Genomic DNA, 114,520 nt, shown 5'->3' with positions numbered 1-114,520 from the left:
CCATTGAACGCGATGTACGGGCTGGAACCGCTGTAACGGGCAAAGCTGCTTGCCAGTGAGTTATTGGCCATCAGGAAGCTAAATTCGTTATAACCGCCGTTTTTAAATTTCTGCGTTAACGCCGTGCCAAACATCCAGGTGTCTTTCCATTTGTAATACCCGTTGTCGTTCACGTTCTCTTTCTGCGTATCCGTCGAGTTCGCCATCGCGTAACGACCATTGACCATCAGTTCTGCTTTATCCCACAACGGAATGGCTTTATAGCGGACATCAACGGTGTTGGTGTTGAGTTTCTGTGAGTGGCTTAGTGAGCGGTCGTATTGATCAATATCTTCACGCAGCAGCGCGATATCAAGCTTACCGCTGCCAAGCTTCATGTTTTCAATCCCAACGCCGCCGGAGGCATCAGTACGCTGCGTTTTCCAGTCGAGCATCTGTACTTCATATTTGGGAAGCTGGTGCTTACCAACCCACATATCCGCTTCCGGGGCGAACGGCAGGAAACCGGTGGTGGTCAGGTAGATATCAGAGAACTGCAGGTAGTTTTCATTGGTGCTGTTGTCGCCAAACCAGCCAGCAGAATAGGACTGCCCAACGTTACCATCGAGCATGACGACCGCTTTCGCGCTCTTACCATTTTCGTTATAGACACGCTGGGAGAACTGCAAATCAAACCAACTGGTGTATTCGTTGCCAAAACGCCCCAACGAGCCGATAGCCCAGGATTTGGGCGATCCGTTCGTGGTGGTCGCCCATCCCGAGCGGAAATAACCGTTGTAACTAAAGCCAATTTCGTCTTTGACGAACTTACTGAGATCTTTCATCGACATGGATGAAACATCTTCAGTTTTAGACGGGTGAGCACCCGGCGCTGGCGCTGTCTGAACCAGCACAGCAGCAGGGGCCGGTGTCGTTTTCGCTGTACTTGCCGTCGCAGATGCGGGCGCAGGCGCAGAAGCGGTCTGTGCAAAGTAAACCGCCTGCTTATTCTTCTCTTCATCCTTGTAGCGCTGTAATTCCTTTTTTGTTTCGCTGAGATCTTTCTCCAGCGCCGCAAGGCGCTGTTCGATGGTCATATTTCCGGTTGCGGCCATCGCAGGGGTAACTGAGTATAAAAATGATGATGCCAGAATTAAGGGTATTGTTTTTTTCATGGTTTCCATCCAACCATTTTTTGGATAAAAAAAACCTGAACCCACCCGAGATGAATCGGGTGTAAGTTCAGGTTTTGCCTGTCGAAAGCAGTAACAATCCTGTACTGGACACATCTTTGCGGTTGGCTGTTTTTTACTCAGCCCTAAAAACAAAAAACCTGGCACCTCCAGAAGGGAGATGTCAGGTTTAGCCCGCAAAGCGGTAGCAATCCAGTTTCAGCCCACAACATAGCGATTTTTAACCCACCGGCAATGCGCAAAATAATAAACTGTGATTTACCACGGGTTTTTAGTTCACCATTTCAGCAGCGGTACATTTTTATGGGCCAGATTCCGGTACCGGCCTGATACAGAAACGTCGTTAATTTATTCCAGAATCAGAACGGTGGGTTTTCAGGAGAAAGAAATGGGAAGGCCTGTGGGGGTTATAAATAAACAGTGCTTTGCATCTGACACTCTCCTGCAAATCAGCAAAAAAACGCCAGCAGATATGTCGCTGGCGTTTTTATTTGCTGAGCGCGGAAATCACTCTTTCGGGTCTTTTCCGGCGAGCAGTTTATCCAGTTCATCACCGCCAACATGACGGAAATCCTGGCCTTTAACAAAATAGAAAATGTATTCGCAAATATTCTGGCAACGGTCGCCGATACGCTCAATTGAACGGGCGCAGAATAGCGCGGTTAACACGCTTGGAATGGTGCGCGGATCTTCCATCATGTAGGTCATCAGTTGGCGTACGATACCTTCATATTCCTGATCCACTTTCTTGTCTTCACGGTAGATACGTACCGCTTCGTCAATATCCATACGTGCGAAAGCATCCAGTACGTCGTGCAGCATCTGCACGGTATGGCGGCCCAGAGATTCCAGGCTTACCAGCAGCGGCTGGTGCTGCGAGGAGAATTTCTCCAGCGCTGTGCGGCAGATTTTATCGGCAACATCGCCAATACGTTCCAGCTCAGCGATCGTTTTGATAATCGCCATCACCAGACGCAGGTCGCTGGCGGTCGGCTGGCGCTTGGCAATAATACGCACACAGGCTTCGTCGATAGCGACTTCCATCATGTTCACCTGCTTATCACCCTCAACAACGCGCTGAGCCAGCTCGCTGTCCTGGTTATGCATCGCAGTGATCGCGTCAGAAAGTTGTTGCTCTACCATCCCACCCATGGTCATCACCTGAGTGCGGATACTTTCCAGCTCGGCGTTAAACTGGCCGGAAATATGTTTGTTAAGATTGAGGTTGTCCATGGTGTCTCCTGATGCCCAACTATTTTTGGGCTATAACAAGGCGGCAACTGAGCGAATCCCCGGGGCGCATCATATGGCACGACCGGGGTGAACAAAGGCAGCCAACACAGTTAGAGCCTGAAAGCAGTATGGCAAATCAACCGTAGCGGCCAGTAATATAATCTTCGGTTTGCTTTTTCTTCGGCTTGGTGAACAGATCATCCGTGTTGCTGAACTCAATCAATTCGCCGAGATACATAAACGCCGTGTGATCGGAACAACGCGCAGCCTGCTGCATGTTGTGGGTCACGATGACGACGGTGTAATCCTGCTTCAACTCGGTGATCAATTCTTCGATACGACCAGTCGAAATGGGGTCTAGCGCCGAGCAAGGTTCGTCCAGCAGTAAGACTTCCGGACGGATCGCAATCCCACGGGCGATACACAGACGCTGCTGCTGACCACCGGAAAGAGAGTACCCGCTCTGGTGCAATTTATCCTTGGTTTCATTCCATAATGCGGCCTTGGTCAAGGCCCACTGCACACGTTCGTCCATATCGGCACGAGACAGCTTTTCAAACAGACGCACACCGAAGGCGATGTTGTCGTAAATCGACATCGGGAACGGCGTTGGCTTCTGGAAAACCATCCCAACTTTTGCGCGCAGCAGGGCGATATCCTGGGTATTGGTGAGAATGTTATCCCCATCCAGCAGGATTTCGCCTTCTGCGCGTTGCTCCGGGTACAGTTCAAACATTTTATTGAATGTACGCAGCAGCGTGGACTTACCGCAGCCTGACGGCCCGATAAACGCCGTTACCTGGTTTTTAGCAATGTCCAGGCTGATGTTTTTCAGGGCATGGAATTTGCCGTAATAGAAGTTCAAATCGCGAACCTGAATTTTGCCCGGCGTTGTATCAACCATACTCATTTATCTATTTCCTCACTCGGCACCGCGTTTCACCGCGCCGCAAAAATTAGTGTTTCTTCGCCGCGAAAATGACACGCGCCAGAATGTTCAGTAGCAGCACACACAGCGTAATAATCAGAACACCGGCCCAGGCCAGTTGCTGCCATTCAGCAAACGGGCTCATCGCAAACTTAAAGATGGTGACCGGCAAGTTTGCAATCGGCCTCATCATGTCCGTGCTCCAGAACTGGTTCGACAACGCGGTAAACAGCAGCGGTGCGGTTTCACCCGCGATACGCGCAACCGCCAGCAGCACGCCGGTCATGATCCCGGAGACAGAAGCTTTCACGGTAATAGCGGAAATCATCTTCCACTTCGGCGTCCCCAGCGCGTATGCCGCTTCACGCAGGCTATCCGGCACCAGTTTCAGCATGTTCTCTGTGGTACGAATCACGATGGGCACCTGCAGCAGCGCCAGCGCAATCACGCCAGCCCAGCCAGAGAAGTGTTGCATCTGCGCCACCACAATGGTGTAAACGAACAGGCCAACAACAATAGACGGTGCGGAAAGCAGAATATCGTTAATAAAACGGATAATTTCGGCCAGAATCGATTTACGCCCGTACTCAGCCAGGTAGATCCCGGCCATGATACCCAGCGGCGTACCGACAGCGGTCGCCCAGAAGATGAGCAGCGCACTCCCCGCCAGCGCATTCGCCAGCCCACCACCCGCCGTGTTCGGCGGCGGCGTCATTTCGGTAAAGAGCGCCAGTGACATCCCATCAAAACCACGACTAATGGTCGACAGGAGGATCCAGACCAGCCAGAACAGACCAAACGCCATGGTCGCCATCGAGAGCGTCAGGGCGATACGGTTTTTGGTACGGCGCTTCGCCTGCATCTTGCGACGGGATTCAGCCAGCTCTGCGGTGGTTTGCATTTCAAGCGTAGCCATTAGCGGGCCCCCTCATTTTTCGCCAGACGCATGATCATGAACTTAGAAATCGCCAGCACAATAAAGGTAATGACGAAGAGGATCAGACCCAGCTCCATCAAGGCTGCAACATGCAGACCGGATTCCGCTTCGGCGAATTCGTTCGCCAGCGCGGAGGTAATACTGTTACCCGGCATATAGAGTGATGCGCTGTCGAGCTGGTAGGTGTTACCGATGATAAAGGTCACCGCCATGGTTTCGCCCAGCGCACGACCCAACCCCAACATAATGCCGCCGATAACACCATTTTTGGTGAACGGCAGAACAATACGCCAGATAACTTCCCAGGTGGTGCAGCCGATGCCGTAGGCCGACTCTTTCATCATCACCGGGGTTTGCTCGAATACATCGCGCATAACGGCGGCAATGTACGGAATGATCATAATGGCGAGGATAACCCCCGCGGCCAGGATACCAATACCAAATGCCGGGCCAGAGAAGAGGGCGCCAACAAACGGGATAGCGGACATAACGTTGCCGACCGGTTCCTGGAAATATTTGGCAAACAGCGGGGCGAAAATAAACAGACCCCACATGCCGTAAACGATACTGGGAATCGCCGCCAGCAGTTCAATCGCGATCCCAAGAGGACGTTTCAGCCAGCCAGGCGCCAGCTCCGTCAGGAAGAGGGCGATACCAAAACTTACCGGGACAGCGATCAGTAGCGCGATAAAAGACGTTACCAGCGTGCCGTAAATCGGAACCAGAGCACCAAAGGTCTCATTCGGCGCATCCCACTCTTTGTTCCATAAGAAGGAAAAACCAAATTTCTGGATACTCGGCCAGGAGGAGAAAATCAGAGACACGATAATGCCGCCGAGCAGCAATAGCACAATCAGCGCAGCCAGTTTTACCAGCGCGCTGAAAATCATGTCACCTTTTTTGCCCGGGGGGCTAAAAGCCGGCTTGGTTGCAGCCATAAATCACTCTTTAAGTTTGGGCCAGGAAGCGCGCATTTTATCGTGCTTCCTGGCTAACGTAATGCCATACCCTAAGTAATTCGAGTTGCAGCCAACACCAACACTGCTACGGCTCGAAGTATGGCGGGTATTAGTACAGCGCTTTACCGCTGCTGTCTTTCACGTTGGTTTTCCATGCAGCGCGAATCTGTGCAACAACGCTCTCAGGCAGGGTAGCGTAGTCCAGGTCATTAGCCTGTTTGCCACCGTTTTTGTATGCCCAGTCGAAGAATTTCAGCACTTCTGCGCCCTGCTCAGGATTTTTCTGCTCTTTGTGAACCAGGATGAAGGTGGTGGACGTAATCGGCCATACATCGGCACCTTTCTGGTTGGTCAGGTCCTGCGCGAAGGATTTGCTCCAGTCGATGTTTTTCGTCGCATTGGAGAAGTTTGCTTCGGTCGGGCTAACCGGTTTGCCATCAGCAGACAGCAGCTTGGTGTAGGTCAGGTTATTCTGCTTAGCGTAAGCATATTCAACATAACCAATGGAGCCCGGCAGACGCTGTACGAATGCAGCAATACCGTCGTTACCTTTACCGCCCAGACCGGTCGGCCAGTTAACAGTAGAGCCAGCGCCTACAGACGATTTCCACTCTTCGTTAACTTTCGCCAGGTAGCTGGTAAATACGAAAGATGTACCAGAACCATCAGCGCGACGTACGACAGCGATATTCTGAGAAGGCAGTTTTTTGCCCGGGTTCAGCTTAGCAATTGCCGCATCATCCCATTTTTTGATTTTGCCCAGGTAGATATCGCCCAGCGTTTTGCCATCCAGCACCAGCTCGCCAGATTTGAAACCTTCCAGGTTAACAGCCAGGACAACACCACCGATTACGGTCGGGAACTGGAACAGGCCTTCCTGAGCCAGTTTGTCGTCAGCCAGCGGAGCATCAGAAGCGCCGAAGTCAACGGTGTTTGCAGTGATCTGTTTTACGCCACCAGAAGAACCGATACCCTGGTAGTTAACCTTATTACCCGTTTCTTTCTGGTAAGTATCGGCCCATTTGGCATACACCGGCGCTGGGAAAGTTGCACCCGCACCTGTCAGGCTTGCAGCGGCGTTAACTGCAAATGCACTCAGTGAAAAGGTCGCGGCGACAACAGTTGCGACAGTGGTACGCATAACGTTCATAATGTCTCCTGCAAGGATCGTAAATCGTTGTTTAAGTGGCTACGACGAGCAAAATAGGACACTTTGATGACAGTTATATGCAATGATTGTTACTGTTTGATGACAATGACGGCTTTCACATAGATTAACCCTATCTTGTATGATTTATCAGCAAGATAACGTTATTAATGACAGTGAGATGTCAGCAAGATTTTAGTTTTATGACACTAAAAAAGTAGTAGATGCCAACCAGATGTCCCAGCAAAAAGCGACAAAAAGTAGCCTTAGATCAATTCATTTTCGCCTGGGTTGCGTCAATGCCTGACGTCGATACTGGGCTATTCTGAGTGACGCACGCCACTGTACTAGTTTCGTCAGTTCTGGCCCGTTCATGACCTGCCGCGTCAGCCATAAGAGAAGCAAACTCCCGGCCCAACACCCGACACTTAGCCATGAGAAAGAGGCGAACAACAGCCATCCTGCCACCAATAGATTACAAACACATAACGCCGACCAGACGGCTAAAAATAATCTCAGGGATAATGTTCTTCCTTTCTCTGCTCCTGATAACGCCACCACAAGCAGAATGAAGATAACAAGACCTGCAATAACGCCCCAACCGCCGGTAACGGTTCTGAACGCAATGGCAAGACCGGCAAAGCTCAACAGCAACGTATAAAACAACACCAATATGCTGGCGAAATATGTCGTCCCACGGATGTAGTAAGCCTTCGGCATTTCCTGAAAAGCCTCCGCCAGCGCTTTTAATTGCGCCAGTTTACGGCCCGATATTCCCATGTCTACCTTGTCGCAGTAGTCGATGAGCGCCAAAACTTTAAGCCCGATAATGCGTTTCAACAGATTCATCATCATCCTGAAAAAAAAGAGGCTGCCACCAGGCAACCTCTTTTATGCGTTATGACGTGGTTACGCCTTTATTCCACAGTGACTGATTTTGCCAGATTACGCGGCTGATCCACGTCGGTGCCTTTAATCAGCGCCACGTGATAGGCCAGCAATTGCAACGGAACAGTGTAGAAGATAGGAGCGATAACTTCATCAACGTGCGGCATATCAATGATATGCATAGTGTCGCTGCCTACAAACCCCGCATCCTGGTCGGCAAAGACATACAGTACACCGCCGCGCGCGCGAACCTCTTCAATGTTGGATTTCAATTTTTCCAACAGTTCATTGTTCGGCGCAATAACGATAACCGGCATATCATCGTCAATCAGGGCCAGTGGGCCGTGTTTCAGTTCACCGGCGGCATAGGCCTCAGCATGGATATAAGAAATCTCTTTGAGCTTAAGCGCGCCTTCCAGGGCAATCGGGTATTGATCGCCACGCCCCAGGAACAACGCGTGATGCTTGTCAGAGAAGTCCTCGGCCAGTTGCGCGATACGTTTATCCTGAGACAGCATCTGTTCAATGCGGCTCGGCAGCGTCTGCAGGCCATGAACAATGCTATGTTCGATTGAGGCATCCAACCCTTTCAGACGGCTCAGTTTCGCCACCAGCATCAACAGTACCGTTAGCTGAGTCGTGAAGGCTTTGGTGGACGCCACGCCAATTTCCGTACCCGCATTCGTCATGATGGCCAGATCGGATTCACGTACCAGCGAGGAGCCAGGAACGTTACAGATAGCCAGCGAGCCCAGATAGCCCAGCTCTTTAGACAAACGCAGCCCCGCCAGGGTATCTGCCGTTTCGCCAGACTGAGAGAGTGTAATCATCAGACTATTGCGACGCACGGCAGATTTGCGGTAACGGAATTCGGAGGCGATTTCCACATCACAGGGTACACCGGCCAGCGATTCAAACCAGTAACGAGAAACCATGCCGGAGTTGTATGAGGTACCGCAGGCAATGATCTGAATATGCTCAACCTTGCTCAGCAAATCATTCGCATGGGAGCCCAGCTCGCTTAAATCCACTTCACCGTGGCTGATACGCCCGGTCAGGGTGTTTTTAATCGCATTCGGCTGCTCATAGATCTCTTTCTGCATATAGTGACGGTAAGCGCCTTTGTCGCCTGCGTCATATTGCAGATTGGATTCAATCTCCTGGCGCTTAACCAGCTCGCCCGTTTTATCAAATACCGTCACGCTGCGACGCGTTACCTCAGCGATATCCCCCTCTTCAAGGAAGATAAAGCGACGGGTTACCGGCAACAGAGCCAGTTGATCGGACGCGATAAAGTTTTCACCCATGCCCAGACCGATAACCATCGGGCTACCAGAACGAGCTGCCAGCAGTGTACTCGGATCGCGGGAATCCATGATAACCGTGCCGTACGCGCCACGCAGTTGCGGGATAGTACGCAGCACAGCATCACGCAGCGTACCGCCTTTCGCCAGCTCCCAGTGCACTAAGTGAGCAATCACTTCTGTATCGGTCTCAGACACAAAAGTGTAGCCACGCGCTTTCAGTTCTTCGCGCAGCGGTTCGTGGTTTTCGATAATGCCGTTGTGTACTACGACGATGTGTTCAGACACATGCGGGTGTGCGTTGCCTTCTGAAGGTTCCCCGTGGGTCGCCCAACGGGTGTGAGCAATACCGGTACCACCGTGTAACGGATGCTCTTCCGCAGCCTGAGCCAGCATCTGTACTTTACCGAGACGACGCAGACGGGTCATATGACCTTCTGCATCAACCACTGCCAGACCGGCAGAGTCATAACCACGGTATTCCAGACGACGTAAGCCTTCCAGAAGGATTTCAGCAATATCACGCTGCGCAACTGCGCCAACAATTCCACACATAGTTAGATTTCCTGATTATGGCATTGTGCCATGCGTTGTCGCTGACCTGTTTGCCCTTTACGGGCGCCCCGAGCCTTGTAGAGAGTGGGGTTATTTTTATAGTACTGCTTGTCGGGCGGGGGATTATGTTATCCCCTCATCCCTGGTTGCCGGATTACTCCGGCATGAAAATTACTTTTTCTTCACCGGGCGCTGCCAGCCTTTTTTATGGACCTGCGGCACACGGGTTAAGACCAGTTCGTTATCGGCGACATTGCGGGTAACCGTCGTACCTGCCGCAATGGTTGCCCCTTTACCCACGCTCACCGGCGCCACCAGTTGGGTATCGGATCCAACAAACACATCATCACCAATAATGGTCTTGTGTTTATTGGCGCCATCGTAGTTGCAGGTTATGGTTCCCGCGCCGATATTGACGTTGTCGCCAATTTCCGCGTCGCCAAGGTAAGTCAGATGACCCGCTTTCGAGCCTTTGCCCAGACGCGCTTTTTTCATCTCAACGAAGTTGCCTACGTGCGCGCCTTCCTGCAACTCAGCCCCCGGACGCAGGCGGGCAAACGGGCCAATCGTACAGGCGGCTTCAAGCGTGGCATCTTCCAGCACGCTATAAGGACTGATTTCACAGTCATCGCCAATGACGCTATTTTTGATGACACAGCCTGCGCCAATTTTCACGCGGTTGCCGAGTTTGACGTCACCTTCAATAATCACGTTAGCATCAATCTCAACATCCCGCCCATGCGTCAGCGTTCCACGCAGATCGAAGCGGGCCGGGTCGCGCAGCATCACGCCTGAGAGAAGTAATTTTTCAGCCTGTTCAGTTTGATATACACGTTCGAGGCGGGAGAGCTGGAGGCGGTTGTTCACGCCTTCCACTTCGCTCAGGCGCTGCGGATGGACGGCTGCGATTTCATGGCCTTCCTGATAAGCAAGAGCAATAATATCGGTGATGTAATATTCACCCTGCGCATTATTATTGGTGAGCTGACTCAGCCAGCGTTTCATATCGCCGCCGTTAGCTATCAAAATACCGGTGTTGATTTCCTGAATCTGGCGCTGCTGCTCAGTCGCATCTTTATGTTCAACAATGCCGGTTACTTTACCGTTCTCACGCGTGATACGGCCGTATCCACTTGGATCATCCAGCTTCACGGTGAGCAGACCAATGCCACCCTGCGGCTTCGCTTCACGCAGACGGGTAAGGGTATCGATCGATATCAGCGGCACATCGCCATACAGCATCAGGATATCTTCGTCGTCGGCGAAGAATGGCGCAGCCTGCTGCATTGCATGCCCGGTGCCCAGTTGTTCAGCCTGTAACACCCAGTTAAGTTTTTCGTCAGGCAGCGTTTGTTTTAACAGATCGCCGCCGTGCCCATAGACAAGGTGTACATGATCGGCGCCTAGATTATTCGCCACATCAATGACATGCTGAACCATCGCTTTCCCTGCAAGGGTATGCAGCACTTTCGGAAGATCGGAATACATGCGTGTGCCTTTGCCAGCGGCAAGGATCACCACACTCATTTTCGTGTTCAACATACGCGTCCTGACTTTAATTTGAGTGGAAGTTTTACTGTTTCACCTTGAAAATTCTACATTTTTTTCAACGCAAAATGGCAAGAAAGTAAAATGCACAACCTGCCTTACCAGATCGTAATTTAGGGCATTTTTTTGGCTTTTACATGGTACTTTATATTCAAAAATGGTGCTTCCTGCATGGGTATCGTGAGCAGGACAATGTTTTTGCTATTTTTTTTAGCCATGAATAAAGTCCTGAGCAAAACATTCATGTATCCAATAAAAGTACAGAATTTGCCCATAAAAAAAGCCAGCCTGATAATCAGACTGGCTTTTTGACTTTAAGCCGGTGTTACATCGCTTTTTTGGTCAACTCGATAACGCGCAGTTTCGCAATAGCTTTCGCCAGTTCGGCAGACGCCTGAGCGTAATCCACGTCGCCGTGCGAGCTCTTAATGTGCTCTTCGGCTTTACGTTTCGATTCCAGCGCTCGTGCTTCGTCGAGATCCTGGCCACGAATAGCGGTATCAGCCAGTACGGTCACGTTGCCAGGCTGCACTTCAAGAATGCCGCCGGACAGATAGATAAACTCTTCATGACCGTGCTGTTTCACGATGCGGATCATACCAGGCTTAATGGCGGTGAGCAGCGGCGCGTGACCAGGGTAAATCCCCAGCTCACCTTCGCTACCCGTTACCTGGATTTTCTCGACCAGACCAGAGAACATTTGTTGCTCTGCACTGACGACGTCCAGGTGGTAAGTCATTGCCATATCACCCTCCGATTAAGGCGTTAAAGTTTTTTGGCTTTTTCCACGGCTTCGTCAATGGAACCGACCATGTAGAACGCCTGCTCCGGCAGGTGATCGTATTCGCCTTCCATGATGCCTTTAAAGCCACGGATGGTGTCTTTCAGGGAGACGTATTTGCCCGGAGAACCGGTAAATACTTCTGCCACGAAGAACGGCTGGGACAGGAAGCGCTGGATCTTACGCGCACGTGCTACCACCAGTTTGTCTTCTTCTGACAGCTCATCCATACCCAGGATGGCGATGATGTCTTTCAGTTCCTGGTAACGCTGCAGGATAGACTGTACGCCACGCGCAGTGTCGTAGTGCTCCTGACCAACAACCAGAGGATCCAGCTGACGGCTGGTGGAGTCCAGCGGGTCAACGGCCGGGTAAATACCCAGAGACGCGATCTGACGGCTCAGTACCACGGTTGCATCTAAGTGAGCAAAGGTGGTGGCTGGTGACGGGTCAGTCAAGTCATCCGCAGGTACGTATACCGCCTGTACGGAGGTGATAGAACCGGTTTTGGTGGAGGTGATACGTTCTTGCAGAACACCCATCTCTTCCGCCAGAGTCGGCTGATAACCTACCGCTGAAGGCATACGACCCAACAGTGCAGATACTTCTGTACCGGCCAGGGTGTAACGATAGATGTTGTCGACGAACAACAGTACGTCACGACCTTCGTCACGGAATTTCTCTGCCATGGTCAGACCGGTCAGCGCAACGCGCAGACGGTTTCCCGGCGGCTCGTTCATCTGGCCATACACCAGGGATACTTTGTCGATAACGTTGGAGTCGGTCATTTCGTGGTAGAAGTCGTTACCCTCACGAGTACGTTCACCTACGCCCGCAAATACGGAGTAACCGGAGTGCTCGATCGCGATGTTACGGATCAGCTCCATCATGTTTACGGTTTTACCTACACCCGCACCACCGAACAGACCTACTTTACCGCCCTTAGCGAACGGACACATCAGGTCGATTACTTTGATACCGGTTTCCAGCAGTTCCTGAGAGTTTGACAACTCTTCGTAGGAAGGTGCTGCGCGGTGGATCGCCCAACGCTCTTCTTCACCGATGTCGCCTTTCATGTCTACTGGTTCGCCCAGTACGTTCATGATACGACCCAGTGTTGCTTTACCTACCGGGACTTCGATCGGGTGAGCCAGGTCTGTTACTTCCAGACCACGACGCAGACCATCAGAAGAACCCATTGCGATGGTACGTACAACGCCACCGCCGAGCTGCTGCTGAACTTCCAGCACCAGACGCTCTTCACCATTCTTTACCTCAAGTGCATCGTACACTCGTGGTACGGCATCCTGAGGGAACTCGACGTCCACCACGGCGCCGATTACCTGGATAATTTTTCCAGTAGCCATCTTGAATCCTCTACGAAATTCGTAAACCTGGTTAAACCGCGGCGGCCCCCGAGACGATCTCGGTGAGTTCCTGAGTAATGCTGGCCTGACGAGCTTTGTTGTAAACCAACTGCAGCTCTTTAATCAGGCTGCCGCCATTATCGGTCGCGGCTTTCATCGCCACCATACGTGCGGCCTGCTCGCTGGCCAGGTTTTCAACAACACCCTGATAAACCTGAGATTCCACATAACGACGCAGGAGAGTATCCAGCAGCGCCTTCGGATCAGGTTCATACAGATAATCCCAGGATTTACGCTTCAACTCTTCATCTTCTTCTGCCGGTAATGGCAGCAGTTGAGTGATGGTTGGAACCTGAGACATGGTGTTGATAAATTTGTTGCTGACAATATAAAGCTTGTCCAGACGACCTTCGTCGTATGCCTGCAACATCACTTTAACCGAGCCGATCAGTTCGGACAGAGATGGGTTATCACCCATACCGGTCACCTGGGCGACAACGTTGCCACCAACGGAATTAAAGAAAGACACGCCTTTCGAGCCGATCATCGCGAGGTCGCTCTGAACGCCTTTATCGGACCATGCTTTCATATCCGCCAGTACTTTCTTGAACAGGTTAATGTTCAAGCCGCCACACAGACCACGGTCGGTCGACACCACCAGGTAGCCCACGCGCTTAACGTCGCGTTCTTCCAGGTAAGGGTGCTTATATTCCAGATTACCGTTCGCAAGGTGACCAATCACTTTGCGCATGGTATCTGCATAAGGACGGCTGGCCGCCATGCGATCCTGCGATTTACGCATTTTGGAAGCGGCGACCATTTCCATCGCTTTAGTGATCTTTTGCGTGTTCTGGACGCTTGCGATCTTACTACGTATCTCTTTTGCGCCGGCCATGAGCTTCTCCTCAATGCCTTGCGGCCTGCCCTAAGGCAGGCCACCAGACGTTACCAGGACTGGGTTGCTTTGAAGGAATCGAGGATGCCTTTCAGCTTGCCTTCGATTTCGTCGTTATAGCCACCGGACTGGTTGATCTCTTGCATCAACGGAGCGTGGTCACGGTCAACGTAAGCCAGCAGAGCGGCTTCGAAGCTACCGATTTTCGCCAGCTCTACATCCGCCAGATAACCACGTTCTGCTGCGAACAGAACCAGAGACTGCTGCGCAACGGACATCGGCGCATACTGTTTCTGTTTCAGCAGCTCGGTCACTTTCTGACCGTGGTCAAGCTGTTTACGGGTTGCATCGTCAAGGTCAGATGCAAACTGGGAGAACGCTGCCAGTTCACGATACTGCGCCAGCGCGGTACGGATACCACCGGACAGTTTCTTCATGATCTTGGTTTGCGCTGCACCACCAACACGGGATACGGAGATACCCGGGTTAACCGCAGGACGAATACCGGCGTTAAACAGGTTGGTTTCCAGGAAGATCTGACCATCGGTAATCGAAATTACGTTGGTCGGAACGAACGCGGAAACGTCACCCGCCTGCGTTTCGATAATCGGCAGAGCGGTCAGAGAGCCGGTTTTCCCAGTCACTTCACCTTTGGTGAAGGCTTCAACGTATTCGGCGTTAACACGCGCAGCACGCTCCAGCAGACGAGAGTGGAGGTAGAATACGTCGCCCGGGAATGCTTCACGTCCTGGCGGACGACGGAGCAGCAGGGAAATCTGACGGTAAGCAACGGCCTGTTTAGACAGGTCATCATAAATGATCAGCGCATCTTCACCGCGGTCACGGAAGTATTCACCCATTGCGCAGCCTGCATACGGAGCCAGGTATTGCAGTGCGGCAGATTCAGATGCGGTTGCAACCACAACGATGGTGTTAGCCAGCGCGCCGTGTTCTTCCAGTTTACGTACCACGTTAGAAATGGTGGACGCTTTCTGGCCGATGGCCACGTAGACGCACTTGATGCCGGAATCACGCTGGTTGATGATGGCGTCGATGGCCAGAGCGGTTTTACCGGTCTGACGGTCACCGATGATCAATTCACGCTGACCACGACCGATTGGGATCATGGCGTCAACGGATTTATAACCAGTCTGTACCGGCTGATCGACGGATTGACGTTCGATAACGCCCGGTGCGATAGCTTCAACAGCGGAGAAGCCGTCGTGCTCCAGCGGACCTTTACCATCAATCGGTGCACCCAGAGTGTTCACAACGCGGCCCAGCAGACCACGACCAACCGGAACTTCCAGGATACGACCCGTACATTTAACCTTCATGCCTTCGGCGAGGTCAGCATACGGACCCATCACAACTGCACCCACGGAGTCGCGCTCCAGGTTCAGTGCGATAGCGTAACGGTTACCCGGCAGGGAAATCATCTCACCCTGCATACAATCGGCCAGGCCGTGAATGCGGATAACACCGTCACTTACAGAAACAATAGTACCTTCGTTGTGAGCTTCACTCACAACACTGAACTGAGCAATGCGCTGCTTGATCAGTTCGCTGATTTCGGTGGAATTCAGTTGCATGCTCCAGTCCCCTTAAGACTGCAAGACGTCTGCGAGGCGTTCAAGACGGCCGCGTACGCTACCATCAATGACCATATCACCCGCACGGATGATAACACCTGCCATTACAGACTTATCGATTTTGCAATTCAGCTTAACTTTGCGTGACAGACGTTTTTCCATCGCGGCGCTGATTTTCGAAAGCTGTTCTTCACTCAGTGCGGTCGCAGAGGTCACTTCGACTTCTGCGATAGCCTCGCTGGCTGCACGCAATTGAACAAACTGCTCAAGAACATCAGGAAGCACTTTAAGACGACCATTTTCAGCCATCACCCGAATCAGGTTCTGACCGTTGTCGTCAAGTTGCTCCCCACAGACTGCGATAAACGACTCGGCAAGCGTTTCCGGCGCAATAGCACCGGAGAGAAGCTCTGCCATATGTTCGTTTTTCGTCACCTCGGCCGCGAACGCCAGCATATCCTGCCAGCGATCAACACCCTGGTGTTCGACAGCAAAGTCAAAAGCTGCTTTGGCGTAGGGGCGAGCTACCGTTACAAATTCAGACATCGGCCCCTCCCTCCTTACAGTTCAGCGACCAGTTTATTCACGATGTCGCTGTTAGCAGCTTCATCCACGGAACGCTCGATGATCTTCTCGGCGCCGGCAACAGCCAGCAGAGCCACTTGTTTACGCAGCTCTTCGCGAGCACGTTTACGCTCGGCGTCAATTTCCGCCTGAGCCTGCGCCACGATTTTGTTACGTTCCTGCTCGGCTTCTGCTTTCGCTTCGTCCAGGATCTGAGCGCGGCGTTTGTTCGCCTGCTCAATGATGACCTGAGCTTCTGCTTTCGCTTTTTTCAGCTGGTCGGTCGCATTGGCCTGTGCAAGGTCCAAATCCTTCTTAGCTCGTTCCGCAGAAGCCAAACCGTCAGCGATTTCTTTCTGACGTTTTTCAATGGCTGCCATTAATGGCGGCCATACATACTTCATGCAGAACAGAACGAACAGGACAAACGCGATGGCCTGGCCGAGGATTGTTGCGTTTAGATTCACAGCACAATGCCTCTTATCTGGTTAACGTTCTAAATACTTGCTGTAAAAAGCAACCCTTACTACGCGACAGCAAACATCACGTACAGACCCAGACCTACAGCGATCATCGGGATTGCGTCCACCAGACCCATAACGATAAAGAACTGAGTACGCAGAAGAGGAATCAGATCAGGTTGACGCGCTGCGCCTTCCAGGAATTTACCCCCGAGGATGCCGATACCGATCGCAGCACCGATTGCCGCCAGACCCATCATAATAGCGGCAGCCATGTACAGCAGATCCATATTCAGGTTTTCCATGACAGTCTCCAGATTGTTTCAGTTAAAACGTAGTAGTGTTGTTAAAAATCAATGCTCTTCAGACGCCATCGACAGATAGACGATCGTCAGAACCATGAAAATGAAGGCTTGCAGCGTAATAATCAGGATGTGGAAAATGGCCCATGGCACATTCAGGATCCACTGTGACCACCACGGCAACAGACCAGCAATCAGAATGAAAATCAACTCACCGGCATACATGTTGCCGAACAGTCGCAGACCGAGAGAAACCGGTTTGGACAGCAGGCTAACACCTTCCAGGATAAGGTTGACCGGGATAAACACCGGGTGGTTGAACGGCTGGAGTGTCAGCTCTTTAGCAAAACCACCCAGGCCTTTCATTTTGATGCTGTAGAACAGAATCAGGATAAATACGCCCAACGCCATCGACAGGGTGATGTTCACGTCCGCAGACGGCACCACGCGCAGCGCAGGCAGACCCAGTACATGCTCAGCAATGTACGGCAGCAGGTCGATAGGCAGCAAATCCATCAGGTTCATCAGGAATACCCAGACGAAAATCGTCAGGGCCAGTGGCGCGATAAGCTTGCTTTTGCCGTGGTACATGTCTTTCACGCTACCGTGGACAAAACCAATAACCAGCTCAATCGCGGTCTGGAATTTCCCCGGGACGCCGCTGGTGGCCTTTTTGGCTACGCTACGGAACATCACCAGGAACAACAGACCCAGAACCACCGAGAAAAACATGGAGTCAATGTTGAGAGTCCAGAAGGTGGCCGGGGGGTTATGCGGATCCACCAGCGAAAGCGTACGAAGGTCAATCTGAAGGTTATTCAGATGGTGGCCTATGTACTCCTGCGGTGTTGAGATTTCTCCTGCAGACATGATGCCTCTTACCCTTTGTTGTTAATTACAGCGGGTGCCAGTATCTGAACAACCAGCACCGAAACCCACGTGACTATCAGCGGTAAAAACACCGCCTTTAAAACTGCCAGCGCCACCACCAGCAACACGAATGTTGCTAACACCTTGAACACTTCGCCGAAGGCGAAGGACCAGGCCACTCGGCCTCTGGCTGGTGTATGCGCCTGATGACGCCAGGCAAAAATCATAAACAACATATTCGGCAGAAAGACTGCCATACCGCCGCACACGGCGGAAGTGCCCCAGAAGGGGTCTTTGAGGCTAAACAGCAATCCGCTTGCTATTACCGCCAGAAACTGAATAAGCAGAAGCCTGCGAGCAACATTTCGACCCAAGAGCGACACAGACATCACTTTTAACTCCTGCTCACTTCGAGGTAGGCCGCGTGTCGTATAAAACGTTCTTTAAGGCCCGGAGTCAAGCATCAAAAAGCGGTCAAATTATACGGTGCGGCCTCGTGATTTCAAACAATAAGTAGCGAAAAGGTGAATAAATGTTTAAATAATTTTCCCGAGGGCTATTTTTCAACTTTTAGCGAAACTGTGAACCATCAGACACAATGTTGAATAACGCGAAATACCTGTTGCTAAAGCGTGCACCAGATCACAAATTAAACATTTATGCGCTCGCCAAAATATTGCCATCAGGAATTTGCGCCTTTTCATCTTTTTGATATTACAGATGATTACTGACAACTCTTTTTAAAACAGCTCGGTATACAATAAAAACCTTTCATTGACATTTATAATAATCATTTAACATTCATCAATACGTGCGAATGTCGATTTTTAGCAGACTGATATTTTCGCTGTTGACTATTTTCATGGTTAAGCAAAATTACGGCGTTAAAACTTAGAAAAAACGAAGTGAAATATGCGTTAAATGTAACCGAACGTATCACTGTTTTTTACGCCGTTTTTTAACATTCAGAAAACAGCACGAATTCTACATTTTTTGATAAAAATTAAATTTTGTTTGCCTTAATGACCACGAGATGTCGGTCACCCTCAAGGTGAGGCACGTCTAATTTGACGATAGATTCTACTGAAAACTGAGCAGGCAGCGTGTCAATTTCATCATTTGGAATCAACCCCTTAAGGGCATAGAACTTGCCTTGTGTTCCAGGCAGATGCTGGCACCAGTTCACCATGTCATTCAATGATGCGAATGCCCGGCTGATGACGCCATCAAAAGGCGGCTCGGCCGGAAAATCTTCAACGCGGCTCTGTACGGGAGTGATGTTCGGCAAATGAAGTTCATGCTGAACCTGGCGCAGAAAACGGACCCGTTTACCCAGGCTATCCAGCAGGGTGAAGTGTGCATCAGGAAGAACAATAGATAACGGGATCCCCGGCAGGCCAGGCCCCGTTCCGACATCGATAAACCGCTCCCCCTGCAAGTGCGGCGCAACCACGATGCTATCGAGGATATGGCGAATCAGCATCTCGTTCGGGTCACGTACGGAAGTCAGATTGTAGGCTTTGTTCCATTTGTGGAGCATTTCGACATAGGCTACCAGCTGGTTTTTCTGGTGATCGGTGAGCGAAATACCTGCTTCATCGAGCAGACGAGAAAGTTTATTGAGCACGGTGATTACCTGTCTGAAAAATATACCCGGTGGCGTTAACGCTTACCGGGCTTTAAATCTGTTGTGCTGACAGGCAACGCACTCTCTGTCAGCACATGTTGCGTGAAGAGTATCAGGCGCTACGGCGCAGCATACCCTGTTTTTTCAACCAGACCAGCAGAATGGAGATCGCGGCAGGTGTGATCCCGGAAATACGCGATGCCTGTCCGATGGAGGCCGGTTTGTGATCGTTTAGTTTCGCGATCACTTCATTCGACAGGCCGCTGACCTGACGGTAATCCAGCGATGCAGGTAACAGCGTATTCTCGTTACGCTGCTGTTTTTCAATTTCATCCTGCTGACGCGCGATATAACCCTCGTACTTCACCTGAATCTCAACCTGCTCAGCCGCCTGTTCGTCGCTCAGACCTGGAACGAACGGTGCCAGTTGTACCAGTTGGTCGTAAGTCATTTCCGGGCGACGCAACAGATCTTCACCGCTGGCTTCACGAGACAGCGGTGCCGTCAGGTTTTTATTCACTTCCGGCGCAGCTTCCGAGGTTGGGTTCACCCAGATAGATTTCAGACGCTGACGTTCACGTTCGATATTTTCGAGTTTCTCGTTGTAGCGCGCCCAGCGTTCGTCGTCCACGAGGCCAAGCTCACGGCCGATTTCGGTCAGACGCAGATCGGCGTTATCTTCACGCAGCATCAGGCGATATTCGGCACGGGAGGTGAACATGCGGTACGGTTCTTTGGTACCCAGAGTGCAAAGATCGTCGACCAGTACGCCCAGATAAGCCTGAGAACGTGCCGGCGCCCAGCCCTCTTTCTCGGCAGAGAAGCGTGCTGCGTTCAGACCAGCCAACAGCCCCTGGGCCGCTGCCTCTTCGTAGCCAGTGGTGCCGTTGATTTGGCCGGCAAAGAACAGTCCATGGATATATTTACTCTCCAGGGTCGGTTTCAGGTCACGCGGGTCGAAGAAATCGTACTCAATGGCATAGCCAGGGCGAACGATTTTGGCGTTTTCCATCCCCTCCATCGAGCGGACGATTTTCATCTGTACATCGAACGGCAGGCTGGTGGAGATACCGTTCGGGTAAATTTCGTTAGAGGTCAGCCCTTCCGGCTCCAGGAAGATCTGGTGCTGGTTACGATCGGCAAAGCGCATCACTTTGTCTTCGATCGACGGGCAGTAGCGTGGCCCGATCCCTTCGATCACGCCAGCATACATCGGGCTGCGATCGAGGTTATTGCGAATAACCTCATGGGTTTTCTCGTTGGTGTGGGTGATGTAGCACGGCACCTGACGCGGGTGTTGCGCGGCATTGCCCATAAACGAGAAGACCGGCATCGGATTATCGCCGTGCTGCTGCGCCAGGACGCTAAAATCAATGGTACGAGCGTCAATACGCGGCGGCGTACCGGTTTTCAGGCGGCTTACGCGCAGCGGTAGTTCACGCAGACGACGAGAAAGGGGAATGGACGGCGGATCGCCTGCACGGCCACCGCTGTAGTTATCCAGCCCGATGTGAATCTTGCCGTCAAGGAATGTCCCGACGGTCAAAACGACCGCTTTAGCGCGGAATTTCAGGCCCATCTGGGTGACTGCACCCACCACGCGATCGTTTTCCACAATCAGATCTTCTACCGCCTGCTGGAAGATCATCAAATTTGGCTGGTTTTCCAGCGCGGTACGCACAGCCTGACGGTAAAGTACGCGATCTGCCTGTGCTCGGGTCGCACGGACTGCCGGGCCTTTACTGCCGTTTAGTATCCTAAACTGGATACCCGCCAGATCGATCGCTTTTGCCATCAGACCGCCGAGTGCATCCACTTCTTTTACCAGGTGTCCTTTCCCAATACCGCCAATGGCCGGGTTGCAACTCATTTGCCCCAGCGTGTCGATATTGTGTGTCAAAAGCAGAGTCTGTTGACCCATACGCGCTGCGGCCATCGCGGCCTCAGTGCCTGCATGACCCCCGCCAATGATGATGACGTCAAAAGGATCCGGATAAAACATGGTGTATTGCCTCGCGTAAAGCGGTTAGAAAGTGGATTGATGCCTGGGCCGTGGATTCTACTCAACTTTAGCTCAGTGAGAAAGCATCAGGATCCCGGGTATTAAAAAGAAGATCTTTATATAGAGAGATCTGTTTTACTGTGATCTCTTATTAGGATCGGCCTGTCTTGTGGATAACCCGGATCCTGATATGAAGATCATGATGTTAGCCTGGATCATTAGCTGTGAATGATCGGTGATCCTGGTCAGTATAAGCTGGGATCAGAATGGGTAGTTATACACAACTCAAAAACTAAGCGACGGTTATACTTTGGATAACTACCGGTTGATCAACGCTTTTAAGCATAGTTATCCACACTCGATCGCGCGATCTTTAATCGATATTGAGTAAATTAATCCAGGATCCGAGCCAAATTTCAGCCGGATCTTCAGGAATGTCATGATCAAGGATGTTGATCTTCGCTGTTTCACCTAGCTGTTTTGCCCCACAGGCTTTCAATGAAACCTCGAGTTTTTCAATCGCACCGCAAAAGGTGTCATATTCGCGGCTACCGATACCAATCGCGCCAAAGCGTACGGCAGAAAGGTCAGGTTTTTGTTCATTAAGATCGTCATAAAACGGCTGGATGTTATCCGGCAGATCGCCTGCGCCATGGGTAGAACTTACCACCAGCCAGGTTCCTGACTGCGGCAGATCTTCCAGTAACGGGCCGTGCAGGGTTTCGGTTGTAAAGCCTGCTTCTTCCAGTTTTTCCGCCAGGTGTTCCGCTACATATTCTGCGCCACCCAGAGTACTGCCACTAATAAGTGTAATATCTGCCATCAGGTCCACTCCGGTTATGAGCTGCGTATTGTACGCTGTGAATGGGCTGGGATCTACCTGTGGACAATATGGGTATTAACGGTGGGGTAAAACGCCCTGTTACGGGCGGATCGTACGCATTATGGGGTTTTGCAAAGAGATCAGCGTTTCAGTGGACTGGATTTCATCAATTGTTTGGATCTTGTTGATAAGCACCTGTTGCAGAGCATCGATCGAGCGGCACATGACTTTAATAAAAATGCTGTAGTGGCCGGTGGTGTAGTAGGCTTCTGTCACCTCTTCCAGGCTTTCCAGGCGCGCCAGTGCGGAGGGATAGTCTTTTGCGCTTTTAAGGATAATGCCGATAAAGCAGCAGACGTCATAACCTAATTGTTTGGGGCTGACGTCAATCCGCGCGCCGGTAATAATCCCCGCCTGCTTCATTTTCTCTACGCGAACGTGAATTGTCCCCGGGCTTACACCGAATTGCTTGGCAAGCTCAGCGTAAGCAGTACGCGCATTCGCCATTAAGGCGTCAAGGATGCCTCGGTCCAGATTGTCGATCTGATAATTTTCCATAGGTTTTTCTTATGATGAATAAACATTCTTCCTATTTTAGCGGCTCATTTTAACGAATCAAAACCCTCTCCGGCTTTTTTGTTGTTGATTATTGAATAAAGGCGAGATTTTGTTGCTTAATCGTTTGCAACAGAACAAAGGAGTTAAAAAATGAAATCCGCTTACATCAGCAAACAACGTCAGATCGTATTCGTGAAGTCGCATTTTTCCCGCCAGCTTGAAGAAAAACTGGGGCTAATTGAAGTTCAGGCACCGATTCTAAGCCGTGTAGGAGATGGGACTCAGGATAACCTGTCGGGCTGTGAAAAAGCGGTACAGGTAAAAGTCAAAAACCTGCCGGATGCGCAATTTGAAGTTGTCCACTCGCTGGCCAAATGGAAACGTCAGACGCTGGGACAACATGATTTCAGCGCTGGCGAAGGGCTGTACACGCACATGAAAGCCCTGCGTCCGGATGAAGACCGCCTCTCCCCAATCCATTCTGTTTATGTTGATCAATGGGACTGGGAACGCGTACTGGGTGATGGCGAACGCCACACCGGCACGCTGAGATCGACGGTTGAAGCCATCTATGCCGGAATCAAAGCAACCGAAGCGGCAGTGAGCAAAGAGTTTGGCCTGACGCCCTTCCTGCCAGCGCAGATCCACTTTGTGCACAGCGAAGAGCTACTGAGCCGTTATCCGGGGCTGGACGCAAAAGGGCGTGAACGCGCAATAGCCAAAGATCTGGGCGCAGTCTTTCTGATGGGGATTGGCGGGAAACTCAGCGATGGTCAGCGACACGATGTCCGTGCACCGGATTATGACGACTGGAGTACGCCCGGTGAGACAGGTTTGCACGGCCTGAACGGTGATATCCTGGTATGGAACCCGGTACTGGAAGATGCGATCGAGCTCTCTTCTATGGGGATCCGCGTAGATGCTGATGCACTGAAACGTCAGCTTAACATCACGGGTGATGAAGATCGTCTGCGTCTCGACTGGCACCAGGCGTTGTTGCGCGGTGAGATGCCGCAAACGATCGGTGGTGGTATTGGCCAGTCTCGTTTGACGATGCTGCTACTGCAACTGCCACACATCGGCCAGGTTCAATGTGGCGTATGGCCTGCACAGGTTCGCGAGACCGTCGACGCATTGCTGTAATTAGCGGCGCCAGCGCCTGAGCAAACGGCTTCTCATCCCGGTATCAAAGCGCCAGATATGATCGAAGATGCGCATGATGCCGGGTTTTCCGTGTGCTGACATCGCAACGGCGTGAAAACGGTGCTGGTGTACAGCCTGTAGTTCCTTGACCTTGCCTATTACATCGTCCGGCAGGCGCTGGGCGATAAAGTCAGAGATAACCACCGCGTCGGCGTCATACCACTCCCCGCCCTGCATGCGTTCAATAATGGCGCGAAAGCAGCTTGCTAAATCCGTACCGCCGCGAAAACGCTGGCTCAGAAAGCGGATAGCGTGCTCCAGCCCTTGCTGGCAGGTCAGCTCATAACGCACGACCTCGCTGGAAAACAGCATAATAAAGCAGCGTCGTTTGTCTGCCAGCGCCACGCGCATCAGCGCCAGGCAGAAGGCTTTTGCGCACTGTTCATTGAACCCGCCCATCGAACCGGATGTATCCACACACACAATAAACGGCCCGCGCGGCTGTTCATCGAAATCCTGATGAATAACCGGGCGCTCAACTTCTCTTTCCCGCCAGGCATCGCCATGCAGGCGGTAGGTCAGCAGTTGTTTCTCTACCAGCCGACGGTAGAACTCATATTCCAGCTCGGTAATACCCAGCGTCGCCAGTTCCGGCGGCAACAGACGCAGGATATCGTCACTTTGATGCAGCCCGTCAACCTGCTCCGGCACGGTAGAGGGTTCGCGCACCAGCATACGGAAGGTTTCCATGGGGGCATCTTTGCGCGGAACGGATTTTGCCTCACGGGATCGCCCAAGTTGTTCCGCCAGTTGCTTGAGTTCCGGCTGCTCGGTCAGGAAGTCACCGTATTGCACGATAAGTCGGTAATCGCCGCGCTTAATTTGCCCGGCGCTCATATCCCATAACCGCCCGGCGGCATTTTCGTTTTCAATCAGTACCGGTTCAAGCTGGCCGCTTAGGGTCATGCGTTCCTGTACTTCACTGAGTAACTGCTCGCGTTCCTCTTCCAGGAGTTGCTGATTAAACGCGGTTGTCTGTACCACCAGACTTAACCGCCAGCGCTGTAAGAAAAGCGTTTGTAACGCCGGGGTAAAGGTCGGGTTGTCCTTCACCATGGTGTTTGCCTGCGCGGAAAACGGCGAGCGAAGCTTATCCAGAAGCGTCAGAATTTGCGGCAACTGAACGACGAACTGTGAAGTGGAAAGCAACTGGCTCTGCTGATAGCAGAGCACTTCTTCGGCAAGTTCTGGCGGCACCTGTGTCTCTTTCAGGTGATTTTTCAGCGCTTCGCGCCAGCGGGGGACATCTTCGGTAATGACGTGCTTGAGTTTGGGGAATTTTTCAAAGAAAACAGCCAACTGGGGGGAGGCCAGTAAGGCGACGATAAGCTCTTCAACTATCGTCTCCTCACTGATAGCCAGCAGGGCATTTAGTGCATCCAGCGTCAGCATTGAAGCGCCTGTTGTATCTGCGCGCGAACGTCCTGCAGGCTGGCTTCAATGCGACCCAACCAGTCGCCAGGAATGAACAGGCATTTTTGCTGTTCGCTAAAACGGGTGTGCTGCTGATGCCAGAGCGTGTCGAGCGCTTCCAGTTGCTGCTTTATTTCTTCCGGCACATGGGTTGCCGTTCCACCTGGTAAAGCAAGACGGGAACCCTGCAGGCTGATATCGCGGATCAACAGATGCAAACTGGTGTCGACTTCAAGGTTAAGGATCTGCGCGAAGCCAATGCCGTTAAGTTTGCCACGGATCTCCCCGCCTTTTGCCAGCCACTGGGCCAGCGCGGCGCGTTCGATAGTCACATGAATGACCTGCATGTCATGTAATTTTAACGGTTGCTGGAGCAACAATGTCAGCGTGCTGTCTTGCAGATCTTCCGGCAAATCGTAATGCGGACGACGGCTGAACATGCCGCCCTGGCGCGAAACTTTGAGGGCCGTTTTGTCGCTGTGCTGCTGCTGAAGCTGGATGTTGCGCTGCGCAATCGCGCCCAGTTGCGTCAGCATGGATTGCTGCTGCCACGCGTGCCCGGTCATCAATATTTCCAACTGATTTTGCATCAGACGCATGCTTTCAGCGTCATGCCACAGGCAGTCTTTCAGCAAGATCAAATCCACAGGGGCCACCGCATCGCGTCCGCTGAAAAAGGCGCTAGCCTGAAGCAGACGAATGGCCTTTTTCCAGCGACGGTCAGAGACATAAGGCGCAGTAGGTAAGTTATCAAGCTGCTGGCGTAGCATGAAAATCAGCTCAAAAACGGCGTCGGGTAGCTTCACCTGCACGATTTCCTGCTGCCAGCGCGCATAATCCTCATCGCTGATTTGCAGATCAGCTGGCACCGGATTATCGCTTTCATCCTGCTGGCTGATGAGCATCGAGCGGAAGTTACTCTTATCCTGCACTTTATCGAGCCACAGGCGAATCAGCATGCGGTCATAGAGTGCTTCGAGGCTACTGTCAGCCTCGGGCAGTTCGTTAGATGCCGCCACCAGCAAACGCATGGGGATTTTCTCTTCCAGCGCGCCGTTGCGAAAGCGACGTTCGTTAATGGCGGTTAATAGCGTATTCAGGATCGCCGGGCCGGCTTTCCAGATTTCGTCCAGAAACACAATCTCCGCTTCCGGCAGATAGCCATGTGTTAAACGTTCATAACGCCCTTCATCTTTCAGCGCCTGAATAGAAAGAGGACCAAACACCTCTTCGGGTGTGGAGAAGCGGGTCATCAGATATTCAAAAGCGCGGGCATTTTTAAAGGCGAATTTCAGGCGGCGGGCGATCAGGCTTTTGGCGATACCCGGCGGGCCGAGCAGAAAGACGCTTTCACCACTTAACGCGGCCAGCAGGCACAGGCGAATAGCGTGGCTACGCTCAAAAAGACCTTTTTCCAGCGCGCTACTTAAGCGGGAAATTCTTTCTGCTAATAAATGTGAGTGAGCCATAATTGATTTGCATCCTTTCGCCGCGATTCCGGCTTGCAACTGCGAGTATAGACGTTTCGATAAAGGCTTGTAATAGACTGAACAACGGCATCATTTTCTTTGCGCCAGGTTAATACGGTCGCAATTAGGGGGTACGATTTCATAAATAATCGTGCATACTGTGCGCTTTTTGTGGGCCAAGGGACTAAGCACACATTTGTCATTCAAACAAAAGATTAGTCTATGAGCACTGATAATAAGCAATCGTTGCCCGCGATAACACTCGCGGCTATTGGGGTTGTCTACGGTGATATCGGCACCAGCCCGCTTTATACACTTCGTGAATGTTTGTCAGGTCAATTTGGTTTTGGGGTTGAACGCGACGCCGTCTTCGGCTTTTTGTCGCTCATCTTCTGGCTGCTGATACTGGTCGTCTCGGTTAAATACCTAACTTTTGTCATGCGTGCAGATAACGCAGGTGAAGGTGGGATCTTAACGCTGATGTCGCTGGCAGGACGCAATACCTCCGCCAGAATGACCTCCGTGCTTGTTATCATGGGGCTTATTGGCGGCAGTTTCTTCTATGGAGAAGTGGTCATTACTCCCGCCATCTCAGTGATGTCGGCTATAGAAGGGCTCGAAATCGTCGCACCATCGCTGGATACGTGGATTGTTCCGTTGTCTATTTTGGTGCTCACGCTGCTGTTTATGATCCAAAAGCACGGCACAGGGCTGGTAGGCAAACTCTTTGCTCCCATCATGCTGGCCTGGTTTTTGATTCTGGCGGTGCTGGGTGCGCGCGGTATTATCAGCAACCCTGAGGTGCTGCAGGCGCTTAACCCGGCCTGGGCGGTCAATTTCTTCCTTCAATACAAAGCCGTCTCGTTTGTTGCGCTGGGCGCGGTGGTACTTTCTATCACCGGGGTAGAGGCGTTGTATGCGGATATGGGCCATTTCGGTAAGCTGCCCATTCGCCTTGCGTGGTTTATCGTGGTATTACCATCACTGGCGCTGAATTACTTTGGTCAGGGGGCGTTGCTGCTGAAAACCCCGGAAGCGATCAAAAACCCGTTCTTCCTGCTGGCTCCAGAATGGGCTCTGATTCCGATGTTGATCATCGCAACGCTGGCGACGGTCATTGCGTCTCAGGCGGTTATCTCGGGCGTGTTCTCTCTGACACGCCAGGCAGTGCGTCTGGGTTATCTCTCGCCAATGCGCATTATCCATACGTCGGAGATGGAATCCGGGCAGATCTACATTCCCTTTATTAACTGGCTGCTCTACTTCGCGGTTGTTATCGTGATCGTGAGTTTTGAACACTCCAGTAACCTGGCGGCGGCTTATGGTATTGCGGTGACCGGTACAATGGTGCTGACGTCGATTCTTTCTATGACCGTGGCGCGCAAGAACTGGCACTGGAACAAAATGGTTGTCGGTTTGTTGCTTACCATGTTCCTGTGTATAGATGTACCGCTTTTCTCGGCTAACCTCGATAAGTTGCTGTCCGGTGGCTGGTTACCGTTGAGTCTGGGTCTGGTCATGTTCATCGTGATGACCACATGGAAGAGCGAGCGTTTCCGCCTGCTGCGGCGCATGCATGAGCACGGCAACTCACTGGAAGCGATGATTGCCTCGCTGGAAAAATCGCCGCCGGTGCGAGTTCCGGGTACTGCGGTATATATGTCCCGCGCGCTGAATGTGATTCCGTTTGCTATGTTGCATAACCTGAAACATAACAAAGTACTGCATGAACGTGTGATCCTGCTGACGCTACGTACAGAAGATGCGCCCTATGTGCACAATGTGCGTCGTGTGCAGATTGAGCAACTCTCGCCGACGTTCTGGCGTGTGGTAGCCAGCTATGGCTGGCGTGAAACGCCAAATGTGGAAGAGGTGTTCCACCGCTGCGGTCTGGAAGGGCTCAGTTGCCGCATGATGGAGACATCCTTCTTTATGTCGCATGAGTCGCTGATTGTGGGTAAACGGCCCTGGTATCTACGGCTGCGTGGCAAGTTATACCTCCTGTTGCAACGCAATGCGCTGCGTGCGCCGGACCAGTTTGAAATCCCACCCAACCGGGTTATCGAACTCGGTACGCAGGTTGAAATTTAACGCCTTTTAAAACCCCTCTTCGTGAGGGGTTTTTGCTATTTATCTCCCGCAATTTTATTTAAGTAAGATAACTTGTGTTTTCTTTCTGCAACGCGCGCGAAACGTTTCGATTTCGATCACAATTCTGTAATGCCATGGTGGTTTTCTGAACATTCTCAGGTCTACACTGAGATCAGCGAAACGTTTCGCTAATGGAGCATAAAATGAAAAAAGGTACTGTTCTCAACGCTGAAATCTCGTCGGTCATCTCCCGTCTTGGGCATACCGATACGCTGGTGGTTTGTGATGCAGGCTTGCCTGTGCCGAAAAGCACCGCGCGTATTGATATGGCATTAACCCAGGGGGTTCCATCCTTTATGCAGGTACTGGAGGTGGTCACCGCCGAGATGCAGGTTGAAGCAGCTATCCTCGCGTCGGAAATCGAACAGCAGAATCCACAGCTCCACGAAACGTTGCTCAATCACATTGAGCAGCTGCAGCAACACCAGGGGAATACCATAGAAGTTCGTTATGTTTCACACGAACAATTTAAAAAACACACCGCGGACAGTCAGGCGGTGATTCGCAGCGGGGAATGTTCCCCGTATGCGAATATCATTCTCTGTGCTGGCGTCACCTTCTGAGGCCATCATGGACGCATTACTGCAACTCAAAGGGATCGATAAAGCGTTCCCGGGCGTGAAAGCCCTGTCTGGCGCCGCGTTAAATGTTTATCCCGGCCGCGTCATGGCGCTGGTCGGCGAAAATGGCGCGGGCAAATCCACGATGATGAAAGTCCTGACCGGCATCTATACCCGTGATGCCGGTTCATTACTGTGGCTGGGTAAAGAGACCACCTTTACCGGACCGAAATCTTCGCAAGAAGCCGGCATCGGCATTATTCACCAGGAACTTAACCTGATCCCCCAGCTCACCATTGCCGAAAATATCTTTATCGGTCGTGAATTCGTTAACCGCTTTGGCAAAATCGACTGGAAAAAGATGTATGCCGAAGCTGATAAGCTGCTGCTTAAACTGAATCTCCGCTTTAAAAGCGACAGGCTGGTGGGTGAGCTTTCCATTGGCGATCAACAGATGGTCGAGATTGCAAAGGTCCTGAGTTATGAGTCGCAGGTCATCATTATGGATGAACCGACCGATGCCCTGACCGATACCGAAACTGAATCCCTTTTCCGCGTCATTCGCGAATTGAAAGCGCAGGGGCGCGGGATTGTCTATATCTCTCACCGTATGAAAGAGATCTTCGAGATTTGCGATGATGTGACCGTGTTCCGCGACGGCCAGTTTATCGCCGAGCGTGAAGTTGCAACGCTGACCGAAGATACGCTTATCGAAATGATGGTTGGGCGCAAACTGGAAGATCAATACCCGCGCCTCGATAAAGCGCCTGGCGATATCCGTCTGAAAGTAGATAACCTGTGCGGCCCAGGCGTGAACAATGTGAGTTTTACCCTGCGCAAAGGGGAGATTCTGGGCGTGGCGGGCCTGATGGGCGCCGGGCGTACCGAACTGATGAAAGTGCTTTATGGCGCGCTGCCGCGCACCAGCGGGAGCGTCACGCTGGATGGCCATGAAGTTGTTACCCGTTCACCGCAGGATGGCCTGGCGAACGGTATCGTCTATATCTCCGAAGACCGCAAGCGTGATGGTTTAGTGCTGGGTATGTCGGTTAAAGAGAATATGTCGCTGACGGCGCTGGGTTATTTCAGCCGTCCGGGTGGCAATTTAAAACATAAAGAAGAGCAGCAGGCGGTGAGTGATTTCATTCGTCTGTTCAATGTCAAAACGCCATCAATGGAACAGGCTATTGGCCTGCTTTCTGGTGGTAACCAGCAGAAAGTGGCTATCGCACGCGGTTTGATGACGCGTCCGAAAGTGCTGATCCTCGATGAGCCGACCCGCGGCGTTGATGTCGGGGCGAAAAAAGAGATTTATCAGCTTATTAACCAGTTCAAGGCCGACGGCCTGAGTATCATTCTGGTGTCATCGGAGATGCCAGAAGTCTTAGGTATGAGTGATCGCATCATGGTGATGCATGAAGGGCATCTCGGCGGTGAATTCACGCGCGAGCAGGCCACTCAGGAAGTATTGATGGCTGCCGCAGTGGGCAAGCTTAATCGTGTGAATCAGGAGTAAAAAAGATGACTACCCAGGCTGTTTCTGGTCGCCGCTATTTCACCAAAGCGTGGTTGATGGAACAAAAATCGCTGATCGCCTTGTTGGTGCTGATTGCCATTGTGTCGACCATGAGTCCGAACTTTTTTACCGTCAATAACCTGTTGAATATCCTGCAGCAAACCTCTGTGAACGCCATTATGGCGGTTGGCATGACGCTGGTTATTTTAACTTCCGGGATCGATCTGTCCGTCGGTTCTCTGCTGGCGTTGACCGGTGCGGTTGCCGCGTCGCTCGTCGGTATGGAAGTAAATGCGCTGGTAGCTGTCGCCGCCGCTCTGGCGCTGGGGGCTGCTATTGGCGCGGTAACCGGGACTATCGTGGCGAAAGGGCGAGTGCAGGCGTTCATCGCAACCCTGGTCATGATGCTCTTACTGCGCGGTGTGACGCTGGTGTACACCAACGGGAGCCCGATCAACACCGGTTTTACGGACAATGCAGATATCTTTGGCTGGTTTGGTATTGGTCGCCCGCTGGGGATCCCGACACCAGTATGGCTCATGGCAATTGTCTTTATCGCCACCTGGTACTTACTGCATCACACCCGTCTGGGACGCTATATCTATGCGCTCGGGGGAAATGAAGCCGCAACACGCTTGTCCGGTATTAGCGTCGATAAAGTCAAAGTGATTGTCTACTCTTTGTGTGGGCTTTTGGCGTCGCTGGCGGGCATCATTGAAGTTGCGCGCCTCTCCTCAGGGCAACCGACTGCAGGTACCGGCTATGAGCTGGATGCTATCGCTGCGGTGGTGTTGGGCGGTACCAGTCTTGCAGGCGGTAAAGGGCGCATCGTTGGGACATTGATCGGCGCATTGATTCTCGGCTTCCTGAATAATGGATTGAATTTGTTAAGTGTTTCCTCCTATTACCAGATGATCGTTAAAGCAGTGGTGATTCTGCTGGCGGTCTTGGTAGACAACAAAAAGCAGTAATTACCTACACTACAGGACATCATGATATGAACATGAAAAAACTGGCTACTCTGGTTTCTGCTGTTGCACTGAGCGCCACCGTAAGCGCGAACGCGATGGCGAAAGACACGATTGCATTGGTTATTTCCACGCTGAACAACCCGTTCTTCGTTAGCCTTAAAGATGGCGCGCAAAAAGAAGCGGACAAACTGGGTTACGATCTGGTTGTGCTGGATTCACAAAATAACCCGGCAAAAGAGCTGGCTAACGTTCAGGACTTAACGGTACGCGGTACCAAACTGCTGCTTATCAACCCGACTGATTCCGACGCTGTAGGTAACGCCGTGAAGATGGCGAATCAGGCAAATATTCCGGTTATCACCCTTGACCGTGCTGCTGCGAAAGGCGAAGTGGTAAGCCACATCGCTTCGGATAACGTGCTGGGCGGTAAAATTGCTGGCGATTACATTGCCAAGAAAGCCGGTGAAGGCGCGAAAGTTATCGAATTGCAGGGTATTGCGGGGACATCTGCTGCCCGTGAGCGTGGCGAAGGCTTCCAGCAGGCTGTTGCCGCCCATAAATTTAACGTCCTGGCGAGCCAGCCGGCTGACTTTGACCGTACAAAAGGCCTGAACGTTATGCAGAACCTGCTGACGGCGCACCCGGATGTACAGGCGGTGTTTGCACAGAACGATGAAATGGCGCTGGGTGCGATGCGCGCCCTGCAAACTGCCGGTAAAACAGATGTGATGGTGGTTGGGTTTGACGGTACGCCTGATGGCGTAAAAGCCGTAAATGACGGCAAAATGGCGGCGACGATTGCTCAGCTTCCGGAAATGATTGGCGCGAAAGGCGTAGACACCGCAGCACAGGTGCTGAAAGGTGAAAAAGTTCACGCGAAGATCCCGGTAGACCTGAAACTGGTTATCAAACAATAAAAATCGTCAGGCTATCTCACCAGGGTAGCCTGAAAAAAAGCATCAAGAAAAGCAGAGCTCGCGCCACCCGCTGGCGGGTGGCGCATTTTAATGGACAAGCTCATCATGAAAACCACAGGCAAACTTGTTGTCCTCGGTAGTATTAATGCCGATCACATTCTTAACCTTGAATCATTCCCAACCCCCGGGGAGACCGTTACCGGCACGCAATATCAGATTGCATTCGGCGGTAAAGGTGCAAACCAGGCGGTGGCTGCCGGGCGCAGCGGTGCGGATATAGCCTTCATTGCCTGCACGGGTGATGACGACACCGGTGAACGTGTCCGCCAACAACTAATTAGCGACAACATTGATGTGGCGCCTGTTAGCGTGATTGCTAATGAGTCGACCGGCGTGGCGCTGATTTTTGTTAATGGCGAAGGTGAGAATGTCATCGGTATTCATGCGGGCGCGAACGCGGCGCTCTCCCCGGCACTTGTTGATGCACAGCAGGAGCGTATTGCCCAGGCTTCCGCGCTGTTAATGCAACTGGAATCCCCGGTAGAAAGCGTTTTGGCCGCAGCGCGTATTGCCCATGCAAACCAGACCATTGTGGCGCTCAACCCCGCTCCGGCACGTGAGCTTTCTGATGAGTTGCTGGCGCTGGTGGACATCATCACACCGAATGAAACCGAAGCCGAAAAACTGACGGGTATTAATGTTGCCAGCGATGAAGATGCGGCGCGCGCGGCGCAGGTACTACACGCCAAAGGCATTGATACGGTCATCATTACGCTGGGAAGCCGTGGTGTCTGGGCTAGCGTGAAAGGCGACGGTCGTCGTGTTCCGGGTTTTAAAGTGAAAGCCATTGATACCATTGCAGCCGGGGATACCTTTAATGGTGCTCTGATGACCGCACTGCTGGAAGACCTCGCGCTGGATGATGCTATTCGTTTTGCTCATGCGGCGGCGGCCATTGCTGTCACTCGCAAAGGCGCGCAACCGTCTGTTCCGTGGCGCAAAGAAATTGACGATTTCCTGGCTGAGCAGGGGTGATGATTGGCTACGATGAAGGATGTGGCCCGGATGGCGGGCGTATCGACGTCAACCGTTTCGCATGTTATCAATAAAGATCGCTTTGTCAGTGAAGCCATCCGCGAAAAGGTGGAGTCCGCGATCAAGGCGCTCAACTATGCGCCGTCTGCGCTGGCGCGCAGCCTGAAAATCAATCAAACCCGCACTATCGGGATGTTGATTACCGCCAGTACCAACCCTTTCTACTCTGAACTGGTACGTGGCGTGGAGCGTAGCTGCTTTGAGCGCGGTTATAGCCTGGTGTTATGCAACACCGAAGGGGATGAGCAGCGCATGAACAGCAATCTGGAAACGCTGATGCAAAAGCGTGTCGATGGTCTGCTGCTTTTATGTACGGAAACGCATCAGCCTTCCCGGGAAATTCTGCAGCGTTACCCCTCGGTGCCCACGGTGATGATGGACTGGGCTCCGTTTGATGGGGACAGTGACCTTATTCAGGATAATTCTCTGCTCGGCGGCGACATGGCGACGCAGTACCTGATCAATAAAGGCCATACCCATATTGCCTGTATTGCTGGCCCGCTAGATAAAACGCCTGCCCGCCTGCGCCTCGAAGGTTATCGTGATGCGATGGCCCGCGCGGGCCTGACCATCCATGACGGTGATGAAATTATTGGCAACTTTGAGTTCAGCGGCGGCTTTGAAGCAATGCAGATGCTGCTGGCACTGGAAGCGCGCCCGCAGGCGGTATTTATTTGTAATGATGCGATGGCTGTCGGGGCTTACCTGGCACTGTATCAGGCCGGGCTGCGTGTGCCGCAGGATATTGCCATTGTTGGTTATGACGACATTGAACTGGCGCAGTATATGACGCCACCGCTCACCACCATTCATCAGCCGAAAGATGAACTGGGGGAGCTGGCGATCGATGTGTTGATTCACCGTATCTCTGACCCTACGCAACAACAACAGCGGCTACAGCTTACGCCGGTGTTGATGGAGCGTGGCTCAGCGTAGTATTAATGCTTTTCTTTTATCAGGTTACGACCATCTTTCGGCTTTAACAGCATAAAGGTCAGGGCGGATACCAGGGTGATGGCACCCATCGTCACAAAGGTATAGTGAAACTGTTCCACGGTATTCGCGCTGTCAAACCCTTCGTAAAACCGCAAAACTGCCGCACTGACGGCGACACCAAGGCTGATGGAGAGCTGTTGCGTTACGGCAAGCACACTATTCCCGCTACTGGCGTTTTCGTCAGTCAGGTCGGCAAGCGTAATGGTATTCATGGCGGTGAATTGTGTGGACATGGCCATCCCCAGGATGAACAGCGGTAATATCAGCAGCCACACTTCCATTGACGGTGATTGCAGAGAAAATTGCGCAATCATCAAACCGATAAACAGGGTAATGGCTACCAGGGTTTTCCTGTAACCAAGGCGGCGCAATACCTGGGTGACCATAGATTTTGCCAGAATGGACCCCATTGCCGTCGGCGCCATCATGCATCCGGCAATCAGTGCAGGATAGCCAAACCCAACCTGTAGCATCAGCGGCATCAAAAATGGCACACAGCCCGTCCCCAGTCGCGAAGCAATATTACCGATAATGCCCACAGAGAAGGTGCGTGTCTTAAACAGATTGAGCGAGATGAGCGGCGTGGGGTGACGGCGCGCGTGGCGAATATAAAGAAGAAATAACAGCACGCCACTCAGTATCACGGCCGATGCCAGCCAGCTTGCGACAATTTTCTCGCCAAACAACTCCATGCCACTGGAAAACAGGACCAGGCTCAGGCCAAAGAGGAAAAAGCCGCCGGTATCGAAGCCTTTACGCGGTGTGGTGAAGTTCGGCATATATTTACGCGCATATAAAATCCCGGCTATGCCAATCGGAATATTAATAAGGAAGATCCAGTGCCAGCTTGCCCAGGTCACCAGCACGCCACCCAATACCGGGCCGAGAATGGGACCTACCAGGCCTGGCATAGTGACAAAGTTAAGTACCGGTAGAAGCTCGCTGCGCGGATAGGCGCGCAGCAGTGCCAGACGTGCAACGGGCATCATCATTGCGCCGCCTATTCCCTGAATCACGCGAAAGCAGACCAGCGCCCCGAGCGACGTCGAGAGTGCGCAGGCCAGTGAACCCAGCGTAAAGAGGGTGACGGCCAGCATGAAGACACGCCGGGTGCCAAAACGGTCCGCCAGCCAGCCGCTTGCCGGAATCAACATGGCGACCGTCAGGGTATAACTGATAATGGCGGACTGCATCGCAAGAGGAGAACGATCAAGGCTTTGTGCGATAGCGGGTAGTGCGGTGTTCAGAATGGTGGCGTCCAGCGCCTGCATAAAGAAGGCCATGGCCGCAATCCACGGCAATCCGGCCATACTGCGAGCTTTCTTTTCAGTCATTCTTTGTCCTGTTATTTTGCCGTTGGCGCGTTTGGCGTCTTCAACAGAGTCTGGCAGGCCTGAAAGGCACTATCCCCATCACTTTCCTGAATCGCATCAACAATAGCCTGATGCAGATCGAGCTTTATGGCCTGGTCCTGAGTGATGGAAGTAAAGTAGGTATGGTATATAGAATGGAACAGCGTAGCGAAAGAGATAAGAAAAGGATTAGCACTCATCGTATAAATATGTTCGTGCCAGGACATATCAACTTCAATCCAGCGATCACGGTTAAAGTGCTTTTTCAGATACACCATCTCTTCCATTAATGTATTGAGGTGTGCTTTTTGTTCCGCGCTGCCTAATTGTGCCGCCAACTGGCAAGCTTGTGGTTCGAGACTGTTACGCATAATAAGGAAGTGCTGGATGACTTCATGAAAGTTATCCTCGCTCATCCACCAGACCAGTAATTCTTTATCAAGGAAATTCCAGTTCTCTTTGGGCATAACCCGGGTCCCGATGCGCGGGCGAGGAAGCACCATACCTTTCGCCGTTAATGTCTTTACCGCCTCCCTGACCGCCGTGCGGCTTACACCGAACTGTTCACCCAACTCTATCTCGCCAGGCAAAATGCAGCCCGGGGCGTATTCGCCTCTCAGAATTTGTTGTGCCAGTTTCTCCGCCAGCACCCATGAGAGGTTTTTTTGCGCGGCAAGCTGTTGTGCGTTCAAAGACATTTATCGCTTCCTTTTATTCTTATTCACTCTTTAGTATGCCACCGGGGCTATTCCTGTGGTGGCAAAAACAGCAAAACAGGCCTTTTACGGTGCTTTTTACCGCGTCTTGTTGAAAAAAGAGACGGTTAAAAACTTTTTTGAAATTTATACTTGTCACTTCACAAGAACTCCCTATAATGCGCCTCCACTGACACGGAACAACGGCAAACAAGCCGCCGGGTTAGCAGGGTTCTCAGGCGAATGCCGGTGAGAATTCCGCAGAGAAAAGTGAAAATAAACACTTGACTCTGCAGCGGGAAAGCGTAATATGCACACCCCGCGCCGCAGCGAAAAACGAAGCGGCACTGCTCTTTAACAATTTATCAGACAATCTGTGTGGGCACTCAAAGTGACATGGATTCTTAACGTCCTCGGACGATAAATGAATACCAAGTCTCATAGAGTGAACACGTAATTCATTACGAAGTTTAATTCTACGAGCATCAAACTTTTAAATTGAAGAGTTTGATCATGGCTCAGATTGAACGCTGGCGGCAGGCCTAACACATGCAAGTCGAACGGTAGCACAGAGAGCTTGCTCTCGGGTGACGAGTGGCGGACGGGTGAGTAATGTCTGGGAAACTGCCCGATGGAGGGGGATAACTACTGGAAACGGTAGCTAATACCGCATAATGTCGCAAGACCAAAGAGGGGGACCTTCGGGCCTCTTGCCATCGGATGTGCCCAGATGGGATTAGCTAGTTGGTGAGGTAATGGCTCACCAAGGCGACGATCCCTAGCTGGTCTGAGAGGATGACCAGCCACACTGGAACTGAGACACGGTCCAGACTCCTACGGGAGGCAGCAGTGGGGAATATTGCACAATGGGCGCAAGCCTGATGCAGCCATGCCGCGTGTGTGAAGAAGGCCTTCGGGTTGTAAAGCACTTTCAGCGGGGAGGAAGGCAATACGGTTAATAACCGTGTTGATTGACGTTACCCGCAGAAGAAGCACCGGCTAACTCCGTGCCAGCAGCCGCGGTAATACGGAGGGTGCAAGCGTTAATCGGAATTACTGGGCGTAAAGCGCACGCAGGCGGTCTGTCAAGTCGGATGTGAAATCCCCGGGCTCAACCTGGGAACTGCATTCGAAACTGGCAGGCTTGAGTCTTGTAGAGGGGGGTAGAATTCCAGGTGTAGCGGTGAAATGCGTAGAGATCTGGAGGAATACCGGTGGCGAAGGCGGCCCCCTGGACAAAGACTGACGCTCAGGTGCGAAAGCGTGGGGAGCAAACAGGATTAGATACCCTGGTAGTCCACGCCGTAAACGATGTCGACTTGGAGGTTGTGCCCTTGAGGCGTGGCTTCCGGAGCTAACGCGTTAAGTCGACCGCCTGGGGAGTACGGCCGCAAGGTTAAAACTCAAATGAATTGACGGGGGCCCGCACAAGCGGTGGAGCATGTGGTTTAATTCGATGCAACGCGAAGAACCTTACCTGGTCTTGACATCCACGGAATTTGGCAGAGATGCCTTAGTGCCTTCGGGAACCGTGAGACAGGTGCTGCATGGCTGTCGTCAGCTCGTGTTGTGAAATGTTGGGTTAAGTCCCGCAACGAGCGCAACCCTTATCCTTTGTTGCCAGCGGTCCGGCCGGGAACTCAAAGGAGACTGCCAGTGATAAACTGGAGGAAGGTGGGGATGACGTCAAGTCATCATGGCCCTTACGACCAGGGCTACACACGTGCTACAATGGCATATACAAAGAGAAGCGACCTCGCGAGAGCAAGCGGACCTCATAAAGTATGTCGTAGTCCGGATTGGAGTCTGCAACTCGACTCCATGAAGTCGGAATCGCTAGTAATCGTGGATCAGAATGCCACGGTGAATACGTTCCCGGGCCTTGTACACACCGCCCGTCACACCATGGGAGTGGGTTGCAAAAGAAGTAGGTAGCTTAACCTTCGGGAGGGCGCTTACCACTTTGTGATTCATGACTGGGGTGAAGTCGTAACAAGGTAACCGTAGGGGAACCTGCGGTTGGATCACCTCCTTACCTTAAAGAACCTGCCTTTGTAGTGCTCACACAGATTGTCTGATGAAAAGTAAAAAGCAAGGCGTCTTGCGAGCGAGACTTAAGTGTCCCCTTCGTCTAGAGGCCCAGGACACCGCCCTTTCACGGCGGTAACAGGGGTTCGAATCCCCTAGGGGACGCCACTTGCGCGGTAATGTGTGAAAGGCGTTGCCACCGATATCTCAAAACTGACTTTCGAGTCATGTTTGAGATATTTGCTCTTTAAAAATCTGGATCAAGCTGAAAATTGAAACGACACACGAAAGTGTGTTCGAGTCTCTCAAATTTTCGCGACACGATGATGTTTTACGAAACATCTTCGGGTTGTGAGGTTAAGCGACTAAGCGTACACGGTGGATGCCCTGGCAGTCAGAGGCGATGAAGGACGTGCTAATCTGCGAAAAGCGCCGGCGAGGTGATATGAACCTTTGACCCGGCGATGTCCGAATGGGGAAACCCAGTGCAATCCGTTGCACTATCGTTTGATGAATACATAGTCAAACGAGGCGAACCGGGGGAACTGAAACATCTAAGTACCCCGAGGAAAAGAAATCAACCGAGATTCCCCCAGTAGCGGCGAGCGAACGGGGAGCAGCCCAGAGCCTGAATCAGCTTGTGTGTTAGTGGAACGGTCTGGAAAGTCCGGCGATACAGGGTGACAGCCCCGTACACGAAAGCACACAGGCTGTGAGCTCGATGAGTAGGGCGGGACACGTGGTATCCTGTCTGAATATGGGGGGACCATCCTCCAAGGCTAAATACTCCTGACTGACCGATAGTGAACCAGTACCGTGAGGGAAAGGCGAAAAGAACCCCGGCGAGGGGAGTGAAAAAGAACCTGAAACCGTGTACGTACAAGCAGTGGGAGCCTCTTAATGGGGTGACTGCGTACCTTTTGTATAATGGGTCAGCGACTTATATTCTGTAGCAAGGTTAACCGAATAGGGGAGCCGAAGGGAAACCGAGTCTTAACTGGGCGTTAAGTTGCAGGGTATAGACCCGAAACCCGGTGATCTAGCCATGGGCAGGTTGAAGGTTGGGTAACACTAACTGGAGGACCGAACCGACTAATGTTGAAAAATTAGCGGATGACTTGTGGCTGGGGGTGAAAGGCCAATCAAACCGGGAGATAGCTGGTTCTCCCCGAAAGCTATTTAGGTAGCGCCTCGTGAATTCATCTCCGGGGGTAGAGCACTGTTTCGGCTAGGGGGCCATCCCGGCTTACCAACCCGATGCAAACTACGAATACCGGAGAATGTTATCACGGGAGACACACGGCGGGTGCTAACGTCCGTCGTGAAGAGGGAAACAACCCAGACCGCCAGCTAAGGTCCCAAAGTCATGGTTAAGTGGGAAACGATGTGGGAAGGCACAGACAGCCAGGATGTTGGCTTAGAAGCAGCCATCATTTAAAGAAAGCGTAATAGCTCACTGGTCGAGTCGGCCTGCGCGGAAGATGTAACGGGGCTAAACCATGCACCGAAGCTGCGGCAGCGACACTAAGTGTTGTTGGGTAGGGGAGCGTTCTGTAAGCCTGCGAAGGTGTGCTGTGAGGCATGCTGGAGGTATCAGAAGTGCGAATGCTGACATAAGTAACGATAAAGCGGGTGAAAAGCCCGCTCGCCGGAAGACCAAGGGTTCCTGTCCAACGTTAATCGGGGCAGGGTGAGTCGACCCCTAAGGCGAGGCCGAAAGGCGTAGTCGATGGGAAACAGGTTAATATTCCTGTACTTGGTGTTACTGCGAAGGGGGGACGGAGAAGGCTATGTTAGCCGGGCGACGGTTGTCCCGGTTTAAGCATGTAGGCTGGTTATCCAGGCAAATCCGGATAATCAAGGCTGAGGTGTGATGACGAGTCACTACGGTGATGAAGTAACAAATGCCCTGCTTCCAGGAAAAGCCTCTAAGCATCAGGTAACACGAAATCGTACCCCAAACCGACACAGGTGGTCAGGTAGAGAATACCAAGGCGCTTGAGAGAACTCGGGTGAAGGAACTAGGCAAAATGGTGCCGTAACTTCGGGAGAAGGCACGCTGATATGTAGGTGAAGCCCCTGCGGGTGGAGCTGAAATCAGTCGAAGATACCAGCTGGCTGCAACTGTTTATTAAAAACACAGCACTGTGCAAACACGAAAGTGGACGTATACGGTGTGACGCCTGCCCGGTGCCGGAAGGTTAATTGATGGGGTTATCCGTAAGGAGAAGCTCTTGATCGAAGCCCCGGTAAACGGCGGCCGTAACTATAACGGTCCTAAGGTAGCGAAATTCCTTGTCGGGTAAGTTCCGACCTGCACGAATGGCGTAATGATGGCCAGGCTGTCTCCACCCGAGACTCAGTGAAATTGAACTCGCTGTGAAGATGCAGTGTACCCGCGGCAAGACGGAAAGACCCCGTGAACCTTTACTATAGCTTGACACTGAACATTGAGCCTTGATGTGTAGGATAGGTGGGAGGCTTTGAAGTGTGGACGCCAGTCTGCATGGAGCCAACCTTGAAATACCACCCTTTAATGTTTGATGTTCTAACGTGGACCCGTAATCCGGGTTGCGGACAGTGTCTGGTGGGTAGTTTGACTGGGGCGGTCTCCTCCCAAAGAGTAACGGAGGAGCACGAAGGTTGGCTAATCCTGGTCGGACATCAGGAGGTTAGTGCAATGGCATAAGCCAGCTTGACTGCGAGCGTGACGGCGCGAGCAGGTGCGAAAGCAGGTCATAGTGATCCGGTGGTTCTGAATGGAAGGGCCATCGCTCAACGGATAAAAGGTACTCCGGGGATAACAGGCTGATACCGCCCAAGAGTTCATATCGACGGCGGTGTTTGGCACCTCGATGTCGGCTCATCACATCCTGGGGCTGAAGTAGGTCCCAAGGGTATGGCTGTTCGCCATTTAAAGTGGTACGCGAGCTGGGTTTAGAACGTCGTGAGACAGTTCGGTCCCTATCTGCCGTGGGCGCTGGAGAATTGAGGGGGGCTGCTCCTAGTACGAGAGGACCGGAGTGGACGCATCACTGGTGTTCGGGTTGTCATGCCAATGGCACTGCCCGGTAGCTACATGCGGAAGAGATAAGTGCTGAAAGCATCTAAGCACGAAACTTGCCCCGAGATGAGTTCTCCCTTGTCCTTAAGGACACTAAAGGAACGTTGAAGACGACGACGTTGATAGGCCGGGTGTGTAAGCGCAGCGATGCGTTGAGCTAACCGGTACTAATGAACCGTGAGGCTTAACCTTACAACGCCGAAGATGTTTTGGCGGATTGAGAGAATTTTCAGCTTAGATACAGATTTTCGGGAACGAAAGATTTTACGCTGAGGCAAGGCGGCAAATGAAGGAAAGGAAGAAGCATACATGAGTATGTGACTGACTTTGCGAATGCAGCCAACGCAGCCACAGTGAAAAAGATTCGTTTCCGGCAACAGAATTTGCCTGGCGGCTTTAGCGCGGTGGTCCCACCTGACCCCATGCCGAACTCAGAAGTGAAACGCCGTAGCGCCGATGGTAGTGTGGGGTCTCCCCATGTGAGAGTAGGGAACTGCCAGGCATCAGACAAGTAAAAAGCCCATCCTCACGGATGGGCTTTTTGCGTTTTCACGCTTTAATTTATTACCAGACACTTTTCCTCCTGATGGTAACCTTCCTTATCGCCCTAACCAGCGCATAACAAATGCCGAAATCTGCGCTATATCATTGATATCTAAAAGCGGAACATCCACGGCCAGCGGGACATCACTGGCGATAGCGATGACATGTTTATCGATAATAAGTTCTTCTTCTCTGTGTCCGCAGCCCTGACGAAACAGTAAGATCTTAGCGACTGCTTCGTGCTTAAAGCCCTCAACGAGCACCAGATCCAGCGTAGAAGCATCCATTCGGCTGACCAGATACGCTAAATTAAGCTCCGGCTCATCCGGCGTTTCGGTCATTAAGGCCCAGCGTTGCGAACTGGCCACAATCGTTTGTGCTGCACCGGCTTTACGTAACTCGTAACTGTCCTTACCGGGCTTATCAACGTCCATATTATGATGGGTATGCTTAATCAGACCGGGGCGGATCCCTTGCTCGCATAATGCAGGAATCAGCTTTTTTAGTAGCGTCGTCTTTCCGGTACCACTCCAGGCGGCAATAGCCAGTGCGGGTATCATACTTTCTCCTGCCAGCGCGCCAGATCTTCTGGTGTATTCACATTCACAAAGCTTTCCTTTGTATCGCTAAAGTCGACGGAATGCCCTCCGACTTCACGCATAAAAACCATGACCCGGCGTTCTCCTCGGTTAAGGTAGTCTTGCAGTTGCGGCGCGTTGATACGGTTCACCAGGGCAATCGTTGGATGGTCACGTTCACCATCATGCACCCACACCGGATTTGTGCTCTTACATTCTGCACTTAATCGCTCGAGCAGATTGTCCGGAATGTAAGGTGTGTCGCAAGGAGAGAACAGAAACCACTCACTCTCGCACTGCTGCATAACAGACAGCATACCTGCCAGTGGACCGGGGAAATCAACCAGTTGATCCTGGTACACGGGTAAGCCGCTTGCCCGGTAGCTTTCCAGATTACGGTTTGCACTGATCACAATGTGCCCCACCTGAGGCGCCATCGCGTGTGCGACGTATTCCCACAGCGGTTTTCCTTTTAGCACCAGTAATCCTTTATCCTGACCTCCCATCCGCGAGGCTTTACCGCCTGCGAGTATCACACCTGTTACCACACCCTTTTTAATCAACCTTATCGCCTCTTTTATTGTGGGTTTGACCCTGATAACGTGTCTGTACCAAGAGTAAGGAGCACCACCATGAAATGTAAACGCCTGAATGAAGTTATCGAACTCCTCCAGCCTGCGTGGCAGAAAGAACCAGAATTAAGTCTGATGCAATTTTTACAGAAACTGGCGAATGAATCAGGTTATGAGGGAGAGCTTACCGATTTAAGTGACGACATTCTGATTTATCACCTGAAAATGCGTGACTCAGATAAAGATGCGGTAATTCCGGGTATTAAGAAAGATTATGAAGAAGATTTTAAAACTGCTTTGCTCCGCGCACGTGGCGTAATTAAAGAGTAAAAGCTTGTAAGTGAAGCCACCGAAAGCGCAGTGAAATGATATCCTCAATCATTCGGCTTTATTTGCGGATAATGGGATGAACCATAACGCTTTTACTTTCCAGACTCTCCATCCTGACACGATCATGGATGCGTTGTTTGAGCGGGGAATTCGGGTCGACTCCGGTCTTACTCCTCTTAACAGCTATGAGAACCGTGTTTACCAGTTTCAGGACGAAGACCGTCGCCGTTATGTGGTGAAGTTCTACCGTCCTGAACGCTGGTCCGCAGAACAAATCCAGGAAGAACATCGATTTGCGCTGGATCTTCTGGGTGATGAAGTTCCTGTTGCCGCACCGCTCGCCTTCGACAATCAAACCTTACTGACCCATCAGGGGTTTTATTATGCGGTTTTCCCGAGCGTCGGGGGGCGTCAGTTCGAAGCGGATAATCTGGATCAAATGGAATGGGTTGGCCGCTATCTTGGTCGCCTGCATCAAACCGGCCGTAAGGCACTATTCGTCCACCGTCCGGATATGGGGGTGAAGGAGTATCTTCTTGAGCCTCGTCAGGTCTTTGAAGATTCTGCGCTTATCCCAGCCTCGTTGAAAGACAGTTTCTTACGTGCCGCCGATCAGCTTATCGAAGCCGTCATGGCGCACTGGCATAATCGTTTTACCAATCTGCGCTTACATGGCGACTGTCATGCCGGGAATATACTCTGGCGCGATGGTCCGCTGTTTGTGGATCTGGATGACGCCCGTAATGGCCCGGCGATTCAGGATCTCTGGATGTTGTTGCATGGCGACAAAGCCGAGCAGCGCATGCAACTTGAGATGATTATCGAGGCCTATGAAGAATTCTGCGAATTTGATACGGCCGAACTCAGCCTTATTGAACCGCTTCGCGCTATGCGCCTGGTTTACTATCTGGCGTGGATTATCCGTCGCTGGGATGATCCTGCTTTTCCCAAAAACTTCCCGTGGTTAACTGGGGAAGATTACTGGCGCGATCAGACGGCGACTTTTCTTGGGCAGGTAAAGGCGTTGCAAGAACCGCCTCTACAATTAATGCCGATTTACTAATGTGTGACACATCCTGGAGAGATTTAATCATGAAGAAAATTTGGCTGGCGCTGGCAGGAATGATTCTGGCTTTTAGCGCTTCGGCAGCACAATTTACCGACGGTAAACAGTACATTACGCTCGATAAACCGGTTGCTGGCGAACCACAAGTCCTGGAGTTTTTCTCATTCTATTGCCCGCACTGTTACGACTTTGAACATGTGTGGCATGTTGCGGATGCTGTAAAACAGAAGCTGCCGGAAGGCACTAAAATGACGAAATACCATGTTGAGTTCCTTGGCCCGTTAGGCAAAGAGATGACTCAGGCATGGGCTGTTGCAATGGCTCTTGGCGTGGAAGATAAAATCACCGCACCGATGTTTGAGGCTGTGCAGAAAACACAAACCGTTCGGTCTGTTGCTGATATCCGCGATGTCTTTATCAAAGCCGGCGTTAAAGGTGAAGAGTACGATGCGGCGTGGAATAGCTTTGTTGTGAAATCACTGGTTGCACAACAAGAGAAAGCTGCTGCTGACTTGCAGTTACAGGGAGTTCCGGCCATGTATGTTAACGGCAAATATCAGTTGAATATGCAAGGCATGGATACCAGCAGCATGGATATCTTCGTACAGCAGTATGCTGACACTGTTCGATACCTTGTCGAGAAGAAGTAATACCATAAACGCCGGTCACTGACCGGCGTTATTATATTCACGTTTGATTGCGTCAATTTGCTGGTCTTTCTCGCTCCATAACGCATTTAGCCACTGCTGAAAACCACGCTTAAAATTCTTATCGTTAACGTAATCGCCATGCAAATCTTCGTTAACCGATAACAAATTTACGCGAACAACAATGCGCGTTAACTTCCCGCTTAGCATATCAAAAAACGGTTTTTTGTCGTTTTCCGGATAGCAGAGCGTAACATCAAGCAATTTATCGAATTGCTTGCCCAAAACGCCGAGAGCCATCGCTATCCCTGCTGCTTTAGGGGGGAGCAGGTTATTGAATGCCGATCGTGTCTCGATACGTTTTTCATCGGTAAAGCGTGAACCTTCAACGAAATTCACAATGGTTGTCGGATGCAGACGAAACTTCTCGCAGGAACGGCGCGTGGTCTCTACATCTTTACCGCGCCGCTCGGGATGGCGTATCAGGTAACCCCGCGAATAGCGACGCATAAACGGCATATCCAGAGCCCAGCAGGCCAGCCCAATAAAGGGAACCCAGGCCAACTGTTGCTTAAGAAAGTACTTATTCATCGGGATATGTTTGCGGAAAAGCACGCACAGCACCACGATATCTGCCCAGCTATGGTGGTTGCAGATAAGCAGGTACCAGTTCTTTTTGTTCAGCCCTTCCAGGCCTTCAATATCCCACTGGAGATGCGGGTTAAGGTGCAGCAGCCAGGCCAGTCCTTCACACCAGCAATACATCATAAAATTACAAAATGCAGAGATAGCGCGCCACAGTACCGGAATCGGCAGTAATAGCTTAAGAATACCGGCGATAATGATCGGTACAGAACAGAAGATAGTCACCAGGATGGTGAGTATGACACTCAATACCAGAGTGCATACAACGAGCAGTCTCGACATAGTTAATTTATTCAAATGGTTAATCACAGCATGTACATCATGGCGCATGCAAGGCGCTGATCTTATCAGAAAACACTTCATATGATTGGGTAAAGGTTAGCCTTAGTGTGCGGTCGTAAGGTGTTGTGCTAAATCAAATTACTTTTTCTTATATCCACATGGAGCAAATTGTCACCAAAAGGCAATAATGATCGTTTCTCTTTTTTTAATCTCTTGAAAAATAAGGATACTTACTTTTCTGCGATCGGGAAAAATGCACAATAATCCAGTCCTTAAGAAATAATTCACAAACTTATCCACAGGAATGTATGGGAAGCGATCCCGCAGATCGTGAAATCTTTTTCGGCAAATGCGGTGAAAAACTGATGTTTTCGCCCGTCTGTGGCATCCTTTAGCCATAAATTGATAAACAGGCACGGACATCATGGTTCAGATCCCAGAAAACCCACTTATCCTTGTTGACGGCTCTTCCTATCTCTACCGCGCATACCATGCGTTTCCGCCGCTGACTAACAGTGCAGGCGAGCCTACTGGCGCTATGTACGGCGTCCTGAATATGCTGCGCAGTCTGATCCTGCAGTATCAGCCGACACATGCCGCAGTGGTGTTTGATGCGAAGGGCAAAACGTTCCGTGACGAACTGTTTGAGCACTATAAATCTCACCGTCCGCCAATGCCGGACGATCTGCGCGCGCAGATCGAGCCATTGCATGAAATGGTCAAAGCGATGGGGCTACCGCTGCTGGCCGTTTCGGGCGTAGAGGCTGACGATGTTATCGGCACGCTGGCGCGCGAAGCCGAAAAAGCAGGGCGTCCGGTCCTGATCAGTACCGGCGATAAAGACATGGCTCAGTTGGTAACGCCAGGTATTACGCTTATCAACACCATGACCAATACTGTCCTGGGGCCAGAAGAGGTCGTAACCAAATACGGCGTGCCGCCGGGGTTGATCATAGATTTCCTCGCTTTAATGGGCGACTCTTCAGATAACATTCCCGGTGTTCCGGGCGTGGGCGAAAAAACCGCACAGGCGTTATTACAAGGGCTTGGTGGCCTGGATACGCTGTACGCCGAGCCGGAAAAGATTGCCGAACTCTCTTTCCGTGGCGCCAAAAATATGGCGGCGAAGCTGGAGCAAAATAAAGAGGTGGCTTACCTCTCTTATCAACTGGCGACCATTAAAACGGATGTTGAGCTGGAGCTGACCTGCGAACAGTTGGAAGTTCAACAACCGATAGCAGATACGCTACTCAACCTATTTAAAAAATATGAATTCAAGCGCTGGATTACGGATCTGGAAGGCGGTAAATGGCTCCAGGCAAAAGGTGCTAAACCGGCCACGAAGCCGCAAGAGACGGTTGTCGTTGAAGCTGAGGCCGAAGTGTCTGCTGCGGTCCTGTCGTTTGATAACTACGTCACCATCCTTGATGAGGACGTGTTAAACGAGTGGATTGCGAAACTCAAAAAAGCGTCAGTGTTTGCCTTCGATACCGAAACGGACAGTCTGGATAACATCAGCGCTAATCTGGTGGGGCTCTCGTTTGCGACCGAACCTGGGGTAGCCGCTTATATCCCGGTCGCGCATGACTACCTGGATGCACCAGCCCAGATTTCTCGCGATCGGGCGCTCGAATTACTGAAAGACCTGCTTGAAGATGAGAAGGTCCAAAAAGTGGGGCAGAACCTCAAATATGACCGTGGCATTTTGCAGAATTATGGCATTGAGCTGCGTGGCATTGCCTTTGACACCATGCTGGAATCCTACACGCTGGATAGTGTCGCCGGTCGTCATGATATGGACAGCCTGTCTGATCGCTGGTTAAAGCATAAAACCATTACATTTGAAGAGATTGCGGGTAAAGGCAAAAACCAACTGACCTTTAATCAGATCGATCTGGAGCAGGCCGGGCGTTATGCTGCGGAAGATGCGGACGTCACGCTGCAACTGCACCTGAAAATGTGGCCGGAATTGCAAAAGAATGCTGGCCCTTTAAATATCTTCCAGAACATAGAGATTCCTCTGGTACCGGTGCTTTCCCGCGTAGAGCGTAATGGCGTTAATATCGATCCTGCGGTGCTGCACAAACATTCGGAAGAAATTGCCCTGCGTCTGGCGGAATTAGAGAAGAAGGCCCATGAAATCGCAGGCGAGCCTTTTAACCTTTCCTCAACCAAACAGCTACAGACGATTCTCTTTGAAAAACAGGGCATCAAACCGCTGAAGAAGACACCGGGCGGCGCACCGTCAACCTCCGAGGAAGTTCTGGAAGAACTGGCGCTGGATTACCCTTTACCCAAAGTCATTCTTGAGCACCGTGGTTTGTCGAAACTGAAATCGACTTACACCGATAAGCTGCCGCTGATGATCAATCCAAAGACCGGGCGCGTACACACTTCCTATCACCAGGCTGTCACGGCGACCGGGCGTCTGTCCTCCACCGATCCCAACTTACAAAACATTCCGGTGCGCAATGAGGAAGGCCGACGTATTCGCCAGGCGTTTATCGCGCCAAAAGACTACGTCATTGTTTCCGCTGACTACTCGCAAATTGAATTGCGCATTATGGCGCATCTGTCGCGGGATAAAGGCCTGCTCTCTGCCTTTGCCGAAGGGAAGGATATCCACCGTGCAACGGCGGCAGAAGTGTTTGGTTTACCGCTGGAAAGCGTGTCGAATGAACAGCGACGCAGCGCGAAAGCTATCAACTTCGGTCTGATTTATGGCATGAGCGCGTTTGGTTTATCCCGCCAGCTCAATATCCCGCGTAAAGAGTCGCAGAAGTATATGGATCTCTACTTCGAACGCTATCCGGGTGTACTGGATTATATGGAGCGCACCCGCGCACAGGCGAAAGAGCAGGGCTATGTTGAAACCCTGGAAGGGCGTCGGCTCTATCTGCCGGACATCAAATCCAGTAACGCAGCGCGTCGGGCCGGTGCAGAGCGTGCGGCTATCAACGCACCCATGCAGGGCACGGCAGCAGACATTATCAAACGCGCAATGATTGCTGTTGATGCGTGGCTGCAAACGGAAAAACCGCGCGTGAAAATGATCATGCAGGTACACGATGAACTGGTATTTGAAGTGCATAAAGACGATGTGGATGCGGTATCGCAAAAGATCCACGAGTTGATGGAAAGCAGTACCAAACTGGATGTGCCGCTGCTGGTGGAAGTCGGTAGTGGGCAAAACTGGGATCAAGCGCACTAAGTACTGGTCACATAAGCTTCTTTTTCTGTAAGTAAGCAACATAACCAGTACATTTTGTGACGATCATTAGAATTCCCTATGTAAAGGTTGAAAAAAAACTACAAAAAGTGCTTTGTGCGAAAACGAAAAGGGAGTAGAGTTAAACACGTAGGGTACAGAGGTAAGATGTTCTATCTTTCAGACCTTTTACTTCACGTAATCGGATTTGGCTGAATATTTAGCCGCCCCAGTCAGAAATGACTGGGGCGTTTTTTATTGGGCGAAAGAAAGAAAAAGCGCGAACGGATGCCGCGCTTAAGGGTCATTCTTCGGTGGTTTGCTCGGTAATCGGCGCAATGGTGTTAAACCAGTTATCCAGCTTCTCGCGCAATTTATCTACGCCCTGCTTCTTCAATGACGAAAACGCTTCTACCTGCACGTCACCATTAAAGGCAACCACTGCTTCGCGCACCATATTAAGCTGCGCCTTACGCGCACCGCTGGCGAGCTTGTCTGCTTTCGTCAACAACACCAGAATCTGCACATTGCTCTCGACCGCCCACTGGATCATCTGCTGATCGAGATCTTTAAGCGGATGACGGATATCCATCAGCACAACCAAGCCTTGCAGGCACTGGCGCTTCTCAAGATATTCCCCTAAGGCACGCTGCCACTTGAGCTTCATCTCTTCTGGCACTTCTGCGTAACCGTAACCTGGTAAGTCCACCAGGCGTTTGCCTTCGGCCACTTCGAACAGGTTAATCAGCTGAGTACGTCCGGGTGTTTTGGATGTACGAGCCAGGCTTTTCTGATTTGTCAGCGTGTTAAGTGCGCTGGATTTCCCTGCATTGGAGCGGCCGGCAAAAGCCACTTCTATACCAGTGTCGGCGGGTAAGTGGCGAATATCAGGCGCACTGGTGACAAAATGCGTCTGTTGGTAGTTCCAGTTAGTCAAAATGGTCGTCTCCGTAATCTCGGGCATGGGGGGATTATACCTGAACCCACGTAAAAGGCTGTTTTTCTCGTCAACGGATATCTGCCAGAGAATACCCCTGTCGTTTGTAGGATATTTGCCATAAAGCTTATGCGAATTTTCAGAGAAATTGCAGGGTCATAAAAATGTAAGCTAATGAATAAAAAGGTTTTGTTATTAGAGAATTTTCTGAATTTGTGTTTTTGGGGTGTTTTGTTACTTGTGAGTTTAAATTAAGCAGGTAAAGTATTTGTAAAGGCGAGGAAGCCTGCGGGATGAAGACTTAAGGATGAGGGGTCAGGAGCGCCAGGAGGCGAAGACCAGGAAACTGTCTGGATGACAGTCTTAAAAGGGAATAAAAGGACCACAACACGGAACGTGACATGCTAAGGGAAAAACAGGGTGTGTTGTAAGCAAACAGGGAACGTTGTACCCATTGAGGGTTGAGGGTCAGAAAAAAAGGCGACAGATTACTCTGTCGCCTTTTTTCTTTGCTTGCTTTCTGCTAGATTCCGCCGCAATTCTATACTGAATAAAACCATCTAAGCCGATTATCATGAAAAAACCTTCAACCACTCCGCGCGGCAAAACACCTGGCAAAGCGCACCGTAAATCACGTGAAGAACTCAACCAGGAAGGGCGTGACCGTAAGCGCGATAAAAAACACCGTGGCAATGCGGCTGGTAGCCGTGCAAGCGGTGCGAGCGCGTCTTCTGGCTCAGGAAAAGGCGCTTCTCAGGCCGATCCACGCGTTGGCAGCAAGAAACCGATCCCACTGGGTGCGACCGAGCCCCAGGTCAAAAAGCAGCACAAACCAAAGAGCGAGAAACCTATGCTTTCACCGCAAGCTGAACTGGATCTGCTGGAGAACGATGAGCGCCTGGACGCGCTGCTGGAACGACTTGAAGAGGGCGAAACCCTGAGCGCTGAAGAGCAAAGCTGGGTAGACGCTAAACTTGACCGCATTGATGAATTAATGCAGCAACTGGGCCTCTCCTACGACGATGACGAAGAAGAAGAGGAAGAAGGCCGGGAAGATATGATGCGTCTACTCAAAGGCGGCAATTAACGGTCAGGTATGGGCCTGGCTGTCCTGCTTATAACCCTTCCGGTTATATGTTATCTGGTGTGGTTATTCGTTAAACTACAGCGGTTGTCGCGGCGCAAACTGTGGCTGCGCAACCGGCTTATGACCCGAAATGAGGTCAGGCCGGGCCGCCGTACCCGCCAGCGGCGTTATCGGAAGGAGTGAGCATGTCTGAGCAACGAATTGACTGGGATCTGGCCCTTATCCAGAAATATAACTATTCCGGGCCGCGCTACACGTCATACCCCACCGCTCTGGAATTTTCCGCTGACTATGGCGAAGAAAATTTCCGTAGTGCCGTCGCACGTTATCCAGGGCGACCGTTGTCACTGTATATGCACATTCCGTTTTGCCATAAGCTTTGTTATTTCTGCGGCTGCAATAAGATTGTTACGCGCCAGCAGCATAAAGCTGACCAATATCTGGATGCCCTGGAACAAGAGATTATCCACCGTTCGCCGCTATTCACTGACCGTCGTGTCAGCCAGCTTCACTGGGGTGGTGGTACGCCAACCTACCTGAATAAGGCGCAAATTAGCCGCCTGATGAGCTTACTGCGTGGTCATTTTCAATTCGAGGCCGATGCGGAAATCTCCATTGAAGTTGATCCGCGTGAAATTGAGCTGGATGTCCTTGATCATTTGCGATCGGAGGGCTTTAACCGCCTGAGCATGGGCGTGCAGGACTTTAATAAAGAGGTCCAGCGGCTGGTTAACCGTGAGCAAGACGAGGCCTTCATCTTTGCGTTGATTAAACGTGCGCGCGACATTGGCTTCACCTCGACCAATATTGATTTGATTTATGGTTTGCCAAAACAGACGCCGGAAAGTTTTGCCTTTACCCTGAGTCGGGTGGCTGAGCTGAGCCCGGACCGCCTGAGCGTATTCAACTACGCGCATCTTCCCTCCCTGTTTGCGGCCCAGCGTAAAATCAAAGATGCGGATCTGCCGTCCGCTCAACAAAAGCTAGATATCCTGCAGCAGACCATTGTCTCGCTGACTGATGCGGGTTATCAGTTCATCGGCATGGACCATTTTGCCCGCCCCGATGACGAGCTGGCACTGGCTCAGCGCGATGGTGTTCTCCACCGTAACTTCCAGGGCTACACTACCCAGGGCGATACCGATCTGTTGGGGATGGGCGTTTCTGCCATCAGTATGATTGGCGACAGTTACGCGCAGAATCAGAAAGAGTTAAAAGCGTATTACCAACAGGTGGACGAAACCGGCAATGCCTTGTGGCGGGGAATCTCACTGACCCGTGATGACTGTATTCGTCGTGATGTGATTAAAGCGCTTATTTGCCACTTCCGTCTCGATTTCAGCAGCATTGAGAATCAATGGGATTTGCGCTTTAACGACTACTTTGCCGAAGACCTGAAATTGCTTAAGCCACTGGCGACTGATGGGCTGGTGGAGGTTAACGAGCAGGGTATTGAAGTAACGGCGAAAGGGCGTTTATTAATTCGCAACATCTGCATGTGCTTTGACGTGTACCTGCGCCAGAAAGCGCGGATGCAGCAGTTCTCAAGAGTGATTTAAACGGTTTCCCCGGCGGCGATGCGCTGGCCGGGGATATCAGACCGTGACCTGATAAGCGAAGCGCCTGCTGGCGCTTTAGCTAAAAAGCCCAAACAGCGCGGCGCACAATACGGCAGCGACGGCGGCTTGTGGCGTATGGCTGGCAGCGGCACTAACGCCTGCGCTGCTCGACACGATATTGATGAGTGATTCCAGCATGATGACCTCCCCGTGGACGGGCAAGATCATACTGAACTCATCGGAACAGTAAAGCGCAAAATTGCAGCAATTTGCGCTCGCTATTCAATCTTTACATTTAGCTGGATGATTACTCCATCCCCAACTCTTTCAGCTTACGCGTCAGGGTGTTACGTCCCCATCCCAGCAAGCGTGCTGCTTCTTGTTTGTGCCCCTGCGTGTGACGTAATGCAGTGGTCAACAAAGTCCGTTCCATCTCTGGTTGTGCTTCGGAAAGCAGGTTTTGATGACCGGAACGTAGCGCTCTGTCTGCCCATTGCGCCAACAGCGTTGCCCAGCTATCCGGCAGCGACTGTCCCGTGCTGCTTTCCGGGATCGTGGTTTCAAACAATTCAGCCGGTAAATCCTGAATCAGGACCTCCTGCCCGGCAGCCATCACGGTTAACCAGCGGCAGGTGTTCTCCAACTGGCGCACGTTACCCGGCCAGGCCAGGCGAGTGAGCGCCGCTTCGGTTTCCGGATGCAACTGCTTTGCTTCCACGCCCAGTTCGCGTGCGGCGACCTGAAGAAAATGGCGCGCCAGACGGGGAATATCTTCGCGACGTTCACGCAGCGGCGGAAGGTGCACGCGGATAACGTTCAGGCGGTGGAATAAATCCTCGCGGAATTTTCCTTCCTGCACCCGCATTTCCAGGTTTTGGTGCGTTGCAGCGATGATGCGAACATCGACCTTCACCGGCGCATAGCCACCGACACGGTAGAACTGTCCATCGGCCAGAACACGCAGCAGACGGGTCTGTACATCCAGTGGCATATCACCGATTTCATCGAGAAACAGTGTACCGCCATCGGCCTGTTCGAAACGCCCCTGACGAATGGTATTGGCGCCGGTAAACGCCCCTTTCTCATGGCCAAACAGTTCGGATTCGATCAAATCTTTTGGGATGGCCGCCATGTTCAGCGCAATGAAAGGTGCTTTCACACGCGGGCTATGGCGATGCAGCGCGTGGGCGACCAGCTCTTTACCGGTACCGGACTCACCGTTAATCAATACGCTAATAGACGAGCGCGACAGCCGGCCAATGATGCGAAAGACATCCTGCATGGCTGGCGCTTCACCAATAATATCGGTGGTTGGCCCACTTACCTGCACATTACGCGGTTGCTGTTGTTCCTGATAATGGCTGATGGCGCGCTCAACCAGCGCTACCGCTTCGTCGATATCAAATGGCTTTGGCAGATAATCAAACGCCCCTTGCTGATACGCGCTGACTGCCGCATCCAGATCGGAATGCGCGGTCATAATGATGACCGGAAGCATCGGGTGGCGCTGTTTGATTTGCTTTAACAGGGCAAGACCGTCCATACCGGGCATGCGAATATCTGACAGCAGCACGTCCGGCGTTTTGGTGGTAAGCGCATCAAGCACTTCATTTGCGTTTTCAAACGTTGTACAGCTCAAGCCAGCCCCGGTGAGCGCGCGTTCAAGCACCCAACGGATGGAGCTATCGTCATCAACGATCCAGACTATCCCTCGTTGCATAAACACCTCTATTTCCGAATAGGCAGGAACACCGAGAACTCGGTATGGCCTGGCCAACTGGTGAATTCAATTTTGCCAGAGTGTTGATCAATCAAACTTCGTGCGATAGATAACCCTAAGCCAGTACCGCCTTCACGCCCGCTCACCATCGGGTAAAACAGCGTGTCCTGCAGGTTTGACGGAATACCAGGCCCGTTATCTTCCACATCAATACGTGCCGCAAGGCGGTAGCGAACGCCGTGCAGCGTGAGCTGAAACGCGGTGCGGGTACGCAGAATAATTTCGCCGCCCTCGGGTCCCAGCGCCTGGAGTGCGTTGCGAACAATGTTCAGTAACACCTGTTCAATCTGGTCGGGATCGTGTGCCAGCTCCGGCAGGCTCGGATCATAGTCGCGCACCAGGGTGACGTTTTCGGGTAATTCCATCGACACCAGTTTCACGACTCGTTCAGCGACTTTATGAATGCTTTCTGTTACGTGCATACCGGGCTGTTGTGGCCCAAGCAGTCGGTCCACCAGGTTACGCAGACGGTCGGCCTGCTCAATGATGACTTTGGTGTATTCCAGCAACGAAGGGTCAGGCAGGGCTTTGCTTAATAGCTGCGCCGCGCCACGTAAGCCTCCGAGCGGGTTTTTGATTTCATGCGCCAGGCCGCGTACCAGATCGCGCGCTGCCACTTGCTGGGCGTGCTGGAGCTGTTCCTGGCTCAGGCGTCGCTGATTGTCCATCGGTGCCATCTCCAGAAGGATGAGGCCCTCAGGCAACCGTTGCGCCGTTAACGAGAGAATATGTGAACGTCCGTCGATAACGAGGGTGACTTCATTGTCCGTAAAGCCTTGTCCGGCATCCAGACTTTCCCGCATCAGGACGATATTGAGCGAGAAATAACTCAGCAGGTCCGGCAAAGGCGTACCGAATAATTTACGGGAACTTTGCGCCAGAAGTTGTTGTGCCGCCGGGTTGGCGTAATGTACCGCCAGCTCGTCATCAACCAGCAAGATGCTGTTGATTAAAGAATTGAGGATCTGCCCAGCATCGGGCAACGAGCCACTTGCCATCCAGCAGTCTCCCAAAGAATGCACTATTTTAGTGCAGTATAGCGCTTTATAAGTAAATAAGGCGGTAATTCAGGTTGTTGGTGGAGAAAAAAGCCCATCTAGGATGGGCTGAAAGTTTCCACGGCAACAAAATATCCTATGTCTTTCTCGCTACAACGGCATTGGCTTCCTTCGCTTACCCCGGTCACATAGATCTCTATGCTCCGGGGGATTCACTCAATCGCCGCCTTGCTGTAACAAGAAATCCCTCGGATTTAAATTATTAAACGCTGTAGTACAGCTCGAACTCTACCGGGTGCGGCGTCATGCGTACGCGGTCGTTTTCTTCGATACGCAGAGCGATGTAAGCATCAATTGCGTCGTCGGTGAATACGCCACCCGCAGTCAGGAACTCGCGGTCTTCGTTCAGGCAGTTCAGTGCTTCTTCCAGAGAGCCTGCAACCTGCGGGATTTCTTTCGCTTCTTCAGCTGGCAGGTCATACAGGTTTTTGTCCATCGCTTCGCCCGGATGGATTTTGTTCTTGATGCCATCAAGACCAGCCATCAGCAGCGCTGCGAAGCACAGGTACGGGTTAGCAGCCGGGTCCGGGAAACGCACTTCAATACGACGCGCTTTCGGAGATGCAACCACCGGAATACGGATGGAAGCTGAACGGTTACGGGCAGAGTAAGCCAGCATGACCGGTGCTTCGTAACCCGGGACCAGACGTTTGTAGGAGTTGGTAGTCGGGTTGGACAGGGCGTTGATCGCTTTAGCGTGTTTAATAACGCCGCCGATGTAGTACAGCGCCTGCTCAGACAGACCAGCATATTTGTCGCCAGAGAACAGGTTTACGCCGTTCTTGGACAGAGACATGTGGCAGTGCATACCGGAACCGTTATCACCGAACATCGGTTTTGGCATAAAGGTTGCGGTTTTACCGAAGCGGTGAGCAACGTTGTGAACCACATATTTGTAGATCTGAATTTCGTCTGCTTTTTTGGTCATGGTATTGAAGCGGGTTGCCACTTCGTTCTGACCAGCAGTTGCAACTTCGTGGTGATGAGCTTCAACAACCAGGCCCATCTCTTCCATTACCAGACACATAGTGGAGCGCAGGTCTTGTGCGGAGTCCACTGGCGGAACCGGGAAGTAACCACCTTTAACAGCCGGACGGTGACCTTTGTTACCGCCTTCGTATTTGGTGGAGGAGTTCCATGCGCCTTCGATATCATCGATAGCAACGTGGGAACCGGAAATAGAGCTGCCGAAACGTACGTCGTCGAACAGGAAGAACTCTGGCTCAGGCCCGAACAGAACGGTGTCTGCGATGCCTGTTGCGCGCAGGTATTCTTCAGCGCGTTTTGCGATGGAGCGCGGGTCGCGATCGTAGCCCTGCATGGTGCCCGGCTCGAGGATATCGCAACGGATGATCAGAGTCGGTTCTTCGTAGAACGGGTCAATGACAGCGGTAGAGGCGTCCGGCATCAGTACCATGTCAGATTCGTTAATGCCTTTCCAGCCACCAATCGAGGAGCCATCAAACATTTTGCCTTCTTCAAAGAAGTCAGCATTTACCTGATGAGCTGGGATCGTGACGTGCTGCTCTTTACCTTTAGTGTCGGTGAAGCGCAAATCAACAAACTTGACTTCGTGCTCGTTCAGCATCGTCAAAACGTGTTCAGCGGACATACTTAAACTCTCCCGGATTTATCATTGTCGTCGTGGTAACGAGGTCTACAATTACGGCGCTAACCTGTCGTTGTTGCCATGAAAAAGATAAAGCGAAATCTATGCCAACTTTTAAATGTCACTAAAAAGGCGCTATTATGCGCACCATAGTGCAAAAGGGCTGCACCACAATGGTTATGTTGCACCAATTCAGTGCTTGCATGTGAACATCGAGCACCGAATTGGTGCAATTTTAGTTGAGCAGCCCGATTTCGCTTCGTGAAAATGATCACAAAGCAACCCTGCAATACTTGTTTGCGGGGGATGTTTGTGATCCTGTTTTGTAGTGCGATTAATCCGTGTACAATAACGCGCTATTTCTAAATGCCTGAGGCAAAGTTGTGATCGAAAATCTGCGTAACATCGCCATCATCGCGCACGTTGACCATGGTAAAACTACCCTGGTTGATAAGCTGCTGCAGCAATCCGGTACGTTTGATGCGCGTGCCGAAACTCAAGAGCGAGTGATGGACTCCAACGATTTGGAGAAAGAGCGTGGGATTACCATCCTGGCTAAAAACACCGCTATCAAATGGAATGATTACCGTATCAACATCGTTGATACCCCGGGGCACGCCGACTTCGGTGGTGAAGTTGAACGTGTCATGTCCATGGTAGATTCCGTTCTGTTGGTCGTTGATGCAATGGATGGTCCGATGCCGCAGACGCGCTTCGTGACCAAAAAAGCCTTTGCTCATGGCCTGAAACCGATTGTTGTTATCAACAAAGTCGACCGTCCGGGCGCACGTCCTGACTGGGTTGTCGATCAGGTATTCGACCTGTTCGTAAACCTTGACGCAACCGACGAACAGCTGGACTTCCCTATCGTTTACGCCTCTGCGCTGAACGGTATCGCGGGTCTGGATCACGAAGATATGGCGGAAGACATGACCCCGCTGTATCAGACCATCGTTGATCGCGTACCGGCACCAAATGTAGACCTTGATGGCCCGCTGCAGATGCAAATCTCCCAGTTGGACTACAACAACTACGTTGGCGTCATCGGTATCGGCCGTATCAAACGCGGTAAAGTGAAACCGAACCAGCAGGTCACTATCATTGATAGCGAAGGCAAAACCCGTAACGGTAAAGTCGGTAAAGTTCTGACCCACCTGGGTCTGGAGCGTATCGAGAGCGATATCGCAGAAGCGGGCGATATCATCGCGATCACCGGTCTGGGCGAGCTGAACATCTCCGACACCATCTGCGATACGCAGAATGTTGAAGCACTGCCGGCACTGTCTGTTGATGAGCCGACCGTAACCATGTTCTTCTGCGTAAACACCTCTCCGTTCTGTGGTAAAGAAGGTAAGTACGTTACCTCTCGTCAGATTCTTGACCGCCTGAACAAAGAGCTGGTACACAACGTTGCGCTGCGCGTAGAAGAAACCGAAGACGCTGATGCATTCCGCGTTTCCGGTCGTGGTGAGCTGCACCTGTCGGTACTGATCGAGAACATGCGTCGTGAAGGTTTCGAGATGGCGGTTTCCCGTCCGAAAGTTATCTTCCGCGAAATCGACGGCCGTAAACAAGAGCCGTTCGAAAACGTCACGCTGGACGTCGAAGAGCAGCACCAGGGTTCTGTGATGCAGGCACTGGGTGAGCGTAAAGGCGACCTGAAAAACATGAATCCAGATGGCAAAGGCCGCGTACGTCTCGACTACGTGATCCCAAGCCGTGGCCTGATCGGCTTCCGTTCTGAGTTCATGACCATGACCTCTGGTACGGGTCTGCTGTACTCCACGTTCAGCCACTACGACGACATTCGTCCGGGCGATGTGGGTCAGCGTCAGAACGGCGTACTGATCTCCAACGGTCAGGGTAAAGCGGTTGCTTTTGCGCTGTTCAGCCTGCAGGACCGCGGTAAACTGTTCCTGGGCCACGGCGCAGAAGTTTACGAAGGTCAGATCATCGGTATTCACAGCCGTTCTAACGACCTGACTGTAAACTGCCTGACCGGTAAGAAACTGACCAACATGCGTGCGTCCGGTACTGACGAAGCAACGGTTCTGGTTCCGCCGGTTAAGATGACCCTGGAGCAGGCTCTGGAGTTCATCGATGATGACGAACTGGTAGAAGTTACCCCGACCTCTATCCGTATTCGTAAACGTCACCTGACGGAAAACGATCGTCGTCGCGCTAACCGTGGTTCTAAAGAAGACTAATCTTCTTTTTTAACCAGGTACGTGATGCCGGGCGGGCGTAATAGCCAGCCGGAAAAAAAGCCGCTGCTCTCAGCGGCTTTTTCTTTTGCTGAGTGCGTACCACCTGATGAATGGGGAGGCTTTTTTCATCATCGTCTGTCCGGGAACCTCTACCCATCACATTCCTGTCGCCCGCCAGCGCGGGCAAACTATTCAACTTCTGACTTTCCCGCTACAGTTAACTTTCCACGGAAAATAAGGAGAGAGAGATGCTCTATATCTTTGATTTGGGTAACGTGATCGTTGATATCGACTTCAATCGGGTGCTGGGCGTATGGAGTGACTTTAGCCGCGTGCCGCTTGCGACACTCAAACAGAGTTTCACGATGGGCGAGACGTTCCAGCTTCATGAGCGGGGTGAAATCAGTGATGAAGATTTTGCCAAAGCGCTCTGTGAAGAGATGTCTATGTCGTTAAGCTTTGAGCAGTTCGCAACGGGCTGGCAGGCGGTTTTTGTCTCCCTGCGTAAGGACGTTATCAGCATCATGCAAAAACTGCGTGAGCAGGGGCACCGCGTGGTCGTGCTCTCCAATACCAACAGTCTTCATACCACGTACTGGCCGGATCAATACCCGGAAATTTTGGCTGCCGCCGACCATATTTATCTTTCGCAAGATATGGGAATGCGTAAGCCGGAAGTACGCATCTACCAACGTGTTCTCGAACTGGAAGGCTATAGCGCTGATAATACTGTCTTTTTCGATGATAATGCCAATAATATAGAAGGGGCTAACCAGTTGGGGATCACCAGTATTCTGGTGACGGGTAAGAACACCCTCCCTGACTATTTTGCGAAGCAGTTATGCTGAAATTTATTCGCCATAAAACGAAACACCATACGCGACCCATTTGGTCGTGGCTGAAATTACTCTGGCTGCGTATTGATGAAGACCACATGACAACGCTGGCGGGAAATCTCGCCTATGTTTCGTTGCTTTCATTGGTGCCACTCATTGCCGTTATCTTTGCGTTATTTGCCGCTTTTCCGATGTTTTCTGAGGTTAGCATCCAACTGCGTCACTTTGTTTTTGCTAATTTTATTCCGACTACCGGCGATGTGATTCAACGCTATATCGAACAGTTCGTTGCCAATTCAAGCAAAATGACCGCCGTTGGAGCATGTGGGCTGGTGGTCACCTCATTACTGTTGATGTACTCCATCGACAGCGCCCTCAATTCTATCTGGCGCAGTACGCGCGTGCGTCCGCGGATATACTCCTTTGCTGTCTACTGGATGATTTTGACGCTGGGGCCGCTGCTTGCCGGGGCAAGCCTGGCGATAAGCTCTTACTTGCTCTCTCTGCGCTGGGCCAGCGGGCTCAATGGCGCGATAGATAATATGCTGCGCGTTTTCCCGCTCATTTTGTCGTGGATCTCTTTTTGGTTGTTGTACAGCATTGTACCAACCACCCGCGTGCCCAACCGTGATGCTGTGATTGGTGCTTTTGTCGCCGCTCTATTGTTTGAAGCGGGGAAAAAAGGGTTTGCGCTTTATATCACCACATTTCCTTCTTACCAGCTCATTTATGGCGTGCTGGCGGTGGTCCCGATTTTGTTTCTGTGGGTCTACTGGACATGGTGTATCGTCTTGCTTGGCGCTGAAATAACTGTCACTCTCGGTGAATATCGACGATTAAAAAAAGCCGCAGAACAAGAAGAAGACCAACCATGATTGCATTGATACAACGTGTATCCCAGGCCAGCGTTATCGTGGCGGGTGAAGTGACGGGCGAAATCGGTCCGGGACTTTTGGTGTTGTTAGGTGTCGAAAGGGAAGATGACGAGCAAAAAGCGAACCGCCTGTGCGAGCGCGTACTGGGGTATCGTATTTTCAGTGACGCTGACGGCAAGATGAACCTCAATGTTCAGCAGTCCGGCGGCAGCGTGCTGGTGGTGTCACAATTTACGCTGGCGGCGGATACCGAACGTGGCATGCGTCCTGGCTTTTCCAGAGGGGCCGCGCCGGAAAAGGCGGAGGCGCTGTATGACTATTTCGTCAGTCGCTGCCGTAGCCAGCAGATAGAAACACAGACCGGACGATTCGCCGCAGATATGCAGGTATCGCTGGTTAATGACGGCCCCGTAACGTTCTGGTTGCAAGTATGAGCCAGCTTGCGGAGTTGCCACGGGTAACAAGAGAGAATACAGCTATGTATCACCTTCGCGTACCGCAAACAGAAGAAGAGCTAGAGCTTTACTACCAGTTCCGTTGGGAGATGCTGCGCAAGCCATTGCATCAGCCGAAAGGCTCCGAACGTGACGCCTGGGATGCCATGGCCCATCATCAAATGGTTGTGGATGAAGAAGGCGAAATCGTTGCCGTTGGTCGGTTATATATCAATGCTGACAATGAGGCTTCGATCCGTTTTATGGCCGTCCACCCCTCCGTGCAGGATAAAGGGCTCGGCACGCTGATGGCGATGACGCTGGAGTCTGTCGCGCGCCAGGAAGGTGTGAAGCGGGTGACCTGTAGCGCACGTGAAGATGCGGTAGAGTTCTTTGCAAAGCTGGGTTTTATCAATGAGGGCGAAATCACCGCCCCGCAAACCACCCCGGTGCGCCATTTCCTGATGATCAAACCCGTGGCGACGCTGGATGATATTCTGCATCGCGGCGACTGGTGTGGGCAGTTGCAGCAGGCCTGGTATCAGCATATTCCACTCAGCGAAAAGATGGGTGTGCGCATTCAGCAGTACACCGGTCAGAAATTTATCACCACCATGCCGGAGACGGGCAACCAGAACCCGCACCATACGCTGTTCGCCGGAAGCCTGTTCTCGCTGGCGACGCTAACGGGCTGGGGGCTTATCTGGTTGATGCTGCGTGAGCGGCATCTGGGCGGGACGATTATTCTTGCCGATGCGCATATCCGTTACAGCACGCCAATCACGGGTAAACCGAGCGCGATTGCCGATCTCGGCTCTCTGAGCGGTGACCTCGACAGACTGGCTCGCGGGCGTAAAGCGCGTGTTCAGTTGCAGGTTGAACTGTTTGGCGACGATAAACAGGGTGCCTTATTTGAGGCGGTTTATATCGTGTTACCCGCTAAACCTTATGGCGCTTATGAAGAAGGCGGCAACGAAGAAGAGTGATTAGCGAGTCCGGCGCCAGCGCCGGGCTCAACCCAGGCAAAATAAAGCTATTCGGCAAAGTAAAACCATGCGGTTTTAATCAAACCATCCTGAATCTCATATACCGCCATATTCTCGATAACCTGCTCGCCGATGCCATAGATTTTTTCGTGATCGAACACCTTATTTCCCATCACGGTGCGGCTAAGCAACTCCGCCCTCAGCGCCGGGTTGTTAAAACGATGCTGGCTGTAAAATGCGCGCAGCGCTTCCCGACCACGGGTGGAAGGGGATGTGGCGGGCATACGCCATGCGGTAAAATCTTCGCTAAAACAGGCCACAAACATCTCAATGTCATGGGCGTTATAAGCGGCAAATTGTTTTTCGACGGGCGCAACGATGGACATGGTGTTTCCTTGCTTCGTTAAGGGGTGTTTCTTCCTTTCAGCTATCTCTTGCAGCGCTAATGAACCTTCGCCGCTACGCAAACCTTCATGAAGTTCTCAATGTGGTAACGCTCTCAACCGCCATGCCACATCTCTTATCGCCCCGCGAGCTGTTTTGCTGATGCCAGCAAGCTGAAAGAAACCGTGAATCACCCCAAGATGGTGCTGGCAGGAACATGCCACCCCTTGCTCGGTCAGCCGTTGAAACAACGCTTCGCCTTCATCGCAGAGCGGGTCATATTCGGCAGTAAGAATATGCACCGGAGGAAGACCGTTAAAATCATCGCGCCAGAGCGGGCTGGCTTCCGGATGCATGGGATCCGTGTCACCGAGATATAGCTCGTAGCCACTGAGCAGCGTGTCACGGGTAATCACATAGTCCTCGCCGTTGCTGGTATAGCTTTCAAAATAGGCGGTCGCATCGAGCATGGGATAAATCAGGATCAATTGAGCGGGTTGCCATACCTGCGCGGCTTTAAGACGAAGTGCCGTAACCAGCGCCAGATGACCACCCGTGCTGTCTCCTGCGAGGGTGACTTTTTGCCGATCCACGCCCAGCTCATCGGCGTATTGCCAGATAATTTCTGCCCCTCTGTACGCGTCATCATGCGCGGCAGGAAAGGGATGTTCCGGGGCCAGACGATATTGCACCGCAATCACCCGACAGCCGCTATGAAAAGCGAGCTGGCGCAACTGGTTGTCATGGGTGGCAAACTCGCCGCTGATAAAGCAGCCGCCGTGGTAATAGACAAGCGTTGGCAATGGGCCGGTTGCCTCAAGCGGGGAGATAACGCGAAACGCCATACCGTCGAGATGCACATCTTCTACGTTTACCCGGGTTTCCGTTTCGCCCGCCAGCACGGTACTGGCGATGTAGCCCGCCCTCCGTTCATCAATACTTTTATCTCGCGAGGATGGCCGCCCGGCGGCAATAAACTCCCTGACCAGCTCTGCAATTCCGATTTCCAGCGCCATTACAACATCTCCATTCTGTATATATATCCAGTGTTATAACCTGGATTGACGTCGGTGGGAAAGGTGATTTTCAGGAGGCGAGTGAATCTGGAAAGCGTCTCGCAAAGATGAAATACAGGCAGAAAGGCGCCTTATTCATGCACAGGTTAGATTGCAGAGCGGAGCGGTAAACTGCGGCAAGAATATGGCATGACGCAGCCAGACGCCATAATCCTGGCGACAGCGCAGCTTCATCGCTGTGAACGGGTGACACGAAATACCCGTGATTTTGCCGGTGTAGCGGGAGTGATCACACCGTATCAACTGTAGCCGGGCGCATGGGCAACCCGGCACAGTTAATGGCGCTTACTCCCCTTCGCCCGGGAAGAGGAATGGATTGATGGAACTGCGGGCGAACCCTTCCTGTTCCATACGGGCATCAAGCACCAGCGAAGCTAAATCATCGGCAACAGGCTCCACGTTCGGATCTTTTTCCTGATACAGAATCTTAAGATAGGTGCCGCAATCGCCACAGCTTTCGGCTTTGATTGCCGCCTTCTCGTTGTCCAGCGACCAGTAGTGTAAGTCGCGAGTCTGCTCGCAGTTGCTGCATTTGACGCGCACCACGTGCCACTCGGTTTCACAAAGATTGCAGTGCAGATAGCGCAACCCCTGGGTGGTGCCGATATGCACAACGCTTGAAACAGGTATCGATCCGCATACCGGGCAGAACTGACGCTGCTCGCCATATTCCGCACGGGCTTTGCCGGGGATCAGGCTGGCCATTTGCGACCAGTAGAGAGAAAGCGCAGCCCAAATAAACGGCGCTTTATCGCTACTCACCGCGCTAAAATCAGACGCAAACAGCGCGCTGGCCATCTGCTCCAGCTCCTGTTCGGAGGATTTTTCCAGATTTTCAATGACGGCCAGCGCAGGTCCACTCATTTCCGGTTTGAGTTCGGCAATGAGGGAGTGCAGCAGCCGGTGCCAGTGCTTATCGCGCGGCAGGACATGGATATCCAGCGGCGGCTTGCCCTCAGCGGCGGCCTGTTTGATACGTGCTGTCAGATCGATTTCCAGCGGATGGTCGTACAGCACCACCTCCTGGGCATGGGCGATCAGCGCGGCAAAACGCAGGTAATCACCCAGCGGATTGTGCTCTGCTAACGCGCGCAGGCGTTCTGCCCGGCGGTTATAGAGATTTTTCAGTCTGGGGAATAATAACGGCGGAATCACTTCCGCCGTGCGTTTCTCGCTCTTCTCCAGCTCGTCTTGCGGGATTATGCGAATACTCATTCCGTCGTTTTTTCCTCTTTCTGGCGGACTTCACGGTACCAGCGCGGGTGATGTTTCTTCGCCCACGTTTTGGTTACCCAGCCTTCCATCATGGCGGTTATCGTGCCCTTCACCCATAGTGCGGCGTAGATATGCACCATAATAACCACAATTAACGCTACTGCGGCAAACGAATGAACCATAATCGCAATTCGAATGACCGGGATAGAGAAAACGGGTGCGAAGTACGGACGCCACATGATGATGCCGCTCACCAGCAACAACACCAGGAAGAGAATCGCCGCCCAGAACACACATTTCTGGCCGAAGTTATAGCGCCCGGTATCACCCACTTCCTCGTTGACGACGATCTTACGAATATTCTTCGCCCAAAAGATATCATCCCGATTGATTAGGTTGTGATGCCAGTAGCGGAAGAACATGATGATGAACGACGCGAACATCACCACCCCAACAAACGGGTGCAGAATACGCGCTAACTGCGGCGTACCCAGAATGTGCATCAGCCAGTTAAAGGACGGGAAGAAAAAGCCCAGCCCGCTCACCGCCGCCAGCACGAAGCAGAAGGCGGTGACCCAATGGTTGATGCGTTCCGGCGCCGTGTAGCGCACGATGGTGTCACGTCTTTTCATTTGCGCACCTCGTCTTTTTCTTCATGCAGATTGTCGTCTTCTTCCTCTGCGCGGTTTGGACCGACACCGACGTAGTGGAAGATACTGGCTGCAAATGTCGCTGCAAAACCCACAGCGGCCAGCGGCTTCCAGATACCTTTCCAGAACTTCACGGTTTCGCTGATTTCCGGGTTTTCCGGCAGGCCGTGATATAGATTCGGCTTGTCGGCATGGTGCAGTACGTACATGACGTGTGTACCACCAACGCCGGCCGGATCGTACAGGCCCGCATTGTCATAACCCCGAGTTTTCAGCTCCGCCACGCGTTCGCCTGCCAGCGTTTTCATATCCTCTTTGCTACCAAAGTGGATAGCGCCGGTCGGGCACGTTTTCACGCAGGCCGGTTCCTGACCGACGGTAACGCGGTCTACGCACAGCGTACATTTGTAGACGCGGTTGTCTTCCGGGTTCAGGCGCGGCACGTTGAACGGGCAGCCTGCAATGCAGTAGCCGCAGCCAATACACTGTTCAGACTGGAAGTCGACAATCCCGTTGGCATACTGAATGATAGCCCCTTCTGAGGGACATGCCTTCAGACAACCCGGATCGGCACAGTGCATGCAGCCGTCTTTGCGGATAAGCCATTCCAGTTTGTCGTTCTGCTCCACTTCGGAAAAACGCATAACTGTCCATGACTTAGCGGTCAGGTCAGCCGGGTTATCGTAAACCCCGACGTTATGTCCCACTTCATCACGAATATCGTTCCACTCCGAGCAGGCTACCTGACAGGCTTTACACCCAATACAGGTGGTGACGTCGATAAGCTTCGCCACCTCCTGCTGGTGATCCCGCGCCTGTGGCGCGGGGGTAAAACCGTTAGTGGCGGAACGACGGATAATATCTTGAGATTGGTAAGCCATAATTCGTCTCCGCTATACCTTTTCCACATTCACCAGGAAGGCCTTAAACTCCGGCGTCTGGGTGTTTGCGTCACCGACAAACGGGGTAAGGGTGTTAGCGATAAAGCCTTTCTTCGCCACGCCTTCATAACCCCAGTGAATGGGAATACCGATGGTATCCACCTCTTTGCCGTGTACGTTCAGTGTGCGAATACGCTTGGTCACCACAGCCTTGGCTTTGATATAGCCGCGGTTGGAGGAGACTTTCACGGTATCGCCCTGCACGATCCCCAGCTTGCCCGCCAGCTTTTCACCGATTTCCACAAACTGCTCCGGCTGTGCGATCGCGTTCAGCAATGCGTGCTTGGTCCAGTAGTGGAAGTGTTCGGTAAGGCGGTAAGTGGTGCCGACATACGGGAATTTATCCGCTTTACCCATCGCGGCCATGTCGTCTTTAAAGACGCGCGCGGCCGGGTTCGAGACCACATTCGGGTGCAGCGGGTTAGTGCCCAGCGGTGTTTCAAACGGCTCGTAATGTTCCGGGAACGGCCCTTCCGCCATCTTATCGATAGCGAACAGGCGGCCCATCCCTTCCGGCTGCATGATAAACGGCCCCACATCGCTGCCCGGTGCTGCAGTGCTGTAGTCCGGGATATCCGCGCCGCCCCATTTCGCCCCGTCCCATTTCAGGAGCTGGCGTTTTGGATCCCACGGTTTACCCTGCGGGTCAGCGGAGGCGCGGTTATACAGGATGCGACGGTTAAGCGGCCACGCCCATGCCCAGCCGAGCGTATTACCAAGGCCTGACGGGTCGGCATTATCGCGTTTGGCCATCTGGTTGCCGTCCGGCGTCCAGCTACCGGCGAAAATCCAGCAGCCGCTGGAGGTGGTACCGTCGTCACGTAACTGGGCGAACGAACTGAGCTGCTGACCTTTTTTCACGAGGACCGTATTGGTAACCGGATCGATAATATCCGCCAGCGCCTTGCCGTTACTCTCCATTGCCACCTCTTCCGAAGCCGGTTCGTGTGGTGTGGAGTAGTTCCAGGTCATGCTCAGCACCTGTTCAGGGTTAGCACCGCCCTCTTCGGCGTACATTTTGCGCAGGCGCAGGAAGATGCCTGCCAGAATCTCACCGTCGGTGACCGCTTCCCCCGGCGCATCCTGACCTTTCCAGTGCCATTGCAGCCAGCGGCCGGAGTTCACGATGGAGCCGTTCTCTTCGGCAAAGCAGGTGCAGGGCAGGCGGAACACTTCGGTCTGGATTTTCGATGAATCAACATCGTTCGACTCGCCGTGGTTCTGCCAGAACGTGGAGGTTTCCGTGTTCAGCGGGTCGATGGTCACCAGGAATTTCAGTTTCGACAGTGCCGCCACAACTTTGTTTTTGTTCGGGAACGATGCGACCGGGTTGAAACCCTGGCAGATATAACCGTTCACCTGACCTTTAAACATCATGTCGAAATACTGCAGGACGTCGTAACTCTTATCCCACTTCGGCAGCAAGTCGAAGCCCCAACTGTTTTCTTTCGTCGCTTTTTCGCCATAGAAGGCTTTCATCATCGAGACGAAGAATTTCGAGTAGTTGCCCCAGTAGTTCACCTGACCCTGCAACAACGGTTTTGGCGTGTTTGCCGTCAGGTAGGTTTGCAGATCCGTCTGTTTCTCGCTTGGCAGCGTCATATAACCCGGCAGGCTTTGCGACAGCAGGCCTAAGTCGGTCAGCCCCTGAATATTGGAGTGGCCGCGCAGGGCGTTAACACCGCCGCCCGCCATCCCCATGTTGCCGAGCAGCAATTGGATCATCGCCATGGTACGGATGTTCTGCGCACCAACAGAGTGTTGCGTCCAGCCCAGCGCGTACAGGAACGACGCAGTTTTGTCGTGGGCACTGGTTTCCGCGATGTATTCACAGACTTTCAGGAAGTCCGCTTTTGGCGTACCGCAGATGTTTTCCACGACCTCTGGCGTATAGCGAGAAACGTGTTGTTTCAGTAAATTCCACACGCAGCGTGGATGGGTAAGGGTGGTATCGCGCTTAGCGAAGCCCTGTTCATCCAGCTCATAGTTCCAGCTTGAACGGTCATATTTGCGTTTTTCCGCCTCATAGCCGGTAAACAGGCCGTCTTCAAAGCCGAAGTCCTCACGCACGATCAGGCTGGCGTTGGTGTAGGCTTCGGTGTATTCGCGGTTGTATTTTTCATTTGTCAGCAGATACAGCAGAACCCCGGAGAGGAAAGCGATATCCGTCCCGGAACGAATGGGCGTGTAAAAGTCCGCGACCGAAGCGGTACGCGTAAATCGAGGATCGATAACGATTAATTTGGCGCCATTATGGATTTTTGCTTCCATCGCCCAGCGGAATCCCACCGGATGCGCTTCAGCAGCGTTCCCTCCCATCACGATGATGAGATTGGCGTTTTTCATATCTACCCAGTGGTTGGTCATCGCACCGCGACCAAATGTTGGAGCAAGACTTGCTACCGTTGGTCCGTGTCAGACACGCGCCTGGTTATCCACGGCGAGCATGCCGAGGGCGCGGGTAAATTTCTGGGTTAAATAACCGGTTTCGTTACTGGATGCGGAGGCGCACAGCATACCGGTGGAGAGCCAACGGTTGACGGTGGTGCCTTCGGCGTTTTGCGCGATGTAGTTGGCATCGCGGTCTTTTTTGATCAGTTTTGCGATGCGAGCAAACGCGTCATCCCAGGTGATTTGTTGCCATTTGTCGGAGCCTGGCGCACGGTATTCTGGATATTTCAGGCGGCTTTCTGAATGAATAAAATCCACCAGACCTGCACCTTTCGGGCAGAGCGCGCCACGGTTGACCGGGTGATCCGGGTCGCCTTCGATATGGAAAATAGATGCTTTGGCGTTTTTCGCGCCGTCGCCGAGGCTATACATTAAAAGCCCACAGCCGACAGAACAGTATGTGCAGGTATTTCGCGTTTCACGGGTGCGCAGTAATTTGTATTGCCGCGTCTCCGCCAGTGCTACGCTTGGGGCAAAGCCCAGCGCTGCTGCCGTTGTACCTGCCATACCGCCAGCGCAGATCTTAAAGAACTGCCTTCTGCTGACCTGCATGGTTTGCTCCTTGTTTCGACATTGTCACGAGGTTTTTTTTACTTTGCGGTCGTCGCCGCAAAGGTACAAAATTGCTGTAAATCCCCTGGCCCAAAAGGGGTATGACTCAGAATACCACATTGCGGTTACGCCTGTTTTAATTCGGTTAATACAACGTGAACAAAATCCATACTGAACAATACGAAGTTGCTACTCAGATCACAGGTTCCCGCCAGGTCGCACTCTGGAAGCGCGATGATCTGCAACATTCTCATCCCGATGTGTTAGCGGAGGAAGTGCCCGTTGCGCTGGTTTATAACGGCATTTCTCATGTGGTGATGATGGCCTCCCCCAAAGACCTGGAGTGGTTTGCCGTCGGTTTTTCCCTCTCCGAAGGGATTATCGAAACCCGCCAGGAAATTTTTGGCATGGAGGTGGTGCCGTCCTGCAATGGTCTGGAAGTGCAGATTGAGCTTTCCAGCCGTCGGTTTATGGGTCTAAAAGAGCGTCGTCGCGCGCTGGCCGGGCGGACAGGGTGTGGCGTGTGCGGCGTTGAGCAACTGAACGACATTGGCAAACCCGTCGCACCACTGCCGTTTACGCAGACATTTGAGCTGGCAAATTTGGACCAGGCGCTGGCGCATCTCACCGATTTCCAGCCGATTGGCAAACTTACGGGCTGTACCCATGCGGCCGCCTGGATGCTACCTTCCGGGCAACTTGTGGGTGGGCATGAGGACGTGGGGCGTCACGTGGCGCTGGATAAGCTGCTTGGTCATCGCGCCCATGAAGGGGCATCCTGGCAGACGGGAGCGGCGCTGGTCTCCAGCCGTGCGAGCTATGAAATGGTGCAGAAATCCGCCATGTGCGGCGTGGAAATTCTGTTCGCCGTTTCCGCTGCGACCACGCTGGCCGTTGAGGTTGCTGAGCGCTGCAACCTGACGCTGGTGGGTTTTTGCAAGCCGGGCAGGGCAACGATTTATACCCATCCGCAGCGTTTGATTGCGGGTTAAGATATAAATCAGTTTTTTTGAATGTTGAGAGCAAATTCTTCCGCTTTTTGTTGATGAGGTTCAGGTCTAGTATTTATTTCATCGAGGCACAACGCCTCACCTCAACAAACATTCAGAAGGGTTTATATCATGAAAAGCATCAAAACTTTTGTCGCAGTTATCGCTCTGGCTTCTTCTTTCGGTTCATTCGCTGCACAGACAGTGACCGCAACCTCCTCCACAATGGACGGTGCAGAAGCGAAAATCGCCGCTCAGGCTCAGCAGGCTGGTGCCTCTTCTTACCACATCACCGAAGCTTTCACCGGTGACCGCGTGCACATGACCGCAGAACTGACCAAATAAGCGTAACACTGTCGAAAGAGCGCCTACGGGCGCTTTTTTCGTTTCTGGTGTTACCCGCCCACCACCACACCTCTCTTTAGCCGCCAGTACGAAACCAATGTACTCAGCATAAACGTGCCTTCCATGACTATCGCCATGGGTGAACCTGCCAGAACATTATTGATAAGCCAGCACAGGCTGCCGCCCAGAGTGATCAGCCGTAACCCCGCTGCCGTTGGCTGAAATGCGGCAATCGTCATGAGTAAACTGCCCGCTAGCGGGAAGATATCTGTCGGATGTTGCCAGGTCAGTCCGCTGCATAGCACCGACGCACAGAGAAATCCCCCTTTCACTCTTTGGCTTGTGGTGACGATAGCCAGCAGGTATCGGCTGGCGGCCAGCGCCATCAATCCACAGGCACTGTTTTCACCGAGCAGCCAGAAATGGAACGCCAGCAGGCTGGTAGAACAGGCGAGCGTCAGCAGAGAACACTGTCGACGGATAAACTGAAAGGCCAGCAAATCCAGGCCAAACGACAGGCCCGCCAGGATCTGTGAGAGGAAAAATGGGGTCATCGCATTGCCCGCAGAGAGAACGAGGGGGCAGCATAAGACGGGCGGGCGTGTCGGTCGTTAACCTTTGTTAAGACGTGCGCGAATTCGCGACAAACTCACCGGGGAGATGCCAATGTAACTGGCGAGATCTTTTTGCGTGAGCTGTTGCTCCCAGTCCGGAAAATTGGCCTGCACGTATTGCCAGCGCTGTTCGGGATTATTGAGCAAAAACATCTGCTCTTTCTTTTCCTTGTAGATCACCTGTTGGCTGAGCAGAGCCAACCGCGCAGTAAGGTGCTCGGGTTTATCGAGCAGACGCAGCGGGATTTCACAAAGCCTGCCTGGGGTCAGCATTTGCAGGCTGTAATCCGCCACCGATCCGGTAAGCCAGCTCAGGTAGAGAAAACAGCATTCACCGGCGAAATAGAACTCTTTCACTTTTTCCTGGCCCTGTGCGGAGTGATATACCGCCCGGGCAGTCCCTTCCTGTAACCAAAACAGACTGTGTTGTGGCTCCCCTTGCCGTTGCAGAGTCTCCATTGCCGACATGCTGCGCATGCGTCCAAATTGCTGCAAGGCGGTGAGCCAGTCTGTGGTCATTTTCCTCTCTCTTTTCATGTTCAGATAATTTGAAAGATAAATGCAAATCATTCCGCTGTCTGTTGATGTGGTTAAGGTCTATTATTTATTTCATCGAGGCGAAGCGCCTCATTCCAATAAACATTCAGAAGGGTTTATATCATGAAAAGCATCAAAACTTTTGTCGCAGTTATCGCTCTGGCTTCTTCTTTCGGTTCTTTTGCTGCTCAGACTGTAACCGCAACTGACTCTACACTGTCTGGTGCAGAAGCGAAAATTGCCGCTCAGGCACAACAGGCTGGCGCCTCTTCATACCAGATTACCGAAGCTTTCAGCGGTAACCAGGTTCATATGACCGCTGAACTGACAAAATAAGTTTTCCCGCATTGCCGCTGTCCCTGACTCTTCGGAGCGGGGACAGGTTATTTCCCCGCTGTTTTTGCTCTCCCTTTTCTGAATTATCCTCCCGTATGCCTCTTTTACGTTAAAAAATGAGGTTGCAATCACAAAATTACCATCCTTCTAAAAGCCTTAATCGCAGTTTTATTTCTCCGAAATATTTCAAATCGCCTTCTTTTATAACTCAATGATTGGAAAGGAATTAATAAAAATACTGTGAGTTGAATCTCACTGTGTTTTTGTGATTAAAGTCGCAAATAAAAGCCATTTAACATATGTGTCAATGGTTGGTTGACGGAAAATTATCGATAAAATGTGACTTTCATTGCAAATATACCTCTTGAAGTCAGGGAAAAATATTCCCACGGGAAGCCAACGGGGAATTTGCGATGAGAATCGGTGTAGTCATTAGCGGTGGTGATGTATCGGGAATAAATAACTTTATTTTCCAGATCGCAAGACTGATGCAGGCAGACATTACTCTGTTCAATGGCGGAATACCTGGTTTACTTGAAAAGAAGCATAACGAAATCGCCTGGCGCGATTTGGTGGATTTCTCTATTGCCTCAATCCCCATTATTACCTCGGGTCGTACAACCCGAAAATTAGTACGAAGCGAATATGAAATAATTGCAAAAAAATTAAGGTCGCTACGTATTGATGTACTGGTTATGGCGGGCGGTGATGGATCGCTGCAATTTTTAAATACGCTGAGCGAATTTGATGTGAATTGCTTTGGTGTCGGCATGACAATTGATAACGATGTCTATGGCAGTGATTATTCCATTGGATTTTCTACCGCCTGCGAACAAATTATTAAGGAAGTTTCCCGACTCAGGAATACCGGTCGGGCGTTACCCGGCCGTGTCTTTATGGTAGAGGTCCTGGGAGGATACTGTGGGGAGCTGACGCTGCAATCAGCGATAAAAAGCAATGCGGATATTGCCCTTATACCGGAGTGCCAGATCCCAATTGATGAGTTATCTCAACGCATTACAGACCGTCTTGCCAGCCAGAACAGTGTCGTTATTTTATGTTCAGAAGGTTACACCAGAGAGTACACGCCGGGCTTTCAGGGGGCTATCGACACCATGATCAAGCAGCTTGAACCGCGAATTGGCGTGCGTATTCGTAAAACGATTATTGGTTATGGTTTACGTAACGGTGACCCTACCTGCGAGGAGATTTATCAGGGCACTATCATGGCCAGTGAAGTGGTTCGTTGTATTCAATCTGGTATGAAAAATAAAGCCATTATTATCAATTCGAGTAATAAACCTATCCCTATTGATCTTATTAGTATGAAAAAACGTCTGGTAGACACAGAAGGACATCATTACAAACTGGCCAAACAACTCAATATTATTTGAGGAGATTTACATGCTTAAAGTTCTTTGCGTATGTGGCTGCGGCCTCGGCTCCAGCTTTGCGATCGAAATGAGCGCAAAAGCAGTGCTGAAAAAATTAGAAATTCCGGCAAAAGTTGAACACACAACCGTTTCTGAAGCTGGTGCATTTAAGTCCGATATGATTTTGACGCAAAAAGTCTTTGCCGACATTTTAACGGCGGATGCCAGTGAAGAAGAAATCAGCCGTGTCGTTGTGCTTAATAAATTGACCGATAAAGAGGAAATCGAGCAGAAGATTATCGCATTCTTAAAAATGCATAACATGAAGGTAACTGACCATGAATAGCTTCATTGAGTTTATCGTCAAAGATCTACTCGGGCAGGCGTCAATATTAATTGCCTTTATCGCCATGCTCGGTTTGATCTTACAAAAGAAATCACCGGGAAAAATTGCCGAGGGGACATTTAAAACGCTGCTCGGTTTCTTAATCATGATGGCCGGTATCAATATCATCGTCGCCACATTGACCTTCCTGAATGATATTTTCACCCACGGTTTTGGGATGAAAGGCTACATCACCGATGTGGCGGCCATCGCCGGGCTGGCGAACCGCGAACTGGGTTCAGAAGTGGCGCTGACGCTGATGGTCATTTTCGCAGTCAATATCATCATTGCCCGCCTGACACCGCTGAAATACATCTTCCTCACCGGACAAGCATTGCTATGGATGGCAACTATCGGGGCGGCTATTGGCTATAAAGCCGGTCTGACCGGGCTGCCGCTGATCCTCACGGGCGGTATTTTTGGCGGCGCGATGGCGGTACTGATGCCTGCGCTGGCACAACCGGTGGTCAGACGCATTACCGGTTCTGATGATGTGGCGCTGGGACACTTCTGTACCATCGGCTACCTGGTGCAGGCAGCAGTGGCGAAAGTGGTCGGTAAAGGTTCCCGCTCAACGGAAGATCTGCAACTGCCGGATAACTTTAAATTCCTGCAGGATACCTATCTGGCCATGGTGGTGGTGATGGTACCGATGTACCTGATCCCGGCCGTGGCCGCGGGGCCGGAATACATCTCTCAGTTCTCCCATGGCGTGAACTTCCTGATGTACGCCTTCATGCAATCCATCCAGTTTGTGGCCGGGGTATTCGTTCTTTACAGCGGTGTGCGTCTGCTGTTGAACGAACTGGTGCCCGCTTTCCGTGGTATCGCCATGCGCATCGTCCCGGACGCCAAACCGGCGCTCGATTGCCCGGTGCTGTTTCCTTACGCTCCGAACGCGGTCATTGTCGGCTTCCTGGCCACCACCGTCGGTTCGATTATTGGCATGTTGGTCTTTCCGATGTTTGGTCTGGCGATGATTCTGCCAGGATTGCTGACCAACTTCTTTGCGGGCGGCACGGCGGGCGTCTTTGGTAACGCACTGGGTGGCCGTCGTGGCGCAGTTATCGGCGGCGTTGTCCATGGTTTGTTTATTACCTTCCTGCCCGCCATCCTGGTGCCAATGCTGGAAAGTTACGGTTTCACCGGGGTGACGTTCAGTGACTCTGATGTCATCAGCTCTGGTCTGGTGCTGGGGCATGCCTTCCAGAATAACTGGCTGTTTGTCGGTCTGTTTATTGTCTTTGTCGCGTTCCTTGCCTGGTTCGTTAATGGCAACTCAGCTAAACCAAAAGGGGAGAAAGTCCATGAGTCTGCATAATTTCACTGCGTTGTTAGAAATTGCCAAAGCACGTCAATTTAAAGCTGTCGGTTCCTTTAATTTACACTGTCTGGAAATGCTGCCTGCTTTTTTTAAAGCGGCAAAGCAAACGAACAGCCCGTTAATGATTCAGATATCAACCGGAACGGCGCAATATCTGGGATATCAATTACTGGTTGATTCTGTGCGCTCATTATCAGCAAGTGAAAATGTGCCTACCTGTTTGCACTTGGATCACTGTTCGGATATTAACGCGATTCAAACGGCGATTGATGCCGGATTCAGTTCAATAATGTATGACGGTTCTCATCTGGATATTGATGAGAATATTGCCAGGACCCGTATTGTGGTGGAGATGGCGCGACCACGTGATATTTCGGTCGAAGCCGAATTAGGCGCAATTGGCGGTTCGGAAGACGGTAAAGCCGTTGCCGAAGAGGATATCTGCTTCACCACCGTGGAAGACGCGAAGCGTTTTGTCGAGGAAACCCACGTGGACATGCTGGCGGTTTCGGTCGGCACGGTGCATGGGCTATATACCGGTAAGGCGCAGATCCAGCATCAGCGTTTGCAGGAGATAAGCGCCGCCACAGGGACGCCGCTGGTGCTGCATGGCGGGACCGGTGTGAGCGACGAGGATATGCGCAAAGCCGTAACCGAAGGGATCAATAAAGTGAATGTCGGCACGGAGATGAATGTGCAGTGGGTTGGCCAGTGCAAATCGACCTTTGAGAAAGGAAAGGTGAATGACAGCGTGCGGAAGTTTTTGATTCCGGCGAACGACGCCGTCACCCAGGTGCTGGTCGAGAAAATGAATTTATTTAAATAATCCCCCATTACCACATTAATTTTATTCCATAACCCTGGTGCTCCGGCACACGTCGGGGCGGGAGTGAGCCATGTTTGAATCATTGAAGTCGTTGTGGAAAAAAGATGATACGACGCTGGAAGAATATGACAAGCAGGCACAATTGCTGGCTGTCGATATAAAATCACTCGAAGGTAATCTGGCGGAGGATCCGCGAAATAGCGATGTCCAAAAACAATTAATGCTGCTATATAACCGGGCATTAAATGTCTTTGTTAAAAGTAAACAATATCGCCATGAAGTGGATTCTCTCTTTATTCGTATCGACGAGTTGCGCAATATTATTCGGCGTAATATTTAGGGAGAACAGATGACGATTAAAGATCTTCTTATTGAAGCGGATGCGATTCAGATTGGCGTAACAGAAAAAGACTGGCGGCAGGTGATTCGGCTTGCCGCCCGCCCGCTGATTGACGGGGGCTATCTGGAGGCCCGCTATGGCGAGGCAGTGATCGACAGCACGCTGGAGCATGGCGCGTACTATGTCTTTGATGAGGGCATCGCCATGCCGCATGCACGCCCGGAATGCGGTGTGAAACGGGACTGCTTTAGCCTGGTATTGTTGCAGGAACCGATTCGCTTTGGCGAAAGTGAAGCGGCGGATATTGTTATTATGTTCGGGGCGCGCGACAGCAATGCGCACATCGAAGAAGGTATTCGCGCCATTGTGCATCTGCTGGACAGTGATGACACGATGGCGGCGCTCCGGGCGGCACGGACAAGGGAGGAGGTGGTAGCGCTGCTATGACTACGCAAATAAAAACGGTCGTACTGGTCAACGGTGTACCGGCATCGGGCAAAACCACGGTAACACGTCAGTTGTCGGAACGGTTTTCGCTGCCGGTTCTGACCATCGATGGCATCAAAGAGCCATTTATGGCGCAGTTTAGTGAAATAGACCGGGCGTTTAACCGCAAGCTGGGCTGCGCGGCCTATGACGTCATCTGGTCAATTATTCGTAATGCGCCAGCAGGCTGCCCGTTTCTTGTCGACGCCTGGTTTGGTTTTCAGCCGAAGGAGAAGCTGGTTGAGTATCTGGAGAAGGCCGGGGTGACACGGATCCTCGAAGTCTGGAACGCGGTCGCCCCTGACGTGGCCGTCGCGCGTTATGCACGGCGTCTTGGCGAGCGTCGGGTTGGTCATCCTGGCGAAGAGTACCTGCCGGAGCTGGCGGTACTGGCCGCCAAAGCCGAACCGATGGCGCTCGGCCCGGTGTTTCGCTTTGAACAGGGAAGTGAAGAGGGGTACACCCGCCTGTTTGCCTGGATGGGCGAGCATTTGCGGGCCTGAGGGGAAAATAACCGCTACCGTCGAAAGAGCGCCATCTGGCGCTTTTTTTGTGTCTTTCCGTTTTTAATATATTGAAAATAATCATAAAAAATTGGTGGCGTGATTATTGCAACGGCTTCGACAGATAAAAAGGAGCCATAGCATGCCGTTACACTATCAAAACCCTGTTATTCACGCCGATTACGCCGATCCTGATGTTATTCGGGTAGAAAATGATTTCTGGATGGTTTCATCCAGCTTTAATCAGCTCCCCGCTTTACCGATACTCCACTCACGCGACCTGATTCACTGGCGCATCGTTAACCATGCCGTTAAGCGGCTCCCGTCACCAGAATATGATGCTGTCCAGCACGGGAAGGGGGTCTGGGCACCGTCAATTCGCTATCACGATGGGCAGTTCTGGATTTTCTACAGCCTGCCGGATGACGGTATTTTTGTTACCCATACCCGTGACCCGCTTGGCGAATGGAGCACGCCGCGCTGCCTGAAAAAAGCGCCTGGCTGGATTGATCCCTGCCCGTTCTGGGACGACGATGGAAGGGCGTGGCTGGTGCATGCTTTTGCGTATAGTCGCTGCGGCATTAAAAATAAGCTGCAACTGATTGAAATGGCTCCGGATGCTTCCCGCCTGCTTGATGACGGACGGATTATTTTCGATGGCACGCCCTCACACCCGACGCTGGAAGGGCCAAAGCTCTATAAACATGCCAATGAATACTGGATTTTTGCGCCCGCGGGCGGCGTTAAACGCGGCTGGCAAACGGTATTACGCGCCGCACAGCTTTCGGGTCCGTGGCAGCACCGGGATGTGTTGCATCAGGGCGATACGGCGATTAATGGCCCACACCAGGGGGCATGGGTAGCGCTGGAGAATGGGGAACACTGGTTTTTCCATTTTCAGGACAAGGGCGTCTATGGCCGGGTCGTGCATTTGCAGCCCCTGCGCTGGCAGGAAGATGGCTGGCCCGCCATCGGTGAACCGCTGGGCAATGCGGGCAAAGGGCAGCCCGTCATCCTTCATCCCCGGCCTTCCTTACCGGTAATGCCTTGCTCACCACAAACCAGTGATGATTTCCCCGAAGGTAAGCCGGGCCTGCAATGGCAGTGGCAGGCTAACCCTCAGTCGCAGTGGCTTGAGGCCAGCACAGCGGGCCTGGCGCTGCGCTGTGCGCCCCATACCGGTAGCCTCTATACCTTGCCGCAGATGCTGTTGCAAAAATTTCCCGCTGAACGCTTTGTGGTTACCCTTTCACTGGAGAGCCGGTTCAGCCAGTTGGGGGATGAAGCGGGCCTGATTATCTATGGCGAGCGCTTTGCCGCGCTGTGCCTGGTGCGCGAAGCCTCTGGCGTGCGGTTACTGTTGCGCCATGGCTGGAACAGCGATAGGGGGGAACTGAGTGAATCCGTGTTGCCCATTTGCGACGACATGTCAGGGAACCCTGAACTAGGTTTCCATGTTGATTACGATGGTATCAGCCGTTTTTGCTACCGCGTTGCCGGTGAAGCGTGGCGGGAAGTAACTCCGGGTTTCTCTGCAGGGGCGGGGAAATGGGTTGGGGCCAGATTTGGCCTTTATGCCTGTGGGCAGGGGAGTGAGACGCAGGGGATGGCGCTGTTTTCGCACGTTGTGGTGCGCGAGGCATAAAAAACCGGGGCAGCACGCCTGCCCCGGCGGATAATGCGTTTAGTTGATGTAATAGCGGATACCGATACGGAATCGAACCTGGTCGTCATGGTTCTGATCCTGGTCCAGCCAGGCCACTTCGGCGTACGGCATCCAGTTTTTATCCAGCCGATAGCGCGCCACAATGCTCGGTTCCCAGTGGGTTTTCTGTCCGTTTGAGGCGTTGAAATCGTTGGCGTTGACGAAAAACTCCGGGTTTAACTGTAACCAGAGTTTATCCGTGGCCTGGTAGTTGAAGAACAGGTCAAACTGATGGCTATCGTTGTAGTTCATGTTGCCGTTGTAATCATGCTCTTTGTGGGTCATGTGGTTATAACGGTAGCGACTGCCAATACTGAAAACTTTGCTGACTTTATAATCCAGGCCTAAATACGGGGCGATTTTTGTGCCGTTACTGTCGATATCGGACAGTCCACCCGGCGTGAGCGTCCATTTATCGTTCAACGGAACAGGATACCACCCTTCATATTCCTGAAAGGTACTGCGCATCTGATCAAAATTTTGACCTAAATCGTACATCGCCGAAACCAGAATACCGGCACCGTTATCAAAAATATGTCCTGCGCCAATTTTATACTGATTTTTCTCAGAGGCAGTGGTATGCGCGTAACGATTATCTACCCAGGTAGCGGCAGAGAAAGCGTTCATGGTAAATAAGGTCAGCGGTAAGGCAATGGTAAAATAAGTTGATTTTTTCATGGTTTATCCATTTATTTATTAACAAGCATGGTTTTAACGCGCATTTGTAGCGTTATTTTTGAATTTAAAATACGGGTGCGGCGTGAGTCGTTATTATTTATCTGTGCCTCGATTGTGTTGATGGTTGCAAAGATAAGTGCAAGCCACGTGCTAAATATTAACACCATGAAATTTCAATAATTTATTTGCGTGCTTTCATTGGCATTCGACACAATAAAGAATGTTGGAAATTGCTAAACACTAGCTTTGACCATGTTCACATAAATTAAGGTTATTTTTATGTGTGTTGGAAATTAAAATATTACCCGATGCTGTAGCGGTTCATTGTCCATCCAGCGTTTAAATTCAGCGATAATAAGATCGCCAAGCCTGCGCGTTTCATTATTTAGTGCGCCAGCAATATGGCTGGTCAGTAGAATATTGGGTAGCTGATAGAGCGGTGAGTTGAAAGCCGGTGGCTCCGGGGACGTCACATCCAGTAAGGCTGTCAGATCGGGGCGTTGCTGCATGACGGTGATAAGCTCTGCCTCGTTAACCTGCATCCCTCTGCCGGTATTAATAAACACCGCGCCGGGGCGCATTCGGCGAAATAAATCGCCATTGAGAATGTGTTTGTTGTCATCGCGATTGGGTAAATGGTTACTTACCACCAGCGCGGTTTCAAAGGCGGCTTCCAGACTTAAGGTTCGCTTCCCGGCGCGCGAAGGAATAGTCATCACCTCCAGTGCAAAGGGGTGAAGAAGCTGGGCCAGCGTCTGTGAAATAGCCCCTGCACCAATTAATGCGACACGCTCATCATAGACACCGGGCGCGGGGTGCTGATAGTGTAACGGCGTAAAATCTGCGGGTGTCTGGTATTCTCGCTGATTACGAAAATACCCTTTGCAGGCCAGTAAGATCTGCGCGAGACAAAATTCCGCCACCGGTACGGCATTAGCGCGCCAGGCGCTGACGACGATAATGCCGCGTTTAATAAGCGTGCTGGCGAAAGCATCCGTTTTCCCGGCGGCATAAAACAGAATTTTTAAATTTGGCAAGGCATCAAGCTGGGATTCATTAAGAGGAAACATGCCCCAGCTCGAAAATATCACCTCAGTTTTTGCAAGCTCAGGAATTCGTGCTGAAATATTTTGCTCGGTGATCGTCTGCGGATAAAACTGACACCAGTTGGAGAGTTGTTGTAAGCGCCCTGCGGAGAAAACCTGATTAAATTTTTCTGGTTGGTTGGTAAAACAGGCGGCGTATAACGTCATTATCAGTCCTGTTATGCCCCTCTTTTCTCAAGAGGGGCACGTAAATTAAATAATGCCGATACCTGCGGCAGCGAAGCCAAATATAATCAGGAATATAAGAATTTTATTTGGGCTGACCTTTTTATTGAGCATACGCAGGCACACCAGTACCAACAGCAGGGGAATAAGCCCAACGCAAATTTTGTCGAGAATATCCTGCAGCACGAAGGGCTGCCCGGCGATGGTCGTTTTAAAGGTGGTGGTAAATTTCACCATGCTGGCGCTCATTGCCCCGACCATCATTAGCCCCATTATCGCCGAGGCTTTGGTGACGCAACTTAACAACCCAGACTGTGTCGCTTCGGCAATATATTTCGACCCCAGCCGGTAGCCCATCACCCCGCCGTAATAGCGAATCAGGTAGCTTGGAATGTTATAAATCAGCAGGAACAGCAATGGCCCGAGCGGGTTGCCCTGAGACGCCAGGCCGATGGCGATACCGGTGGCGATAATGCGCAGAACGCCATAAAAGAAGGAGTCACCCACGCCTGCAAACGGCCCCATCAAGGCGACTTTGATACCGTTAATGCTGGACGTATCAAAGTTAGGGTTCGCCGCGTTCTCTTTTTCCATCGACAGCGTCAGGCCCATGATAAACGGTGCCAGATGCTGGTTGGTGTTGAAGAACTGGCTGTTGCGTTTTAACGCTTCCATATAGCGGTGCGGATCCGGATAAATCTTTTTCAGCATCGGCGCCAGTGCCCAGCCGTAGCTCAGCCCTTCCATACGGGTAAAGTTCATCGTGCCCAACAGGGGGAACTGGCGAATAAAGAGCTGACGAAACAGCTTTTTCTCGCTTTTATCATCATCGCGGGCGGCGACGTTTTTCATGTGAATATCAGTCATTGAAGAACCCATCCTTATCATCAACAGACGCGGGCGCGGTGGTCGCGGCTTTCTGTTTGTTGGCTTTTAGCTGATTGAACTCGTTCAGGCACAGGTACACGGCAACGGAGGCGGCAATAATGGCGATGCCGATGATCGGCAGCTTGAGGTACGCGGTCATTGCGAAGCCGATAAAGAAGAATGCGGCAATATTGCGGTTCCACAGAGCCTTGAGCAGGATGGCGAAACCCAGCGCAGGCAGCACGCCGCCCACCGCCGTCATGCCGCGCATAACAGTATCGGGAATGCTTTCCACCAGGCTGCGGATTACATCGGTGCCGAAAAGCACGCCAAAGAAGGCGATCACGGCGAAGGGTACGCCATAGAAGAAGGTCATACCGAGCACCAGTCCCAGCGCGGCGCGATCGCGCCCCTCTTCCAGCAGCGCATCATATTTTTCCACCAGACCGGTGTAGACCAGCTTGAGAACCTGGTAGACAAAAACGGCCAACAGGCTGATCGGCAGTGCGAGCGCGACGGCGACAGGCGGCTCGGCTTTGGTGAGGATAGTGAAGGCGGTTGCCAGAACGGAACCGACCGCCAGATCGGCAGGCACAGAGCCGCCAATCGTGATGGTACCCAGGAAAATCAGTTCCAGAGTGGCACCAATGATGATCCCCTGCTGAAAATCCCCCAACACCAGCCCCACCAGCGCACCGCAAATCAGTGGGCGCTCCACAAGCGGCTGGCCGAGGGTATGGTCGGCGGTCTTGGCGAAGAACATAACAAGGGCAACGAGTATGGCTGACGTTAACATAGCGGCCTCTCTTAACCGGCGTGGTTCAGCATTTCAATCAGGTTTTTGACCGGATGAGACGGTAAAACCTGGTAGTCCACCTGCACACCGCGTTCGGCGATGGCGTGGAAATCCGCGACATCTTCCGGGGTGACGTAGACGGTATCACTGATGCGGGTTTTCGCCGCCAGGTTGTCGGTGATGCGCCCATAATTGGCAACGTTAAGCGCTTTGATCGCCGGTACCTGCTCGATCAGACGGCGGGCATCAGCGGCGTTATTTACGATAACCATAATTTTCATCGCCTCTGAACGTGGGTCATTCAGAACATCACCTGCATCGCTCACCGCCATGATGGCGCATTTCGCCGTATCCGGTGCGGCCATGCGCAGGGACATCTTCTGGACTTCGTTATTTACAATCTGATCGTTGGCAACCAGAATGCGGTTAACACCCAGATGCTTGGTCCAGACAACCGCGACCTGGCCGTGGATTAATCGGTCATCAATTCTTATTAGCGAAATCATTACGTACTCCTGTTTTTGTTTTACCAGTAGGGTGTCCAGACGCGGGAAAGGCGTACCAGGGCTTCAAACCAGAAGTAGTCGCCCCAAAGATTCGGTACGTTGATGCCCATATCACGGCCAAAGTTGTAAACGCCTTCGCGCAAGAGGCCGTCTTCGTTATGCGCAAAGTAATGAGCCTGAAGGTGACGCATCATCAGGCTGATAGCATTGAGGTAAGCCGGACGCAGCGAATCGGTCAGCGGCAGGTGTTTAAGCAGTTCCGCCATACCGCAAACGGCAATCGCAGCGGCTGAGGTGTCCCGGTACGCGTGGTCCTGGGCGGTGAAGATTAAATCCCAGTAGCACACACCATCTTCCGGCAGACGATTAAGAAAATAATGCGTCAGCTTGCGGGAGAGCTCTGGCAGCGCAGGGTTGCCTGTGTGTTGAAAACCCAGCGCAAAACCGTAGATGCCCCACGCCTGGCCGCGTGCCCAGCATGAACTGTCGCTGAACCCCTGATGGGTATCGCCGCGCAGCGGTTCGCCGTTCGAGATATCCATGTAGAACGTATGGAACGTCGAAGCATCTTCGCGTACCAGATAACGGGCTGCCTGGGCCAGGTGGCGTGTGGCCGCGTCGCGCCAGTCGGTATTTCCGGTTTCATTAGCGGCCCAAAAGAGCAGGGGAACGTTGAGATTACAGTCGATAATCATTCGCCCCTGGCGCGCCGGGTCGTTTAAATCCCCCCACGCCTGAATAACGCCCGCCGTGCTGTTGAAACGCCGATAAAGCAGGTCCGCCGCCCGCAGCGCCAGGGCGCGTGCTCGGGTGTTACCGGTGAGCCGCCAGCTATTCACGCAGGAAAGCAGATACAAAAAACCGAGGTCGTGGGTATCGACTTTAATCTGCTTATCCAGGCGCTCTTCAAAGTTATCGAGAAAGCCCTCTGCGACGCGACGGTATTTCTCTTCTCCCGTGACTTCCCAGGCGAGCCACAACAGGCCAGTCCAGAAGCCTTCCGTCCAGTCCACTTTCTCAACGGGGAGATAGAAGCCGCCTTGCGCGCTGGCCGCCGGGAACGTCTGGCTAAAGCGCGGCAGCATGGCATCGATGCTGCTGAGCACATCAGCGATTGCGTCATTGAGCCAGGTTTTGTCCAGCGCGGGCTGTGGTGTAAGGTAGCGGCAGTCCAGCCTTTCCAGGGTGACGCTCATAGGTTGCTCTCCGTCGCAAAGAAATCGTCCGCATCGTCCCGGTGAGCGGCAAGCGTCGCCTGGCGCGCCGCCATGATCTCTGGCACAACGTTCATGTATTGCATGGCGTCCGTTGCCGCCCGAATCGCATCCTGCAGGCGGTCTTCTGTCCGCGCATGTTCTGACATACAAAATTCCATCAGCATGATCAGGTTCGCGCCGCTGATGACATGCATATGCGGATATTTCACCATCAGTTGCACCGCAGTATTGTTGACGCTGCCGCCCTGCATATCGGTAAACAGCACCAGCTCATTGCCGCGGCGTGCGGCTTCGCTGGCGATAGTCTCAAAATGGTGGCCAAGTTCTGCTGTTGACCCAATCTCCCCGCAATAGGCGCAAATGGGGATGACGCCGTGGTCTTCGCCAATTAATAAATTCAGGCCGGAAATAATGCCTTCGGCATAGCGGCCATGACTTGCGATATAAATCTCTCGCATCAGGTATTCCTTCATTTTTTCTGGGTGCGGAGAATATTTTGCAAGCGGTGTGCCAGAAATTTAATTCATTGTTTTAAATGGTTTTTTAATAACTTTTGGACGCTGGAATTACTGTTGAAAGCAGTGTTTTTGGCTAGCGTCGAAAGGGAAAATGCGCGTGTCGCCCGGGTGCTTTGCTTATCCGGGCGACGAACTGACCTAAACGGCGTCGGTGGTGATCCACGGCTCCATAATTTCATAAATCATCAGCACTTCGGTGAGCGGCACGGCGAGATGGTATTTACGGTTCAGGGCCTGGAAGAAGGTGTCGTGTACGGCAACAAACGCTTGTTGCTCCAGCGCTAATTCGGCGTCATCCCGATGACGCATGCCGGTATTGACCATCACGCGCTCAATCATCAGGGCGATGTGCATAAAGAGATTGATGCGCAGATAACTCTCGAAATGGATTTTATAAAAGGACTCGTATTGCTTAATGACCGATTCAACTTCGTCGATAATGATCACCGGGTTGAGGAAATTCAGACGGCTGGCAACGCCTTCGACGGTAAACAGTTTCACCACTTCTTCCACCATCGGTTCGAGGCTGTCTTCTACTACCAGGTCCGTAAAATAGTCGCGGCGTAGCACCTGCGTTTTTTCTTTAATTAGCTGTTCGACACTCAGCAGCGGAATATAGCCTGCCTCCAGATCGGTAGTGGTGATGATAAGTCTTGTGCCGTTCAGGGCCGGGTCAGCTCGGGCAATTTTCCATTTCAGATCGTCGTATTCCATGGTGACGATGTCGATCTCTTCCCGGGCCAGGTAGCGGCTTAAAATATCTTTCAGCTTGCGCGATATCCCTTCCCCCGAGATGCAGGAGATGATGATTTTATTGCCGGGAAGTACGCCTGCGTAATAGCGGGTCTCGATTTCATAGGCCCCTTTTACGCCTTCGATAATTTCTTCCATCGGCAGTTGGCTTTGTATTTTCCCGGCGATATCCAGCGCCATGGCCGTGCTGACATTATTAATGACCAGCAGCTCGCCGTGCAGATGGAGTTTGATCTCTTCATAGATCTCTTTTAGCGAGCCCATATCGACCAGAATAATGAGCCCCGCCCCTTGTTTCAGGGCCGCCAGATGGGCAATCAGCAAATCAATAATGTCGCGCGTTGACGTGGCCCATGGCATATCAAACGCGTTGAAGTAATACCCACCGGTCAACTGGTTGGCGATACCGGCGATGCTGGAAGCGGTTGAACGCCCGTGCGACACGATAACGCCCTGAATGGCATCGTCTTCGCCCGCTAACTTGTTAAGAGCACAGCTCAGTAGCGGCAAAAGAATGGGCAGAGGGCTGTCGGTCACGTGTTTGTTGAGCAGAGTGACGCAGCTTTCCGCCAGTAGACGCGCCTTGCAGGAGACATAGTCTGTGGCAGCCTGCAACTCTGCGGTTTGCGCTTCATCGTGCGTGACGTGTAGCGCCCAGATCAGGCAAAGCCAGATGGCCTTGCGAAGCTCCTGGCCACACTCCACGCCAGTCTGCGTTTCCAGTTCGTTGATGGCATGCATCGTATTTTGCCAGATATAGCCCGTAAACATGCTGTCCTGAGCGATGACGCCATGCACGGTAGTCAGCAATTGCTCCAGTTTACGGTTTAACAGCATCACATTGCCGCTGTGGCAAAACTCGCGAAAGATAACGTCATCGCGCATTGCTTTAGGGAGCAGGGTGGCGATATCCAGCGCTGCGGATTTTCCTTTCGCCGCAATCACCAGCACCTCGCCGCTGGGGCGCGACGTATGCAAGGTGATAAAGGGGCTTTGCTGCTGCTCGCTCCAGGCGCTGGCGGCCATCACTTTGATCTGATTCTTTAACTCGCCAATATTGCCGCGCACCGGGGACATCACCAGTTGGTGCATTAACTGCGTATCCAGGTGGATATCGCGACTCAGGCTGGCTGCTTCTGCTTGCAGGAAATGTTCGACCTGCGCCACGCGCTCGGTGAGTGGGCGGGAAATGTAGTTGGGTAACGTAACGCGTACGGGGATGCGCCGCCGGAAGGTGTTTAATAACACGGTGTCGATATTTTCAGTGGTGGCGAAGATAAAGCGCAGCGTGGCAGGGTGGCGCGTGCGGTTATCGCCAAGACGGTAAAAGTAGCCCTTATCCATAAACAGAAAGAGCTTCTCCTGATTTTCCGCTGAGAGACGATGCACCTCATCCAGAAATAAAAAGCCGCCGTCTGCTTCATCAAACGCGCCACGCTTTTCCCGGTCTGCGCCGGTAAAAGCCCCGCGCGTGTAACCGAACAGCGTGGCTGACAGCAGTTCCGGGTTATTGGCGTAATCCGCGCAGTTGAGTTCAATAAATGGCTTATCAGTAGAAATCACGCCGCGCTCCAGTGCGTACTGCCAGATAAGCGACGCCAGATGGCTTTTGCCGACACCACTCTCACCGGAAAGCAAAATGGGTAGACCGCTTGTGGGGTAATCCACTGCCGAACGACACAACGACACGATCTCTTCGAGACTTCCCTGTGCGCCAATCAGTCGACTGAAGGCATCACTGCTTTTCGACACTGGCATCGGACGATGGGGTTGGGCGGCGGCTGCATCGTTCACAAAAAAGCGTACCGGGCGGGTATTATCTTTCTGTAATTTCCCGTCGTCACACAGCCGATTGAGGTAGTGGCTGATGACGCTGCGATTCACGTGCATGAAGTCAGCACAGTCCTGAGCGGTAAATCCCGCCGTATGATTCGCATAGTGCGTTAAAATATTCTGGAAGAGTTTTTCTTTGGCAGACAGTGCCATCTCAGCGCCCCACAAATGCCAGCAGCGCCCAGTGTCGATTTATTTTCGACACTAGACACTAATAAAGTGATTGAACACTGTTTACTTTCTACCGGCATGCAGGAAAATGAAACTCTGTTTTAATCAGAGTGTGACGGGACTCGCAACGGTTTTTTATGCCACTCCTGCCAGGCGCAACAGCGCGGTGACCACGGCGGCAGAGAGGATCACCACGATAAGCGGCATTTTGCGCCAGGCGAGAAACAGGGCAAACATCACTCCCAGCACGCGGGCCATACCGGCGAAATGTTCGCCTTCATATAGCGTTGCCGCCAGCGCCACGGCGAACAGTAATGTGGTCGCCGCATCGGATAACAGTGCCTGGGCGCGTTCTGACAGCGCCAGTTTATTGCCAAGCCGGGCGCCGCCAAAACGCATCAGGTAAGTACCCACCGACAGTACTGCAATACCGATAATGACCAGCATGGTATTCGCCATTATTTCTTCCTCGTCAGCAGGCCAAATAAAGAAATCAGCACCGGCAAGCCCACGGGGGCAAAAGGCACGGCGGCAAGGGAGAGAACGGCTCCGCTGGCAGCGCGAATCAGTGTGGTTTTCTTTTTCAGTGCGGGCAGCACCAGCGCCAGCAGAATAGCCGGGAAGACCGCATCCAGCCCGATGGTTTCCGGGGCGGGTAGCAGTTTTCCAACCCCTGCGCCAACAATAACGCCAAGCGGCCAAAGCAGGGCAACGCCCGTCCCACACAGCCAGTAGGCGGCTTTACGCTGTTCCGGCGTCGGTTGTGCCAGGCCAAACACGACACTTTCATCATTCATAATGTGACAGCCGAAGAAAGCCTTCGCCCGCGTGCCCACCAGGTCGCGCACCGTGACGCCAAAGGGAAGATGGCGGGCATTCACCAGCAACCCGGCAAGCGCCGCCGCCAGTGGATTGCCGCCGCTGGCGACAATGCCGATAAACATGAATTCGGAGGCGCCAGCTAAAACCAGCGTGGAAAGGGCAAGGGGAACCCACAGTGGAAAACCGTAGGCCATCGCCAGTGAACCGTAGGAGATGCCGACCACGCCAACCGCCAGACAGACCAGCAAGATGGCTCTGATCGTATCGCCTGTAAGATTTGAGAAGTTGTGTTTGAACATACAATTTTTTGGCTATATCGAACGAATATTCATTATAATGAACACATCGGGTTCGTTTTTCAAGAAGAACGATTCGTTCATTTTATAGAACACTGGAGCCGTGTAATGACACAGCCTATTAGCGTGATCGCCAAAAGTCTGGTGCGAGAACGTCTGCGAACCGGGCTTTCACTGGCGGAAATTGCCCGCCGTGCCGGAATTGCCAAATCCACACTTTCCCAGCTTGAGGCCGGCAACGGCAACCCGAGTATTGAGACTCTGTGGTCTCTGTGCGTGGCGCTGGATATCCCCTTTGCCCGCCTTCTGGAGCCGCAGGCCGCCAAAACACAGGTCATCCGCCGTGGCGAGGGGACGAAAGTGGTCGCCGAACTGGCGCATTACCAGGCGACACTGCTTGCAACCTGCCCGCCGGGGGCGCGACGCGATATCTATTTTCTTGATACTCAACCCGGTGCTGACCGTATTTCGCAGCCGCATCCGCCCGGTTCAGTTGAGCACATTATCGTGACCCGTGGCCGGGCGATGGTGGGGCTGACGGAAGCGCCAGAAGAATTAAGTGAAGGCGACTACATCTGTTACCCGGCGGATCTGCCACATATTTTTAAGGCGCTGGAGCCGGATACCCAGGCTATTCTGGTGGCGGAACAGAATTAAGTTATCCCTGCGTGTTTTGCTGACACGCAGGTCATTTATCGCCTGCTTCTCTCTAATTCACCCTCATTAATAGTACGAATAACGCCTGCAAATACAGCTTTCCGCTTTTTATCCTACCATTTTTGTTTGGTTCCGTTTTGCCTGGAAACATGAGATTGATGTCACTCTTCAAACGGTATGCGGTTCGTATACTTCTATTGTTATTTCGGGGTTTATTATGTTTCTTGAAGAACGAAGACATCGTATCTGGCAATATTTGAATGAAAATGAACGTGGGAATGTTAATTATTTTTCCACGCTTTATGGCGTGTCTAAAGAAACGATACGCAGTGATTTAAATATTTTAGCGGAAATGGGGCTGGTGAAACGGTGCCACGGCGGGGCAATTATTTTGCGGCGAAGTTTGCAGGCAGAATTGATCTCCGAGACAGGGCCGGGATTTGAAGTTTTACTCCAGCAAATAGACCACCGTAAACCGCAGAACGATCATCAACAAAAAGGAAAAACCATGCAGGGTAAGGTCTGTGTTTTCGGTTCATTTAATGTCGATATTGTTGCACGAGTGGAGCGCTTCCCACGCGGTGGCGAGTCCTTGCTGGCCCTGGCCAGCAGCCTGGGGCCGGGCGGTAAAGGCGCCAATCAGGCCACGGCGGCAAGTAAGGCCGGGGCAAAAGTGCATTTTGCGGCGAAAGTGGGTAAAGACCAGTTTAGCCAACTTGCTGCCGACCATTTAAATGCGTCCGAAATTCACTCTTATACCTTGTATCAATCCGACAGTGAGCCTACCGGTAATGCAATTATTTATGTCTCGCAGGAAAATGGCGAGAATATGATTGCCATTTATTCGGGTGCCAATAAAACCATTACGCACAGTGAAGTTCAGGCTATTTCTTCTGAATTATCTTCATCGGATGTACTGTTGGTGCAACTGGAAAATAACCTTGATGCTACTGTGGCATTAATTCAAATTGCCCATGAGCTTGGTAAGACAGTCATTCTTAATCCGGCGCCGTGCTCTGATGAGATAATTTCATGCTTGCCGTTTGTTGATGTCATTACGCCTAATGAAACCGAGGCGTCTTTATTATCCGGCGTTGAGGTTCGCGATATCGATACCGCAAAAGAAGCGGCATTAATTATTGCCGGAATGGGGGTGAAAAAAGTCCTCATTACGATGGGATCACGCGGCGCATTGTTACTGGATAACAAACAATTTAGCCATATTCGCGCTTTCCCTGCCGTTACCGTCGATACCACCGGTGCCGGCGATGCGTTTAATGGCGCGCTGGCAGCGTCACTTGCCGCCGGAAACAGTCTGGTTCAGGCCGCGACCTGGGCCTCTGCATTTGCCTCTCTCGCCGTTGAGCTGGAGGGCGCATCCAATATGCCTGACTTCGAACAGGCAACAACACGACTCCGTACTCACAACTAATTCAGGACGAGAAAATGAAAACCATTAACGGTATTGTTCCGGTCATGTTGACCCCTTTCACGGCCGATGAGCAGATTGACTACCCGGCGCTGGCGAAACTGATCGACTGGTATCTGGAGAAAGGCGTCGACGCGCTGTTTGCCGTTTGCCAGTCCAGCGAAATGCAGTTCCTTTCCTTGCAAGAGCGTGTAGAGCTCGCCCGCTTTGTGGTGCAGCACGTTGATGGACGTATTCCGGTGATCGCCTCCGGCCATATCAGCGATGATATCGCCGCGCAAAAAGAAGAGTTGCTGGCGATGGCGCAGACCAACATTGATGCGCTGGTACTGGTCACTAACCATCTTGATCCGCGCAACGAGGGGAGCGAGACCTTTTTTGCCACCCTGAATACGCTGCTCGACGCCCTGCCAAAAGAACTGCCGCTGGGGCTTTATGAATGCCCGGCGCCGTATCGTCGTCTGCTGACGGATGATGAATTTAGCTGGTGCGCCAACAGTGGTCGTTTTGTGGTGCTGAAAGATGTGAGCTGCGATCTGCCGACTGTCGAACGCCGCGTCAAACTGGCGCAGGGCACCCCGCTGAATGTTATCAATGCCAATGCCGCCATCGCCTGGCCTGCCATTCTGGCGGGTTCGCAGGGGTTCAGCGGTGTGTTCACTAACTTCCATCCAGAGCTGTATAGCTGGCTGTGGCATAACGGCAAAACGCAGCGCGCACTTGCCGACGAACTGGCGATTTTCCTCTCGCTGGGCGCCGTAACCGAGACCCTTGGCTACCCCAAAAACGCCAAAATCTATCACCAGCGTCTGGGGACGTTTGACGATGTGACCTGCCGGGTAAACAAAGATGATGTGCTGGCGAAATTCTGGGGGCTGACGGTGATCCTCGATCAAATCCGTGCAGGCACTGAGCTTTGGCAGACGCGCCTTGCGCGCTAATGCGGAGAGACTGTCATGATTGTGACCAGCCTTCAGACCTGGCCTGCCCAGGCCAGTGCGTATCATCCGGTCTTTCGCCGGGCGCTGGAATTTATCGCGCAGCACGATTTTCGGCATGAGAAGCCGGGGAAAATCGACATTATTCCGGGAAAACTTTTCTGCCTGTTGCAGGAGATGGACAGCGTGCCATTCAGCGATGCACGTCCGGAATCACACCGCCAGTTTATCGATATTCAGTACCTCATTTCCGGCCATGAAGTGATGGGGGTCAGCTCGGTGAGTAGCGGTAAACATAGCGTCGTGGAAGACCGTACGCCTGAACAGGACATTCTTTTCTGGCAGGTTAATGAGGATGAAAACCCGGTGACGCTGACCCCGGGTATGTTTGCCATTTTTTTCCCTGATGACATCCACCGCCCGTGCGCCCACCAGCCAGGCGATGCGCCATGCCATCTGCGTAAAGCGGTTATCAAAATTCACCGTGAACTTCTGGAGGAAACGGTATGAGTACTGTGCAATCTCCCGCTGAATCCGTTGTTAAGGCACCTGAACTTTCGCGTCGCCGCTGGGGCATCATCTTTATTCTGTTGCTGGCGGCGGTGGTGAACTATCTGGATCGCGCCAACCTCAGTATCGCCAACACGACGATTTCACAAGAGTTTGGTTTTTCTGCGACCCAAATGGGGCTGCTGCTCTCTGCGTTTTTGTGGCCATACGCGCTGGCAAATCTGCCTGCCGGTTGGCTGGTTGACCGCTTTGGTCCGAAAAAGATGTTTACCGGCGCGCTGGGGATGTGGTCGGCAGTGACCTTCCTGATGGGGTTTGTTAATACTTACAGCTTCTTCTATGGCCTGCGTATGCTGCTGGGAATTGCGGAATCACCGTTCTTCACCTCCGGCATTAAAATTACCCAGAGCTGGTTCTCGGAAAAAGAGCGTGGGCTGCCTACCTCTATCATCAACACCGGTTCGCAAATTGCGAATGCGATTGCACCGCCACTGCTGACCATACTGCTGCTGTGGGTGGGCTGGCGAGGCATGTTTATTGCCGTAGGGCTGTTAGGTCTGCCGTTGATTCTGGCCTGGTTGAAATTTTATCGCGATCCTGATGCGCGTGAAGCGATGCAGATCCACACCGGCCAGGTGACTACCGCCGCATCGGACGAACCAAAAGGGAACTGGGGTACGTTATTTCGCAACAAGACGACCTGGTGCATGATTGCCGGTAACTTCTGCATTATGTTCACCATTTGGGTCTACCTGACCTGGTTGCCGGGATACCTGGAAAAATCCCTTGGCTTTAGCCTGAAACAAACTGGCCTGATCGCCTCGGTACCTTTCTTCGCCGGGATTCTTGGGGTGTTATGTGGCGGTACGCTGTCTGACCGCCTGGTGCGCAGAGGCGTTTCTGCGGTGACGGCGCGTAAGGTTCCGATCGTATTAGGGGCCGGGATGGCGGCCTGCTTCGTGATGCCGATTCCGTTCGTGAGCGATACCATAACCGCGATTACATTGCTGACGCTGGGCTATTTCTGTTCACAGATGCCTTCCGGTGTTATCTGGACGCTGGCGACGGATATGGCGCCGAAAGGGCAGGTGGCTTCGTTAGGGGCTATCCAGAACTTTGGTGGTTTCCTCGGAGCCGCGCTGGCACCGATCGTCACCGGTATCATTCTGGATGTGACCGGTCAGTTCACCAATGTCTTTATTCTTGGCGGTTGTCTGTTGTTTATGGGCGCCTGTTTCTACGGCTTCTTTGTGCGTAAACCGATTCGTTAATCACAGTTGATACCGTAAAAATAAGAAGCCCGACGGACAGCCGCCGGGCTTTTTTTATTCGCTTGACCCTTCCTGAACGCGTTTGCCGGCGGCCTACAAAACGACGGTTTCGCATAATAGCTCCCCCTGCGGGGAGCTATCACGTTTTACGCCAGGTAAAACACCTCTTTCAGCTCTGCGCTCACCGGGCTGTTGTCCGGGTTGGAGGGCATCACATCGCGCATGTGCTTCCACCAGCGCTGGCACACCTCGGTGTTGGCCACCGCGTTCCAGCGCTCTTCGGACTCAATTTCTACCGTCGCGAATAATAAGTTACGTTCTTTATCGAGATAAATCGCGTAATGGTGCGCGCCATGCGCTTTCAGCACCGCCTCCAGCTCGGGCCAGATAGGGCTATGGCGACGTTCATACTCTTCGTGTGCATCGGGGTTAACCTGCATCACAAAGGCCTTGCGGATCATAATGCCTCCAGGTAGAGCTCGCGGACTTCGTCGCGGCTTGCGGTGCGTGGGTTGCACGGCGCGCAGGGGTCTGCCAGCGCTTTGTCCAGCCAGCCTTCGATATCTTCTTTGGTGACGCCCAGTTTACTGAAACCAGACGGAATACCCACGCGCGCGCTGAGATCGCGAATCGCCTGAATAGCCGCCATGCTCGCCGCTTCGTCGCTCATGCCACGGGTATCAACCCCCATCGCCTGCGCGACGCGCGCGAAACGTGCCACGGCATTCGGGCGATTAAAGTTTTCGATGATCGGCAGCAGGATGGCGTTACAGACGCCGTGCGGCAGGTTGTGAGTTGCACCCGGCTGGTGGGCGAGGGCATGCACCAGGCCAAGACCGGCACTGTTAAATGCCATCCCCGCCAGGTACTGGCCAAAGGCCATTTGTTCGCGTGCTTCCAGGTTGTGGCCATCATCGACGGCTTTCGGTAGCCACAGGTTGATCAGGCGAATGGCTTCCAGCGCATTGGCGTCGGTCAGTGGATGTGCGCCAATGGAGACAAAGGCTTCAACCGCGTGGGTCAGGGCGTCCATACCGGTTGCGGCAGTGACAGAGGCCGGGATTTCCAGCATCACGCTGGCATCGTCCACGGCAATATCCGGGATGATATTCGGGTCGATGATGACCTCTTTCACCTGGCGGGCGGAGTCGATGATAACCGCGTTGCTGGTCATCTCAGCGGCGGTTCCGGCGGTGGTGTTGATGGCAACCAGGGGGACGCCCGCGTTTTTCACTTTGCCCACGCCGGAATAGGCGGTGGACGGGCCTGGGTTGGCGGTGAGGATTTTCACGGCTTTCGCGGTATCGATCGGGCTACCGCCGCCGAAGGCGATAACGTAATCGCAGCCCGCGGCTTTGTACGCCGCATAGCCTTTTTGCACCAACTCTTCGGTCGGGTTCGGGAAAACCTCATCGAACAGGTGATACGCCATCTGGTGCGCTTTCAGCGCCGCAAACAGGCTATCGAGCAGGCCGAGTTTGACCAGTTGACCGTCAGTGACAATCAGCGCTTTACCCCACTGTTTGCCTGCGACCAGGTTGACCATATCGCCGATTGCGCCTGCGCCATGCAGGCTGATTTTGGGAAGGGCTAACATAAAGCTCATCATATTCTCCTTAACATTGATTTTGGTAAATCCTGTTCCCCTCACCCTAACCCTCTCCCCAAAGGGGCGAGGGGACTGCCCGGTGCGGTCCAGTACACGGGAGCCAAACAACGGCTCAGCGCGGTTTCACCCTCTCCGCAAAGGGGCGAGGGGACTGTCCGGTGCGGCCCCGTGCACGGGAACCAAACAACGGCTCAGCGCGGTTTTCACCCTCTCCCCAAAGGGGCGAGGGGACTGTCCGGTGCGGCCCAGTACACGGGAGCCAAACAACGGCTCAGCGCGGTTTTCACTCTCTCCCCAAAGGGGCGAGGGGACTGTCCGGTACGGCCCAGTGCACGGGAGCCAAACAACGGCTCAGCGCGGTTTTCACCCTCTCCCAAAAGGGGCGAGGGGACTGTCCGGTGCGGCCCAGTGCACGGGAGCTAAACAACGGCTCAGCGCGGTTTTCACCCTCTCCCCTTTGGGGAGAGGGCAGGGGTGAGGGGCAAATTAAATGCGCCTGCGCTGCATAATCCGGCGGTAAATAATCGGCAGTGAAATCACCACGATCAGCATCGCGCCGACGATAATCGACATCACAATCCCCGGTACATTGAGCAGGCTCAGACCAAAGGTCACCAGCCCCATCAGGAAGGCGGCAATCACCACGCCCACCATGCTGCCGGAACCACCAAGAATATTGACGCCGCCCAGCACCGCCATCGTTACTACTGCCAGTTCCCAGCCCATGGCAATCGTCGGGCGGGTACTGCCCAAACGCGAAGTGAGCAGCACAGACGCCAGACCTGCCATCAGGCCCACCAGCGCGAACAGAATCAGGTTGTGGCGTTTCACATTGATACCGGAATACCACGCGCCGGTTGGGTTATTGCCGATGGCGTAAGTGCGGCGACCAAAGTTGGTGCGGTGCAAGACAAAGGCGAAGACTGCGGCAAGCACAATAAACAGCGCAAACTCGAAGGACAGCGCGCCAAAGACATAGCCCTGGCCGAACCAGGCGAAGCTCTCCGGATACGCATTGAGCGCCTGATCGCCGAGCAGGATGTAAGTGATGCCGCGGTACAGACTCATGGTGCCGATGGTGATAACGATGGAGGAGAGGTTAAAACGCGTCACCAGGAAGCCATTGAACAAGCCGCACAGCAACCCCACGCCCAGCCCCACGCAGACCAGCAGTGCGGTATCCATACCTGCGGCGGCGCAAAAGCCCATTACCGTTGAGCTGAGCGCCATGATGGAGGCCACCGACAGGTCAATCTCACGGGCGATAATCAGCATCGCCATTGGCAACACGATGATCGCTTTTTCCGTGAAGTTGAAGGTCGCGTCGGACAAGTTCCAGATATTAAGGAAATAGGGTGACGCCAGGGCGTTAGCGATAAACACCGCGAGGGTCACCGCCAGCAAAAAGCCTTCCCAGCACATCAGACGCTGCCAGAACGGGGTGGCGGCGGGAACGCTTTTCATGGCGTCGGAAGTCAGCATTTTTGTCATGATTTCACCGCCAGTTTTTGTCGGGCCAGGGCCGCATCGCGCAGGATTAAACGCCCTTTACGCTTGTTGCCACGTTCATTGAGCAGAACCGCAATGACAATCACCGAACCGGAAATCGCCATCTGCCAGAAGGGGGAAATACCGATGACCGGTAGCGCATTGTTGATAACGCCAAGGAACAGCGCGCCCAACAAACATCCCAGCACGCGGCCTGTGCCACCCATGGTGCTGATGCCGCCAATCACACAGGCTGCCACGACCTGCAGTTCAAAACCGTTAGCCACATCGACATACGCCACGGCGAAGCGGGAAATCCACAAATAACCACAGAACCCCGCCAGCGCACCGGACAGGCAGAAACTGACGAACTGCATTTTCCCGGCGTTGATCCCGGTGTAATACGCCGCCGTGGCGTTGCCGCCTGCGGTGTAGAGTGCGCGCCCTGTCCGGCTGTAGCGCAGGAAGTAACCCACCACAAACAGCGCGGCGATGGCGCACCAGCTCAGCAACGGCAACCCGAGCAGCGACGAGCGTGGCAGACCGAGGAAATCGGCGCTCATCTGGTGGGAGTTAATCCAGCCGCCGTCGGAGAGCAAAAAGATGATGCCGCGATAGATGCTCATCGTGCCGAGCGTCACCACAATCGCCGGAATCCCCATCTTCCAGACCAGCAGGCCGTTGATGATGCCCATCACCAGACCGAGCGCGGTGGCCAGAATTAGCAGCGCCCAGACCGGAATATCCGGATGGTGGAAGTTGAGCAGCGCGACGATCATCCCGGTCAGCGCGAGGTTGGCTGCCATCGACAAATCAATGCCTTTGGTCAGCAGAACCATCATCTGCCCAAGCGCGAGGATGATAAGAATAGAGGTGTCGTTAAACATCTCCACCAGGTTGCCGGGGCCGATAAATGACGGCACGCGGCTGCCGATGGCGAGCACCATCAGCACGATAACCCCGCCCAGCAGGGCCTCGCGGTGTTTCAGGAGTTGTTGCCACATTATGCTGCCTCCTTACCGGCGCCGCTGGCAGCGCTGACGATGGTTTCCGCCGTGGCTTCGCCGGCCTGATATTCAGCGACCATGAGCCCTTCGTGCATCACGATGATCCGGTCGGCCATGCCCATCACTTCCGGCAGTTCCGAGGAGACCATAATCACCGCCAGCCCGTGGGAGACCAGTTCGGACATAAACTGGTGTACCGCTGCTTTCGAGCCGATATCGATGCCTTTGGTCGGTTCGTCGAGGATAATCACGTCCGGGTGGGTGGCGAGCCATTTGCCGATCACCACCTTCTGTTGGTTACCGCCAGAGAGGGTTTCGACCGCCTGTTTCCAGCTAAAGGCTTTCACCTGCAGTCGTTTGGCGTATTCGTCCGCCAGCGCCCACTCTTTGGCGTCGTTGAGCACGCCATTGGGGTTGAGTTTGCTAAGCTGCGGCAGGCTGATGTTCTGGGCGATAGGCAATTCAATAATCGCCCCCTGCTTTTGCCGCTCTTCCGGCACACAGACAATCCCGGCCTGAATGGCATCGGCGGGCTGCTTGAAATGGACCGCTTTGCCGTTCAGGACTATCTCGCCCGAAGACGGGCGCGAGACGCCGGAAAGCGCCTGCATCAGTTCGGTACGACCGGCGCCCACCAGACCGTAGAAGCCGAGGATCTCCCCTTTACGCAAAGAGAAATCAATATGGGCAAATTCGGTCGGGTGGCAGAGGTCTTTGACTTCCAGCACCGTTTCGCCCATCTCGCAGGCCACTTTCGGGTAGGTCTGGGTAATGGAACGTCCTACCATCATCGCCACCATCCGTTCTTCGGTGATCTCCTGCATGGCGCCGGAGCCGATCCATACGCCGTCGCGCAGAATGGTGTAGTGATCCGCCAGTTCGAAGATTTCATCAAACTTGTGCGAGATAAACAGAATGGCTTTGCCCTCTTGTTTTAAGCGCTCAACGATTTGATAAAACTCCAGAATCTCGTGCTGTGAGAGGGCGGCGGTCGGTTCGTCGAGTATGACCACCTGCGCTTCAAACGACAGCGCACGGGCAATCGCCACCATATGGCGCTGGGCGATACTCAGCGTCTTGAGCGTGGCGCGCGGATCAATCTGCACTTCCAGGCGGGTCAGAATATCCCGCGCTTTCTGGTGCATGGCAGGCCAGTCGAGCTTTTTCAGCAGGCCTTTATAGATGTACTGACCAACGAAAATATTCTCCGTGACGGACAGTTCGTCGAACAGCACGGTTTCCTGGTGTATGGCGGTAATCCCCACCTTGTGCGCTGATTCCGGGGTCGGAAGCTGGATGGGAATAGCTTTGTAGAGAATTTCGCCCTCTTCAGGCTGGTAAATACCGGTCATGACTTTGACCAGCGTGGACTTGCCCGCGCCATTTTCACCGATAAGCGCGGTGACTTTGCCGGGCCAGAGGTCGAGCTGTACGTTCTCAAGGGCACGGACACCAGGGAAAACCTTGGTGATGCCTTTGAGCGACAGCAGGGGTGTGGATGCCGTCATGATGTTCTCCATAAAATTCCCCCTCACCCTAACCCTCTCCCCAAAGGGGCGAGGGGACAAACACCCCCTCTCCCTTTCAGGGAGAGGGCCGGGGTGAGGGTATTGGGATTAGAAAATTTTCGAGAACTTATCAATGTTGCTGGCGTCGTAGACGAACGGCTCTGCCATTGCGCCGTTGCCGTCAGCATCCAGCTTCACTTTGCCGAGCTTGCCCATATTGGCCTCGGTTTTCGTCGCTGTCCCTTTCACCAGATCGTCTGCCAGATAAGTAGCGGCATAGCCCAGATCGATCGGGTTCCAGATAGCGAAGCTTTTTGTCGCCCCGGATTTGACTGCACCCGCCATTTCAGACGGCAGGCCCAGACCCGTTACGTACACTTTGCCGATTTTGCCCTGGTCTTTCACCGCCTGCGCGGCGGCCACGATGCCCACCGATGACGGGGAGACAATCACTTTCAGATCCGGGTACGATTTCAGCAGACCCACCGCTTCGCGGTAGCTCTTATCAGACAGATCGTCGCCATAGGCAACGGTCACCAGATTGACGGACGGGTACTTCGGCAGCACCTTTTTCATCTCTTCAATCCAGATATTCTGGTTGGTAGAGGTCGGGGTGGCGCTCAGAATAGCCACATCCCCTTTCTCCACATTCAGCGCTTTTAACGCATCAACGGCCAGCTTGACGTTGGTTTCACCAATCAGGGCGTTATTGGACGGGTTCAGGTGGATCTGACGACCCGCTTTCGCCACGCCGGAATCCCAGGAGACCACTTTGATGCCACGCTGCATGGCTTTTTTCAGTACCGGCACCACGGCATCGGGATCGTTGGCGGAAATCGCGATCGCGTCCACGCCCTGAGCGATCAGGCCGTTAAGCACTTCGATCTGTGCTTCTGCGGTGGTGGTGGTTGGGCCGGTATAGATGACTTTTACATCGCCTAACTCTTTGGCGGCTTCCTGCGCGCCTGTGTTTGCTGCTTCAAAAAAACCATTTCCCAATGATTTCGCCACGAGAGCGATTTTGACTTCTGCTAATGCGGAACCGGACAACGCCAGGGCGGCAACGGTGAGGATCAAGCTTGCTTTAATTTTCATTGCTTTTACTCCACTGAGTTAGTTTCCCATCGTCTTTCACATTGCAGGTGCGTTGGCGTTCTCACGAACCCCAGTCACTTACTCTTGTAAGCTCCTGGGGATTCGCTGCGACGCCGCCTTCCTGCACTGCGAAATCCATAGGGAATAGATTGTTTGCAGGTAACAGAGTTTCCCCTTCGGATCGTTGCCCGAAGGGGTTATTAGACGTTCTTATTGGTACAGCTCTAATGCACTTGCCAGCGGAGTGACGCCAAAGCGTTTACCCAGGGCAATCAGTTCTTCACGGGTGATGGTCTGCTTCATACCGCCCATCGAATAGACTTTCACCAGTACTTCTGCCGACTTCTCGGCGGTGTCGATCAGACCAAACGCTTCGTCCAGTGTCGGGCCACTGCCAAAGACGCCGTGGAATGGCCACAGCACCAGCGAATGCTTGCTCATCTCTTTTGCGGTGGCCTGGCCGATTTCATCGGTACCCGGCACCATCCACGGCAGAATGCCGACGCCATCCGGGAAGACCACCAGACACTCGGTACTGCCTTCCCACAGCTTGCGGGTAATAAGATCGGTCGTGTTTTCCAGTACATAGGTCAGCGCGATCAGGTTCGTGGCATGGCAATGCATGATGACACGATCTTTGCCGTTGGTAGCTTTGATGCGTTCACAGTGTGACAGGAAGTGCGCCGGCAGCTCAGAGGTCGGCACCGCGTCGTTCGTCAGCCCCCACAGGATGTGGTAGCCCGCGCCGTCGCTGTCCACTTTGACCACGCCGAGGTTAGCGGCCGGGTCGAGCTGGACGTTACGGAAGAATTTACCGGAACCGGTGACGATAAACGCGGTGTTCGCCAGTAACGGCATTGGCTGACTGAGCGCGATATAGCGCGGTTCGGCGTGGAAATCGGCTTCGTACGGGGCAATATCAGCCGCGTCCAGACGCAGCGTCAGGTTGCCGCCGTTGCGTTCGTCCCAGCCTTTCAGCCAGGCATCGCTGGTGGCTTTGATCATGCCCTGAGTGAACCAGGCGTTAATAATGTTCTGCATAGTGTTTTGGTTCCTGTTATCGCGGTGAGGGCGGTCTTACCCGCGTAGACTCAATACATCTTTCTCATACGCCCGCACGCTCTCCAGCCACTGGCTACCGGCCGGGGTATCATGACGCTGACAATACATTTCCCACACGGCCTGCCACGGTAAGCATTTCTGCTCTTCCAGCAGCGCCAGACGGGCGGTGTAATCGCCATCGGCTTCCAGTTGACGCAACTGTTCAGTCGGCTCCAGCAGGGCGCGCAGCAGGGCTTTTTTCATGTTGCGGGTGCCGATAACCCATGCGGCGATACGGTTGATAGAGGCGTCGAAGAAATCCAGGCCGATGTGCACGCGGTCAAACAGGTTGTGGCGAATGATTTCGCTGGCGATGGCCTGCGTTTCATCATCCAGCAGCACCACATGGTCGCTGTCCCAGCGCACCGGGCGGCTGACGTGCAGCAGCAGGCGCGGCACATACAGCATGGCGGCGGAAATCTTGTCGGAAATGACTTCGGTCGGGTGGAAGTGCCCCGCATCCAGACACAGAGCCGTCTGGCGGCTGGTGGCGTAACCCATATAGAACTCGTTTGAGCCCACGGTGTAGCTTTCAGCGCCGATGCCGAACAGTTTGCTTTCAACGGCGTCGATGTGATGCGCCAGATCGAACTTCTCACTCAGCGCTTCGTCCAGCGCATCCATCAGACGTTTGCGCGGCGCCAGGCGATCAACGGTGACATCTTTCATGCCGTCCGGTACCCAGATATTCATTACCGATGGCGTGCCCAGTTGCTCGCCAAAGTACGCCGAGATGCGGCGGCTGGCTTTCACGTGGTCAATCCAGAACTGGCGAATGTCATCGTTCGCGTGAGAGAGGGTGAAACCGTCTGCGCTCATCGGATGTGAAAAACAGGACGGGTTGAAATCCAGACCCAGTTTGTTGGCTTTTGCCCACTCAACCCAGTTTTTGAAGTGCTCAGGCTTGATCGCGTCACGACTGACCGATGGACCCGCTTCGTGGTACATCGCGTGCAAGTTAAGGCGCTTCGGACCGGGGATGAGGCTCAGGGCCTGCTCCAGATCGGCGCGCAACTCCTGAGGGTTACGTGCCTTGCCCGGATAGTTGCCGGTCGCCTGGATACCGCCGGTGAGGGCGCCTTCCGGGTTTTCAAAACCGGCGACATCATCGCCCTGCCAGCAGTGCATGGAAACCGGCAGCCTGTCGAGCTGGCGCAGGGCCTCTTCGACATCAATGCCTACAGCGGCAAAGCGCTGTTTAGCGAGTTCCCAGGCGTGTTCAAGTTGAGTGGTCATGCGCAAAGCTCCTTTGTCTGTCGTTTCTGCTGAAACCGCACGACGTTGCGGGCAATTTCATTGTCAGGATTGGGTGTAAAGGTGGTCAGCGCGTAACTCGCGGCAACCACGTCACGGAAAGTGTCGACACTGCTCAGTTCGTTCAGCGTCATGAGTTGTACGCCGATATTGCCCAGCGTGGAGGCTTCAATCGGGCCCGCGATGATGGGCAGGCCGCAGGCATCGGCACAGAGCTGGTTTAAGAGCTGGTTCTGGCAGCCGCCGCCAACGATATGCAACTGGGTAAAGGGTTGACCACGCAGGTCCGCCAGTTCACCGAGAATGTCTGCATACAGCAGCGCCAGGCTGTCGAAAATGCAGCGTGCCAGTTCGGCGTCGCTCTGCGGTACCGGCTGGTTGCTTTCCCGGCAGGCGGTCTGGATCTCTTCGCACATGTTCTGCGGATTGATAAAACGCTCGTCGTTTGGGTTAATCACGAAACGACAGGAGGGCAGCGCGCGGGCTTCGGCGATCAGGGCGGGCAAATCGGTGATGTCGCGCTCTTTCAGAACGCGTTGCAGCAGCCACAGCCCCATGATGTTTTTCAACACGCGATAGCGCCCTTCCGCACCGCCCTCGTTGGTGATATTGGCGGCCAGCGCCTCGTCGCTGGTGTAGGGCGTGGTACTTTCAAAGCCCATCAGCGACCAGGTGCCGGAAGAGAGATAGGCGGCACTGGCATTTTTCAGCGGTGAAGCGATGACCGCGCTAGCGGTATCGTGGCTGGCGACAGCAACCACCGGAATATCGGTGCCCTGCGGGCTTTGCCAGTGGCCAATCACATTGCCCGGATGGGTCGGTGTACCGAACCAGGAGGCGGGCACGCCCGCCCAGTTGAGCAGCGTGGTATCCCAGTTATCGCTGTCGATGTTCACCAGTTGCGTGGTGGTGGCGTTGGTGTATTCCCAGTTCAGATTGCCGGTCAGACGAAAACTGAAATAGTCGGGTATCAGCAGCGCATGGTCGGCAGCGGCCACGATGTCCGGCTGTTGCTGGGCCAGCGCGCGCAACTGATAGAGCGTGTTAAAGGGTAAAAACTGAATGCCGCTGCGACGGTAAATATCGGCTTTGCCTGGCTGCTCAAAGGCAGTGGCCATGATGCCATCCGTGCGATGGTCGCGGTAAGAGACCGGTAAGCCAACACGCTTACCCTGTTTGTCGATCAAAACATAATCCACACCCCAGGTGTCGATTCCGATACTGTCGATGGTGACACCCTGCGCACAGGCTTTTTCCAGACCCAGGCGAATTTCATCTTCCAGGGTATCGATATCCCAGCAGTCGAAACCGTTGTTTTTTTCCAGGTAGTTGGCGAAGCGATGAACTTCACGCAGCGTGAGCGTTCGCTGTTCTGTCGCGTAGCAGGCCAGCATTACACGCCCGCTGGAGGCGCCTAAATCAACGGCGACACAATGGCGAAATGTCATGATGGGGTCCTTGTGAGAGTTATTGCCCCCAGTCTAAAAAAAGGACCTCGCGGTAACCTTCTTGTTAATGACATCCCCTGGAAGTGGCTGGCAAGAAAGCAAAGATGAAAGTGAGGAAGTTCACAGTTTCTGATAAACCCGTGTGGTTTGCGGGGTGTGACCAGGGCGACAATTCCTGAACTTTCCGACCCTTTCTTGAAAATCTGACAGGCTTTACCCGTTTTGCGGTCAAAAATTCAAGGTGCGAATTGCCGTGCTTAATTACTATTTTGAGAACACTTCTCATTGGTATGTGAGGCAATCATGACCGTATTACACAGCGTGGATTTCTTTCCTTCTGGCACAACGCCTGTCGCTATTGAGCCGCGTCTGCCACAGGCTGCGTTTCCGGAGCATCATCATGATTTTCACGAAATTGTGATTGTTGAACACGGTACCGGCATCCATGTTTTTAATGGGCAGTCCTATACCATCAGTGGGGGAACCGTCTGCTTTGTCCGCGACCACGACAGACACCTATATGAACATACTGACAATCTGTGCCTGACCAATGTGCTCTATCGTTCGCCGGATGCGTTTACGTTTCTGGCGGGGTTGAACGCGCTGCTGCCGCAGGAGCAAGACGGGCACTATCCGTCGCACTGGCGCGTCAACCAGTGCGTACTGCAACAGGTACGTGAGATCATCGGCCAGATGGAAGCAGTGGGTGAGGAGATGGACATGGCGACCGCAGCCAATCGTGAAATCCTGTTTATGCAGTTGCTGGTTCTGCTGCGTAAAAGCAGCCTGGCGGAAGGAGCGATGAGTAATGATGCGCGCCTCAATCAGCTGATCTCCTGGCTTGAAGATCACTTTGCCGAAGAGGTCTGCTGGGAGTCGCTGGCGGATCAGTTCACCCTGTCGCTGCGCACATTGCACCGTCAACTAAAACAATATACCGGCCTGACGCCGCAGCGTTATCTCAACCGGTTGCGTCTGATTAAGGCGCGCCATATGCTGCGCCACAGCGATGATAGTGTTACAGATATCGCTTTTCGCTGCGGTTTCGGCGACAGTAACCATTTTTCTACCCTGTTTCGCCGGGAATTCGACTGGTCCCCGCGCGATATTCGCCAGGGGCGCGATGTGCAACTGCAATAGCGGTAACGAGAAGGCTATCACCGATTTTTCGCCGAAAATCAGCTAATAGTTATCGGTTGTCTTCGGCCGAGGTGATGTTGTGGGAAGCCAGTTAATTCTTCGTAAAGCGGATTTTTTCCCCCGGGCGGGGCAGGCGGTGGCGGTGGCGGACCGCTATCCGCAAAATGTATTTGCCGAACATACTCACGAGTTTTGCGAACTGGTGCTGGTCTGGCGCGGCAACGGTTTGCATATCCTCAATGACCGTCCCTACCGAATTACCCGTGGCGATCTGTTTTATATCCGCGCGGAAGACAAACACTCCTACGCCTCCGTCAACGATTTGGTGCTGCAAAATATCATCTACTGTCCGGACCGTCTGACCCTTAATCTCGACTGGGCGGGGCATATTCCAGGGCTGAGCGGCGAAGAGTGGACGCCGCACTGGCGTCTGGGGAGCACCGGCATGGCCCAGGCAAGACAGGTCATCACCCAACTGGAGCAAGAGAGCACCAAAGCCGATGCGCTGGCAAACAATATGGCCGAGGTGCTCTTCGCCCAACTGGTGATGACGCTCACACGCCATCGTTTTGCGGTCGACAACCTGGCCGCCACCCATAGCGAAGCCCTGCTCGATAAGTTGATTACCGCGCTTACGGGCAGCCTTAATCGCACTTTCATGCTGGAGCGCTTCTGCGATCAGGAGCAGTGCAGTGAGCGTGCGCTGCGCCAACAATTTCGCGCGCAAACCGGAATGACCATCAATAATTACCTGCGTCAGTTGCGTATTTGCCATGCACAGTATCTGTTGCAGCACACGGAATTGCTGATTGGTGAAGTGTCTACGCGCTGCGGCTTTGAAGACAGTAACTATTTCTCGGTCGTTTTTACCCGCGAAACCGGCATGACGCCCAGCCAGTGGCGACAGCGTCGTAACGAAGCGGCTTAGGAAGGGCCTGTTCTGCGATAACACAGGACACGTACACCGGCCTATTGCCAGCCACTGATCCCCCGCTTTGATGCTCCACCGTTTTTATGATGGCCAGTTAACCAGTCACTTCATTTGTGTGTAGCGTTGGGCGATCTTTTTTCGTCAGTCGCTGCGCTATGCCTCTCGTCGGCACGGGTTCATAACAGAATGTTATAACCATATTAAAACTACGGCATTGATAAACATTTTCAATATCATTTAACTAACTATAATGAACCAACTGATTACGCGGCGTTAACATACCTGCCGCCCGACAATAATGGAGATTAGTATGAGCTATACACTGCCATCCCTGCCTTACGCGTACGATGCACTTGAACCTCATTTCGACAAGCAGACGATGGAAATCCATCACACTAAACACCACCAGACTTATGTAAACAATGCGAACGCAGCGCTGGAAAGCCTGCCAGAATTCGCCAGTCTGTCTGCTGAAGAGCTGATCACCAAACTGGACCAACTGCCGGCTGACAAAAAAACTGTACTGCGTAACAACGCGGGCGGCCATGCTAACCACAGCTTCTTCTGGAAAGGCCTGAAAAAAGGCACCACCCTGCAGGGCGACCTGAAAGCGGCTATCGAACGTGACTTCGGTTCCGTTGACAACTTCAAAGCTGAATTCGAAAAAGCAGCGGCTACCCGCTTTGGTTCTGGCTGGGCGTGGCTGGTGCTGAAAGGCGACAAACTGGCTGTGGTGTCTACTGCTAACCAGGACTCCCCGCTGATGGGTGAAGCGATTTCCGGCGCATCCGGCTTCCCGATCGTGGGCCTGGACGTGTGGGAACACGCTTACTACCTGAAATTCCAGAACCGCCGCCCGGACTACATCAAAGAGTTCTGGAACGTGGTGAACTGGGATGAAGCGGCGGCACGTTTTGCTGCGAAGAAATAATTTCATTTAGCCCGTTCTTACGGGCAAACCAGGCCCCTGCTGGCATCGTCAGCGGGGGCTTTTTTATGTCTGTTGGTCAGTCCCTGAAATCAAAAGAAACATATATCCAATAAAAATGAAATATTGTTTTGATTTTGTATGGGGGATCACTTTTCTGAGTGTGACGAAGCTCTAACATTTTGCCATCAGCGCTGGAAACGCCCGCTCAAAGGGGCGTGATGGCGCACAAAACTCACTGTTTTTACAGGTGGCGATATGCAAATCAAACGTGCAATTGAAAAAATCCCGGGTGGGATGATGCTGGTTCCTCTGTTTCTTGGGGCGCTGTGCCATACGTTTTCACCGGGGGCCGGGAAGTACTTTGGCTCCTTCACGAATGGCATGATCACCGGCACCGTACCGATTCTGGCGGTGTGGTTTTTCTGCATGGGCGCGTCGATTAAGCTCAGCGCGACCGGGACGGTGCTGCGTAAGTCGGGCACGCTGGTGGTGACCAAAATCGCGGTGGCCTGGGTGGTTGCGGCGGTAACCTCGCATTTGATTCCTGCTCACGGTGTAGAGGCGGGCTTCTTTGCCGGGCTGTCGACGCTGGCGCTGGTGGCTTCGATGGACATGACCAATGGCGGTCTGTACGCCTCCATCATGCAACAGTACGGCACCAAGGAAGAGGCCGGGGCGTTTGTGTTGATGTCCCTTGAGTCTGGCCCGCTGATGACGATGGTGATTCTGGGAACGGCGGGTATCGCTTCTTTTGAACCGCACGTATTTGTCGGCGCGGTGCTGCCCTTCCTGATTGGCTTCGGGTTGGGTAACCTCGACCCCGAATTACGGGAATTTTTTACCCGCGCGGTGCAGACGCTGATCCCCTTCTTTGCCTTCGCGCTCGGCAACACCATTGATTTAAGTGTTATCGCCCAGACCGGCCTGCTCGGAATTCTGCTTGGGCTGGCGGTGATTGTGATTACCGGCATCCCATTGATTATTGCCGATAAAGTGCTGGGTGGCGGGGACGGTACCGCTGGGCTTGCTGCCTCCAGCTCCGCCGGTGCGGCGGTGGCCACACCGGTATTGATTGCCGAGATGGTGCCAGAGTTTAAAGCAATGGCGCCTGCCGCGACCGCGCTGGTGGCGACATCGGTGATTGTGACCTCTATTCTGGTGCCGATTCTGACTTCTCTCTGGTCACGAAAAGTAAAAGGGCATGCCGCGGTAGCGGATTTGCGCGGTGCGGTAAAATAGCGCTGCGGTTTAAAAGAGAAACCGGCCTTTTCAGGCCGGTTTTTTAATGGCCGATACCGAAAACCTCATCAACCTTCGCACATTGCGCTGGCGTGAGTTCGCCGCCAAAATTGCGGGACGTTGCGCCGCAATAGCCAAATTTCCGTGCCACTACGGTTTTGATAGTGGTAACGAAATCCTCGCCAATCGTGTAAATCGACATGAATTTGCCTGTCTCGCGCTGGGCTTCATGTAGCGTAGCCAAATCGTTTTGCTTCCACGCATCCCGAGCCCTGACAAACAGTTCCGGCATTACGTTATTGAGGCCAGAGATAACCCCCGCGCCGCCTGCGAGAAGATTGGGGATGAAGTATTCGTCATACCCCGACAGCACGGCGAAATCATCACGGATTTTCTCGGTTGCCAGAATGATGTTGCGCGTATGCGACTGGCAATCGACCGTGTCTTTTATGCCAGCGAAGTGTGGGAACTCCGCTGCCAGGGTGGCGACGATTTCCGGCGTCAGATCGCAGCCGGTCCTGGCCGGGAAATTATAGGCAAACCATTTGCCGTTCAGCCGTTGCCCCAGGTGGCGGAAGTAGCTCAGCAGTTGTGCAGACGTTTGCCCATAGTAATAAGGGGGCAGCACCATAACGGCATCGTAGCCCGTGCGGAAGGCTTCATCCGCCATCCACTCCACATCATTCAGGCATGTCGAGGAAACGTTCGCGACCAGGGTGCCGGGGGTCATACCGCGCACTTCGCGGATAAGCATGAGCCGTTCATCAAGGGTGAAAGAGGCAAATTCGCCGATACTGCCCATCAGCAACACCACGTCAATTCTGGCGTCGGTCAGGCGTGAAATATGCTGTTCCAATCCGTTCAGGTCGATTTTACCAGCAGGTGTCATGGGCGTAATGGACGGGCACCAGACGCCATAAAATTCATTTTTCTTCTTCACGTCACTGTCTCCTTGAATATGAAATTGCGTTTCACTTCTGTTAATTCATAGCACGTTCATATAAAACGCAGGCGTATCGGTGTCGCATTTCTGCACGATTTATTGCTAAAAAGTGTGGTCTAATACGCCGATGATGGGTGAGCTCGGGAGAGAGGAAATGCAGCATCCGGTGAATGTTTTTACAGGAAAAATAAAGGATTATAAGGACAGCAGACCCAGCGCAATTGCCAAGTTGCAGGTGGAGGGCGAGTTGATATTAACGGAGCTGGGGTTAGCCAGTGATGAGCAGGCGGAGACGTCCTACCACGGCGGCCCGGACCGGGCACTTTGTCATTATCCCCGCGAACACTACGCTCACTGGAAAACGATGTTCCCCGAACAGGCGGTGCTTTTCTTCGCCCCGGCATTTGGCGAGAACCTCTCGACCGAAGGGCTGACGGAAAGAAATGTCTTTATTGGTGATATTTTTCGTTGGGGAAATGCGCTCATTCAGGTGACGCAGCCGCGCTCGCCCTGTTTCAAACTTAACTTTCACTTCTCCATCAGCGATATGTCTTCGCAGATGCAGGCGAGTGGGCGTGTTGGCTGGCTTTATCGGGTTATTACCGGCGGTAAAGTGAGCGCCGATGCGCCGCTGGAACTGGTATCACGTAACAGCGATGTGAGCGTTCTGGATGCCGCTGCAATCGCCTGGCATATGCCGTTTGATGATGAGCAATATCGGCGGCTGATGTCCGCCGCCGGGCTTTCGGCCAGTTGGACAAGAACGATGCAAAATCGGCGAAGTAGCGGGAAAATCGAAGACAACGCCCGGCGTTTGCGGGGGTAAGTAGCAGTTTCCCCCCCGCCCGGTAAGGCGAGGGGAAATGCTCAGGCACGTTTATACAGCGGGATCCATAACGTCAAGCGTAAACCGCCGAGCGGGCTGTCGTCGGCTTTCACCCAACCGCGATGCTGCTGCATAGCGGTTTCAACAATTGCCAGCCCTAAACCTGTCCCGCCGGATGCACGATCGCGCGCTTCATCGGTACGGTAGAACGGGCGGAAGATTTGCTCGCGGTCTTCCGGGCTGACGCCCGGGCCGTCATCGTCCACGTTAATGGTGATGCCGTCTTTATCGACCGAGAAACTCACTTCAATTTTGGTGTGCGAATAACGCAGGGCGTTACGGACGATATTTTCCAGCGCGCTTTCCAGTGCATTCGGGTTGCCGTACAGCGGCCACGGGCCAGGCGGGAAATTCACCGTCAGGGATTTACCCATCTGTTCCGCTTCGAACGCGGCGTTATCGAGCACCTCATTCCACAACTGATTGGCTTTGACCGTTTCACTGACCAGCGCGTTTTTCTGCTGATTACGCGACATGACCAACAGGTCGTTGATCATACTGTCCAGCCGCTGTGCTTCCGTTTCGATACGTTCCAGCTCTTTGCTCTCGCCGCTGCGACGACGCAACAGCGCGGTGCCGAGCTGTAGCCGCGTTAACGGTGTCCGTAGTTCGTGGGAAATATCGGACAGGAGCCGTTGCTGGGCGGTCATCATGCGCTCCAGCGCCATGACCATCTGGTTAAAACTGGTGCCCGCAGCGAGGAATTCTTGCGGCCCGGCTTCCAGCTCAGGATGCTGTCGCAAGTTGCCCTGTGCCACTTCATCTGCCGCGTTTTTCAGCTTACGCGCGGGTTTTGCCAGGCTCCACGCCAGCCACAACAGCAGCGGCGAGCTGATAAGCATTGTGACAATCAGCAACAGAAGAGGGCGGTCAAACAGCAGGTTGATAAAGTCAGACTGAGAACTACTTGCAGGTCGAATAAGATAGAGCTGGTAATTGTCCTCACCGTCGCGAACGGAAAAAGGCCCTACCAGCTCTACCCGACCATATTTTTTCTTTTGCGGGTGATCTGAGTTATCCGCCTGACCAATAAAATTGCGGATAATTTGCATTTCATTGCGTTCGGCGCCAATCACGCGCCCTTCGCTGGTCACCAGCAACAAACGTTGCCCCGGAGGGGCCCATTTGTCGATTGCGCGAAACAGCCTGCGCCACCACATCAAATCGTTGGGTGGATCATTGGCCAGTTCCGCTTCAACGTGCTGTTCAATCATCACGCCCTGACGTTGTTCGCTATCAAGCAACTCCGTCATCTGGCGGGAATCAAGCTTTGGAACCATCAGGACCAGCATCAGCACCAGTGCCAGCGTTAACCAGAAAATGGCGAAGATGCGGGCGGTCAAACTTCCTATCATGAAGCGGATACCATCAAGTAGCCCCGGCCTCGTAAGGTTTTAAACCACGGATGACCATCTTTGCGGTCCGGTAACTTACGGCGCAGGTTAGAGATGTGCATATCAATCGCGCGGTCAAACGGCGTTAAGCGTTTACCCAGCACTTCCTGGCTTAAATGTTCACGGGAAACCACCTGGCCCAAATGCTGTGCCAGCAGATAGAGCAGGGTGAATTCGGTACCTGTCAGCTCCAGCGATTGACCATCGAAACTGGCTTCCTGACGACCTGGGTTGAGGCTCAGGCCGTCGACTTCCAGCGTCGGCGAACCGTTGTCCGTATTTTGCTGCTGTTCGCTCCAGTGGGAACGGCGCAAAATCGCACGGATACGCGCGACCAGTTCGCGGTCGTTAAACGGTTTTGGCAGATAGTCGTCCGCGCCCAGCTCAAGGCCGAGTACGCGATCCAGTTCGCTGCCGCGTGCAGTCAACATAATGACGGGAGTCTGGTGTGTCTGGCGTAGCTCTTTAAGGGTATCAATACCGTTTTTCTTCGGCATCATGACGTCGAGCAAAAGCAAATCGATGCTGTCATCAAGGAGGTTGAGCGCCTGTTCCCCGTCGTGGGCAACCAGCACGTTAAAACCTTCCATGTCGAGCAGCTCTTTTAACAGGGATGTAAGCTCTCGGTCATCATCTACTAAAAGAATTTTATTCATTGTTTAAATACCTCCGAGGCAGAAATTACGTCATCAAGGCTCGCTAATCCATGACTTTACGTTGTTTTACACCCCCTGACGCATGTTTGCAGCCTGAATCGTAGACTCATTATCGTTGATTCGCGACATAGAAAGTTCTTGGGAGCAAATGATGCGCAAAGTTACCGCTGCCGTCATGGCCTCAACACTGGCGCTAAGTGCTTTTAGCCAGGCTGCTGAAGTCGTAACAGGCGATAACTGGCACCCGACTGAGGGATTCGCGCAGCGTTCCAGTCAGAGCCATATGTTCGACGGCATACATTTAACCGAACATCAGCGTCAACAGATGCGAGATCTGATGCAGCAGGCAAGGCACGACAAGCCCCCTGTTAATGTTAGCGAAATGGAGACAATGCATCGCCTTGTCACCGCAGAAAATTTTGATGAAAACGCTGTGCGCGTTCAGGCCGAGAAAATGGCGCAGGAGCAGATAAGTCGTCAGGTTGAAATGGCGAAAGTCCGCAACCAGATGTATCACCTGCTCACTCCTGATCAGCAAGCAGTTTTGAACCAGAAACATCAGCAACGGATGATTCAACTGCGTGAAATGACGCAGATGCAGCAAAGTTCACCGTTGAGAGTATTGAGTAGTAGCACCCAGCGTTCCCAGTAGTCAGTAGTAATGAACCCTGTTTTCCTTGCCATAGACACCATCCCTGTCTTCCCCCTCATGATGAGGGGGTTTTTTTTGCTCCGAATTCAGCCACCTGATTTTCCTCCGATTAAGTTGCCTTTCGTTATACTACGCACAGAACAGCGTGGGAGCATTTATGATTGAATCTTATGGGCGCCTGGTCAGTCGCGCAGCTATCGCTGCGACGATCATGGCGTCGTCATTATTGGTCATTAAAATTTTTGCATGGTGGTACACCGGGTCGGTTAGTATCCTGGCCGCACTGGTGGACTCGCTGGTGGATATTGCCGCATCGCTGACTAATTTGCTGGTGGTGCGCTACTCGCTGCAGCCTGCGGACGACGAGCATACTTTTGGACACGGGAAAGCGGAATCGCTGGCGGCGCTGGCACAAAGCATGTTTATTTCAGGTTCAGCATTATTCCTGTTTTTAACCGGTATTCAGCATCTGGCGAACCCTGAACCGATGC

The 114,520-nt window shown here is 52.7% G+C and carries 106 protein-coding genes, 1 tRNA gene, 3 rRNA genes and 3 pseudogenes (2 of these 113 running past the window's edge); 49 read left to right on the top strand and 64 right to left on the bottom strand.

The annotated features are described in order from the left end of the window. The 22 genes and pseudogenes from MRY16398_RS28860 to asnC form a co-directional block, all read right to left on the bottom strand. Positions 1-1,073, bottom strand: a pseudogene (locus MRY16398_RS28860) (carbohydrate porin); its annotated part reaches 460 nt to the left of the window's first position; the annotation flags it as partial. Between the two features lie 606 nt (positions 1,074-1,679). Further along, the gene (phoU, locus tag MRY16398_RS28855) at positions 1,680-2,405 is read right to left on the bottom strand and encodes a phosphate signaling complex protein PhoU (RefSeq protein ID WP_039080015.1); all 726 of its coding nucleotides are present in this window, start codon (positions 2,403-2,405) and stop codon (positions 1,680-1,682) included. A gap of 136 nt (positions 2,406-2,541) precedes the next feature. Continuing rightward, positions 2,542-3,315 (bottom strand): phosphate ABC transporter ATP-binding protein PstB, encoded by a 774-nt coding sequence (pstB, locus tag MRY16398_RS28850; RefSeq protein WP_039080014.1) that lies wholly within the window; start codon positions 3,313-3,315, stop codon positions 2,542-2,544. 46 nt (positions 3,316-3,361) lie between these two features. After that, positions 3,362-4,249, bottom strand: a complete 888-nt coding sequence (gene pstA, locus MRY16398_RS28845; protein WP_039080013.1) for a phosphate ABC transporter permease PstA — start codon at positions 4,247-4,249, stop codon at positions 3,362-3,364. Further along, positions 4,249-5,208: a phosphate ABC transporter permease PstC gene (gene pstC / locus MRY16398_RS28840; RefSeq protein WP_039080012.1), complete on the bottom strand. Its 960-nt coding sequence runs from the start codon at positions 5,206-5,208 to the stop codon at positions 4,249-4,251. The genes pstA and pstC overlap by 1 nt, the downstream gene beginning before the upstream one ends. 130 nt (positions 5,209-5,338) lie before the next feature. Beyond that, complete coding sequence (pstS, locus tag MRY16398_RS28835) at positions 5,339-6,379, bottom strand: phosphate ABC transporter substrate-binding protein PstS (protein ID WP_039080011.1); 1,041 nt, start codon at positions 6,377-6,379, stop codon at positions 5,339-5,341. A gap of 273 nt (positions 6,380-6,652) precedes the next feature. Beyond that, the gene (locus MRY16398_RS28830; RefSeq protein WP_108702267.1) at positions 6,653-7,225 is read right to left on the bottom strand and encodes a hypothetical protein; all 573 of its coding nucleotides are present in this window, start codon (positions 7,223-7,225) and stop codon (positions 6,653-6,655) included. Between the two features lie 68 nt (positions 7,226-7,293). Beyond that, positions 7,294-9,123 carry a glutamine--fructose-6-phosphate transaminase (isomerizing) gene (gene glmS, locus MRY16398_RS28825; RefSeq protein ID WP_039080009.1) on the bottom strand — a complete coding sequence of 610 codons (1,830 nt, stop codon included), beginning with the start codon at positions 9,121-9,123 and terminating at the stop codon, positions 7,294-7,296. A 171-nt stretch (positions 9,124-9,294) separates the two neighbouring features. Beyond that, entirely contained in the window at positions 9,295-10,665 is a 1,371-nt protein-coding gene (gene glmU, locus MRY16398_RS28820; RefSeq protein WP_108702266.1) for a bifunctional UDP-N-acetylglucosamine diphosphorylase/glucosamine-1-phosphate N-acetyltransferase GlmU, read from the bottom strand. A 331-nt stretch (positions 10,666-10,996) separates the two neighbouring features. Continuing rightward, entirely contained in the window at positions 10,997-11,416 is a 420-nt protein-coding gene (locus MRY16398_RS28815; protein WP_039080007.1) for a F0F1 ATP synthase subunit epsilon, read from the bottom strand. A 20-nt stretch (positions 11,417-11,436) separates the two neighbouring features. After that, positions 11,437-12,819: a F0F1 ATP synthase subunit beta gene (gene atpD, locus MRY16398_RS28810; protein WP_039080006.1), complete on the bottom strand. Its 1,383-nt coding sequence runs from the start codon at positions 12,817-12,819 to the stop codon at positions 11,437-11,439. 31 nt (positions 12,820-12,850) lie between these two features. Beyond that, positions 12,851-13,714: a F0F1 ATP synthase subunit gamma gene (gene atpG / locus MRY16398_RS28805; protein WP_039080005.1), complete on the bottom strand. Its 864-nt coding sequence runs from the start codon at positions 13,712-13,714 to the stop codon at positions 12,851-12,853. A gap of 50 nt (positions 13,715-13,764) precedes the next feature. Continuing rightward, positions 13,765-15,306, bottom strand: a complete 1,542-nt coding sequence (gene atpA, locus MRY16398_RS28800) for a F0F1 ATP synthase subunit alpha (RefSeq protein WP_039080004.1) — start codon at positions 15,304-15,306, stop codon at positions 13,765-13,767. A 12-nt stretch (positions 15,307-15,318) separates the two neighbouring features. Then, a complete protein-coding gene (gene atpH, locus MRY16398_RS28795; protein WP_039080003.1) occupies positions 15,319-15,852 on the bottom strand; it encodes a F0F1 ATP synthase subunit delta in 534 nt (177 codons plus the stop codon). A gap of 14 nt (positions 15,853-15,866) precedes the next feature. Continuing rightward, entirely contained in the window at positions 15,867-16,337 is a 471-nt protein-coding gene (gene atpF / locus MRY16398_RS28790; protein WP_007369369.1) for a F0F1 ATP synthase subunit B, read from the bottom strand. A 59-nt stretch (positions 16,338-16,396) separates the two neighbouring features. Beyond that, positions 16,397-16,636 carry a F0F1 ATP synthase subunit C gene (gene atpE / locus MRY16398_RS28785; protein WP_004393045.1) on the bottom strand — a complete coding sequence of 80 codons (240 nt, stop codon included), beginning with the start codon at positions 16,634-16,636 and terminating at the stop codon, positions 16,397-16,399. Positions 16,637-16,684: 48 nt separating this feature from the next. Further along, complete coding sequence (atpB, locus tag MRY16398_RS28780) at positions 16,685-17,503, bottom strand: F0F1 ATP synthase subunit A (RefSeq protein ID WP_039080002.1); 819 nt, start codon at positions 17,501-17,503, stop codon at positions 16,685-16,687. An 8-nt stretch (positions 17,504-17,511) separates the two neighbouring features. Then, positions 17,512-17,892 (bottom strand): F0F1 ATP synthase subunit I, encoded by a 381-nt coding sequence (gene atpI, locus MRY16398_RS28775; protein WP_039080001.1) that lies wholly within the window; start codon positions 17,890-17,892, stop codon positions 17,512-17,514. A 614-nt stretch (positions 17,893-18,506) separates the two neighbouring features. Beyond that, positions 18,507-19,130: a 16S rRNA (guanine(527)-N(7))-methyltransferase RsmG gene (gene rsmG / locus MRY16398_RS28770; protein WP_039080000.1), complete on the bottom strand. Its 624-nt coding sequence runs from the start codon at positions 19,128-19,130 to the stop codon at positions 18,507-18,509. A 112-nt stretch (positions 19,131-19,242) separates the two neighbouring features. After that, entirely contained in the window at positions 19,243-21,132 is a 1,890-nt protein-coding gene (gene mnmG / locus MRY16398_RS28765) for a tRNA uridine-5-carboxymethylaminomethyl(34) synthesis enzyme MnmG (RefSeq protein WP_125125610.1), read from the bottom strand. A gap of 373 nt (positions 21,133-21,505) precedes the next feature. After that, positions 21,506-21,955 carry an FMN-binding protein MioC gene (mioC, locus tag MRY16398_RS28760; protein WP_039079998.1) on the bottom strand — a complete coding sequence of 150 codons (450 nt, stop codon included), beginning with the start codon at positions 21,953-21,955 and terminating at the stop codon, positions 21,506-21,508. Between the two features lie 99 nt (positions 21,956-22,054). Then, positions 22,055-22,513: a transcriptional regulator AsnC gene (gene asnC, locus MRY16398_RS28755; protein WP_039079997.1), complete on the bottom strand. Its 459-nt coding sequence runs from the start codon at positions 22,511-22,513 to the stop codon at positions 22,055-22,057. A 150-nt stretch (positions 22,514-22,663) separates the two neighbouring features. Here asnC and asnA point away from each other — a divergent pair, with 150 nt between their 5' ends. Continuing rightward, the gene (asnA, locus tag MRY16398_RS28750; RefSeq protein WP_039079996.1) at positions 22,664-23,656 is read left to right on the top strand and encodes an aspartate--ammonia ligase; all 993 of its coding nucleotides are present in this window, start codon (positions 22,664-22,666) and stop codon (positions 23,654-23,656) included. Here asnA and viaA read toward each other — a convergent pair whose 3' ends face one another. Both viaA and ravA read right to left on the bottom strand, forming a co-directional pair. Further along, positions 23,657-25,108 carry an ATPase RavA stimulator ViaA gene (gene viaA, locus MRY16398_RS28745; protein ID WP_079496841.1) on the bottom strand — a complete coding sequence of 484 codons (1,452 nt, stop codon included), beginning with the start codon at positions 25,106-25,108 and terminating at the stop codon, positions 23,657-23,659. It abuts the gene before it with no gap. After that, on the bottom strand, positions 25,102-26,598 hold the full coding sequence (gene ravA / locus MRY16398_RS28740) for an ATPase RavA (protein ID WP_039079994.1): 1,497 nt from the start codon (positions 26,596-26,598) through the stop codon (positions 25,102-25,104). The genes viaA and ravA overlap by 7 nt, the downstream gene beginning before the upstream one ends. Positions 26,599-26,820: 222 nt before the next feature. Between ravA and kup the strand changes: the two genes are divergently transcribed. From kup to rbsR, 7 genes are all read left to right on the top strand, one after another. Next, entirely contained in the window at positions 26,821-28,689 is a 1,869-nt protein-coding gene (gene kup / locus MRY16398_RS28735) for a low affinity potassium transporter Kup (protein WP_039079993.1), read from the top strand. Between the two features lie 203 nt (positions 28,690-28,892). Continuing rightward, on the top strand, positions 28,893-29,312 hold the full coding sequence (gene rbsD, locus MRY16398_RS28730) for a D-ribose pyranase (protein ID WP_039079992.1): 420 nt from the start codon (positions 28,893-28,895) through the stop codon (positions 29,310-29,312). A 7-nt stretch (positions 29,313-29,319) separates the two neighbouring features. Beyond that, a complete protein-coding gene (rbsA, locus tag MRY16398_RS28725) occupies positions 29,320-30,825 on the top strand; it encodes a ribose ABC transporter ATP-binding protein RbsA (RefSeq protein ID WP_039079991.1) in 1,506 nt (501 codons plus the stop codon). A 5-nt stretch (positions 30,826-30,830) separates the two neighbouring features. Next, a complete protein-coding gene (gene rbsC / locus MRY16398_RS28720; protein ID WP_039079990.1) occupies positions 30,831-31,796 on the top strand; it encodes a ribose ABC transporter permease in 966 nt (321 codons plus the stop codon). A 26-nt stretch (positions 31,797-31,822) separates the two neighbouring features. Further along, a complete protein-coding gene (gene rbsB, locus MRY16398_RS28715) occupies positions 31,823-32,713 on the top strand; it encodes a ribose ABC transporter substrate-binding protein RbsB (protein ID WP_039079989.1) in 891 nt (296 codons plus the stop codon). A gap of 105 nt (positions 32,714-32,818) precedes the next feature. Continuing rightward, positions 32,819-33,748 (top strand): ribokinase, encoded by a 930-nt coding sequence (rbsK, locus tag MRY16398_RS28710; RefSeq protein ID WP_071195161.1) that lies wholly within the window; start codon positions 32,819-32,821, stop codon positions 33,746-33,748. A gap of 3 nt (positions 33,749-33,751) precedes the next feature. Next, positions 33,752-34,744: a ribose operon transcriptional repressor RbsR gene (gene rbsR, locus MRY16398_RS28705; protein ID WP_103245128.1), complete on the top strand. Its 993-nt coding sequence runs from the start codon at positions 33,752-33,754 to the stop codon at positions 34,742-34,744. Here rbsR and mdtD read toward each other — a convergent pair. Both mdtD and MRY16398_RS28695 read right to left on the bottom strand, forming a co-directional pair. Next, positions 34,710-36,138 (bottom strand): annotated as a pseudogene (gene mdtD, locus MRY16398_RS28700) (multidrug transporter subunit MdtD). The gene rbsR and the pseudogene mdtD overlap by 35 nt on opposite strands. A gap of 11 nt (positions 36,139-36,149) precedes the next feature. Further along, entirely contained in the window at positions 36,150-36,854 is a 705-nt protein-coding gene (locus MRY16398_RS28695; RefSeq protein ID WP_039079986.1) for a FadR/GntR family transcriptional regulator, read from the bottom strand. A 58-nt stretch (positions 36,855-36,912) separates the two neighbouring features. Between MRY16398_RS28695 and MRY16398_RS30490 the strand changes: the two genes are divergently transcribed. The 5 genes from MRY16398_RS30490 (at position 36,913) to rrf (ending at position 42,445) form a co-directional block, all read left to right on the top strand. Beyond that, positions 36,913-37,104, top strand: coding sequence for a hypothetical protein (locus MRY16398_RS30490; protein WP_145986173.1), 192 nt, complete (start codon positions 36,913-36,915; stop codon positions 37,102-37,104). Between the two features lie 242 nt (positions 37,105-37,346). Then, positions 37,347-38,886, top strand: a 16S ribosomal RNA gene (locus MRY16398_RS28690). A gap of 85 nt (positions 38,887-38,971) precedes the next feature. Continuing rightward, positions 38,972-39,047, top strand: a tRNA-Glu gene (locus tag MRY16398_RS28685). Between the two features lie 187 nt (positions 39,048-39,234). Next, positions 39,235-42,135: ribosomal RNA gene (locus tag MRY16398_RS28680) — 23S ribosomal RNA — on the top strand. Between the two features lie 194 nt (positions 42,136-42,329). After that, positions 42,330-42,445, top strand: a 5S ribosomal RNA gene (gene rrf / locus MRY16398_RS28675). Together the 16S, 23S and 5S rRNA genes with 1 tRNA gene alongside form the textbook arrangement of a ribosomal RNA operon. 97 nt (positions 42,446-42,542) lie before the next feature. Here the strand turns inward: rrf and mobB are convergent. Together mobB and mobA are read right to left on the bottom strand one after the other, a co-directional pair. Further along, complete coding sequence (gene mobB / locus MRY16398_RS28670) at positions 42,543-43,046, bottom strand: molybdopterin-guanine dinucleotide biosynthesis protein MobB (protein ID WP_125125609.1); 504 nt, start codon at positions 43,044-43,046, stop codon at positions 42,543-42,545. Continuing rightward, the gene (mobA, locus tag MRY16398_RS28665) at positions 43,043-43,627 is read right to left on the bottom strand and encodes a molybdenum cofactor guanylyltransferase MobA (RefSeq protein ID WP_125125608.1); all 585 of its coding nucleotides are present in this window, start codon (positions 43,625-43,627) and stop codon (positions 43,043-43,045) included. The genes mobB and mobA overlap by 4 nt, the downstream gene beginning before the upstream one ends. Positions 43,628-43,696: 69 nt before the next feature. Between mobA and MRY16398_RS28660 the strand changes: the two genes are divergently transcribed. From MRY16398_RS28660 to dsbA, 3 genes are all read left to right on the top strand, one after another. Further along, on the top strand, positions 43,697-43,966 hold the full coding sequence (locus MRY16398_RS28660; protein ID WP_039077379.1) for a YihD family protein: 270 nt from the start codon (positions 43,697-43,699) through the stop codon (positions 43,964-43,966). 76 nt (positions 43,967-44,042) lie between these two features. Then, complete coding sequence (locus MRY16398_RS28655) at positions 44,043-45,029, top strand: serine/threonine protein kinase (protein ID WP_039077378.1); 987 nt, start codon at positions 44,043-44,045, stop codon at positions 45,027-45,029. A 29-nt stretch (positions 45,030-45,058) separates the two neighbouring features. Further along, entirely contained in the window at positions 45,059-45,682 is a 624-nt protein-coding gene (gene dsbA / locus MRY16398_RS28650; protein ID WP_125125607.1) for a thiol:disulfide interchange protein DsbA, read from the top strand. A gap of 15 nt (positions 45,683-45,697) precedes the next feature. On the opposite strand, the gene MRY16398_RS28645 is transcribed toward dsbA, so the two are convergent. After that, positions 45,698-46,606, bottom strand: a complete 909-nt coding sequence (locus tag MRY16398_RS28645) for an acyltransferase (protein WP_039077390.1) — start codon at positions 46,604-46,606, stop codon at positions 45,698-45,700. Between the two features lie 424 nt (positions 46,607-47,030). Here MRY16398_RS28645 and polA point away from each other — a divergent pair, with 424 nt between their 5' ends. Both polA and MRY16398_RS31490 read left to right on the top strand, forming a co-directional pair. Continuing rightward, complete coding sequence (polA, locus tag MRY16398_RS28640) at positions 47,031-49,817, top strand: DNA polymerase I (protein WP_125125606.1); 2,787 nt, start codon at positions 47,031-47,033, stop codon at positions 49,815-49,817. A gap of 165 nt (positions 49,818-49,982) precedes the next feature. Continuing rightward, positions 49,983-50,030 (top strand): spot 42 RNA, inhibition of DNA synthesis, encoded by a 48-nt coding sequence (locus MRY16398_RS31490; protein WP_071892919.1) that lies wholly within the window; start codon positions 49,983-49,985, stop codon positions 50,028-50,030. An 88-nt stretch (positions 50,031-50,118) separates the two neighbouring features. Here the strand turns inward: MRY16398_RS31490 and yihA are convergent, their stop codons facing one another. Next, positions 50,119-50,751, bottom strand: a complete 633-nt coding sequence (gene yihA, locus MRY16398_RS28635) for a ribosome biogenesis GTP-binding protein YihA/YsxC (protein WP_103245895.1) — start codon at positions 50,749-50,751, stop codon at positions 50,119-50,121. Between the two features lie 574 nt (positions 50,752-51,325). Between yihA and yihI the strand changes: the two genes are divergently transcribed. After that, positions 51,326-51,838, top strand: a complete 513-nt coding sequence (gene yihI, locus MRY16398_RS28630) for a Der GTPase-activating protein YihI (protein WP_039077374.1) — start codon at positions 51,326-51,328, stop codon at positions 51,836-51,838. A gap of 185 nt (positions 51,839-52,023) precedes the next feature. Next, positions 52,024-53,397 (top strand): oxygen-independent coproporphyrinogen III oxidase, encoded by a 1,374-nt coding sequence (gene hemN / locus MRY16398_RS28625; RefSeq protein ID WP_125125605.1) that lies wholly within the window; start codon positions 52,024-52,026, stop codon positions 53,395-53,397. A gap of 75 nt (positions 53,398-53,472) precedes the next feature. On the opposite strand, the gene MRY16398_RS30485 is transcribed toward hemN, so the two are convergent. The 4 genes from MRY16398_RS30485 to glnA form a co-directional block, all read right to left on the bottom strand. Then, positions 53,473-53,595 (bottom strand): YshB family small membrane protein, encoded by a 123-nt coding sequence (locus tag MRY16398_RS30485; RefSeq protein ID WP_139153727.1) that lies wholly within the window; start codon positions 53,593-53,595, stop codon positions 53,473-53,475. A gap of 109 nt (positions 53,596-53,704) precedes the next feature. Further along, the gene (gene glnG / locus MRY16398_RS28620; protein WP_039077372.1) at positions 53,705-55,117 is read right to left on the bottom strand and encodes a nitrogen regulation protein NR(I); all 1,413 of its coding nucleotides are present in this window, start codon (positions 55,115-55,117) and stop codon (positions 53,705-53,707) included. Positions 55,118-55,125: 8 nt separating this feature from the next. After that, positions 55,126-56,175, bottom strand: coding sequence for a nitrogen regulation protein NR(II) (gene glnL, locus MRY16398_RS28615; protein WP_071194771.1), 1,050 nt, complete (start codon positions 56,173-56,175; stop codon positions 55,126-55,128). Positions 56,176-56,437: 262 nt separating this feature from the next. Further along, positions 56,438-57,847 carry a glutamate--ammonia ligase gene (glnA, locus tag MRY16398_RS28610; protein ID WP_039077370.1) on the bottom strand — a complete coding sequence of 470 codons (1,410 nt, stop codon included), beginning with the start codon at positions 57,845-57,847 and terminating at the stop codon, positions 56,438-56,440. Positions 57,848-58,227: 380 nt separating this feature from the next. On the opposite strand from glnA, the gene typA reads away from it, so the two are divergent. The 5 genes from typA to fabY all read left to right on the top strand — a co-directional run bounded on the left by typA (position 58,228) and on the right by fabY (position 63,182). After that, positions 58,228-60,051 carry a ribosome-dependent GTPase TypA gene (gene typA, locus MRY16398_RS28605; protein ID WP_039077369.1) on the top strand — a complete coding sequence of 608 codons (1,824 nt, stop codon included), beginning with the start codon at positions 58,228-58,230 and terminating at the stop codon, positions 60,049-60,051. 248 nt (positions 60,052-60,299) lie between these two features. After that, the gene (gene yihX, locus MRY16398_RS28600) at positions 60,300-60,899 is read left to right on the top strand and encodes a glucose-1-phosphatase (protein ID WP_039077368.1); all 600 of its coding nucleotides are present in this window, start codon (positions 60,300-60,302) and stop codon (positions 60,897-60,899) included. Next, complete coding sequence (locus MRY16398_RS28595; protein ID WP_039077367.1) at positions 60,893-61,762, top strand: virulence factor BrkB family protein; 870 nt, start codon at positions 60,893-60,895, stop codon at positions 61,760-61,762. The genes yihX and MRY16398_RS28595 overlap by 7 nt, the downstream gene beginning before the upstream one ends. Then, positions 61,759-62,196, top strand: a complete 438-nt coding sequence (dtd, locus tag MRY16398_RS28590; RefSeq protein WP_125125604.1) for a D-aminoacyl-tRNA deacylase — start codon at positions 61,759-61,761, stop codon at positions 62,194-62,196. The genes MRY16398_RS28595 and dtd overlap by 4 nt, the downstream gene beginning before the upstream one ends. A gap of 44 nt (positions 62,197-62,240) precedes the next feature. Next, positions 62,241-63,182 carry a fatty acid biosynthesis protein FabY gene (gene fabY / locus MRY16398_RS28585; protein WP_039077365.1) on the top strand — a complete coding sequence of 314 codons (942 nt, stop codon included), beginning with the start codon at positions 62,241-62,243 and terminating at the stop codon, positions 63,180-63,182. A gap of 47 nt (positions 63,183-63,229) precedes the next feature. On the opposite strand, the gene MRY16398_RS28580 is transcribed toward fabY, so the two are convergent. Continuing rightward, a complete protein-coding gene (locus MRY16398_RS28580; protein ID WP_108702255.1) occupies positions 63,230-63,568 on the bottom strand; it encodes a nuclear transport factor 2 family protein in 339 nt (112 codons plus the stop codon). A 96-nt stretch (positions 63,569-63,664) separates the two neighbouring features. Then, complete coding sequence (locus MRY16398_RS28575; RefSeq protein WP_125125603.1) at positions 63,665-64,582, bottom strand: alpha/beta hydrolase; 918 nt, start codon at positions 64,580-64,582, stop codon at positions 63,665-63,667. Between the two features lie 150 nt (positions 64,583-64,732). On the opposite strand from MRY16398_RS28575, the pseudogene MRY16398_RS28570 reads away from it, so the two are divergent. Next, a pseudogene (locus tag MRY16398_RS28570) lies at positions 64,733-64,891 on the top strand (PIN domain-containing protein); the annotation flags it as partial. Positions 64,892-64,927: 36 nt separating this feature from the next. Here the strand turns inward: MRY16398_RS28570 and fdhE are convergent. From fdhE to fdnG, 4 genes are read right to left on the bottom strand one after another with little or no spacing between them, the layout of a single operon-like run. Next, positions 64,928-65,857: a formate dehydrogenase accessory protein FdhE gene (gene fdhE, locus MRY16398_RS28565; protein WP_039077362.1), complete on the bottom strand. Its 930-nt coding sequence runs from the start codon at positions 65,855-65,857 to the stop codon at positions 64,928-64,930. Then, a complete protein-coding gene (gene fdoI, locus MRY16398_RS28560) occupies positions 65,854-66,489 on the bottom strand; it encodes a formate dehydrogenase cytochrome b556 subunit (protein ID WP_125125601.1) in 636 nt (211 codons plus the stop codon). The genes fdhE and fdoI overlap by 4 nt, the downstream gene beginning before the upstream one ends. Continuing rightward, positions 66,486-67,388, bottom strand: coding sequence for a formate dehydrogenase subunit beta (gene fdxH / locus MRY16398_RS28555; protein WP_108702253.1), 903 nt, complete (start codon positions 67,386-67,388; stop codon positions 66,486-66,488). Before fdxH ends, fdoI begins: the two co-directional genes overlap by 4 nt. Positions 67,389-67,400: 12 nt before the next feature. Beyond that, a complete protein-coding gene (gene fdnG / locus MRY16398_RS28550; protein ID WP_145986172.1) occupies positions 67,401-70,451 on the bottom strand; it encodes a formate dehydrogenase-N subunit alpha in 3,051 nt (1,016 codons plus the stop codon). Positions 70,452-70,606: 155 nt separating this feature from the next. Here fdnG and fdhD point away from each other — a divergent pair, with 155 nt between their 5' ends. After that, entirely contained in the window at positions 70,607-71,443 is an 837-nt protein-coding gene (gene fdhD / locus MRY16398_RS28540) for a formate dehydrogenase accessory sulfurtransferase FdhD (RefSeq protein WP_079498726.1), read from the top strand. 129 nt (positions 71,444-71,572) lie between these two features. Then, positions 71,573-71,785, top strand: a complete 213-nt coding sequence (locus tag MRY16398_RS28535; protein ID WP_039077357.1) for a YdgH/BhsA/McbA-like domain containing protein — start codon at positions 71,573-71,575, stop codon at positions 71,783-71,785. A 50-nt stretch (positions 71,786-71,835) separates the two neighbouring features. Here MRY16398_RS28535 and MRY16398_RS28530 read toward each other — a convergent pair whose 3' ends face one another. Together MRY16398_RS28530 and MRY16398_RS28525 are read right to left on the bottom strand one after the other, a co-directional pair. Continuing rightward, positions 71,836-72,339, bottom strand: a complete 504-nt coding sequence (locus MRY16398_RS28530; RefSeq protein ID WP_125125598.1) for a YgjV family protein — start codon at positions 72,337-72,339, stop codon at positions 71,836-71,838. A 57-nt stretch (positions 72,340-72,396) separates the two neighbouring features. Next, entirely contained in the window at positions 72,397-72,918 is a 522-nt protein-coding gene (locus tag MRY16398_RS28525; RefSeq protein ID WP_052249193.1) for a Crp/Fnr family transcriptional regulator, read from the bottom strand. Between the two features lie 141 nt (positions 72,919-73,059). Between MRY16398_RS28525 and MRY16398_RS28520 the strand changes: the two genes are divergently transcribed. The 9 genes from MRY16398_RS28520 to MRY16398_RS28480 all read left to right on the top strand — a co-directional run bounded on the left by MRY16398_RS28520 (position 73,060) and on the right by MRY16398_RS28480 (position 80,154). Beyond that, positions 73,060-73,272, top strand: a complete 213-nt coding sequence (locus MRY16398_RS28520; RefSeq protein WP_039077353.1) for a YdgH/BhsA/McbA-like domain containing protein — start codon at positions 73,060-73,062, stop codon at positions 73,270-73,272. A 413-nt stretch (positions 73,273-73,685) separates the two neighbouring features. After that, on the top strand, positions 73,686-74,666 hold the full coding sequence (locus tag MRY16398_RS28515) for a 6-phosphofructokinase (protein WP_039077352.1): 981 nt from the start codon (positions 73,686-73,688) through the stop codon (positions 74,664-74,666). Between the two features lie 10 nt (positions 74,667-74,676). Next, complete coding sequence (locus tag MRY16398_RS28510) at positions 74,677-74,991, top strand: PTS sugar transporter subunit IIB (protein ID WP_071194780.1); 315 nt, start codon at positions 74,677-74,679, stop codon at positions 74,989-74,991. After that, entirely contained in the window at positions 74,984-76,351 is a 1,368-nt protein-coding gene (locus MRY16398_RS28505) for a PTS sugar transporter subunit IIC (RefSeq protein ID WP_125125597.1), read from the top strand. Before MRY16398_RS28510 ends, MRY16398_RS28505 begins: the two co-directional genes overlap by 8 nt. Beyond that, positions 76,338-77,180, top strand: a complete 843-nt coding sequence (locus MRY16398_RS28500) for a class II fructose-bisphosphate aldolase (RefSeq protein ID WP_039077349.1) — start codon at positions 76,338-76,340, stop codon at positions 77,178-77,180. Before MRY16398_RS28505 ends, MRY16398_RS28500 begins: the two co-directional genes overlap by 14 nt. 70 nt (positions 77,181-77,250) lie before the next feature. After that, positions 77,251-77,520, top strand: coding sequence for a hypothetical protein (locus tag MRY16398_RS28495; protein WP_039077348.1), 270 nt, complete (start codon positions 77,251-77,253; stop codon positions 77,518-77,520). Positions 77,521-77,529: 9 nt separating this feature from the next. Further along, a complete protein-coding gene (locus MRY16398_RS28490; RefSeq protein ID WP_125125596.1) occupies positions 77,530-77,967 on the top strand; it encodes a PTS sugar transporter subunit IIA in 438 nt (145 codons plus the stop codon). Further along, a complete protein-coding gene (locus MRY16398_RS28485) occupies positions 77,964-78,509 on the top strand; it encodes an AAA family ATPase (protein WP_110296141.1) in 546 nt (181 codons plus the stop codon). The genes MRY16398_RS28490 and MRY16398_RS28485 overlap by 4 nt, the downstream gene beginning before the upstream one ends. 142 nt (positions 78,510-78,651) lie before the next feature. Continuing rightward, positions 78,652-80,154: a glycoside hydrolase family 43 protein gene (locus tag MRY16398_RS28480; protein ID WP_125125595.1), complete on the top strand. Its 1,503-nt coding sequence runs from the start codon at positions 78,652-78,654 to the stop codon at positions 80,152-80,154. 39 nt (positions 80,155-80,193) lie between these two features. Here the strand turns inward: MRY16398_RS28480 and MRY16398_RS28475 are convergent, their stop codons facing one another. From MRY16398_RS28475 to MRY16398_RS28430, 10 genes are all read right to left on the bottom strand, one after another. Continuing rightward, entirely contained in the window at positions 80,194-80,892 is a 699-nt protein-coding gene (locus MRY16398_RS28475; protein ID WP_039077345.1) for an oligogalacturonate-specific porin KdgM family protein, read from the bottom strand. Positions 80,893-81,185: 293 nt separating this feature from the next. Then, on the bottom strand, positions 81,186-82,145 hold the full coding sequence (locus MRY16398_RS28470) for a hydroxyacid dehydrogenase (protein WP_125125594.1): 960 nt from the start codon (positions 82,143-82,145) through the stop codon (positions 81,186-81,188). Positions 82,146-82,190: 45 nt separating this feature from the next. Beyond that, the gene (locus MRY16398_RS28465; RefSeq protein ID WP_052249191.1) at positions 82,191-83,030 is read right to left on the bottom strand and encodes a PTS system mannose/fructose/sorbose family transporter subunit IID; all 840 of its coding nucleotides are present in this window, start codon (positions 83,028-83,030) and stop codon (positions 82,191-82,193) included. Continuing rightward, a complete protein-coding gene (locus MRY16398_RS28460) occupies positions 83,023-83,826 on the bottom strand; it encodes a PTS mannose/fructose/sorbose/N-acetylgalactosamine transporter subunit IIC (protein WP_039077343.1) in 804 nt (267 codons plus the stop codon). The genes MRY16398_RS28465 and MRY16398_RS28460 overlap by 8 nt, the downstream gene beginning before the upstream one ends. Before the next feature lie 11 nt (positions 83,827-83,837). Continuing rightward, entirely contained in the window at positions 83,838-84,332 is a 495-nt protein-coding gene (locus tag MRY16398_RS28455; protein ID WP_079498431.1) for a PTS system mannose/fructose/N-acetylgalactosamine-transporter subunit IIB, read from the bottom strand. A gap of 20 nt (positions 84,333-84,352) precedes the next feature. After that, positions 84,353-85,528: a glycoside hydrolase family 88 protein gene (locus tag MRY16398_RS28450; protein ID WP_125125593.1), complete on the bottom strand. Its 1,176-nt coding sequence runs from the start codon at positions 85,526-85,528 to the stop codon at positions 84,353-84,355. Next, a complete protein-coding gene (locus MRY16398_RS28445) occupies positions 85,525-86,007 on the bottom strand; it encodes a PTS sugar transporter subunit IIA (RefSeq protein WP_039077340.1) in 483 nt (160 codons plus the stop codon). Before MRY16398_RS28445 ends, MRY16398_RS28450 begins: the two co-directional genes overlap by 4 nt. 198 nt (positions 86,008-86,205) lie before the next feature. Beyond that, positions 86,206-88,806: a sigma 54-interacting transcriptional regulator gene (locus MRY16398_RS28440; protein WP_079498434.1), complete on the bottom strand. Its 2,601-nt coding sequence runs from the start codon at positions 88,804-88,806 to the stop codon at positions 86,206-86,208. 153 nt (positions 88,807-88,959) lie between these two features. Then, positions 88,960-89,283: an AzlD domain-containing protein gene (locus tag MRY16398_RS28435; protein WP_079498435.1), complete on the bottom strand. Its 324-nt coding sequence runs from the start codon at positions 89,281-89,283 to the stop codon at positions 88,960-88,962. Next, positions 89,283-89,945: an AzlC family ABC transporter permease gene (locus MRY16398_RS28430; RefSeq protein WP_039077337.1), complete on the bottom strand. Its 663-nt coding sequence runs from the start codon at positions 89,943-89,945 to the stop codon at positions 89,283-89,285. Before MRY16398_RS28430 ends, MRY16398_RS28435 begins: the two co-directional genes overlap by 1 nt. Before the next feature lie 105 nt (positions 89,946-90,050). Between MRY16398_RS28430 and MRY16398_RS28425 the strand changes: the two genes are divergently transcribed. The 5 genes from MRY16398_RS28425 to MRY16398_RS28405 all read left to right on the top strand — a co-directional run bounded on the left by MRY16398_RS28425 (position 90,051) and on the right by MRY16398_RS28405 (position 94,747). Then, a complete protein-coding gene (locus tag MRY16398_RS28425; RefSeq protein ID WP_039077336.1) occupies positions 90,051-90,599 on the top strand; it encodes a helix-turn-helix domain-containing protein in 549 nt (182 codons plus the stop codon). A gap of 217 nt (positions 90,600-90,816) precedes the next feature. Next, positions 90,817-92,031, top strand: a complete 1,215-nt coding sequence (locus MRY16398_RS28420; protein ID WP_107223610.1) for a PfkB family carbohydrate kinase — start codon at positions 90,817-90,819, stop codon at positions 92,029-92,031. A gap of 14 nt (positions 92,032-92,045) precedes the next feature. Further along, positions 92,046-92,969 carry a dihydrodipicolinate synthase family protein gene (locus tag MRY16398_RS28415; protein WP_039077334.1) on the top strand — a complete coding sequence of 308 codons (924 nt, stop codon included), beginning with the start codon at positions 92,046-92,048 and terminating at the stop codon, positions 92,967-92,969. 15 nt (positions 92,970-92,984) lie between these two features. Next, complete coding sequence (locus MRY16398_RS28410) at positions 92,985-93,476, top strand: YhcH/YjgK/YiaL family protein (RefSeq protein WP_125125592.1); 492 nt, start codon at positions 92,985-92,987, stop codon at positions 93,474-93,476. Further along, the gene (locus tag MRY16398_RS28405) at positions 93,473-94,747 is read left to right on the top strand and encodes an MFS transporter (RefSeq protein ID WP_125125591.1); all 1,275 of its coding nucleotides are present in this window, start codon (positions 93,473-93,475) and stop codon (positions 94,745-94,747) included. The genes MRY16398_RS28410 and MRY16398_RS28405 overlap by 4 nt, the downstream gene beginning before the upstream one ends. Before the next feature lie 146 nt (positions 94,748-94,893). Here MRY16398_RS28405 and rhaM read toward each other — a convergent pair whose 3' ends face one another. The 9 genes from rhaM to rhaB form a co-directional block, all read right to left on the bottom strand. Then, a complete protein-coding gene (gene rhaM, locus MRY16398_RS28400; RefSeq protein WP_039077331.1) occupies positions 94,894-95,208 on the bottom strand; it encodes an L-rhamnose mutarotase in 315 nt (104 codons plus the stop codon). After that, positions 95,205-96,353, bottom strand: a complete 1,149-nt coding sequence (fucO, locus tag MRY16398_RS28395; RefSeq protein ID WP_039077330.1) for a lactaldehyde reductase — start codon at positions 96,351-96,353, stop codon at positions 95,205-95,207. The genes rhaM and fucO overlap by 4 nt, the downstream gene beginning before the upstream one ends. A 489-nt stretch (positions 96,354-96,842) precedes the next feature. Next, positions 96,843-97,847 (bottom strand): ABC transporter permease, encoded by a 1,005-nt coding sequence (locus MRY16398_RS28390; protein ID WP_125125590.1) that lies wholly within the window; start codon positions 97,845-97,847, stop codon positions 96,843-96,845. After that, on the bottom strand, positions 97,844-98,848 hold the full coding sequence (locus MRY16398_RS28385) for an ABC transporter permease (RefSeq protein ID WP_039077328.1): 1,005 nt from the start codon (positions 98,846-98,848) through the stop codon (positions 97,844-97,846). The genes MRY16398_RS28390 and MRY16398_RS28385 overlap by 4 nt, the downstream gene beginning before the upstream one ends. Beyond that, positions 98,848-100,359, bottom strand: a complete 1,512-nt coding sequence (locus tag MRY16398_RS28380; protein WP_039077385.1) for a sugar ABC transporter ATP-binding protein — start codon at positions 100,357-100,359, stop codon at positions 98,848-98,850. Before MRY16398_RS28380 ends, MRY16398_RS28385 begins: the two co-directional genes overlap by 1 nt. 108 nt (positions 100,360-100,467) lie before the next feature. Beyond that, entirely contained in the window at positions 100,468-101,454 is a 987-nt protein-coding gene (rhaS, locus tag MRY16398_RS28375; protein ID WP_071194790.1) for a rhamnose ABC transporter substrate-binding protein, read from the bottom strand. A 210-nt stretch (positions 101,455-101,664) separates the two neighbouring features. After that, positions 101,665-102,495: a rhamnulose-1-phosphate aldolase gene (gene rhaD, locus MRY16398_RS28370; RefSeq protein WP_039077326.1), complete on the bottom strand. Its 831-nt coding sequence runs from the start codon at positions 102,493-102,495 to the stop codon at positions 101,665-101,667. Between the two features lie 36 nt (positions 102,496-102,531). Continuing rightward, the gene (gene rhaA / locus MRY16398_RS28365; RefSeq protein ID WP_039077325.1) at positions 102,532-103,791 is read right to left on the bottom strand and encodes an L-rhamnose isomerase; all 1,260 of its coding nucleotides are present in this window, start codon (positions 103,789-103,791) and stop codon (positions 102,532-102,534) included. Further along, positions 103,788-105,257, bottom strand: coding sequence for a rhamnulokinase (rhaB, locus tag MRY16398_RS28360; RefSeq protein WP_125125589.1), 1,470 nt, complete (start codon positions 105,255-105,257; stop codon positions 103,788-103,790). The genes rhaA and rhaB overlap by 4 nt, the downstream gene beginning before the upstream one ends. 303 nt (positions 105,258-105,560) lie before the next feature. Here rhaB and rhaS (MRY16398_RS28355) point away from each other — a divergent pair, with 303 nt between their 5' ends. From rhaS (MRY16398_RS28355) to kdgT, 4 genes are all read left to right on the top strand, one after another. Continuing rightward, positions 105,561-106,397, top strand: coding sequence for an HTH-type transcriptional activator RhaS (gene rhaS, locus MRY16398_RS28355; RefSeq protein ID WP_039077323.1), 837 nt, complete (start codon positions 105,561-105,563; stop codon positions 106,395-106,397). Positions 106,398-106,476: 79 nt separating this feature from the next. Next, the gene (gene rhaR / locus MRY16398_RS28350) at positions 106,477-107,325 is read left to right on the top strand and encodes an HTH-type transcriptional activator RhaR (RefSeq protein WP_039077322.1); all 849 of its coding nucleotides are present in this window, start codon (positions 106,477-106,479) and stop codon (positions 107,323-107,325) included. Positions 107,326-107,638: 313 nt separating this feature from the next. Beyond that, positions 107,639-108,259: a superoxide dismutase [Mn] gene (sodA, locus tag MRY16398_RS28345; RefSeq protein ID WP_039077321.1), complete on the top strand. Its 621-nt coding sequence runs from the start codon at positions 107,639-107,641 to the stop codon at positions 108,257-108,259. 255 nt (positions 108,260-108,514) lie between these two features. After that, entirely contained in the window at positions 108,515-109,498 is a 984-nt protein-coding gene (gene kdgT, locus MRY16398_RS28340; protein ID WP_039077320.1) for a 2-keto-3-deoxygluconate transporter, read from the top strand. A gap of 43 nt (positions 109,499-109,541) precedes the next feature. On the opposite strand, the gene MRY16398_RS28335 is transcribed toward kdgT, so the two are convergent. After that, positions 109,542-110,438, bottom strand: a complete 897-nt coding sequence (locus MRY16398_RS28335) for a dihydrodipicolinate synthase family protein (protein WP_039077319.1) — start codon at positions 110,436-110,438, stop codon at positions 109,542-109,544. Between the two features lie 157 nt (positions 110,439-110,595). Between MRY16398_RS28335 and yiiM the strand changes: the two genes are divergently transcribed. Then, entirely contained in the window at positions 110,596-111,267 is a 672-nt protein-coding gene (gene yiiM, locus MRY16398_RS28330) for a 6-hydroxyaminopurine reductase (protein ID WP_125125588.1), read from the top strand. A gap of 41 nt (positions 111,268-111,308) precedes the next feature. On the opposite strand, the gene cpxA is transcribed toward yiiM, so the two are convergent. Further along, the gene (gene cpxA / locus MRY16398_RS28325) at positions 111,309-112,682 is read right to left on the bottom strand and encodes an envelope stress sensor histidine kinase CpxA (protein WP_039077317.1); all 1,374 of its coding nucleotides are present in this window, start codon (positions 112,680-112,682) and stop codon (positions 111,309-111,311) included. Further along, positions 112,679-113,377 carry an envelope stress response regulator transcription factor CpxR gene (cpxR, locus tag MRY16398_RS28320; RefSeq protein WP_039077316.1) on the bottom strand — a complete coding sequence of 233 codons (699 nt, stop codon included), beginning with the start codon at positions 113,375-113,377 and terminating at the stop codon, positions 112,679-112,681. The genes cpxA and cpxR overlap by 4 nt, the downstream gene beginning before the upstream one ends. A gap of 151 nt (positions 113,378-113,528) precedes the next feature. Between cpxR and cpxP the strand changes: the two genes are divergently transcribed. Both cpxP and fieF read left to right on the top strand, forming a co-directional pair. Next, on the top strand, positions 113,529-114,029 hold the full coding sequence (gene cpxP / locus MRY16398_RS28315) for a cell-envelope stress modulator CpxP (RefSeq protein ID WP_039077384.1): 501 nt from the start codon (positions 113,529-113,531) through the stop codon (positions 114,027-114,029). A 157-nt stretch (positions 114,030-114,186) separates the two neighbouring features. Further along, on the top strand, positions 114,187-114,520 hold the 5' portion of the coding sequence (fieF, locus tag MRY16398_RS28310) for a CDF family cation-efflux transporter FieF (protein WP_039077315.1). It continues 551 nt past the right edge of the window; only the first 334 of its 885 coding nucleotides appear in the window; the start codon lies at positions 114,187-114,189; its stop codon lies off the right edge, out of view.

It is taken from the genome of Phytobacter sp. MRY16-398, from assembly GCF_003925915.1.
GTDB classification, from domain to species: Bacteria; Pseudomonadota; Gammaproteobacteria; order Enterobacterales; family Enterobacteriaceae; genus Phytobacter; species Phytobacter diazotrophicus.
Note: the sequence above shows the minus strand (reverse complement) of the source record. Positions and strands in the feature narration are given on the sequence as shown.

What these genes read in the sequence shown, in the direction of transcription:
- phoU (WP_039080015.1), bottom strand. Translation starts at nt 2,405, where the DNA reads ATGGACAACCTCAATCTTAACAAACATATTTCCGGCCAGTTTAACGCC.
- pstB (WP_039080014.1), bottom strand. Translation starts at nt 3,315, where the DNA reads ATGAGTATGGTTGATACAACGCCGGGCAAAATTCAGGTTCGCGATTTG.
- pstA (WP_039080013.1), bottom strand. Translation starts at nt 4,249, where the DNA reads ATGGCTACGCTTGAAATGCAAACCACCGCAGAGCTGGCTGAATCCCGT.
- pstC (WP_039080012.1), bottom strand. Translation starts at nt 5,208, where the DNA reads ATGGCTGCAACCAAGCCGGCTTTTAGCCCCCCGGGCAAAAAAGGTGAC.
- pstS (WP_039080011.1), bottom strand. Translation starts at nt 6,379, where the DNA reads ATGAACGTTATGCGTACCACTGTCGCAACTGTTGTCGCCGCGACCTTT.
- MRY16398_RS28830 (WP_108702267.1), bottom strand. Translation starts at nt 7,225, where the DNA reads ATGAATCTGTTGAAACGCATTATCGGGCTTAAAGTTTTGGCGCTCATC.
- glmS (WP_039080009.1), bottom strand. Translation starts at nt 9,123, where the DNA reads ATGTGTGGAATTGTTGGCGCAGTTGCGCAGCGTGATATTGCTGAAATC.
- glmU (WP_108702266.1), bottom strand. Translation starts at nt 10,665, where the DNA reads ATGTTGAACACGAAAATGAGTGTGGTGATCCTTGCCGCTGGCAAAGGC.
- MRY16398_RS28815 (WP_039080007.1), bottom strand. Translation starts at nt 11,416, where the DNA reads ATGGCAATGACTTACCACCTGGACGTCGTCAGTGCAGAGCAACAAATG.
- atpD (WP_039080006.1), bottom strand. Translation starts at nt 12,819, where the DNA reads ATGGCTACTGGAAAAATTATCCAGGTAATCGGCGCCGTGGTGGACGTC.
- atpG (WP_039080005.1), bottom strand. Translation starts at nt 13,714, where the DNA reads ATGGCCGGCGCAAAAGAGATACGTAGTAAGATCGCAAGCGTCCAGAAC.
- atpA (WP_039080004.1), bottom strand. Translation starts at nt 15,306, where the DNA reads ATGCAACTGAATTCCACCGAAATCAGCGAACTGATCAAGCAGCGCATT.
- atpH (WP_039080003.1), bottom strand. Translation starts at nt 15,852, where the DNA reads ATGTCTGAATTTGTAACGGTAGCTCGCCCCTACGCCAAAGCAGCTTTT.
- atpE (WP_004393045.1), bottom strand. Translation starts at nt 16,636, where the DNA reads ATGGAAAACCTGAATATGGATCTGCTGTACATGGCTGCCGCTATTATG.
- atpB (WP_039080002.1), bottom strand. Translation starts at nt 17,503, where the DNA reads ATGTCTGCAGGAGAAATCTCAACACCGCAGGAGTACATAGGCCACCAT.
- atpI (WP_039080001.1), bottom strand. Translation starts at nt 17,892, where the DNA reads ATGTCTGTGTCGCTCTTGGGTCGAAATGTTGCTCGCAGGCTTCTGCTT.
- mnmG (WP_125125610.1), bottom strand. Translation starts at nt 21,132, where the DNA reads ATGTTTTATCCGGATCCTTTTGACGTCATCATCATTGGCGGGGGTCAT.
- mioC (WP_039079998.1), bottom strand. Translation starts at nt 21,955, where the DNA reads ATGGCAGATATTACACTTATTAGTGGCAGTACTCTGGGTGGCGCAGAA.
- asnC (WP_039079997.1), bottom strand. Translation starts at nt 22,513, where the DNA reads ATGGAAAATTATCAGATCGACAATCTGGACCGAGGCATCCTTGACGCC.
- asnA (WP_039079996.1), top strand. Translation starts at nt 22,664, where the DNA reads ATGAAATCCGCTTACATCAGCAAACAACGTCAGATCGTATTCGTGAAG.
- viaA (WP_079496841.1), bottom strand. Translation starts at nt 25,108, where the DNA reads ATGCTGACGCTGGATGCACTAAATGCCCTGCTGGCTATCAGTGAGGAG.
- ravA (WP_039079994.1), bottom strand. Translation starts at nt 26,598, where the DNA reads ATGGCTCACTCACATTTATTAGCAGAAAGAATTTCCCGCTTAAGTAGC.
- kup (WP_039079993.1), top strand. Translation starts at nt 26,821, where the DNA reads ATGAGCACTGATAATAAGCAATCGTTGCCCGCGATAACACTCGCGGCT.
- rbsD (WP_039079992.1), top strand. Translation starts at nt 28,893, where the DNA reads ATGAAAAAAGGTACTGTTCTCAACGCTGAAATCTCGTCGGTCATCTCC.
- rbsA (WP_039079991.1), top strand. Translation starts at nt 29,320, where the DNA reads ATGGACGCATTACTGCAACTCAAAGGGATCGATAAAGCGTTCCCGGGC.
- rbsC (WP_039079990.1), top strand. Translation starts at nt 30,831, where the DNA reads ATGACTACCCAGGCTGTTTCTGGTCGCCGCTATTTCACCAAAGCGTGG.
- rbsB (WP_039079989.1), top strand. Translation starts at nt 31,823, where the DNA reads ATGAACATGAAAAAACTGGCTACTCTGGTTTCTGCTGTTGCACTGAGC.
- rbsK (WP_071195161.1), top strand. Translation starts at nt 32,819, where the DNA reads ATGAAAACCACAGGCAAACTTGTTGTCCTCGGTAGTATTAATGCCGAT.
- MRY16398_RS28695 (WP_039079986.1), bottom strand. Translation starts at nt 36,854, where the DNA reads ATGTCTTTGAACGCACAACAGCTTGCCGCGCAAAAAAACCTCTCATGG.
- mobB (WP_125125609.1), bottom strand. Translation starts at nt 43,046, where the DNA reads ATGATACCCGCACTGGCTATTGCCGCCTGGAGTGGTACCGGAAAGACG.
- MRY16398_RS28660 (WP_039077379.1), top strand. Translation starts at nt 43,697, where the DNA reads ATGAAATGTAAACGCCTGAATGAAGTTATCGAACTCCTCCAGCCTGCG.
- MRY16398_RS28655 (WP_039077378.1), top strand. Translation starts at nt 44,043, where the DNA reads ATGAACCATAACGCTTTTACTTTCCAGACTCTCCATCCTGACACGATC.
- dsbA (WP_125125607.1), top strand. Translation starts at nt 45,059, where the DNA reads ATGAAGAAAATTTGGCTGGCGCTGGCAGGAATGATTCTGGCTTTTAGC.
- MRY16398_RS28645 (WP_039077390.1), bottom strand. Translation starts at nt 46,606, where the DNA reads ATGTCGAGACTGCTCGTTGTATGCACTCTGGTATTGAGTGTCATACTC.
- polA (WP_125125606.1), top strand. Translation starts at nt 47,031, where the DNA reads ATGGTTCAGATCCCAGAAAACCCACTTATCCTTGTTGACGGCTCTTCC.
- yihI (WP_039077374.1), top strand. Translation starts at nt 51,326, where the DNA reads ATGAAAAAACCTTCAACCACTCCGCGCGGCAAAACACCTGGCAAAGCG.
- hemN (WP_125125605.1), top strand. Translation starts at nt 52,024, where the DNA reads ATGTCTGAGCAACGAATTGACTGGGATCTGGCCCTTATCCAGAAATAT.
- MRY16398_RS30485 (WP_139153727.1), bottom strand. Translation starts at nt 53,595, where the DNA reads ATGCTGGAATCACTCATCAATATCGTGTCGAGCAGCGCAGGCGTTAGT.
- glnG (WP_039077372.1), bottom strand. Translation starts at nt 55,117, where the DNA reads ATGCAACGAGGGATAGTCTGGATCGTTGATGACGATAGCTCCATCCGT.
- glnL (WP_071194771.1), bottom strand. Translation starts at nt 56,175, where the DNA reads ATGGCAAGTGGCTCGTTGCCCGATGCTGGGCAGATCCTCAATTCTTTA.
- glnA (WP_039077370.1), bottom strand. Translation starts at nt 57,847, where the DNA reads ATGTCCGCTGAACACGTTTTGACGATGCTGAACGAGCACGAAGTCAAG.
- yihX (WP_039077368.1), top strand. Translation starts at nt 60,300, where the DNA reads ATGCTCTATATCTTTGATTTGGGTAACGTGATCGTTGATATCGACTTC.
- MRY16398_RS28595 (WP_039077367.1), top strand. Translation starts at nt 60,893, where the DNA reads ATGCTGAAATTTATTCGCCATAAAACGAAACACCATACGCGACCCATT.
- dtd (WP_125125604.1), top strand. Translation starts at nt 61,759, where the DNA reads ATGATTGCATTGATACAACGTGTATCCCAGGCCAGCGTTATCGTGGCG.
- fabY (WP_039077365.1), top strand. Translation starts at nt 62,241, where the DNA reads ATGTATCACCTTCGCGTACCGCAAACAGAAGAAGAGCTAGAGCTTTAC.
- MRY16398_RS28580 (WP_108702255.1), bottom strand. Translation starts at nt 63,568, where the DNA reads ATGTCCATCGTTGCGCCCGTCGAAAAACAATTTGCCGCTTATAACGCC.
- MRY16398_RS28575 (WP_125125603.1), bottom strand. Translation starts at nt 64,582, where the DNA reads ATGGCGCTGGAAATCGGAATTGCAGAGCTGGTCAGGGAGTTTATTGCC.
- fdhE (WP_039077362.1), bottom strand. Translation starts at nt 65,857, where the DNA reads ATGAGTATTCGCATAATCCCGCAAGACGAGCTGGAGAAGAGCGAGAAA.
- fdoI (WP_125125601.1), bottom strand. Translation starts at nt 66,489, where the DNA reads ATGAAAAGACGTGACACCATCGTGCGCTACACGGCGCCGGAACGCATC.
- fdxH (WP_108702253.1), bottom strand. Translation starts at nt 67,388, where the DNA reads ATGGCTTACCAATCTCAAGATATTATCCGTCGTTCCGCCACTAACGGT.
- MRY16398_RS28535 (WP_039077357.1), top strand. Translation starts at nt 71,573, where the DNA reads ATGAAAAGCATCAAAACTTTTGTCGCAGTTATCGCTCTGGCTTCTTCT.
- MRY16398_RS28530 (WP_125125598.1), bottom strand. Translation starts at nt 72,339, where the DNA reads ATGACCCCATTTTTCCTCTCACAGATCCTGGCGGGCCTGTCGTTTGGC.
- MRY16398_RS28525 (WP_052249193.1), bottom strand. Translation starts at nt 72,918, where the DNA reads ATGACCACAGACTGGCTCACCGCCTTGCAGCAATTTGGACGCATGCGC.
- MRY16398_RS28520 (WP_039077353.1), top strand. Translation starts at nt 73,060, where the DNA reads ATGAAAAGCATCAAAACTTTTGTCGCAGTTATCGCTCTGGCTTCTTCT.
- MRY16398_RS28515 (WP_039077352.1), top strand. Translation starts at nt 73,686, where the DNA reads ATGAGAATCGGTGTAGTCATTAGCGGTGGTGATGTATCGGGAATAAAT.
- MRY16398_RS28510 (WP_071194780.1), top strand. Translation starts at nt 74,677, where the DNA reads ATGCTTAAAGTTCTTTGCGTATGTGGCTGCGGCCTCGGCTCCAGCTTT.
- MRY16398_RS28505 (WP_125125597.1), top strand. Translation starts at nt 74,984, where the DNA reads ATGAATAGCTTCATTGAGTTTATCGTCAAAGATCTACTCGGGCAGGCG.
- MRY16398_RS28500 (WP_039077349.1), top strand. Translation starts at nt 76,338, where the DNA reads ATGAGTCTGCATAATTTCACTGCGTTGTTAGAAATTGCCAAAGCACGT.
- MRY16398_RS28495 (WP_039077348.1), top strand. Translation starts at nt 77,251, where the DNA reads ATGTTTGAATCATTGAAGTCGTTGTGGAAAAAAGATGATACGACGCTG.
- MRY16398_RS28490 (WP_125125596.1), top strand. Translation starts at nt 77,530, where the DNA reads ATGACGATTAAAGATCTTCTTATTGAAGCGGATGCGATTCAGATTGGC.
- MRY16398_RS28485 (WP_110296141.1), top strand. Translation starts at nt 77,964, where the DNA reads ATGACTACGCAAATAAAAACGGTCGTACTGGTCAACGGTGTACCGGCA.
- MRY16398_RS28480 (WP_125125595.1), top strand. Translation starts at nt 78,652, where the DNA reads ATGCCGTTACACTATCAAAACCCTGTTATTCACGCCGATTACGCCGAT.
- MRY16398_RS28475 (WP_039077345.1), bottom strand. Translation starts at nt 80,892, where the DNA reads ATGAAAAAATCAACTTATTTTACCATTGCCTTACCGCTGACCTTATTT.
- MRY16398_RS28470 (WP_125125594.1), bottom strand. Translation starts at nt 82,145, where the DNA reads ATGACGTTATACGCCGCCTGTTTTACCAACCAACCAGAAAAATTTAAT.
- MRY16398_RS28465 (WP_052249191.1), bottom strand. Translation starts at nt 83,030, where the DNA reads ATGACTGATATTCACATGAAAAACGTCGCCGCCCGCGATGATGATAAA.
- MRY16398_RS28460 (WP_039077343.1), bottom strand. Translation starts at nt 83,826, where the DNA reads ATGTTAACGTCAGCCATACTCGTTGCCCTTGTTATGTTCTTCGCCAAG.
- MRY16398_RS28455 (WP_079498431.1), bottom strand. Translation starts at nt 84,332, where the DNA reads ATGATTTCGCTAATAAGAATTGATGACCGATTAATCCACGGCCAGGTC.
- MRY16398_RS28450 (WP_125125593.1), bottom strand. Translation starts at nt 85,528, where the DNA reads ATGAGCGTCACCCTGGAAAGGCTGGACTGCCGCTACCTTACACCACAG.
- MRY16398_RS28445 (WP_039077340.1), bottom strand. Translation starts at nt 86,007, where the DNA reads ATGCGAGAGATTTATATCGCAAGTCATGGCCGCTATGCCGAAGGCATT.
- MRY16398_RS28440 (WP_079498434.1), bottom strand. Translation starts at nt 88,806, where the DNA reads ATGGCACTGTCTGCCAAAGAAAAACTCTTCCAGAATATTTTAACGCAC.
- MRY16398_RS28435 (WP_079498435.1), bottom strand. Translation starts at nt 89,283, where the DNA reads ATGGCGAATACCATGCTGGTCATTATCGGTATTGCAGTACTGTCGGTG.
- MRY16398_RS28430 (WP_039077337.1), bottom strand. Translation starts at nt 89,945, where the DNA reads ATGTTCAAACACAACTTCTCAAATCTTACAGGCGATACGATCAGAGCC.
- MRY16398_RS28425 (WP_039077336.1), top strand. Translation starts at nt 90,051, where the DNA reads ATGACACAGCCTATTAGCGTGATCGCCAAAAGTCTGGTGCGAGAACGT.
- MRY16398_RS28420 (WP_107223610.1), top strand. Translation starts at nt 90,817, where the DNA reads ATGTTTCTTGAAGAACGAAGACATCGTATCTGGCAATATTTGAATGAA.
- MRY16398_RS28415 (WP_039077334.1), top strand. Translation starts at nt 92,046, where the DNA reads ATGAAAACCATTAACGGTATTGTTCCGGTCATGTTGACCCCTTTCACG.
- MRY16398_RS28410 (WP_125125592.1), top strand. Translation starts at nt 92,985, where the DNA reads ATGATTGTGACCAGCCTTCAGACCTGGCCTGCCCAGGCCAGTGCGTAT.
- MRY16398_RS28405 (WP_125125591.1), top strand. Translation starts at nt 93,473, where the DNA reads ATGAGTACTGTGCAATCTCCCGCTGAATCCGTTGTTAAGGCACCTGAA.
- rhaM (WP_039077331.1), bottom strand. Translation starts at nt 95,208, where the DNA reads ATGATCCGCAAGGCCTTTGTGATGCAGGTTAACCCCGATGCACACGAA.
- fucO (WP_039077330.1), bottom strand. Translation starts at nt 96,353, where the DNA reads ATGAGCTTTATGTTAGCCCTTCCCAAAATCAGCCTGCATGGCGCAGGC.
- MRY16398_RS28390 (WP_125125590.1), bottom strand. Translation starts at nt 97,847, where the DNA reads ATGACAAAAATGCTGACTTCCGACGCCATGAAAAGCGTTCCCGCCGCC.
- MRY16398_RS28385 (WP_039077328.1), bottom strand. Translation starts at nt 98,848, where the DNA reads ATGTGGCAACAACTCCTGAAACACCGCGAGGCCCTGCTGGGCGGGGTT.
- MRY16398_RS28380 (WP_039077385.1), bottom strand. Translation starts at nt 100,359, where the DNA reads ATGACGGCATCCACACCCCTGCTGTCGCTCAAAGGCATCACCAAGGTT.
- rhaS (WP_071194790.1), bottom strand. Translation starts at nt 101,454, where the DNA reads ATGAAAATTAAAGCAAGCTTGATCCTCACCGTTGCCGCCCTGGCGTTG.
- rhaD (WP_039077326.1), bottom strand. Translation starts at nt 102,495, where the DNA reads ATGCAGAACATTATTAACGCCTGGTTCACTCAGGGCATGATCAAAGCC.
- rhaA (WP_039077325.1), bottom strand. Translation starts at nt 103,791, where the DNA reads ATGACCACTCAACTTGAACACGCCTGGGAACTCGCTAAACAGCGCTTT.
- rhaB (WP_125125589.1), bottom strand. Translation starts at nt 105,257, where the DNA reads ATGACATTTCGCCATTGTGTCGCCGTTGATTTAGGCGCCTCCAGCGGG.
- rhaS (WP_039077323.1), top strand. Translation starts at nt 105,561, where the DNA reads ATGACCGTATTACACAGCGTGGATTTCTTTCCTTCTGGCACAACGCCT.
- sodA (WP_039077321.1), top strand. Translation starts at nt 107,639, where the DNA reads ATGAGCTATACACTGCCATCCCTGCCTTACGCGTACGATGCACTTGAA.
- kdgT (WP_039077320.1), top strand. Translation starts at nt 108,515, where the DNA reads ATGCAAATCAAACGTGCAATTGAAAAAATCCCGGGTGGGATGATGCTG.
- yiiM (WP_125125588.1), top strand. Translation starts at nt 110,596, where the DNA reads ATGCAGCATCCGGTGAATGTTTTTACAGGAAAAATAAAGGATTATAAG.
- cpxA (WP_039077317.1), bottom strand. Translation starts at nt 112,682, where the DNA reads ATGATAGGAAGTTTGACCGCCCGCATCTTCGCCATTTTCTGGTTAACG.
- cpxR (WP_039077316.1), bottom strand. Translation starts at nt 113,377, where the DNA reads ATGAATAAAATTCTTTTAGTAGATGATGACCGAGAGCTTACATCCCTG.
- cpxP (WP_039077384.1), top strand. Translation starts at nt 113,529, where the DNA reads ATGCGCAAAGTTACCGCTGCCGTCATGGCCTCAACACTGGCGCTAAGT.